The organism is Novosphingobium sp. (assembly GCF_025351285.1).
Lineage (GTDB): Bacteria > Pseudomonadota > Alphaproteobacteria > Sphingomonadales > Sphingomonadaceae > Novosphingobium.
This window is the reverse complement of sequence record NZ_JANXWG010000048.1, coordinates 1-94966: the sequence shown is the minus strand read 5'-3', so window position 1 is coordinate 94966 and position 94966 is coordinate 1. Positions and strand designations below refer to the sequence as shown.

The window sequence follows — 94966 nt, the reverse complement described above, 5'->3', positions numbered from 1 at the left end:
GCGCCAGCGTGTCTCGACTTCGCTCGACATGAACGGGTCAGTTGCAAGGTTAGTTGCTCAACGCGAACATTTTCCTACATCACCGCAATGGGTTAAGAGCCGTGGTATGGCGATTTGCTCAACCACTGGCCCAACCCGTTTCGAGCGTGACGATGTCACTTTCGAAAAGTCACGCCCTGAGCGCGCAAATATCCGCAAGGCGTTGAAAATGAATGCCGATCTGGGCCCGGCGACGCGTACAAAAACCCCGTTCTGCGTCAATCACCCCAGCGCCCAGAACACCGCACCCATCGCCAGGTACGCCACGATCCAGTACCCGCAATCGCGCACCCGTTCGGCGCGGCTGACGCCGTAACGCGCCAGGCCGATGTACAGCGCGGGCGCCACGAAGGCCAAGGCCAGCCCGCCCGACATCATGAAGTACAGCCACGGCTTGGCATGGAGCGTCTCGGGCCCGACGCGCGCGAAGTTGTGGCCGATCATCGTGGCCGAAAGCAGCATCGCGCCGATCACCAGCCCCCAGGCGCGCGGCTGGCGCTGGTCCTTCGCCTCGATCAGCGGACGCCCGCCGCCAAACAACGGCCCGTACCACACCACACCCACCGCAACCGCCAGGTTGGCCGCCAAAATCACCGCGATCCAGTTCACCGGTCCCATGCGTCAGTTCCATTCCAGCGTTGCGGCGTGCCCCACCGGGGCCGCCATCCAGGATTTCGCGAAGTCGAAAATCTCGGCCATCACCGCGCCGCACTGGTCGAGCGAAATCGGTGGCAGCGGCACATGGCTCAATTCGCAAGCCACGCGGGCGACGTCCATGAACGCAGCATCGGGTGCGGCATGCGCCCACAATTGCGCCTCGAAGCATTCGACCAGCCGTTCGGCCTGGAGCAGTTGGACGATGTCCGCACCCGGCACTTGCGCACGCTTGGCGCTGGCATGGCCTTGCGCCTTGGCCAGCTCGGCAAGCTCTTCCGGGTGGCGTCCTTGCCCGATCAGGCCCCAGAAAGCGTGCGGCAAAGCCAGCCCGCGCTCGGTGAAAAAATGCACCGCATCGTGCGGCACCGGGCCCTTGTGCGGAAAGCAGGTCTGCGCGGTGCTGCCATCGGCTCGGGCGATCGCAATTCGATCGTCGCGCTGGCCCTTTGTGATCGTGATGGTGAGGCCCGGCATGACGCCGCTTTAACCGCACGTGACGCGCGCGGCAAATCGGCGTAAGCGCCCGGGCGATGACAGCCGAAACACTCTTCAAGATTCCAGCCAGGATCCCCGAACAGCGCAAGGTGGGGATGGTCAGCCTGGGTTGCCCCAAGGCGCTGGTCGACAGCGAACGCATCCTGACGCGGCTGCGCGCCGATGGCTATGCGATGAGCGCGGACTATGCCGGCGCCGATGTGGTGCTGGTCAATACCTGCGGGTTCCTCGATTCGGCCAAAGAGGAAAGCCTGGCCGCGATCGGCGAGGCGATCGCCGAAAATGGCCGCGTGATCGTGACCGGGTGCATGGGCAACGAAGCCGAGGTGATCCGCGCGCGCTTCCCCGCCGTTCTCGCGGTGACCGGGGCGCACCAGTACGAGGCGTTGGTGGAAGCGGTGCACGAAGCGGCGCCGCCCACCCAAGGTCCGTACATCGACCTGATCCCGCAGATGGATGTGAAACTCACGCCCCGGCACTACAGTTATCTCAAGATTTCAGAAGGCTGCAATCATGCCTGCGCCTTCTGCATAATCCCGACGCTGCGCGGAAAACTGGCCAGCCGGCGGATCGATGCGGTGCTGCGCGAGGCCGAAAAGCTGGTCGCGGCGGGCACGCGCGAACTGCTGGTGATCAGCCAGGACACTTCGGCCTATGGCGTCGACGTGCGGCACGAGGAACGCCAGTGGAAGGGCCATGCGGTCCGCACGCACATGACCGACCTGGCGCGCGAATTGGGTGGATTGCGCACGCCTGCCAATGAATTTGGGGGGGGCCAAGTGCCGTGGGTGCGGATGCATTACGTGTATCCCTACCCGCACGTCGATGCGGTGATCCCGCTGATGGCCGAAGGGCTGCTGACGCCCTATCTCGACATCCCGTTCCAGCACGCCTCGCCCAAGGTTCTCAAGGCGATGAAGCGCCCGGCGAACGAGGCCAAGGTGCTCGAACGGCTGAAATCATGGCGCGAAATCTGCCCCGATATCGCGATCCGGTCGAGCTTCGTGGTCGGCTTTCCGGGCGAGACCGAGGACGATTTCAAGTACCTGCTCGACTGGCTGGAGGAAGCGCAGCTCGATCGCGTCGGCGCGTTCCGGTTCGAACCGGTCGAGGGCGCACAGGCCAATGCCTTGCCTGATCCGGTACCAGAGGCGGTCAAGGAAGAACGCTACGCCCGGTTGATGGAAGTGACCGAGCGGATCAGCGCGGCACGGCTGGCGGCCAAAATCGGGCGCACGCTGCCAGTGATCATCGACGAAGTGGGCGAACCCGACGAGGATGGCGACCTGGGCGCAACCGGAAGGTCACAAGCCGATGCGCCCGAGATCGACGGGCAAGTGCTGCTGCGCGATGTGCCGGCTACCCTGAAGCAGGGCGACGTGGTGCAGGTGCTGATCGAGGAATCGGACGCGCATGATTTGTTCGGGGTGATCGCTTAAGCGGCCAAAACCTCGGCAAGCAACGCGTCGACTGCACGGAAATGCTCGTCCCAATCGGGCGCGCAGTAGCCGGGCAGGCGCGCAAGCTGACGCTGGCGTTCGGGCGGATCGCCGACGAATTCGCCGATGGTGCGCTCCCAGCCCACCCCGTCCCACGACGGCAGATAGGTCGGGATATCGCCCGCAATCTCGCGGAAAACGGGCAAGTCGGAGGCGATCACCGGGGTGCCGATCTCGAGCGCTTCGATCAGCGGCAGCCCGAAGCCTTCGGCGAACGAGGGCATCAGCAACGCCCGCGCGCCCGCCAGCAGCCGCGCGAGTTCGTCGTCCTCGCAACTGCCAAGCTCGGCCACGTGGCCACGCAACGCGTTGCACCGATCGAGCATCGCAAGCGCATGATCGGCTTCCCAGCCGCGCTGGCCGATGATCACCAGGCGCGGTGCGGCCGAACCCATCTGCTCGACCATCCGGCGCCACAGCCGCAGCAGCAGGATGTGATTCTTGCGGCCTTCGATCGTGCCGATGGTCACGAAATAGGCCCGCTCCTGAGCGCCTGTTCGTGGCGCCGGGCGATGCGCCTGTCCGGCCAGCCACGCAGCGATGCCCAGCGGCATGGCAATGCGCTGGGCAGCCGCGAACCGCTCAAGATCGGCCAGAGTCGACCGCGAATTGGCGATCACACCCGAGGCGCTGCCAAGCGCGTTGATCATGCGCCGGGTGTGCTTTTCGGCTTCGCCCTCGCGGCAGAATTCGGGGTTGGTGATGGGGATCAGGTCGTGCACCAGATAGATCGCGCGAACCTGGTTGCGGGCGATCCACAACGGCAACCCCGCCGCTTCCAGCCCGGTATGCCCGATGTTGAGATAAGCCATGCCAGGACGTGGCGGCCGGACGCCGGAGCGCAACAGCGCACCCGGCGCCATCGCCAGCAAACGCCGGCGAAATCCGGGGCCGCCTTTCGCCAGCAACGCAAACAGCGCTTGCGAATCCGCGCGGGCCAGTACCCGACGCCAGCCGTTTTTCTGCACCACGGCCCGTGCCTGATCGGCATAACGATCGAGATAGGCCAGGCACACCCGGTCGATCCCGGTAGGCAGCCGGCCGGTCCAGACGCGCCAGATGAGCCGGCTCACGTCGATCAGCAAGTCGGCCGGGATCAGCAAGTCGGCCGGGATCGGCAAATCACCACCCTTTGCACCGCCTGGCAGCGCTTCGGGGCTTGCGATAGCGCGCTCGTACATGGGGCCCAGTTTGCCTTGATTGTGGTCTTGCGTGAATTGTGCAGGCTGCGCCCTGCCAAATCGGACATGAACGTTAGTTGACGACATCGATCGTTGCTGCAAGATCAAACTTATGTTTCGGACAACCGGCTTTGCGCGCAAAACAATGATTTGCCTGCCGGGGATTCTTCAAGTTGTCAGGGAACACATGCATGGTCCAAACGTTGCGAAACCGCATCTGATCCAGGAAGCGCGGGGTCGGTGGATCGGCATGAGGGGTTTGGGGAATTGACGGGTCCTGGTTCCTTAGGACAGCGTACTCTGCTTTGGGCTTTTGCGGTTTCGTTGGCAGCCAACGCCGTCGCGGCTGTCTTGAACTTCGGGTGGGCTTCGATTCCGACTTTGCTCGGAGGCTGGTATCTGGCCGATCTGGCGTCCGGCCTGGTCCATATGGCGCTGGATTATCGGCCCTGCCCCCCGGGCAAGCGGCTCGCCGATCTCTATTTCTACGAAGGCTCGCGCGAATCGCCCGAATACCTGGCCATGCTCCGCGATCGCATGAGCCGGGTCAGCGCGTTCGATCGCCTGGTCTACGATTTCAAAAACCACCACCCGCGCCCCCACGCGCTCGGCCGGCGTGATCTTTGGCGCCAGATCGGATCAACCGTGGTGATCGGTGCATTGCCGATGTCCCTGATGCTCAACCTTGCGATGATGGTCGCGCCGGTTCCCGGCTGGCTCTGCGCAGGCTTGTTCGCCGCGATTGCCGGTGGCGGCTTTGCCCAGTATTTCCACGGTACGCTGCACCGTGACCAAAACCCTTGGTTCATCAACGCGATGCGCCGCGCCAACCTGTTGATGACCCCCGCTGCACACCAATTGCATCACGATTCGTTGCAGCGCGATTTTGCAACCAATTCGGGCTGGTCGAACCCAGTGATCAACCGCTTGTTCAACGCGCTGCGCACGCGCGGTTACCTGGATGACGAAGGGCTCGTACCCAACGCCTGACTTGCCGCGGCTTGCAATACTGCCGGGCCGAACGCCGCTTCGTCTGCCGCGCGCTGTCCGCTGTCGTTGACTGCCAGCAACCGGTCGATGCTGCTGTCGATCAGGATCTGAATCGCGGATTCGCTCGCCAGCCCGCCCCTGACCAGGCATTGTGCGTGGAGCAAGCGCTTGAAGGCCTGGTACAAATCCCGATCCGGTTTGCCCGGGTTCTGCCAGAACTGGTCGAGCAATCCCTGATACGTCGCGCCGGGCACGTCGTAGACCGCATCGCCCAGCACGATCACGGGGGTTCCGACTTCGAGCGCCAGCGTGCCCGAGGTGGAATTCACGCAGACCATGCCCTGCGCTGCGCGCGCCATGTCGGGCAATTCGCCGCCATCGATATGCAGGACGCGGCCCGCCAGCCCCATCTTACGCGCACGGCGGTGGATGAACGTGCGCCAGTTCATCAGCGTGCTGTCGAGCGGGTGTTCCTTGACCAGCAGCACGCAATCTTCGGGCGCGTGGCGCGCAAAGCTCTCGAGCACATAGTCGGTGGCCATCGGCATCGTCCCGAACGGCGAATGCGCGCGGATCTGGTAATCGCCTGAAAGTTGCAGCGGGAACAGGAAGTAGCGCTTGCCCGCCACGCTGCGCAAAACCTCCTCGGCTTGCCGCGCGCGGTGCTGCGCCCGGGCAAAGCGCGTTGCCCAGCCCAGCGCCCACAACAGGATCGAGCCCGGCCGATGCGTCTGGTAGAACGGAAACCGCAGGCGCCCAAGGAACACGTTGTGGAAATGCCAGTAACTGTCGCGCGCACGGCGGCTGAACTGCGCGGTGATCGGCGGCAATTGCGGAACCGGCGGCAGCCACCGCGCCGCAGCCAGGATCACTTCGGGATCGCGTTCGAGCGACGAGTGCCCGTTCACGCCATCGCGTTCCAGCGTCATCCAGTCGGGCCGGATATAGCCTTCCTCGAACACGTGGACGTGCACGCCGCGCAATTGCGCCAGCCGCAGCGCGACGCGGTGAACCGGCCGGCAATCGCCGAACAGCACGACGTCGGTCACGCGGCGGTCCTGCAGGAAACGATCGAAAACCAGCGGCCAGTTCTTCATGCGACCGCGATATTCCACAGCGCCGTCGCGCCAATCGTAACGATCTCCGCCCGATAGGTTGATGCGGAACACTTCGGCGCCACGCTGGGCCAATTCGGCGCCAAGCAAGCGGAAAAATGGGCCGGGCGGCCCCTGCAGAAACAGGAAACGCCGGCTGGCAGCCGGATGGAAGCTCATCACCTGACCCATAGCCTGCCCCCCTGAAAGATGCACCCCATCAGCATCAACGCCGGCGCCAATCTTGACGAGGGTGGCCTGAACGATCGAACAACAACCGCAATCGCCCCTGCCATTCGCGTATAACGATCAATGGCGACAAAACCTTCGCGAGATTGCTCGATATTCGCTCGATCACCAGTTCGGGCCCGCATGGAAGGCGGGTCACCGGATCGATATAACGCGGATAGAGGATCAAGGTTCCGGCCACCAATCCATCGAGCGTCAGACCGTGCCGCCGACGAGGCGGCACGAGCGCGAGATCGCAGGTCAAACCCCAACCCGCGTAGAACGGCATGCCGTGCGTGGTCACGTCCTTGCCGCGCAACAAGGCTTCGAAGCCCGCCAATGAAGTGATCACGTGCAGCGCGTCGACGCTGTCGATCAAGGCCGTTATCGGGGTATCGCGCTCGATTGCATCGGCATGGCGCAAGGCCTCTGCGTCCGAAATGCGCCCCTTGCGGTGGCCGGCCTCGACATCGGGGTGCGGCTTGTAAACAATCCACGCGTCGGGCTCGAGCTTGCGCGCGGCTTCGAGCAGCGCCAGGTTGCTCATGCCGGCGCCCCCGGTCAGGATCGAACGATCATCCTCCACCTGCCCGGTCACCAGCACGCGCCGGCGGGCATCGCGCGGGGGCAAGTCCATCGGCGCAGCGCGGCCGTACTTGCTGATCCCCTCGGCCACGGTCCTGGCCCGCAATGCCGCCGCGCGAGCCAGCAATTCGGGCGACATCTCCGCTTCGGCCAGGATCGTTTCGAGATCGCTGGCGGCAGACGGGTCGAAATAGATGCCGCGCCGATCGACAATCACCGATAGCGGCGGCACGCAATTGGCGCCGAGCCCGACCGAGCGGATCATGCCATCCTCGATCTCGCCGGGCACGATGCCGCACGCGTCGATCGCATCGAGCAGCGCGGGCGGCGTGCGCGATTTCCACGCGATCGCGGCATCTCCGGCCGCAAGCATCGCCGCCTGGCTGGCGCGAGCGTACCGCACCGGGCCGGTGCCGTCCCACAGCAACGGATCGACCGTCACGCGCTTCCACCGCGCCACGCCGAACACCGCGCGGATCGGCCTGTTGGCGTCGATCAGCTTGCGCCAATCAGCCAGCAGCGCGATGGCATCAGCAGGCGCAAGTTGGCCCCCATTGAAAGGATCAACCATTGCCGACGCGGCCACGGCGGTGCCGAGCGCCGCGCGCAGTCCGTCCGTGCCATCGGCCAGACCGGCAAACCGGCCTGGTCCGAACAGCCGCAGATTGCGATCGAGCAGCCCGGCGATCAGCGCGAGTTCATGCCCTGCGCCGGCCCAGACCTCACCAGCATGGGCGGCAAGATGCCATGGATCGCAGTCTGCGGGCACCATGGGGATCAACCCGCGGCCGACCCTGAACGCGCCCACGATGATCGCTTGATCGCTCCGCCCCGCTGCCCGGGCGGTGGCCAGCAATTCAAGCGCCTGCTCGCGGCTTTCCGGCACCAGCAACAATTGGCAAGCGGGGTCCAGCTTGGGCTGTGCTCCCCAGAAGCAGCCTCCGACGCTGGCCTGTCGCAACTGGTCTGCCAAGCGGTCGAGATCGTCCGGCGCAATTTGCCACGATGCCGCCCCGCGTCTGGGGCGGCTGCGCGGAAACGGCGGCAGGCGGAGGAAAGGCGGCGCGGTCACGGCCCCGGCGCCGATGCGCACGAGAACCGCATCAATCCGCGCTGGCTGGCGGCTGGCCGAGCATGGGCTTCACGGCCCGATCGACCGCGGAGACCTGTTCGAGAAAGCCGCGCAACGCCGCCAGCGGCAGCGCCGATGGGCCATCGCACAAGGCCTTGGCCGGATCGGGATGCGCTTCGAGAAACAGCCCGGCGATGCCCACAGCAACTCCAGCCCGCGCCAGCGCCGCGGCCTGTTCACCGCGTCCATCCGCGCTGTCGGGCCGGCCGCCGGGCCGTTGCAGCGCGTGAGTCACGTCGAACACCACCGGCGCAAATTCGCGCATCAGGTCCATGCCCAGCATGTCGACCACCAGGTTGTTGTAGCCGAAGCTGGTTCCGCGTTCGCACAACAGCACGCGGGTGTTGCCCGCTTCGGCGCATTTGGCCAGGATGTGGCGCATCTCGAGCGGGCTCAAAAACTGTGGTTTCTTGACGTTGATGACCTTGCCGGTGCGCGCGATCGCCACCACCAGATCGGTTTGCCGAGCCAGGAACGCGGGCAATTGCAGCACATCGGCAACTTCGGCCACCGGCGCGGCTTGATCCGGTTCGTGGACATCGGTGAGGATCGGTACGCCGTGCAGTGCCTTGATTTCGGCCAGCAATTCCAGCCCGCGTGCCAGCCCCGGCCCGCGAAACGAATGAATCGAGGAACGGTTGGCCTTGTCGAAGCTCGCCTTGAAAACGAACGGAATTCCCAGATCACGCGCCGTTTCGACGAACTGCGCCGCAACGTCCAGCAGGATCGCGCGATCTTCGATCACGTTCATCCCGCCGATCAGGACAAGCGGCGATGTGTTGGCGAAGGCGATCGTGTCCGAAAGGCGCACGACAGGGCCGGAAAGCACGGTCATCGCGGCGCTCTAGTCGATTCCGCGCTGGAGCAACACCCGTTCGATTGCGGTAATGTCCTCGGGATTGTTGAGTTCGATACAATCCCAGCCCACCGGATCGAACGTCACCACGCGCACCGGCTGCCCGGCTTCGAGAAAGCGCAGTTGCTCAAGCCCTTCGAGGTCTTCGAGCGGCGACGGCAGGGTTTGCGCATATGCCGCCAGTGCCTCGGGCCGATAGGCGTAAAGCCCGAGGTGCAACCGCACCGCATCGGCATCGAAACCGGGTTGCAGCGGCGAAACATAAGGAATCACGCGCTTGGAAAAATACAGCGCGCGGCCATCGGTGGTAGTCACCACCGTGGTGCCGCCGACCCGACCTGCGGCCTGATCACCGACCAGATGCGCATACGTCGTCGGCGAACACCGCACCGCCACCGTGGTCATCGCCGCTGCCGGGTCTGCTGCCAGCGCTTCGACAAGCGCGCCGACCACATGGGTTGGCGTCAGCGGCGCATCGCCCTGGAGATTGACCACCGCATCGAAGCTCTCGCCCAGCTTGGCGCCCAATTTGCTGACCGCATCGGCGCAGCGTTCGGTGCCGTTGCGGCAATCTGGCGAGGTCATCACGACTTGCCCGCCGAACCCGCGCACGACATCGGCAATCCGCTGGTCGTCGGTGGCGACCCACACGCCCGCCGCACCGGCGATTTCGCGCGCGCATTCCCAGCTTCGTTGGACCAGCGGTTTTTCGGCGCCGTTGACGCCACACAACATGGCCAGCGGCTTGCCCGGGTATCGGGTCGAGGCGAACCGCGCCGGGATGATGATCGCAAACCGCATAGGGGTCAGTGACCCGAGACCAGGGTCAATTCAAACCAAAACGGAGCAGATCGTGGATATGGACGATCCCGATCGGCTTGGCGACGTCGGCACTGGCCTTGTTTTCGAACACGAATGCCGCAGTGATCTTTGCGTCGTTGAGGAACAACAGCGCATCGCCGGCCTGCATTTCGGCAGGCAGCGACTTGGGATTGTGGGTCATCACATCGGCGGCGCTGGCGACCGAAATCTCGCCGAAATGGCGCCGAAGATCGCCATCGGTGATGATCCCGATCAGCCGACCATCGTTGTCGAGCACACCCGCCAGCCCGAACCGCCCCGATGTCATGATCGAGATCACTTCGGGCATCCCGGCAAATTCGCGCACCAGCGGCAGGTCTTCGCGCCCGTGCATCACGTCACGCACCGGAGTCAGCCGCAAGCCGATCGCGCCGGCCGGATGGAGGCTGTGCAACCGACCTTCCGACACCCCGCGCATGTCCATCACCGCCATTGCCAGCGCATCGCCGAGCGCGAGTTGCATCGTCGAAGACGTGGTCGGCGCGATGTTGGCGGGGCAGGCTTCGCGCACGGTGGGCAGGCATATCCCGACGGTGGCGCGTTCGATCACGAACGAGCGGCGCCGCGATGCCACACCGATAACCACTACCGCCAAACGCCGCGCATAGTCGATCACCGCGCGCAATTCAGACGTGTTGCCCGAATTCGACATCACCAGCAGCACATCTCCGCGCACCAGCATGCCCAGATCGCCGTGTGCCGCTTCGGCCGGATGGAGGTAGATCGCCGGAGTTCCCGTGGCCGCAAACGTGGCCGCCAGCTTGCGCGCGACGTGCCCGGACTTGCCGATCCCGGTTATCACCAGCCGCTGCGTGGCGTTCGCGATCAGCCCGCAAGCCAGGACGAATGACTGGTCGATGGTCGATTCGAGCTTGCGTAGCGCTTCGGCCTCGAGCCGGATCACTTCGCGCCCCCGGCGCAGGATATCGTCATCAGCAAGCGGTGAACCGGAGAGTATCAGATGTTCCAAACGGTACGATCCTTGGGCCGGTTATCCGCTGATCCAGCGTCTATCGATAGCTTGCGAATGTCGCAAACGCTTAATTATCGTCAAAGAACAACGGTTTCGGATGCAGCGTGCGTTTCGATACCGATCAACCTCGCAAACCTGCTGCGCTTCGTCCTGCAAACGAAACGCTCCGTCGCGGCCCGGTCGTCAGGTCGACAGTCTGCGCAAATACATCGCATAATCGCTCTTGCCGTGGCGATCGATCGAGCGTTGCAGGCCGGCATCATCGATGAAGCCTTGCCGGTAAGCGATTTCTTCGGGGCAGGCGATCTTGAATCCCTGACGCTTTTCGAGCGTGCGGACGAATTCGGCGGCCTCGAGCAGGCTGTCGGGGGTGCCGGTGTCGAGCCAGGCATAGCCGCGGCCCATGATCTCGACCGAAAGCGCACCGCGTTCGAGGTAAGCGCGGTTGACGTCGGTGATTTCAAGTTCTCCGCGCGGGCTTGGCGCGATCGAGGCGGCAATGTCGACGACCTGCTCGTCGTAGAAATACAGCCCCGTCACCGCCCAGTTGGAGCGTGGCGAAGCCGGCTTTTCCTCGATCGACATCGCGCGCATCTGCTTGTCGAATTCGACCACGCCGTACCGTTCGGGATCGGTCACGTGGTAGGCAAACACGGTGGCGCCCGACGGGCGCGCCATCGCATTGGCGAACAAGTCGTTGATGCCGTGGCCGAAATAGATGTTGTCGCCCAGGATCAGCGCCGATGGCCCGCCGCGCACGAAATCGGCGCCGATGGTATAGGCTTGCGCCAGGCCTTTCGGCTCGGGTTGTACCGCATAAGTAAGCGCGATGCCCCATTGCGAGCCGTCGCCCAGCAGGTTGCGGAAGATCGGTGCGTCGTGCGGGGTGGTGATGATCAGGATTTCGCGGATGCCTGCCAGCATCAGCGTGGTCAGCGGGTAATAGATCATCGGCTTGTCGTAGACCGGCATCAACTGCTTCGATGCCGCCATCGTCATCGGGAACAGCCGCGATCCGCTGCCTCCGGCAAGAATGATACCCTTCATGACGTTATCGTTCCTTCGCGCACGAGCCGTGCGGTGACCTGTTCGACGCTGTGGCGCCAATGGGGGAGCCGCACGCCGTGAACTGCGGCCAGCTTGCTGCAATCGAGCCGCGAATTGGCCGGGCGCTTGGCCGGCGTCGGGTAATCGGCGGTGGCGATACGATTGACCCGCGCGCTCGGGCCGCCGTTCGTGGCAGACGTGGCGAAAATCGCCTCGGCAAGGTCGGCCCAGCTTCCCTCGCCGCTGCCGGCCGCGTGGAACAGGCCGCGCAATGACGGGTCGGCGCTTGCCTTCAGGTTCGCGGCGACTGCGATGACCGCATCGGCCAGGTCGAGTGCGCTGGTCGGACAACCGCGCTGGTCATCGACCACGCCCAGCTCGTCGCGGCTCTCGGCCAGGCGCAGCATGGTCTTCACGAAGTTGGCGCCAAACGGGCTGTAGACCCAGGCCGTGCGCAGGGTCGCGAAATCGGCGCCGCTGGCGCGGACTGCGTCCTCGCCGGCCAGTTTGGATTCGCCATAGACCCCGGTCGGGCCGGTCGGGTCGGTTTCCACATAAGGCTCGGCCTTGTCGCCGCTGAACACATAATCGGTCGAGACATGGACCAGCGGCACGTCGAGCCGGGCGGCTGCACGCGCCACCGCGCCCGCGCCAGCAGCATTGATGGCAAACGCCAGCGCGCGCTCGCTCTCGGCCTTGTCCACCGCAGTGTGCGCCGCGGCATTGACGATGGCGTCGGGTTTCGCGGCAGCAAGCACGGCGTACACCGCGTCGTCATCGGCCGCGGACAAGTCGAGTTCGGGCGGGCCGACAGCGATCACCTCATGCCCGCAAAGCGGCGCGCGTTCTGCCATCGACAGCACCAATTGTCCTGGTCCGCCGGTCACGACGATTCTCACGTCCCGGCATCTTCTTTGACCAGGCCCAGCCGCTCACCGTCGTAACGGTCGCGCAAAGGCTGCCACCACCAGGCGTTGTCGAGATACCACTGGACGGTCTTCTCGATGCCGGTCTCGAAGGTTTCCTGCGCGCGCCAGCCGAGTTCGCTTTCGAGCTTGCCGGCGTCGATCGCATAGCGCGCGTCGTGGCCCGGACGGTCGGTGACGAAAAGGATCAGCCGGTCATGCGGCGCGCTGGCCGGGACCGCCGCGTCGAGTGCTTCGCAGATCCGTTGCACCACATCGATGTTGCGCCGTTCATTGCGCCCGCCGACATTGTAGGTTTCCCCCGGCCGGCCGCGTTCGGCGATCAGGTCGAGCGCGCGCGCGTGATCCTCGACATAGAGCCAGTCGCGCACGTTCTCGCCCTTGCCGTAAACCGGCAATTCGCGACCAGCAAGCGCGTTGAGGATCGTCAGCGGGATCAGCTTTTCGGGGAAGTGATACGGTCCGTAATTGTTCGAGCAGTTCGAGACCACTACCGGCAAGCCATAAGTGCGATGCCAGGCCTTGGCGAGGTGATCCGACGCCGCTTTCGAGGCCGAATAGGGCGAACTTGGATCGTATGGCGTGGTCTCTTCGAACAGCCCTTCATCGCCGAGCGACCCATAGACCTCGTCGGTCGACACATGGAGGAAGCGGAACGCGGCTTTCGCATCGGGTGCCAGCGCCTGCCAGTATCCGCGCGCCGCTTCGAGCAGGGTGAACGTGCCGACGATGTTGGTCTGGACGAAATCGGCAGCGCCGGTGATCGAGCGATCGACGTGGCTTTCTGCTGCTAGGTGCATGATCCGATCGGGCCGGAATTGCACGATCGCAGCGTCCATCGCCCCGCGATCGCAGATGTTGGCGTGAAGCAGGCGATGCCGCGGATTGTCCTCCACGTCGCGCAACGAGGCGCGGTTTCCTGCATAAGTCAGGGCATCCACGGTCAGCACGTCGTGACTCGCCGCCACGAGATGGCGCACCAGTGCCGAACCGATAAAGCCGGCACCGCCGGTCACGATGATGCGCATCGAACTCAGCCCTCGTAGGCAAAACAAGCGGGCAGGTCGGCCAGCCTGGGCTGGATACGATCCTTGGCCGAAAGCGTTTCGGGATCGGCGCAATCGGGCCACTCTACGCCGATCGCGGGATCATTCCAGGCCAAGCCCTTGTCGTGCTCGGCGCTGTAGTAGGCGGTGACCTTGTAGGAGAGCAGGGTATTTGGCCGCAGCGTGCAGAACCCGTGCGCGAAGCCGCGCGGCACCCACAATTGCCTTGCGTTTTCAGCCGACAACTCGACCGCAATCGATTGGCCGAAGGTGGGCGAACCCACCCGGATGTCGACAGCGACATCGAGCAGCGCGCCCTGGACGCATCGCACCAACTTGCCTTGCGCAAACGGATCGGTTTGAAAATGCAGTCCACGGATCGTACCGACTTGCGCGCTGAGCGACTCGTTTTCCTGGACGAATTCGTATCTGCCAACTTCGTCAGTGAAACGGTCGGCCCGGAATGTCTCGGCAAAATAGCCGCGCGCATCGCCGTGGCGGCGCGGTTTGATCAGCGTGATGCCGGAGAGAATCGCGGGAGAAAAGTGCATGATACCTTCGGAAACCGGCCGGATCGCGGCTTGCCTGCTCCCCGGAACCGGGGCAAGCAGCAACTGATGTCGTGTCCTCTACGCTCGCAGTCCAAAAATTTCCAGCCTTTGCGGATCATGCCGGCCTCGATCGATCCACAACGCGGGCGCCTGAATGGCCGCGACCGTTGAAGAGCTTTGTGTGGCTTGCGCAAACGATGCGCAACGCCTGGAATCTCCGGCAACGCCGCAGCACGGCGCCGGCGGGGCATCAGCCGCGGCGATTGCTTCTCGATGTTTCGGTGCTTGCACGCGAAGACGCCGGGACCGGAATCCAGCGCGTGGTGCGCGCCATGCTCAGCGCGCTGGTCGAAAGCCCGCCCGATGGCTTTGTCGTGCTCCCGGTCGTGGCGACGCCGCGCTTGTCTTATCGCTTGCTGCCGCCCGGTCCGCCCGATGCCGTGCCGGCCGGATTGTGGCGCATGCTGCCGATCGCACAGGTTGGGCCGGGCGACATGTTCGCAGGTCTTGATTATAGCGCCCACATCATCCCTGCACGGCGTCGTGATTTGCGGCGATGGAGGCAGCGCGGTGCAAGGCTGGCGTTTGTGGTTTACGATCTTTTGCCCGCCCGCAATCCCGAATGGTTCAGCTCAAGGGCCGCCAGCAATCACGCGCGCTGGCTCCAGTTCGTTGCCAGGAACGCCGATGGACTGGTGTGCATTTCGCAGGACGTTGCAGCGGACCTGGCTGGCGTGCTTGCCGCTAGCGGAAGGGCGGACAGGCCAGACATTCACACGATCCGGCTGGGCGCCGACATCCCGGCTAGCCGGCCCAGCCGGGGCTTGCCCGTAAATGCTGAAACTCTGATCGAACGCATGGGAGATCATCCTGCTGTCCTGATGGTGGGCACGGTCGAGCCACGCAAGGGATACGACCAGGCGCTGGCAGCGTTCGAAGAGTTGTGGGCGCAAGGCAATTGTACCGAACACCTGCCTGCCGCGTCGCTGCCGATGCTCATCATCGTCGGCCGGCCGGGATGGAAGACTGACGCACTGCAGGACCAGTTGCGCAACCACCCGCAATCGGGTCTGCTGCTGCATTGGTTCGATGATGCAAGTGACGAATTTCTCGAATGCCTGTATCGCAAAGCAGCCGGCTTGCTGTTCGCATCGCGCGGCGAGGGCTTTGGCTTGCCGCTGATCGAAGCAGCGCGCCATGCCCTGCCGATCCTGGCACGCGACCTGCCCGTATTCCGAGAAGTTGCACCACCGTGGACGCAATTCTTTGCGAGCGATGACCCCGGCATACTGGCTGCCGCGGTTTCCGATTGGCTTGGGCAATTGCCGCGGGGTGCGGGTTCAGCCTTGGCGATTGGCTTGTCATCGTGGGCTGACAGTGCTGCGGATTTGCGCACAGCGCTTGCGCGCATCGCGATGTGATCGGCCTGCTGCCGGGTTGGAACCCAGCCGCAGCCTTTGCATTACCGATCGGGTTAACCTAGAGCGTTTGCAGCTTTGATCCATTCCAGGCCACCTTCGCAGTGGCCTTAGACGAGTTTGATTATGACCTCTCAATTGGTCGGGCGCTTCAAGCAACTGGGCGGCCTGTTTGTGCTGTGCGTGGTGATCCCCACACTGGGCGCGTTGCTGTATTTCGGGTTTTTCGCGTCCGACGTCTATATCTCGGAATCGCGTTTTGTCGTGCGATCCCCCGACAAGCCTGCTCCATCGTCATTCAGCTTCCTGCTCAAGTCGACCGGGTTCGGCAATGCCGGGGACGAGATCTTTGCGGCACAAAGTTTCGTGACTTCGCGCGATGCGCTGACGCAGCTCAATCGCGACCGAGCCGTCGAGAAGGCGTATACCCGGCCAACGGTATCGATTTTCGATCGCTTCAACCCGCTTGGCCTAAGCGGCAGTTTCGAAAGTCTCTACCGCTTCTACCGCAATCGGGTATCGATCGATTACGATACGTCATCATCGATCACGACGCTTTCGGTCCGCGCTTACACCTCCGATGACGCCTATCGCATGAATGTCGGGCTGCTCGGCCTGGCGGAAGGGCTGGTCAACCGGCTCAACACCCGCGCAAGGCAGGACCTGATCGAATTTTCCAGCGGCTATCTCGACGAAGCACGGCGCAAGGCGAATGCCGCAGCACTCGAACTTTCGCAGTTCCGCAACCAGGAAGGCGTTATCGACCCCGAAAAGCAGGCGACCGTCCAGATCCAGATGATCTCGAAGCTTCAGGACAGCTTGATAGCAACGCATACGCAACTGGCCGAACTGCAAGCCTATACCCCGCAAAACCCCCAGATCGCGGTGCTGAAAGTGCGTATCCGGGAACTTTCGGGCCAAATCGACGAAGAACTCGACAAGGTCGCCGGCAGTCGCCGCTCGCTCTCCAGCAAAGCGGCACGCTACCAGCGCTTGCAGCTTGAAAGCCAGTTTGCCGATCGGCAATTGGGCGCTGCAATGGCGTCGCGCGATGAAGCCATGACCGAGGCACGCCGCAAGCAGGCTTACGTCGAACGCATTGTCCAGCCCAACCGGCCCGACGAAGCGTTGGAGCCGCGACGGCTGCGTGGAATCCTGGCCACTTTCGCATTGGGACTGGTGGCATGGGGCATCCTGCGGATGCTGCTCGCCGGGGTTCGCGAGCACGCAGAATGACAAGTCCTGGGTTGAAAGTTGCCGAAAAGCCCAGCGCCCGGCGCGGATTGCTTGCCCAGGGCTGGCTGATCCAGCGGCGGGTGGTCGGGGCACTGCTGATGCGCGAGATCCTGACCCGGTTTGGCCGACACAACATCGGCTTTCTGTGGCTGTTCGTCGAACCGATGCTGTTCACGCTGGGCGTCACGACTTTGTGGTACGTGGTGGGGGCCAACCACGGATCGTCGCTGCCGATCGTGGCTTTCGCGCTGACCGGTTATTCAAGCGTGCTGCTGTGGCGCAACATGCCGGCCCGCTGTGTCGCCGCAATCGAACCGAACCGGGCCTTGCTCGTTCATCGCCGGGTGCGTCCGATGGACCTGTTTCTGGCGCGAATCCTGCTTGAAGCGATCGGGGCGACAATGTCGTTCACGCTGTTGTCGCTGGTGTATCTGTCGCTCGGCCTGATGGATCCGCCCGAGAATGTACTCGAAGTGATCGGCGCGTGGCTCGCCCTGGCTTGGCTGGGAGGATCGCTTGCGCTGTTCATCGGCACGCTGGCCTTCTTTTCGGAGATCGTCGAAAAGATTTGGCATCCCTTATCCTACATTATTTTCCCTGTCTCGGGATCCGGATTCCTCATTTCGGCATTGCCTCCGGCAGGACGCGACGCGGTGCTTTACGTGCCCATGGTGCATGGCGTCGAAATGTTGCGCGAGGGCTATTTCGGGTCAAAGGTCACGAGCATCTACAACATCGATTATTTATTGATCTGGGCGGCCGCGCTGACCGTGATCGGGCTGTTCCAACTACGCATCATCGAACGCCGGATCGTGCCGGGATGATCTCCATGGCCAAAGTATCGCGCGGCTATGCCACCACGCATGGCCGCGTGCAGATCCTCAAGGACATCGATTTCCGAATCGAATACGGCGAGCGGGTTGGCATCCTGGGCCGCAACGGCGCGGGCAAGTCCACGATGGTCCGCCTTATCAGCGGTGCCGAGAAACCCGATAGCGGGACGATCGACCGCTCGATGTCGGTGTCATGGCCGCTGGCCTTTTCGGGCGGATTCCAGGGTTCGCTGACCGGGCTGGACAACCTGCGCTTTGTCTGCCGCATCTACGGTGAAGACTGGCGCGATCATATGGCATTCGTCGAGGATTTTACCGAGCTGGGGCGCTATTTTCGCGAACCGGTCAATACTTACAGTTCGGGCATGCTGTCGCGACTTGCGTTTGCAATTTCGATGGTCATCAATTTCGATTGCTTCCTGATCGACGAAATCATGGCCGTGGGTGACCAGCGATTTCACGAACGCTGCCATATCGAGTTGTTCGAGAAGCGAGCCAGTCATGCCATGGTTATCGTTTCGCACGATGCCGGCTACGTTCGCGCCCATTGCAAACGCCTTTCCGTCATCAAAGACGGTAAACTGTACAATTTTGAAGATAACGATGAAGCCTACCATTTCTACTTCACACAGTAAATGTCATGGGGTTGGCCTAGTAGGTAGCTTAGGAGCTATTGACACCACCACGAATATGGTAGTCTGTTGAGCGGTTCATCCTGGTAATCAGAGCCAAGAGCGTTGGTCGAGCGGAACAGCATCGACCCGAAATGGGTTCCACAGTGGAACGCCACACTTCGGTAGTCCGTATTGAGATCGATCTTAACTAAAAAAATCAAGAATGTATAAAATCATCGCAATGTAATTTATACGTTAAAATGGAGTTGGTTTGGTGAACGAAGAGACATCCATTGTTCGATATGGCATGGTAGAACCAGGTTCGTATGCTGAGAAGATTGACGCTGCGTTGAATCGTGCTCTAGCACTTGACTCAAATTTGCCCGAGTGGGTACTTGATATACCCGGAATGTCGGGCCGACTTTACCGGAGATTTATAAATAATTTAGTCGGGAATATTCCCGATTGTCGATATTTAGAAATCGGGTCATGGGCAGGGTCAACCGCATGCGCCGCTATGGCAGGTAATGCAGCAACTTTTACTTGCGTTGATGACTGGAGTTTATTCGGTGGTCCAAAAGATTCATTTTTGAGCAACACTGATCGCGCGCGCACTGAATCGACGAATTTTCTATTCATAGAGAATGATTTTCGATCAATTGATTACGGCGTAATTGGAAAATATAACGTCTATCTTTTCGATGGGCCGCACGAATATCAAGATCAGTATGATGGTGTGAAAATTGCACAGGATTCTTTGGATGACTCGTTCATTTTAATTGTGGATGATTGGAATTGGGAGAGCGTCCGCAACGGGACATTTGATGCCATAACAGACAGCCAATGTGAGTTGATTTCACACGTAGAAATCCGAACCACACAAGATGGCAGTCACCCCGTAAAGGCGATCCAGAAAGATTCCGCGTGGCATAATGGGTATTTCATTGGCTCAATTCGTAAGAAATATCGTTCCGCCGAGATTGGAACTGCTCGTTCCACCGTGCCTCCAATCGAGCGTCGCCTGAGCGAGAGAATCACAAATCTTGAAGGCGAATTGAAGCAAGCCCGTGCTGACATTCGTGTTTTAAAAAATGAAAATGAATTTTGAAATCGACGACGCGCAACCCCCTTTGACCGGTCCGGGTGAACAATGGAACGCGGCGGCAGCGCAGGGCGAAGTGCTATGCGGTCTGGCCAGCTTCACCCGAAAGAACGGGCAGGTATTGCCGCTCGATATCCACTTTTCCCGCCCGCCGGTTCATGTCCACGTTGCCAACGAACTGGCCGAATTCGAATTCCGCGCCGATGCCTTGCGCTGCACCGTGATGTCGGGGCTGGGCGAAGTTTATTGCGGGCGGGTGTTGTCGATGTTGCCATTCGTGCTTCCGGCCTTTGCCGCAAGCGACGAAGGTGCCACGCTTGCGGCCTCGCTGGGAGATGAAGGTTACGCGGGCCGGGTGCTGTCGTTCAGTTCGATCGTGCCCGATTTCCTGGTTCCGGACCCCTATTTCATGAGTTCCGATGGATACCGCGCGCAAGGCGCAGCGTTCGGCCAGGCGCCGGGCTGGGATGAGCGGATCGATCGTGCCTATTGGCGAGGAACCGATACCGGCACGTTTCGATACCGCAATCCGGCCGATGCGCCGCGGATCGAGATCTGCCGCATATCGCTCGATCGCCCCGACATCGTCGACGCCAGAATCACTGCCATCGAACCGCACGCCGATGCGGCTGAGAAGCAGGCGCGCTACGAAATGCTGGGCTATCTTGGGCCATATGACGCGCAGGACGAAATCGTGCGCTATCGCTATCAGGTTGATATCGATGGCAACACCAACACCTGGAGCTCGTTTTTTCTCAAGCTGCTGACCGGATCGCCTGTGCTCAAGGTCGATTCCGAATGTGGCTTTCACCAGTGGTACTATGCCCAGCTCATCCCCTATCTGCATTACGTTCCGGTCAAGCCGGACTTGTCGAACTTCACGACCCAGATGGCGTGGTTGCGCGCCAATACGGACCAGGCCAAACGTATCGGTGCGGCCGGAAGGGCGTTTGCCCTGGACCTTGGCATGGCAACCGAGGTGAACAAGGCCACTGCGACGGTGGAGCGGCTCATTGCCTTGAACCGCCGGGTCGCATTCTGATAGCTGGCATTACTCTGGCAGTTGGCGTTACTGGCTGCCTGGCAACCCGCCCCGCCTCGCGGTCAGGCGTTCAGATCGTTGAAGCATTTCCATTTTGCCCCGGAGTTCGTCGGCCATTCCCGCAAAACCGCCTCGCAGTGTACCTCCGTCACGCCAATCGGCCGCACCGGATCCAGCACCCCGCGGGCTGTTGTCCCATGCGCAGAACTTCGAGGATGTGCGCTTGTGGCGCGCTTTGGCGGGCGTGCGCAATGGTCGGTACCTGGACATTGGAGCGCAACACCCGGTCAACGAATCCGTAAGCCTGGCATTTTACGAAGCCGGCTGGCGGGGTGTTCATGTCGAACCGGTTCCGGAATTCGCTCGATTGCTGCGGCAACATCGCCCGGATGAGGACGTGATCGAGGCCGCGGTAGGCTCGAAGCCCGGCTCGATGACCATTCATGCCATTGCCGACACCGGACTTTCGACCGGCGTAGCGGCCATTGCCAGACAGCACCGGCTTGCCGGCCACGCCACTGAAGCGATCAGGGTTCGCGTGGTCCGCCTGGAAGAATTGCTCGATCGCTTCGGGTCCAACGATCTCCACTGGCTCAAGATCGACGTCGAGGGAATGGAGCCGGACGTCCTGCTCAGTTGGGGCGATTCGCCGGTCCGGCCGTGGGTTCTGGTGATCGAAAGCACCGCTCCCAATTCGCAAGTCGTAACCGACCACGGCTGGCGCGAGGAAGTTGAACGGCGCGGCTATCGCGAAGTTGCCTTTGACGGACTGAGCCGGTTCTTTGTTTCGGCCGCGCATGCCGCGCTCGGTCCGCGGCTGGCGCAAACGCCCGGTGTGTTCGACGCGTTTTGCGTCACTGCCGGGCATTGGTCGGCCGCCTTGCTGGCATCCGAAGCGGCAGGCAAACTCCGGACAATCGAAGCCGAAGCCGAACGTTTGGGCTTGAGGGCCGAGCGCCTTGCCGCAGAATCTGAAGGCTTGCGACTGGCACTGGCCGAAAAGGACGGGCGCATCGCAGGCGCTGAGGCTACCCGATCGGCTCAGGACAATGCCGTAGCGGCACTCCTTGGGCAGTTCGACCAGCAACGGGCTGAATTGGACCGAACCCGGCTGGCTTTGCGCGCGACTGAAACGCACTTGGCCGAGCAGTCGCTGAGACAATCCCAACTGGCGCGTGAACTCGCCAGCACGCGCGAACAAGCGACGCGCCTGGACACGGCTTTGGCAACGCTCGCCGGGGATCTTGCGCGCCAGCGGATCGAACTCGCCGATGCCCGGGCAGCGCGGGCGCAAACGGATGCGCTACGCAAACAAGGCGTTCGCCGAGAAGCAGATCTTTCCACGCAACTGGATTTGGCGCGGACCCGCGAGGGTCACGCAGCCACGATTACCGCCAATCAAGCAGCACAATTGGGTCAGTTGGCCGAAGCGTGCAGGCTCCAGACACAGCATATCATCGATCGCGAAGCCCGCATTGCCATTCTGCAGGCCAGCGAAACTGCCTTGCGGCGCGATTTGGCGCAGCACGTTGCGCAACTGGGAAAGCTGACAGGCGCGCTGGCGTTGATCGAGGCGCGGTTGCAACGCTGGCCGCATCGCATCGCGTCATTGTTCAGGCACGTTGACCGAAGGCCGATCAACCAACCGACATTCGCGCCCCCGGAAAACCAGCGCGGCGCCACTACCGCCGAAGTCGAGCCAGCCTCCCTTGCGACAGCCCGCGTATTGTCAGATAGGACCCCCACGATGTCGTTGTTCCAGGATCTTCCGCTCAACCCGTACCTTCGGGCTGATTCGCTGGCCTCGCTGTGCGCGCTGGCAGACCTTGATTTTGTTCGCTGCGCTTATGTCACGATCCTGGGGCGGCAGCCCGATGCTGCTGGCGAATCGTTTTATGTCAGCCGGCTGCGATCGGGTGCGGACAAGCTGACGATCCTGGGCCAACTGCGATTTTCATCCGAAGGGGCGCTGCACGATCCTGGCATAGCCGGTCTTGACCGTGTCCTTCGGCGACATCGCATGGCAAATCGCCCGTTGATCGGCTGGTTCATCCGGTTGTTTTCGCACCAGCGCGGGGAAACGACGCTGGAGCGATCGATCCGATCGGTCCAGAATGAACTCGGCATCGTTTCAACCCGGATGACCGAGGGATTTCTGCATCTCAACCACGTCATCCACGAAATGAACCTGCAGGTCCTGGCAGTGCGCGCCGGCAGCCGATCCGCCAGGCAGGATGGCGCAGATTTGTTCGCCTCGCGCAGTGCACCAGCCCCGGCCGACAGCATGACAAGCGATGCGCGCTCCAGTCCGTCGGACAATTCGGTCGGTTTGTCAGCAAACGGCGGCGAATGGCGCACGGGCATCGCTCGCGCCTTGCGCCCCTGAGCATCATCAGGGCTTAACCATGCGGTTCGTGATCGATTACCAGGGCGCGTTGAGCGAAAGCCGGTCGCGTGGCATCGGGCGCTACAGCCGGGCATTCGTGCGTGCGTTCATCCAGGCACGACCCGATTGCGAATTCGTGATTCTGGTCAATGCGATGTTGCCCGACGCCCTTGCCAACACCTTGGCCGATCTGGGGGACCTGGTGTCGCGGGACTGGATCGTGGTGTGGAGCGCGGAATCGCCGGTCACATCGATCGATCCGGAAAACCGCACCCGCCGCCTGTTTGCCGCGGAAATGTGGGAAGCCGTCGTCGCAGCAGCCCGACCCGACGTGCTTGTGGTAACCAGCATGCTCGAAGGAGTGGGCGACAACGCCGTAACGCGTATCCCGCGCCAGCGTGATTATCTGGTCTCGGCCGTGTTTTTCGATCTGATCCCGTTGATCTTCAACCAAACTTACTTGTCCGATCCTGCACGTCGCGCATTCTACCGGCGCAAGCTCGAACAAGTTCGCGCTTGCGATTTTCTGTTGGCAATATCGCAATCCAGCGCGGACGAAGCCCGCACGATCCTCAAGTTCCCTGGGAACAGACTGGCCAATGTGGGCGCTTCGGTCGATCCCAGCTTCGGCTCCGGCCCCGCTGCGCCGCTGCCGGAACGGCTTGGCATCGATCGCCCCTACCTGCTGTACGTCAGCGCCGGGGATCTGCGCAAGAATCACGAAGCCCTGGTTTTGGCATTTTCCAAGCTCCCGCCAGAAACACGCGATGTTCACCAGCTTGTGCTGGGGGGGGACATCAAGCCGGAACGGGCTGCAGAATTGTACAACCATGCGCGCGACCTGGAACTGGCCGACGGCGCAGTTCTGATCACCGGACCGCTCACCGAAACGGAACTGGCGTCGCTTTATCGGGAGGCCAAGGCAACGATCTTTGCCAGTCTGCATGAGGGGTTCGGATTGCCGATCCTGGAGGCCATGGCGTTCGGCAAGGCCGTGATCTGTTCCAACCGATCGAGCATGCCCGAAGTGATCGGCGATGACGAAGCCCAGTTCGACCCACTCGATCCTGACGACATGACGCGCGCTATCGGCCGGATTCTTGACGACGAAGCCTTTCGCCAATCGCTTGAAGCACGCGCAGCCGGGCAACTGGCCAAATTTTCATGGGCGGCAACCGCCGAAAAGGCGCATGCGTTTCTTGAGCAGGCGATAGTGGAAATGCCCGCGCCGCGCTGGTCGCACCTCGATCCGGTTGCCGGCCTGATCGAACGCATCCGGTCCAGCCCCGATCTCCAGATGCTGTCGACCGAAGTCATGGGCCGGCACATCGCCAAAACCTTCAGGCCCGACCAACGCCGCCAACTGCTGCTTGATATCTCCGAATTGGCGCAACGCGACGCGCGTACCGGCATCCAGCGCGTGACCCGATCGGTCATGTTGCAACTCTTGCGCGATCCGCCCGACGGCTGGCTGGTCGAACCTGTACGATTTGATCCGGCGTCGAACGGCTATTTCTATGCGCGCAGTTACGTGGATGGCTTTCTTGGGCTCGAACAACCGTGGCATTCCGATGACCCGGTCGAAGTGTGGAACGGGGATGTGTTCTGCGCGCTCGATCTGCACCATGGCGCGCTCTTGTCGCAAGCCGCGATGCTCCAGGATTGGCGCAAGCACGGCGTCCGCGTGTTCACCGTGGTCTATGACCTTTTGCCGCTGCGCTTCCCGAACTTCTTTCCTGAAGGGCTGGAAGATCTGCATGGCCGCTGGGTACGTGCGCTCGCGGCCATGGATGGCGCAATTTGCATCTCGCAAGCGGTTGCCGACGATCTCGACGCGTGGCTGGATGAACATGACGCACGCATGAACCCCGATTTTCGATCGCTCTGGTTCCATCTGGGTGGTGATCTTGATGGATCGGCACCAACCACAGGCCTGCCAGCCGACGCCGGCGCGGTGTTCGAAACACTGCGCCTCAGGCCAACCATATTGATGGTCGGGACGATCGAACCACGCAAGGGATATGGCCAGGCGCTCGCCGCGTTCGATGCGTTGTGGCAATCCGGGTCAAACGTAAACCTGGTGTTGGTAGGCAAGCAAGGCTGGGCCATGGAAGACCTTGCCCGCAAAATCCGCAATCATCCCGAACTGCATAAGCGATTGTTCTGGCTCGAAGGTGTCAGCGATGAATACCTCGATGCGACTTATACGGCATCCAGCGTGTTGCTGGCCGCTTCGGAAGGCGAAGGGTTCGGCTTGCCGCTGATCGAAGCGGCCCAGAAGAAGATTCCGTTGATCGCACGCGACATTCCTGTATTTCGCGAGGTTGCCGGCAAGGCCGCATTCTATTTTGCGGACAAGAAGGACCCCGAGGTCATCGCGGCTGCGGTGCGGGAGTGGCTCGATCGGCGTGCCCGAGGTGACTTGCCCGATATCGAATCGCTGAGCTGGCAGACCTGGCACAAAAGCGCGCGCCAGTTGTTTGATTGCATGGTCGAAAACTGAGAGGTTGTGAAACAGTAATGAAATCCGCCGTCATTACGGGTATTTCGGGTCAGGACGGAGCCTATCTGGCCGAGTTGCTGCTGGAAAAGGGCTATCAGGTTTTCGGTACTTATCGCCGAACGAGCTCTGTCAATTTCTGGCGCATCGAAGAATTGGGGATCGATCGCCACCCAAACCTGCACTTGCTGGAATACGACCTTACCGACTTGTCGTCGTCGATCCGCTTGCTGAAGCAATCCGAAGCGCGCGAAGTCTACAACCTGGCTGCGCAAAGCTTTGTCGGGGTGTCGTTCGACCAGCCCGCGACAACAGCGCAGATCACCGGCATCGGCGCGCTCAACATGCTGGAAGCGATCCGCGTCGTGGATTCCGGCATCCGTTTTTACCAGGCCAGCACTTCGGAGATGTTCGGCAAGGTTCAGGCCATTCCCCAAGTCGAAGAAACCCCTTTCTGGCCGCGCAGCCCTTACGGCGTTGCCAAGCTCTATGCGCACTGGATCACTGTCAACTATCGCGAAAGCTACGGAATTTTCGGTGCAAGCGGAATTCTGTTCAATCACGAAAGCCCCCTGCGCGGGCGCGAATTCGTGACCCGCAAAATCACCGATTCCGTCGCCAAGATAAAGCTCGGCAAGCTCGATTGCATCGAACTGGGCAACCTCGACGCCAAACGCGACTGGGGTTATGCCCGGGAGTACGTCGACGGCATGTGGCGCATGCTCCAGACCGATCATCCCGATACGTATGTGCTGGCCACGAACCGCACCGAATCGGTGCGCGATTTCGTCGCGATGGCCTTCAAGGCCGCCGGTTACGATATTGTGTTCCAGGGCAAGGAAGCGAACGAGATCGCGATCGATACCGCCACCGGCAAGACCGTGATGCGGATCAATCCGCGCTTTCATCGGCCCGCCGAAGTCGATCTTCTGATCGGCAATGCCGCCAAGGCCAAAGCCGAACTCGGCTGGGAACCTAAGACCACGCTGGAAGAACTATGCCGCATGATGGTCGAAGCCGACCTTCGGCGGAACACGGCCGGCTTCTCTTTCTGACCCTTCGCCCGCAGGCCACGCGCGCAAGAGAGGACTAACGATGGCCCGTGTGCTGGTAACCGGCATTGGTGGATTCACCGGCCGATACATGGCTGCCGCGCTGTCTGCGCGCGGCCATGTCGTGATCGGTGTCGGGCGCGATGCCGGGGCGGGCGCCACTGCGGACCTGGCAGAGTGCCATGAACTGGACCTTGAGGATCTTGTTGCAACGCGGGCAGTGCTGGGTGAAGCCCGGCCCGACCGCGTTGTCCACCTCGCCGCCGTCTCGTTCGTGGCGCACGATGATATCGCCGCAATTTATCGTTCCAACCTGATCGCCTCGCGCAATTTGCTGCAGGCCCTGGCCGAACGCCACGATACGATCGAACGGGTGCTGCTGGCCAGTAGCGCAAATGTCTACGGCAATGCCCGCGAGGGCATCCTCGACGAGGATTGCCCGGCGCTGCCCGCCAACGACTATGCTGTCAGCAAGCTGGCCATGGAACACCTTGCGCGGATTTACGCCCCGCGCGTACCCTCGATCGTGGCCCGGCCTTTCAACTACACCGGGGTTGGCCAGTCACCCAGCTTCCTCATACCGAAACTGGTCGAGCATGTCCGCAATGGCAAGCATGTCCTCGAACTCGGCAATCTGGATGTCGCGCGGGATTTTTCCGACGTGCGGACCATGGTCGATTGCTACGCTCGCCTGCTCGATTCCCCGCAAGCGGTAGGCGGCATTTTCAACGTCTGCTCGGGCGTGCCGCTTTCGCTGCGCGACGTGGTCGGGCTGGTCGAGACACTGGCCGGCGTCAGGTTCGAAATCAGCGTCAATCCAGCGTTGGTGCGCGAATCCGAAGTGCGCTCGCTAGCTGGCAATCGCGCCCGGCTCGAAACGATGATCGGTCCTGTGGGCATGCCGCCGCTTGAGCAGACCATCCGCTGGATGCTTGATGCCTGAGCCATTGCGGGTCGCGCTTTCGGTCGACGCGCTTGGCCCGCGGTTGACCGGCATCGGTCGCTATTCCCGCGAACTGACGCAACGGCTGCCGCTCGATCCCCGTCTCGCCGAAGTCCGCTTCTTTCGCGGACGCCAATGGCTCGAAAATCCGCTCGCTTTGCTTGATGATAGGGCAACCCGCCCGCGGGCCACGGGGCGTGGCGTGATTGCGCACATAGCCCGCCGCATCCGTCCGCCGACGATCGTTCATGCACCCAATTATTTTCTCCCGGTCTGGGCGAAACCAGGCCGCGGGGTGGCCACCATCCATGATTTGTCGGTGTTTCTATATCCCGAAACCCATCCGGCAGAGCGCATCGCCGCTTTCGAAAAGCACTTTACCGACACGTTGGCGCGCGCCGCGCTTTTGCTGACCGACAGCGAATGGAACCGGCGCGAACTGATCGCCTTTGCCGGTCTTGAGGCCCACAAGGTTCGCGCGGTGCCGCTTGGCGTCGGCCCCGAATACCGGCCGCGCAGCGCTGTCGAACTGGCCGCACCGCTCGCCCGGCTGGGGCTGACGCCGGGGCGATATGGCCTGTGCGTATCCACGCTCGAACCTCGCAAGCGGATCGATTGCCTGCTCGATGCATGGCAAGCCTTGCCGGCCGCTGTGCGATCCCGTTTCCCTCTGGCGCTGGCCGGTGCGCCTGGTTGGCAGAACACCAACCTCGTTTCCCGGATCGAACAGGCGCGTGCCGAAGGCTGGCTGATCTTCCTGGGGTATGTGCCCGAACCGGACCTGCCGCTGGTCCATGCGGGCGCGCGGGTTTTCGCTTACCCCTCACGCTATGAAGGCTTCGGACTGCCACCGCTGGAGGCGATGGCGTCCGGGGTGCCGACGATCGTGGCGCCTGACACATGCGTGGCCGAAGTCACTGCGGGTGGCGCGCGCGTGGTGGATGTCGAGGACGCCACGCGGTTTTCCGATGCCCTTTGCGAAGCGATCGAAGATGGGTCTGGTCGCACCGGTGCCATTGCCTCAGGAGCCGCCGTAGCCCAACGATACACTTGGGAAGCATGCATTTCTTCTACCATCGATGCCTATCAGGAGCTGGTCCATTGATCCGCTCGCAAAGTGCGCGCTTGCGCATGAGGCTACCCAAACTATGTAGGCCCATTCCGTACTGCGGCTCGAATGCCAACCTCGAAACAGCGCCGATCTATGAGTCAGCCAGCAAGGATCACGTGACCAGCCGGATTTCACCTCGTTTGACCCTTGTCGGCAGCGCGGCCATGTTGATGGTATGCGCAGTCCTGGGTAGCTGCAGCTTCGTTGGCGGATCAGGGCCCAGCGCACGTGCCGTCGGGCGCGCACCACAACGCGCTGTTGCGGGTGCCGATGTGCGCATCGTCGATGTGACAAGCGACACTGCGCAGCGACTGGCAACCAGCACCGAATCCGAACGATTCTCGTCCGTGTTCGGCGAAGGCAGCGCTATGCGCATGGTCGTGGGGCGCGGCGACACGCTGGATGTCCAGGTGTGGGAAGCGCCTCCCGCCGTTCTCTTCGGCAATTCCACCACCGGTTCCTCGTCGCTCGGGACGGCGATCGCCGGTCCAGCGACCTCGATCGCCCGTGGTTCGGCGCTGCCCGAACAGACCGTGGGCGATGAGGGCACCATCACGGTGCCGTTTGCCGGCACGATCGCGGCAGCGGGCCGCTCGACCCGTGATATAGCGCGGGATATCGAGCGTCGGCTGGCGGGCAAGGCCCACGACCCCCAGGTATTCGTGCGCCGGATCGACAATGCCACGTCCAATGTCGTGGTGGTCGGCGACGTGAATCAAAGCAATCGCCTGCGACTGACGGCCAAGGGAGAGCGCTTGCTCGATGCGATCGCCGGAGCCGGAGGAACGCGCCAACCGGCGGACAAGTCCACGATCCAGATCACCCGCGGCGCGCAAGTGGCGGCAATGCCGCTGTCTGCTGTCATCCGCGATCCGCGCCAGAACATCAGGCTGAGCGCCGACGACGTTGTTACGGTGCTTTACCAGCCCTTCAGCTTCACCGCGCTCGGCGCGGTCGGGCGCAACGCCGAAGTGCCCTTTGAAGGTGTCGGGTTAACCCTGTCGCAGGCGCTCGGCCGGATCGGTGGGCTCGATGACAACCGGTCCAATCTGCGCGGCGTGTTCATCTTCCGGTTCGAAAACCCTGCAGTCATGGACCCGGCGCTGGTTACAGGTGCCCGAACCACGCCCGACGGGAAAATACCTGTAATCTACCGGATCGACCTTCGCGATCCTGCAACCCTGTTCGTTGCGCAGACCTTTCCGATCCGCAACAAGGACGTGCTCTACGTCTCGAACGCGCCGATCGCAGACTTCCAGAAGTTTCTCGGCGTGGTCAGTTCAACGGTTTTCTCGGTCATCGGCATCGCCAATACGATTCCATGATCTTCTACTGCTTGCCGTTGCAAGCGACCGGCCAGGCGGAAGACCGGGCCGCGTTGCGCAGGCCGGCCGCACGTGACAGGGGATAGAATGTGCTTGATGGAAAACGCATCTGGGTGGCCGGGCACCGCGGCATGGTGGGATCGGCACTGGTCCGTCGGCTAAGCCAGGAGGGCTGCACGATCCTGACCGTCGATCGGCAGGAATGTGACCTTGCCGAACAGGATCAGGTGCGCCGCTGGATGCACGCGAACAAGCCCGACATGGTGATCATCGCTGCAGCCAAAGTCGGCGGCATCCTGGCCAACATGAATTATCCGGTCGATTTCATGTACAGCAACCTGGCGATCCAGAACAACATCATCACGACCGCGCACGATATCGATGTGCAAAAGCTGTTGTTTCTGGGTTCGTCGTGCATCTACCCCAGGCAATCGGTGCAGCCGATCGAGGAATCGTCGTTGCTCACCGGGCCGCTCGAACCGACCAACGAATGGTACGCCATCGCCAAGATCGCTGGTATCCGGCTGTGCCAGGCTTACATGCAGCAATATGGTCGCCGGTTCGTTTCGGCGATGCCGACCAATCTCTATGGGCCGCATGACAACTTCGATCTGGCCAGTTCGCATGTCATCCCGGCGTTGATCCGCAAGGCCCATCGCGCCAAGATCGCGGGCGAGGACGGCATGGAAATCTGGGGAACGGGCAAACCGTTGCGTGAATTCCTGCATGTCGACGACATGGCCGATGCAACGGTGTTCGTGCTCAAGAACTACGAGGATTTCGAGCACATCAACATCGGCAGCGGCAGCGACCTGTCGATTGCCGAAACGGCGCGGCTGGTGATGGAAGTGGTCGGCCTCAAAGGCGAACTGCGCCACGATCTTGCCAAGCCTGACGGCATGTTTCGCAAGTTGATGTCCGCCGACAAGCTGCGCGCGCGAGGCTGGGAGCCGAAGATTTCGCTGCGTGACGGCTTGGCAACGACATACCGCTGGTTCCTTGAAAACGTTGCGGATTGACGGCCAGGATTCTTTTGAATGATGGCAGGCTGACAACTTTGCACTGATCGGGTTGCCTGGGCATCGCCTTTCCGTGCCGAAACTTCAACTATCGGGCCGCTGGGCGCCCCAAATGCGTTGAGAGGATTATCCGTGACCCGCACCGACTGGACCCGCGCCGAGATTGCCGCGCTGTTCGACCTGCCGTTTACCGAACTGGTGTTCCGCGCGGCCGAAGTGCATCGCGCACATCATGCGGCGGACCAGGTGCAGCTTTGCACGCTGCTTTCGATCAAGACCGGCGGTTGCCCCGAGGATTGCGGCTATTGTGCGCAATCGACGTCGGCCAATGCGGGCGTTGCAGCGACCAAGCTGATGGATGTGCGCGCGGTGTTGCAGTCCGCCGCGCAGGCGCGCGATGCGGGATCGCAGCGGTTCTGCATGGGGGCTGCATGGCGCAATCCCAAGGACCGAGACATGCCCGCGATCGTCGAGATCGTGAAGGGCGTGCGCGCGATGGGACTTGAAACCTGCATGACGCTGGGCATGCTCACTCCCAAACAGTCCGGGATGCTCGCCGATGCGGGTCTCGATTATTACAACCACAACATCGACACGTCACCCGAACGCTATGCCGAAATCATCACCACGCGCACCTTCGAAGAACGGCTGGAAACGCTCGACCACGTGCGGACGGCAGGCATCAACGTCTGTTCGGGCGGGATCGTCGGCATGGGCGAGGCGCGGAGCGACCGGGTGGGCTTCATCCATGCGCTGGCCACGCTGCCGAGCCATCCCGAATCGGTGCCGATCAACGCACTCGTGCCGATCAAGGGCACAGTGCTGGGCGACATGCTGGCCGATACACCGCTGGCCAAGATCGACGACATCGAGTTTGTCCGCACTGTTGCCGTCGCGCGGCTCACGATGCCCATGAGCATGGTGCGACTGTCCGCCGGGCGCGAATCGATGAGCGACGCGACGCAGGCGCTGTGCTTCATGGCCGGCGCCAATTCCATCTTCACCGGGGACCGGTTGCTGACCGCCGCCAATGCTGGCGACGACGCCGATGCCGCCTTGTTCGCAAGGCTGGGCCTTACCGCGATGCAGGGCCAGGAACCGATGCGCGCGGAACGGACCTGCGCGGCCGTTTCGGCCTGATACGAAGGAGGCGGGCAGAGCGCGACAGCCCCGCCCGCCACCACAGCGCTCGCAAGCCGGGCCTCGATCAGTACCCGTAACCGCCGTTCCAGCGGCGCCCTTGGCGTTCTTCGTGTCGGAGCTGGCGGCCGATCCAGTCAAAGCGCTGTGCAAGGTCGCGGATCTGGTAGCCGTCGCCATAGCGGCAGGCGCGGCGTTGCTGGCTTTCGGCCTGATCGACCATGCGGTGAAGATAGCGCGCGGTGCCGCGGTCGATGTCGCCTTCGCGTTCCTCCTGGCGGATCTGTGCCTCTAGCTGGTGCGCGCGATCGCCATTGCAGACTTGGCCAGCGCCGTTTCGATAGCGATCGCCATATCCGTTGTAGCCTTGCCCGCGCCAGTCCTGCGCCGTGGCGGGCGAAGCAGCCGCCGCTCCAGCCGCCAGGGTGGCAATTGCGAGAATGATTTTCTTCATGTCAGCCTCCAGTTCAAACCCGAATCTTCGGATGGTGAAGCGAGGCTATGAAATGGCCGGTGCCGAAAGGCTGAATGCGGTTGTAAACTGCCGTTCAGATCGCCACCGCCGCGATCGTCCCGCTGTCGATCGAAACGTAAACATGCGTGGTCATTGCGCAGCTCTGGGCGACAAGCACGCCCACGTGAGTGCCAAGTTCTATGTCGCGCGGGCCAAGCTGCCGCGCTCGCGCGCTCGCCTTGGCGTGCGCTTCCTTCGCAACCCAGCCGATAAGCCGTGCACGGTCGGCATTTCCGGGCCAGAGCTTGTCCAGCGCGGCCAGTTCGTCGGCTGAAAAGGCGTCATCGGGCGGCGGAGCGGCGGTCTCGGGCTCGATATCCACGCCGATCGGCGCGTGATCCAGCCCGATCAGCGCGTGCGGCGGCTGGCCCGCCAGGCTGAGGTGCCACCCCGCTGGCGCAACCACGCCCAGCGCGCCGAAAGCGTCGCGTTCGATCAGGACGTGATCGGGATGGCACCGCGCGACATGGGCGATCAGCGCCTTGGCGAGCAGACGGCGGGTGATCCGCCACGGCGCGTCCCCCATGTGTGCAAACGCCGCAACTTCGCGCGCCGAAAGCACGGCACGCCCGGCATCGCGCTGCGTTTGTTCGTCATCCAGCCGCACCCGCCAGGCAAGCGGCCGCCCTTCGATCCACTGCACTTGCGCCAATGCCCCGCTGGCCCACACCGGAGCGCAATCGATCAATGCCCGCTGGCGAGCCGCGCCGGGCTACCCTCCCACGAGGTGCGCGGCGGCAGGAATTCGCCCTTCATCACCACCGACAGGTCGCCGAGCTGCGCATCCTCGCCGATCTCGGCATCGTAGAGCACGACCGCGTGGCTGCCGATCGTAACGCGGTTGCCGATCTTGACCGGGCCGACCTTCATCACCCGGTCCTCGAACAAGTGGGTCTGCACGCCGGCGAAATCGTTCATGGCCACGTCGTCACCGATCGAAACCAGATCGTATTCGGTCACATCCGAACTGTCGAAAAAGCAACGCTTGCCGATCTTGCAACCGAGCAGGCGCAGATAGGCCGGCAACCACGGCGTGCCGCGCAAGGGCAGCAGCAAGTTGGGCACCGCCAGGTTCTCGAAGGTGGAGGTCACCAGTTCGGTGCGCCACACGAACGGGCTCCACAGCGGCTGCACGGTCTGGCGATAGCGACCGATCACCAGCCATTTGAGCGCGACCACGAACAGCCCGCAACCCAGCGCGAAGCCGATGTAAAGGAACGGAAACGCCAGCGCGATCAGCAGCGGTCCGTTGGGCCGTTCGTCGATCGAACCCACGATCGACAGCAGGCCCACGAACAGCGCGATGAACACCGTCAGCGACAGGATCACGCGCACCGATTCGATTCCCAGCCGCGTCACCACCAGCCGCTTGGAAGGGTTGAACCGCGCGCCTTCGTCGAACAGCGCGACCTGCTGGCGTTGCGGCAAGGAAATCGGCGGCGAACCGAACCAGGTGCCGCCGCTTGCCGACGCCTCGCCACCGGCGGGTGGGCGCGACAGCACGCCGATCAGCACGTCGTCACCGATGATCGACCCGGCGGGCAGCAGCGCCGAATTGCCGATGAAACTGCGCCTGCCGATCGTGGTGCGCTCCAGCCGGATTGCGCCGTTCTCGATCCGCGCCGCACCGAAGTTCACGTCGTCGGCGATAAAGCTCTCGGGGCCGATCTCGACCAGGTCGGGCACGATCGCCGCCGCGGTCGAAATTTCCGCACGCCGGCCGACCTTGACCCCCAGCGCCCGATACCACGGCGCCACGAACAGCGTTGCGTAAATTGGATGCAGCAAGTTGAGCGCCAGATCGTTGATCTGCTGCACGAACCAGAACCGTACGTAGAACCAGCTTGCAAGCGGGTAGCGACCGGGGCGCACCTTGCCCATGATCAGGTGCTTGGCCAGCACCGTGATCAGGCACATCAGCAGCACGTATGTCGTCGCCAGCAGCGGCGCGACGAGCAGGTAGGAATAACCTTCGCTGTTCCAGTCGAGCTCGATCATCATGACCAGGCCCGGGGAAATCGGCAGGATCGCCACGATCGGCAGCAGGAATGCACCGATCGCCAAAGCCACGCGGATCAATGCCCGCTTGAGTGGCGAAATGACCGGCAGCTCACCGCATTCGGGCGGGCGACCGCTCGGCCGCGCCGGCGATCCGGTCCACAATTCCCCGGCGGGGATCACCGCATCGGTGGCCAGCGCGGACAAGCCATCGAGTACGGCGTCCGCTTCGATCCGGCTGCCGCGCCCGACGATGCCCATCGTGCCCACGCCGGCGCGGGCGCCGATCTCCACTGGTCCCAACCGCAATAACCCGCGCTCGACCGAACTGGTCGCGATCATCGCGTTGTCGCTGATCACCGCATCGTCGCCGATGGTAACGAGATCGGGCGCATCGATTACGCCGCGCCCGATGAAGGCGCGGTGGCCGACTTTGGCACCCAGCAGCCGGTAATAGGTGCGGATCATCGGCGTGCCCGCGATGTAGGGCGTCGCGATCACGTCGGCGAAGCGCCGCACCAGCCACCAGCGGAAATAGTATCCGCCCCACAACGGATAATCACCCGCGCGGTAGCGACCGATCACCAGCCACTTCACCACCACCGACAGCACCATGGCCAGCGGCGGGATGAACACGAACGCCAGCCCCGAAATCGCCAGTGCTTCCAACCGGTCATGCTGCCCCGAAAAGTGCGTGTAGGCGAGGTAGGGGAAGAACCATTGCAGCCCGGCGAGCGCGTAGATCGGCACCAGCGCGATCGTCTGCGCGATCACGCAGAGCCGGCGTTTCGCGTCCGAAATCCGCGTGAAGGTCTCCTCGCCGCCGCTCTCGTTCGACAGCCCGGCCAGCGACGCGCCGCCCAGCCGTTCGGCAAGGCCCCGGATCGTCGGCTTGTCGTACAGGTCCTGGATCGAGGCACCGGCCAGCCCCGGCAGCGTACGGATCGCCGAGACCAGACGCGCCGCCTTGAGCGAATGGCCGCCCAGATCTTCGAACAGATCGTCGCAAACCGAGACCTTCTGGCCCGCGAAGGATTCGCTCCAGATCGCGTGCAGCGCGCGTTCGAGCGGGGTTTCGGGTTCGATCGTCTCGCGGTCTTCGCTGGGCAGCGCAACCGGCCGCACCAGAGCCTTGCGATCGACTTTGCCCGATGCCGGCAACGTGGGCATCGCGTCGAGCTGCTGGTACGCTGCGGGCCGCATGTAGTTGGGCAGCCGATCGCGGACGCGTGCGCGGACCGGCTCAAGGTCGATCGGCGCCTTCGAACCATTTGGCCCACCGCGCCCGACCACGAACGCCGCCAGCATTTCCGAGCCATCATCGTCGCGGAACAGTTGTACGACCGCTTGCGCCACTGCCGGATCATCGGCGATCACGGCCTCGATCTCGGCCAGTTCGACACGAAACCCGCGGATTTTCACTTGAGTGTCGATGCGGCCGATGAACTCGATGTCGCCCACTGAATCCAGCCGAACCAGGTCACCCGAACGGTAGATCAGCGTCGGTTGGCCATCGGACGTGGCGAAGGGAGTGAACACGAACTTTTCGGCGGTGAGGTCGGGCCGACCGACATAGCCCGCGCCCACGCCCGGTCCGCCGATGACCAGTTCGCCTTCGCTGCCAGCCGGGACCGGCCACAGCTTTTCGTCGACCACCCACGCGGTGTAGCCGGGCAACGGCCGGCCGATCGTGACACGGCGGCCGGGCTGGACCTCGGTCCAGGTCGCGGTGACGGTCGTCTCGGTAGGCCCATAGGTGTTCAGCAGCCGCAGGCCGGGGCGTGCCCAGCGGTCGACCAGCTCGGGTGGACAGGCCTCGCCCCCCAGGTTGACCAGCCGCAGCGCCGGCATCGCTGTTTCGACCAGCGCCAGCAGCGAAGGCACCACATGCCACACGGTCGCGCCTTCGCTCACCAGCGGCAGCGCCATGTCGGGACCGGCCTTGGCCAGCCCCTCGGTTGCCACCAGCAGCAGCGCGCCGGTGAAGAACGCGCTCCACATCGTTTCGACCGACATGTCGAAGGCCAGGCTGAACCCACCGAACACCTTGTCGTCGGGCGTGAGCCCCAGGATCGCGCATTCGGACCGCACCAGGTGGCAGGCGTTGGCATGCGTGATCATCACGCCCTTGGGCCGCCCGGTCGTACCCGAAGTATAGATGATGTAGGCGAGGTCAGCCGGGTCAGCGCCTGTTTCGGAACGCGGCAGCGGCGCGACTGGCTGCGCGGCAAGATCGCCCAGCGCGGTATCGATCGCCAACGTCAGCACCGGCATCGCGCCAGCGCGCTCGCTGTCGGTGACGACCAGGCACGCGGCCGAATCCTCGATGATGAAGTCGATGCGGTCCTGCGGGTAGGCCCAATCCACAGGCACATAAGCCGCGCCAGCCCAAAGAATGCCAAGGATCGCCATATACTGGTCGAGCCCGCGCGGCAGGCAGATCACCACGCGATCGCCGCGTTCGATCCCCATCGCGCGCAACATGCCCGCGAACTGGAGCGCACGGTCCGACAGTTCCCAATAGGTCAGCTCTGTACGGCGATCGAACTCGGCATCGGGAGCCAGCAGCTTGAGCGCGGCGCGGCTGCCATATTGCGCCACGGTTGCGGCGAACAATTCCTGCAGCAGTTCATCGCGCGCGTAAGGCTCGCCGCTGCGCAGCGGAACGGTCGGCGCAATGGGTGCGAAGACCTCGCGCGCGGGCTCGGCGCCATCGGGCGCGCCGGGCAGGTCTGAAACGGCATCGAGCACGATCGGCTGGCTTACCACTCGCCGGTGTTGGCAGTGCTCGCCCAGGGTTCGGCGGGTTCAAGCCGGCCATCCTGCAACAGTTCGATCGAGATCCCGTCGGGCGAGCGGACGAACGCCATGTGCCCATCGCGCGGCGGGCGGTTGATGACCACGCCGGCATCGTGCAGCCGCTGGCAGGTGGCGTAGATATCGTCGACCTGAAACGCCAGGTGCCCGAAATTGCGCCCGCCGGTGTACTCTTCCGGGTCCCAATTGTGCGTCAGTTCGATTTCGGCAACGCCTTCCTGCCCAGGCGCCGCAAGGAAGATCAGCGTGAAGCGGCCTTTCTCGCTATCGAAACGCCGGATTTCGTGGACGCCGAACAGCTCGAAGAACGCCACTGTGGCCTTGGGATCGCGCACCCGGATCATCGTGTGCAGAAACTTGGTCATGCGCGGTCTCCCTTGGCATTGGTTCTGGTGGCGTTAAGCCGAAATCGATAGAGCGGCTTGGGTCCGGACGACCTTGATTGTACCACGCTCCGCCGGGCTCTATAGCGCGCTGCCTTGCCGACCCAAAGTGCCGTTCCGACTTTTACCTGTTCAAACCCAATGCTTTCCAAGATCCGAAAAATCATCCGCGGCAATGCATTGCCCCAACCTGCCGTTCCGGCGGGCCAGCGGGTCTATGCCATCGGCGATATCCACGGACGGCGCGATCTGTTCGAGGAACTGGTGGCGTTGATCGAGGCCGACGATGCGGCGCGCGGGACCGCTCAAACCACGATCGTGCTGTTGGGGGACCTAGTCGATCGCGGCCCGGACAGCGCCAGCGTGCTCGAAGCGGCGATGGCGCTAAGGAACCGCAAGCCGCTGCGGGTGATCGCGGGCAATCATGAGGAAATGCTGCTGCTGGCGTTTGAAAAGCGCGAGGTTCTGCGCGCATTCATCACCTATGGCGGACGCGAAACCTTGCTGAGCTACGGCCTCGACCGCGACGCGTACAACGAAGCCACGCTTGACGAACTGCAGGAAATGCTGCCGGCCTTGATACCCGAACACCATCTCGCCTTCATGCGCGCGATGGAAAACCAGGTGCGAATCGGCGATTATCTGTTCGTCCACGCAGGCATCCGCCCCGGCGTCGATCTCGAATTGCAGCGCCTGTCCGATCTTCGCTGGATCCGCAGCGAATTCCTCGAAGACAAGCGCGATCACGGCGTGATGGTCATTCACGGCCACACCATCACCGAAGCAGTGGACGAACGCGCCAACCGCATCGGCATCGATACCGGCGCTTACGCATCGGGCGTTCTGACCGCGGTCGGGCTCGAAGGGACGGCGCGCTGGTATTTGGGCACTTTGGGCGACAGCGGGCTGGAATAGCCGTCAGGCCAGTTGGGCGAGGAACCGATCGACATTGGCGCGGGCGTGAGCGTTCTGCGGTTCGATCAGCAATTCCAGTGCATCGGCCAGCCGCTCGCAATCGCCCAGCCATGCGCGCTGGTGCGACGCCGCAACCTTCGCTTCCCACTTGCCCCGGTCGCTGGCGATATCGTGCATCGCTTGCGCCAGTTGCTCGACCGAATCCGAAGTAACGACATGGCCGTTCACGCCATCGCGCACTAAGGCGTCGCGCGAACCCACCTGGTGCGAAACGATGACCGGCAAGCCGAATGCCAGCGCTTCGTTGACCACGAGGCCCCATTGTTCCTCGACGCTTGGGAGAACGAGCGCCAGTGCGTCGGCCAGGCAGCGCGAAACCGCGCCTGCGGGAAGAAAGCCGGGGAACTCCACTTGATCGGCAAGGCCCAAGGTTCCGACCATGGCGCGCAAGGCTGGTTCGTCGGGGCCGGAGCCGACCAGAACGAGGCGCCGCGCACCCGCCCCGGCAATCGCAACATAGCGAGCGAAGGACTCAACCAGATGCGGCAGGTTCTTCTTGTCGACGAACCGGCCGACGAACACGAAGTCGCGCTGCTCGAACGGACGACCACCCGGCGCAAGCTGCCCGCCGCCCTGGGCCCGGACGCGATCGAGGCCAACGCCGTCGTAACCCGGCAGCACCGCGCGGCGCCGAAAGCCCAGCATGCGGAAATAGGCGATATGCCGTGTCGCCCCGACGATTGCCGCATTGTAGGGCCACAGGATCAGGCGCTTGGCCAGTTCTCCCAACGTATTACGCGGCTTGTCGTCGAGCTTGGATTCGCTGAACACCACCATCCGCTTGCCCGAAAGCCGCAAGATGACGACCAGCAGGATCGTCGACAGTTCGGCATAGCTCAGCCCGATGCACACCCAATCGCATTGCCGCAGCTCGGCCCAGCAGCCACGGAAACGCTGCCAGTTCGACAACTGGTCGAACGATTTTCCCGGGAACAGCGTCACCTTGCGGCCACCGGTTATGGCGCCCGACGGCTCCCAAGCATAATCGCTCGACGTAGTGGCCACTTCCACGGCCAGCACCGTCGCACGTCCTTCGAACCGCCGCGCAACCGCTTCGCAGCGATCGATGTGGTAAGCGGCGAACTGCGCCCAGACGAGGCCGATCGTGATCGGTCTGCCGCCTCGATGATCACCCGCTGCCATGCCCGTACCCCGCCTTGGTCGGCCAGCCTTAGCGGGGGCAGGCCCGCAATCAAGCCGTTCCCGTGATCGAAACGATCCGCGCCCGATTAAGCGTGGCGGGCACTGTATACGCTCCGGGCACCGTCGCTACAGTTTGCTGGCTGGCATCATCGAATGCATAGACCAGGCGGCCGGTTGCCGCGGGCACCACGAAGCCGATCGCATCGGCGCTGCGGCTGGCGCTGACGGTGGTGGTGGGGCCGATATAGCTCGTCGGCTTGAGCGATTGTTCGATCTGCCCACCCCACACGTAATATTGCGCGTTGGCCGGTTGCGCGCCCGAACCGTTGCCGGTCGCCGCCAGCAGCACGAGCAGTGCGCTCGTTTCTGACGGAACCTGCACGGTGGCCCAGCACCGGCACCAGCCACCGCCGGCATCATCCAGTCCAAACGCGGTGATGGTCGGCGAGCCAGCCGCGACAACCCCCACCCCCGCAACACGGTTCGTCAGGTCGAACCAGAACTGCGCCGAATGTGCGCCCGATGCGCTTTGCACGACGAACCGCAACCATTGGAAGTTGCCGGCCTTGAAGAAGCACGAGTAGGTGAATGCGGCGGTCATGACGTTGGCCACCGCCTGGTTCATGAAGGCGCCGGTCGAGGTGGCCGCAACCAGATCGGCGGTATTCGTTCCATCGGGCGCCACCGTGGCATTGGCAGTCGTCACTATGCTCGTCTTGGACCAGGTGGCGCTGTCGAAGCTCTCGCTTTGCAGGCACAGATTGGTGCCGGCCGGTTCCACCAGCAACCCCCGCGCGGCGTGCGTGAGCGGATGGTAGTCGAACCGCGGGGTGCTCGCGCTGACCAGCAGGCCTGCTGTATTGACCAGCCGCCCGCCCGCGCCACCGCTTGGCGTCACTCCGGATGGCAGCGCTCCGCCGGTGAACGAATAGTTCAGGGTGTTGGCAACGGCAGTCGCCCTGCCCTTGCCCAGCATGGCGCTCGCAAACGGATTCACGCCGAAAAGCCCTTGGCGACCGTGGCGTAGACAAGCCCGTCATTGCCGACAAAATAGGCCAGGACATCGACCGCATTGGCCGTGCCAGAAAGCGCCCCGCCGCTGCTGCTGCCACCGGGAAAGCGCCAGTTGGTCCCGTAAGCCAGCGTCCTGCCACCGCTACCGTCCTGGATTACCCGGATCACACCCGACTGGCCGGACTTCGCGTTGACCGGATTGGCCAAAGTGCGGTTGCCAGCCAGCGTCACGCTGAAGTTGATGCCCGCGTTGAAGTCCACCGCGATCGTCGGAGCATCGGTCAGCGCCTGCGACGCCGCCATGTCGTAGATCTTGCGCGGCGTGACCGCCTTGGCCGAGCTCGTCCCCGCCCACATGTCGAGCGCTGTCGCCTCGACCGGGACCGACGATCCGAAGCGCTCCTCGTGCCACTTTCCCGTGGTCGTGCTGTAACGCAGTTCGAGCAAGTCGCCCGGATTGGTCAGCACGCGATCGAGCTTGAGCGCGAGGCCGGCCCCACCTTCGGCAAAGCGGATCTGCCGCCCGGCCGCTCCGTTATGGCAGAAGATTGCGCGCGCGCCGTCCTCGAAGGTGAATGTGGTTCCCGCATAAGTCGGGCTCAAAGTCACGTTGATCGGGCTGGCGCTGCCTGGCGAAATCGCCACGGAACTCCAGGTCGGGGTGTAGACCACGTCGGTCGCTGGCGAATCCGAAGTCCCGCCGTAGGGAACGCCCTGGCTAACAAACTGGCCGCAAGTGATTGCGGGCACGTTTCGCAGACCCGTCGCGGGACCATACGGAACCCAGACGTTTTGCGCGATGGCATAGTCGCTGGTCAACGAACAAGTGCCGGCGCTGATGATCCCGGACACCGCGAACACCGAACCCCAGTGGTTGCCCGCAGCCGCGGCCTGTCGCGTCAGAAAGCAGTTGACCTTGACATAGCACCGCTCGACCGCGGGGACGTAAACCCCCGGCGGGCAACTGTCGAACTGCGTGGTCAGCGACGGCGGCCCCGCTACGATGACCGCCGTGTAGCCGGTCGCGTTGTCCAGCCAGGCGTTGATGGTCAACGAAACGTCGGATGCGCCCGCGTTGAAATAGCTGTCGATCGCGGTGACGTTGCCACGCACCCAGTTGCCGATCTGGATCGCCTTGCAATTGCGGAAGGTGCAGTTCGACAGCTCGATCCATGGCACATACCCGGGCTGACGGATGGGGTAGGTGTAGATATACCCGCTCTGAAAGATCGGATCGGGCCCGCCCACGAAGGTCAGCCCGTTACAATCGAAGAATTCGCAATCGTAGTAGCGGTGCCCGCTGCGGCCGAGCGCCTCTTCGGCCGAATTGCCCTTGCCGAAGCGGCAGTGATGGAACTCGGCGTAGCCACCGGTGGCATTGTTGGCATCGCCGTTGGTTTCATGGATATAGCAACGCGTCATGAACAGCCGATCGGTCGACGTGGCATCCGAATAGCCCGACCAGTAGTTGATCTCGCCGCGGAACCGCGTGATCTCGACGTCTTCCATGATCAGCGTGCCCGACCGCAAGTCCTGCACCCAGATGCCCTTGTCGGTCAGGTCCCAGCCGTCCTGCGTGTTGATCCCGTAGTATGCGTTGAAATCCACTCCCTGGTTGATCCCGCCATCGAGCTTGAAGTTCCGCAGGATAACGGTCGTGTTCTGGTCGATCGTGCCGGTATGCGTCCAGAACAGGCCACCTCCGCGCCACCGGCCGTCGGCAGGATTGGGCATCGTCTGCTGGTTGACCGGGTCAGCGCCCTGGTAATTCTTGCGGTTGATGGTCGCGCCGGCGCCAAGCCCGATGATCGCGATATTGCCGCGGATCACCAGCAGGTGGCCGTCGTCGGCCTGAGTCTGGAGCGAACTGGTGCGCGGCGTGCACCAGGCTTCGTATGCACCCTTGAGGTGGACTTCGGGGATCGCCATCGACGTCGCATAATCGATCGCCGCCTGGATCGCGGGCTGGTCGTTGGTCCCCACGATACCGGTCGCGCCGGCCTGCTCTGGCGTGACCGCTGGCCCGACCAGCCGAAAGTAGCGATTGTTCGCGGTCTTGCGACAGAACGCCGGGAAGCGCGCCGCCAGCGTGGCGTTGGCCGCTGAATCAGCCACATAGACGCCCCGGCCAACGCCGGCTGCGGCATAACCCGTAGTCGAAACCGTCGAAATCGATGCGTCGATCGTCACGCCGCCGAACTGCGCAAACAATTCGATGGTGTTGGCGCGACTGAGTGCCTGGATCGCGGAGGCGTTGGCGGCGCCCGCCTGGGCGCGGGCAAGGATATCGACGGACATGGGCTGGTGCTTCCTGCGAAAAGGCTGAGGGCGTAGGCTTGGGTTGGCGGCCGAGACGCGTCCGCTATTGGCTTAGGCGCACCTGGAACGGGCCACCCGAGATCACGTTCACGCGGTAGCCCACCGCTGCTTCGGCTTCGCTGAAGGTGAACGATGGCGGAAGGGCCTGCCTTTGCGCATCGGCCAGGACCACGTACCAGGTGGCATCGCCGGCGAACTGGCGTTCGAGTTGCGCCGCGCCTGTTCCGGCGATCGTCACGTTGAAATCGCGGCATGGCAGCGGCGAGAACACGCCCGTCTGCGCACCTGCGGCAACCGAGCCGCTGACCGCAGCCTTGCCCGAAGCGGTCCAGATCGGCGTTACCGACCCGCTGATCGCCAGCGGATTGCCCACATCGTTCCGAACTTCGATTTCGCCCAGCCCTGTGCTGAACGACACCGGCAGCGGATTGGCCGAAGCGACGAGCGCGGCGGCGCCCGAAGCATCGGCGAAGCTCAGCGCGACGGGAACGACATATCCTGCGGGGTTCGTGATCGGGGTGGGCATGGCAACTCCAGCGCTGGCGAGGTTTACTGATTCGAGCGTTTAATAACCAAATCGGTTATCTGTAGGAAAATAGTATTCCCATTCGGCAATCGAGAGATGCAACCAATTCGGAAGTTACTGCGCCTTCAGGTTGCGCTATCGGGTACGCGATGAAGATCGCAGTCTTTCACCCGGGCACCCAGCATAGCTGGCAGACCGCGCTGGCGCTGCAGCAGCTCGATCGGCTGGCGTGGTACGCAACCTCTATATTCTATCAGCCCGACCGCTGGCCCTATCGCGCCGAGCGCTGGTTGCCGGGGCCGCTGGGCCGCAAGCTGCACAGCGAATTCCGCCGGTTCAGCCATCCCGCGCTCGATCCTTCGCTGGTCCGTACCGCCGGGCTCACCGAATGGATCGAGCGTATCGCGATGCGCGGCGGCATGCGCAAACTGGCCGGGCGGCTCGACGCCTATGGCAACCGCAAGTTCGTTGACGGCATTGCCGCCGACATCCGCTCACCCGAACGCTTCGCGCTGTGGGGCTATAACGGCAGTTCGCTCAAGGCGTTCGAGCTGGCCAAGGCCCAGGGCCGCACGTGCATCCTCGATCGCACCAATGGCGATTTTCGGATCTACAACGCGATGATGGCCGATGTTGCGTCGCGCTATGGCGACTGGTTCCTGCCGACCGAACGGGCCGAGGACTCCGCCAACATTGCCCGCGACCAGCGCGAGTACGAACTGGCCGACACCATCCTCGTGGGCTGCACGTTCGCTGCAGGCACGATCCGCGACGCAACGCAGGACCCCGCCATCGCGGCGAAAATCCGCGTGCTCAATTACTGCTTCGATGAAGCGCTGTTCGCCGATGTGCCGCCCCCGCTGCCGATCGATCGCAAGGCTCCGGTCAAGTTCCTGTTCCTGGGCCTCGTTATCCCGCGCAAGGGCATCCACCACATCCTCGAAGCGATCGCGCGCATCCCGACGGACCAAGCCGAACTGACCATCGTCGGTTCGCTCAGCGTGCCACCCAAGGCGTTCGCACCTTATGCAGACCGCGTGACCTATATCCCCACGGTCGCGCGTGCAGATGTGCCGCGGATCATGGCCGAGCACCACGTGTTCATGCTGCCGAGCTACTTTGAAGGTGCCGGGATCACGCTTTACGAGGCGCTGGCGTCGGGCTGCGCACTGATCCAGTCGCGCCATTGCGCACCTGTGGTCACCCCCGAAACCGGGATCATGCTCGACGAGATCAGCACGGATGCCGTACATGCGGCGATGGTTCAGACGATCGCAGACCGCGATCGGCTCGATACCTGGCGCGCCAATGCCCAGGCCGAGGCGCAGAACTACACGTTTGCCGGATATCGCGACAACATCGCGGCATTGCTCGGCGAGTTGGACATCTGATCGCGCCAGCCTTCAACGCGCAACGGCAAACTGGCCATACAGTTCGATCAAGCGATCGACATTGACACCCCAATTGGCCGAATCGCGATAACGCAGGAAATTCTCGGTCGGTGGACGATCGCGCAACAAGCGGCGGAGGCCATCGGCCAACGCACCAGAATCGTCGGGTTCGACAAAAACGCCAAGCCGATGCCGCACAACGGTCTCGCGCAACGGGCCCGGTCCGCTAGAAGCCAGGATCGGCTTCGACCAGTCGACCGCGTGCTGCAACACGCCGCTCTGCGACACGAATTCGCGGTTGTAAGTCAGCGCCACCGCGTCGGCGGCGCGAAAGTAGGCCGGGATATCGTGATCGGCGATAAAGCTGGTGACGAAGTGAACACGCGAACCGACCCCGGTCCGCTCGGCCAGATCGCGATAGAATTGCGCCGGCCGCTGGCTGCCCGAAGTCGCCTCACCGGCGATCACCAGTTGCACGTCGGCAACGTCGGCCAGTGCGGTGATCAGCAAGTCCAGGTTCTTGCGATCGGCAAGGTGTCCGAAAGCCAGCAGCACAAACGCTTGCCCATCGATCCCCAGCCGCTCCCTGAGATCGAAAGTTGCATGCCCGCCCTCAGTCCGGTCGAAATGCCCGATCGGTGCGATCATCAGCTTCAGCCGTGCCGGCAGGCCGGCTTCGGGAGGCGGCGTGCCATGGATCAGCCCACCCCACAGGACTGCATTGGCGAGCGAGACCGACCACGCGTGCAACCAGGCCGGGCCGAAATGGCGCGCCCGGTGCGGATCGTGGAAGTTCGCGAGGTACGGCACGCGCACCAGCCGGCTCAACAGCAGATGCGGCCAGGCCCATAGCGGCGCAAAGTATTCGGAATTGGCTTCGAGCAGCACAAGGTCGGGCCGCAGCCGAAGCACCCACAACGCCAGCAGGTAATAGCCTGCGGTGGCCGCCAGAACCTGCTTCACCCGGCCCAACCCGCGTCCGGCGTGATCCGCCGGAAGAACGCGCAATTGCCGGTACGTTCCGGCAGGCGGTATTTGCGTCGAATCGACCCGGGTGAGCATGGTTACAATCACGCCGCGCCGCGCCAGTTCGGCCGCCTGGAAACGCGTATGTTCGGCAATGCCCCCGAACGAAGATGGGGCGAAAACCAGCACCGATTTCGGCAGGGTCGAACGATCCGAGGTACCGGTCACGCGGTCATCCAGCCCGAATGCAGCCGTGTGCGTCGCGCATCAGGCTCAACATTCCGCCCGGGCCGGCATAAATCCCACTCCCGATCGCCCTGGCCAGATGCCCCAATCGCGCAGCGCGCGGGCCTGTGTGGATGGCTCGACGCTGATGGTCTCGCGCCAGCCCGCGCGCCAACTCGCCAGTCGCGCGATCCAGCGTTTGCTGGGGCACGATCTCGAGCAAGGTCGCGCGGTGCGTTTCGATTGCTGCAATCATCGCCGCGCGATCGGCAATGCTCTGGTCCAGCGCCTGCGCCACCGGTTCGGCACGCGCCTTGGCCAGCCGGTCGAGCTCACGCCGCAGCCGCGACGATCCATCAAGCCGCGACATGTAGGATTCGGACACATTGCCCCCGTGCCGGCGATAAGCGATCAACGGCTGCACAACCCAGCCGCGCACATCGAGCAGGTCGGCAATCGCGGTCAGCCAGGCATCGTGCGTGCGCGTCGGCGGAGGCGGATCGTACAGCCGGGCCAGCCGCGCATCGATCGCCATGCAGCACCCCGCCACCAGATCGCGCGCGGGATCGCCGCCCGCTGCCACGATCTGGCCGCCCATCGTCAACCCACTTGGTCGCCCGGCGCCGTCCATCAAGGCGGCATCGTGCGTGGCAAGCCAGCAACCGGGGTGCGCCGCCAGGTAGTCCACCATCGTCTGCAGCTTCGCCGGCTCCCAGCGGTCATCCTGGTCCGACAGCAGGATCACATCGCCATCGCACCGCAGAATTGTCTCGGCAAAATTGCGCGACGGGCCGAGTTGGACAGGGTTGGCCGTGACCCGCACCGGGAACGGCGCGCGCGCCGCAAATTCGGCAAGGATCGCTTTCGTCGCGTCGGCCGAACCGTCATCGCCCACCACCAGTTCGTCGGGTAACCGGGTCTGCGCGGCAAAGCTGTCGAGCTGCTCGGCCAGATAGCGCGCGCCGTTGTACGTCGTCATCGCGATCGAGACACGCGTGGCGCCCACCGCTCAGCGCCCCGCAATCGCGCGCAATGCCGCGGCCAGCCGCGCGATCACCGCCGGCTGCGACCAGCGTTCATCCGCACGCGCGTGCGCTGCAACGCCCAGTTCCGCCGCGCGCGCCGGATCGTCGACCAGCGCCACGATCGCATTGGCCAGGGCTTTTGCATCACCCGGCAGCACCGAAATACCGCACCCTTCGACTTCAGCATAAAGCCCGGTTCCAGGCAGCGCGGTCGCCACCACCGGGCGCCCCGATCCGAGCATGTTCGCCAGCTTCGACGGCAGCACCAGATCGGCCGCGCCGGCAATCTGCGGCAACAAATGAACGCTCGCCAGACCCAGCAATTCGCCCATCCGCGCGGCCGGCTGGAGATCGTGGAACAACACGTTGCCCAACCCCGCCGCCAGCGCTTCCAATCGTGCCCGGTTCGGTCCCTCGCCGCAGATCACGACAGCGATGTCGCTCCGTTCCGCCAACATCCGTGCGGCTTCGACAAGAATATCGATGCCTTGCTTGTTGGCGATATTGCCCGAATAGAGCGCCACCTTGCGATCGCCCAGGCCCCATTCGGCACGATACGACGCTCCCTCGTGCGGATCGGGCGCGGGAGCATTGGCCCAGTTGCGGACCTCGATCACGCGGGCCGGATCGATGCCCTTGGCCACGAGCTTAGCGCACATCTGCGGGCTGATCGTGGAGACCGTGTCGGCCAGCCGCAGCAACGTGTTCTCAACCCCTCGCGCCAGCCGCGCGGCCCAGCCATCATCGCCGACCAGTCCGGTAGCGAACGCCGCTTCGACTTCGAAATCCTGCACATGCAGCCACAGCTTCGCCCCGGCCAGCTTCGCCGCGATCCACGCCACCGGCACGCTCAGCAACGCCGGCGCGATGCAGATGATCACCGCCAGGCGCTCGCCCTTCGGGCGCAGCGCTGCGCGGACCGCAGGCCCGAACGCAGAAACGCCAAAGCTCGCCAGATGGACGATGCGCTTCGATCCGGTGGGATCATGAGGAATGTAATGCGGGCAGCGCACGATCCTGACGCCGTTCTCGGTCGACCGTGCCCATCCGCCGCCGGCAAAATCCGGCATGGCGCGCCACTGCGGATAGTAGGGCTTGCCGACCACGGCCTCGACCGCAAAGCCCAGCCCGGCCAGGCCTTCGGCCATGCCTTGCGTGAACGGGCCGATGCCGACGGCCTCGGGCGCGTAATTGATGCCGACGATCAGGACATTGACAGGATCGTCGCGACTCTCGGCCATCACGTGCCGATCTTCTCGCGCAGCTTGAGCGACAGATCGCGCGCGAACTTCGCCGGGCGCCGCCGCGGCCAGCCCATCGCACGCGCCACCTGGGCTGGAGCCAGCCCCATCGACGCGGCATCATGGCGCGGATCGCAAGCGGGATCGGCCACAATGGCGCGGAACAGATCAGCGAACCCGGTCTTCTTCTCGGCGGGCAAGTGCCAGATCGCGAGCGCCGCGTCGGTCGGCGCCAGGTTGTGATGATGGAAGGTGGTCCACATCCGCCGGATGAAGCCATTTGCGGTGCCTGGCGCAATCCTCTCCAGTGCGTAGATCACTGAAAGCAGGTGCGCTTCCTCGCGCGGGGCGTCTGGCGCGCCGGCCACCAGTTCGGGCCATAGCACCCTGGCGCGCGCCGCGATCGCTCGGGTCACATCGCGCCGAGCCGCGTAGATTTCACCGCCGAAATAGGGCGTTGCCGAGCGCTCGGGTCCGCTGTGTCGCGCCAGGAACCGCGCCATGCCTGCGCGCGACAGCCCGTTGATCGCCTCGTGCTCGGCATGTTCGCTGTGATCGAGTTCGTAGGTTAGCGCGCCATGGGCATCGATGGCCGCTACCAGCCGATCGACCGGCTGGCGCCACACGCAATCGCTGTCGAGCACAATGGATCGCGCAATGTCTTCGCGCCCTGCCAGGTCATCGAGAACATCGAATACATAGAACTGGTTGCCCCATGAAGACACGGCATTGCGCGGCAGCCGATAGGTGATCGGCAGCGCAATAACCTCCACCCCCCACCGCGCGAACAGCGCGGCAAGATCGACTCCATCGATCCGGGGCACGCGGGTGTTGGTGTAGAACATGTGCCGCGCACCGGGATTGAGCGCGAGGCTGGAAGCGAAAAATGCCACCGTACAACGCCAGTACGTCGCCTGTGCTTCGGGCGCATCGGACCGGCCGCCGACTTGCGGAAACCAAGTCGCGTTCGCGGCATCGTCGGCCACGAACCAGGTTATGATCGCGGTGTGGCCGGCAGTACCTTTATCGCAAGCCGTCATTGCAGGATCGAACATGGGCTTCCACGCCATTGGTCGTGCAAGTGGATCGATCCCCCAACGCGCATGTGCTGCAAATGCCTTCCTTGGTCGGGATTCGGTTGTGCGAAACCGTCAACGCTTCACGCGATCCTTTGCCCGTGCCCGCTGGCAAATGCCAGCCAGCAATTGATCTTGCGCGACGCGACCCGCTATGGACCCGGGCATGATGCCAGCGCCCGACATGACTTTACTCTGGCCAACCCCGTGATCGAACGTGCGTACCGATCGTTGCGCCGAAGGCTCTACAAGTCGGGCGTCGCCGGTGGCTTGCCGGCAGACCGCGACTTCAGCCTTGGGGTACCCTTCGGTTTTGAACCGGCCCTGAGCGCGACGCCCCGCGTTGCGGCGATGATCCACATGTTCCACCCTGAACTCGCCGCCGAATTCGCGCTTCTGCTCCATCATCTGCCCGACAACGCTGCGGTCCTGATCAGCACCGACACCCAGGCCAAGCGCCGCGACATTCTTGCGGCGTTCGGCACATGGGACAAGGGCGCGGTCGAAGTCCGCATCGTTCCCAATCGTGGCCGCGACATGGCGCCAAAGCTGACTTCGTTCACCGATCGCTACGCCGAATTCGACCTTGTGCTGTTCCTTCATTCGAAGAAGACCGAATTCAGCACCGCGGGCGAAGGCTGGCGCGAACTGCTGCTCGGCGGCTTGTGCGGCTCTGACACCGTGGTGCGCTCGATCCTGGCGCTGTTCGAGGCCGATCCTGCGCTCGGCCTCGTGTTTCCGCAGCATCACGAACCCATCCGGCCCTTCACCGGCTGGGAGTACAACTTTGCCGCCGCGCGCGCGCTGGGCCGGCGCATGGGGGTGGAACTGCGCCGCGACGGCATGATCGAATTCCCCAGCGGATCGATGTTCTGGGCGCGCCCCGCCGCGCTCGCCCCGATCCTGGTTCTGGGGCTGACCGCCGATGACTTTCCCGAGGAAGCCGCGCAGACCGATGCCACCACCGCGCATGCGATCGAACGGCTGTTCGCGCTGGCAGCCGAGCTGGCCGGCTTCGGCTGGCTGAAAGTGGCGGCGCCGGCCTGCTATGCCAACCGCGAAACGATCGTGATTCCGCGCAGCGCTGCCGATCTGGAAGCATTTATCCAGCGGCCACGGCTGCGCTTGCGCGACACGATGGTTCAGCAGCCGCGTCTACGCTAGCGGATTTTGGCCGGGTTCGGGAACACGTGGCTCTGCAGGCGGAGTTTCGCTTTCCATTTCCGCCAACCTCTGTCGCGCGACGAAGGAAAATTTCTTGCGCATCTGCAGGATCGGCCGTTCGATGAAATGCCAGGAAAACGCAGCGAAAAGCAGGATCGGAACCAGCGAAACAACCAGCAGGAACGGCCAGCTTTTGGTCTGTTCGGGAAACACCATTCGCGTCGCCTGCGTCAGCGGCCAGCCGTAAAGGTAAATTCCGTAGGAGTAATCGCCGCGACGCAAGATCGACAGCAGCGGGATGTTGGTAAGACCGAGAAAAATCGTGATGTAAATGACTGGCACCACGATAAATACGTTGGCGGTCGGGCTTTCCTCGCTCGTCCACCCGCCGATGTACTCGGCCACGAGCACAGCGGCGACCGCACCTGCAAACAACAGTTTCGAATAGGGTATCTGGTATCTGAAAAGGTAGAACGCAATGCCCACAGTGAAGGATATCAGCAATCGCGAACCTCTGGCATAAAATATATAATATGTGATATATTGTGGGGCGAGGCGGATCATTTCTACAGGACTATGCAGCGTCAGTTGCTGACCTTTGAAATCAATCAACGCCAGCGCGATTTCGACGATACCGATGGCCACCGATATACCGACGACCAACCAGCGCTTCCGCAGCAATTGGTAGTATATCAGCACCGAGATGATGGCGTAGCAGCCCATCTCGTATGGTACGGTCCAGATCGAACCGTTCACCCACTCGCCATTGAAAACCCCGGGAAGAAAATAATAGACAAAGCCGAGCAAGTTCGTGAAATACAGGAACAGTTTATGGTCTGTGAAATACTCGCTTAACGGCAATGTCGTGAATATCGGCCCCAGAACCATTGCCGACAGGATCACTTCAACGGCAAGTGCCGGAAATATCCGCAAGCCCCGGTTGATCAGGAAATTCTTGAGTGTCAGGCGCATGGCGCTGCCCGAAATAAGGAACCCACTTAGCCCGAAAAACATGATCAGGATCGAATAGGAAAATATCCAGTCCAGCCCAAACCCGAAGCCGATATCAGCGCCGGGGTTTGCGCCGGCAGCGGACGGGCCGGCCAGCGAGATAACGTGGCGCGTGACCACCGCCAATGACAGCGCGATCCGCATGAAGTCGAAGCCACGGCCCAGACCGTTGCTGTCATCCAGCACATTTCCGAACGATTTCATATCAACCCCTGAAATGCAGTCGTCGCGATTTGCAAGTCCAACGCCCGGCGCGAATTTGCTTGCAACGCGACATGACAGTGCTCGTCCGTCGGGCACCTCATAGCGCAAAGCAGCCAGCTTCCAAGACGACGTTAACGATTGCAAGGCCGCGCGTCCCGATCGTGAACAGCGCCCAGGCAGCGCTTGCGCGGGTCAACGAAATCGAAAGGAGACATCCTCACAACGCCCCCCAAGGAGAATTCGATGATCCCCGCCCGCCCCCCGATGTCGCGCCCGCTCATTATCGCCCTGCTCGCCTCTGCCAGCCTGGCGATCGCCGCTCCCGCCGCGGCCCACGGAACCGAGGCGACCACAGCGAGCCATTCGTGGGGTTGGCTGGGCAGCGCGGCCAATTACGTCGCAAGCTGCCTTCCCGGCAGCAGCTCCGCCTCGGGGAGCCATTCCACGCCTGCAAGGAACACCGCGTCGCACGGCGGCACCTGGTGGTCTTCGGGCAGCGGCGAAACCGCGGAGCATGGCACCGGTGGCGAAAAGGGTATCTGGTCCTCGCTGACCGGCTTGTTCGGCGGTTCGCACGATTCAGACGACAAGCACGGTCGCGGATCGATCGGGCACACGAGCGGCGGCCACGAAACCGATGACAAATCGGGTCACGGGTCTGGCCACGGTTCGATCGGCGATCACGACGGAGACGACAAGGCAGGTTCCGGCAGCACCAGCGATTCCGGTTCAACTGGTTCGGGCACGATAGGCAACGGCGACAATGGTGCAGGCACTGGCGCCGGTTCGACGGGCGAAACAGGTTCCACCACTGCCACCGACACAGGCACTTCGGGCAGTGGAAATATCGGCGGTGCCGCGGGCGGTGGCGAAAACGGCGGCTTCGGCGGATCGCTGGGTAGCGGCGACACCGAAAGCACCGGTAACGCAGGTTCAACAGGCACCGGTTCGACTGATACGGGCTCGACCGGCACCGGTTCGACCGGGACGAGTGGCTCGGCTGGAACCGGCTTGGGCGATAGTGGCGCCGGCGCCGGATCTTCAACCGATGTTCCCGAGCCGGGCATGCTCGGGCTGTTCGGTGCAGGGCTTGTCCCGCTGGCACTGCGCCGCCGCGCCAAGCGCAAGGCTGCGTGAGGAAGCTCTAGGCGCCCGGCACCATCGGCCGGGCAAACAGGAATTCCTCGTCGACCTGCTCACCCACGCAGAAGGTGATGTCGGCGATCTTGGCGAAGCCGTAGCGCGCGTAGAACCGCTGCGCGCCGATGTTACCGCTCCATACCGATAGCTGGATCTCGTCGGCGCCGCGCGCGCGCGCCACCTCCAGCGTCCAGTCCATCAACGCTGCGCCGATCCCGCCGCCGATCCGCGCGGGATCGAGATAGAGCTGCTTGAGTTCGAGCGGGGCCTTCGCAGCCTCTTGGGCAGTGCCGTGTTCGGCCAGCGAGCTTGCCAGCACCAGCTTGCAGAAGCCGAGCAACGTGCCGTCCTCATCAGCAGCGAGGTGGACCAGCATCCCGGGATCGGCAATTTCCGTCGCCACTTTGGCGGGGGTGTGCTCCACCGCCAGGAACGCAGCCAGGTCCTGCGGCGTGTAAAGATGCGCGAACGCCGCACAGAACGCGCGCTTGCCAAGATCGGCCAGCGCCGTTGCGTCGGCAGGTTCAGCCGGACGATAATGCAATGTCATCGGTGATCGGCGCCCCCAAATCGAGGGACCGCCACTAGCCGGATCAGCTACGTATCGGCAAGTGCGGCTAGCTGACCTTCTTGGGCTTGGTGTAGGGCACGAATTCGCCCAGGTTCACGAAGCCGGTCGTGAAATGCGACGTCTGATCGTGCAGGTGTACGATATCGATGCTGCACAACTGCGACGAATGCAGGTTGAGCACCATGATATCGCTATCGTTGAGCTGATCGGCGCCGTTGCGCGGGCGGTTGACGTAAAGCGTGCGGCCCGATTCGTAGACGATCGCGGTCCTGTCGATGATGTGCGACGAGGTGATCGTGGGCAAATAGATGCAATCGACTGGCTTTCCGGCTTCACGCCCCGCCAGTGCCTTGGCCAGTTCTTCCTCGCCGGTCAGTCGCGAGCGGGCATCGGCAGTGCTGGCAAGGCCGAGCACGCCTACGGTGACCGCGGCGGCCAATGCCAGCGAATGGAAGTTCTTGAAGGTCTGCTTCATGATCTGCGCTCCTGTCCGGAAAGATCGAATCCAGCCTGATAATCGTATCATGGAGTCGCTGAACCGGCGATGAGCAATTGGCGCCCAGTCGCGTAGAGCCCAGTCGCGTAGAACCCAGTCGCGTAGAACCCTGTCAGGCCGTCCCGCCCACAGTCAGCCCCTCGATCAGCAGCGTAGGCTGGCCCACGCCAGCGGGCACACTTTGGCCGCCCTTGCCGCACACGCCGATGCCCATGTCGAGTTCCATGTCGTTGCCGATGCCGATCACCCGGGTCAGCACGGTCGGACCGTCGCCGATCAGCGTGGCGCCCTTGATCGGTGCGCCCAGCTTGCCGTTCTCGACGCGGTAGGCTTCGGTGCAACTGAACACGAACTTGCCGCTGGTGATATCGACCTGCCCGCCGCCGAAGTGCTTGGCATAGATACCGTTTTTCACGCGGCTGAGCAGTTCGGCCGGATCATCCTCGCCGCCGCGCATGAAGGTGTTGGTCATGCGTGGCATCGGCGCGTGGGCGTAGTTTTCGCGGCGGCCGTTGCCAGTGGCAGGCACACCCATCAGCCGCGCGTTTAGCCGGTCCTGCATATAGCCCTTGAGGATGCCGTCCTCGATCAGCACGTTTTCCTGGGTGGGCGTGCCTTCGTCATCGATGCTCAACGAGCCGCGCCGTTCATGCATCGAGCCATCGTCGACCACTGTCACGCCCTTCGCGCCCACTCGCTCGCCGATCCGGCCCGAGAAAGCGCTGGTGCCCTTGCGGTTGAAATCGCCTTCTAGCCCATGCCCGACCGCCTCGTGGATCAGCACGCCGGGCCAGCCGGCACCGATCAGCACGGTCATCTCGCCGGCAGGCGCGGGCACCGATTCGAGGTTGACCAGCGCCTGGTGCAGTGCGCCATCGATCGCGCAGTTCCAGCTTTCGGCCTCGAACAGTTTGTCGTAAAGCCAGCGCCCGCCCATACCGAAAGTGCCGGTTTCGCGGCGGCCGTTCTGTTCGGCCACGATCGACACGTTGAGCCGCACCAACGGGCGCACGTCACTGGCCACGAAGCCATCGGCGCGCACGATCTCGATCACCGACCAGCTTCCGGTGAGCGAGGCCGAAACCTGCACCACGCGCGGATCGCGTGCGCGCGCGGCGGCGTCGATCGTTTCGAGCAGCTTGACCTTGGCCTCGAACGGCACCGCATCGAGCGGCGAGGCATCGGTATAAAGATGGCGGTTGTTCTGGCGTGGCGGCGCGGCGGCGGACGCCTTGGCCGGATCGAGCAGCCGCAACGTCTCGCCTGCGCGACGGATCGCGGCGGCGGAGATTTCGTTGGCGTGGGCAAAGCCGGTCATCTCACCCGACACTCCGCGCAACCCGAACCCGGCATCGCGCGAATAATCTGCGGTTTTCAGCCGCCCGTCATCGAAGCCGAAGGCCTCGGACGCGATATACTGGAGGTAAAGCTCGCCATCGTCGCACCGCGCCAGCGCATCGGCCGTCACGCGCTGGGCGTCCTCGGGCGAGAGTTGGCGGTAAAGGAGCGAGCGGGGGTCGGTTGCGATCATCGGGGGGATATAGGGACGAAGTCCCCCGCGCGAAAGGATTAGTGCGCAGCGCCCTCAAGCACGAAGCGCTTGTCGCAATAGCCGCAATCGACGTAGCCGCGCTCGTCGATTTCCAGCCACACCCGCGGATGGCCCAGTGCCGAGGGCTTGTAGGCGCCGGTTGAGCGGATGCCGCTGGCACCATCGCAACTGACGCGGTTGGTTGTGACGGTGACGGTTTCGGGCGGCTTGTTCATGGCCAGCGCCCCTAGCAGGGTTGCCGGGACGATTCCAGACGGTGCTTGCCCCTTTACCACCCCGCAAACCTGCCCCAATAGCAAACGCATGGACACCACTTCCGCCTTTGGCCCAGCAATCCGCATCACCGATATCGTCAAACGCTACGCCCCGTCTGGTGGCGGAGAAGGCAAGCTGGCGCTTGATGGGGTCAGCTTCGACGTGCCGCAGGGGCAGATCTTCGGGCTGCTCGGGCCCAACGGCGCCGGCAAGTCGACGCTGATCAACATTCTGGCCGGGCTGGTCGTCAAGACTTCGGGCTCGGCCGAAATCTGGGGCTTCGATATCGACAAGGACCGGCGCAACGCCAAGCGTGCGATCGGGATCGTGCCGCAGGAGATCGTGTTCGATCCGTTCTTCACCCCGATCGAAGTTCTCGACATGCAGGCCGGGTTTTACGGCGTGCCCAAGGCCGCGCGGCGAAGCATGGAACTGCTGCGCGAAGTGCACCTGGCCGACAAGGCCAAAGCTTATGCGCGCACGCTGTCGGGCGGCATGAAGCGGCGGCTGCTGGTGGCCAAGGCGATGGTCCATTCGCCGCCGGTGCTGGTGCTCGACGAACCGACCGCGGGCGTCGATGTCGAACTGCGGCGGCAGTTGTGGGAACTGGTCAGCGAGCTCAACCACTCGGGCGTGACGGTGGTGCTTACCACGCATTACCTCGAAGAAGCCGAGCAATTGTGCGACCGCATCGCGATCATCAACCACGGCAAGCTGATCGCCAACAAGCCCACGCGCGAAATGGTCGACATGGCGCGCGAGAAGATCGTGGTGCTGTCGCTCGATCGTGACATCGCCGCCCCGCCCGCGCACCCCGCCTTCCTGAAAAGCCGGCTGACCGGCGAACGGCAGGTCGAGATCACTTACAACAAGGACAAGATGAACGCCGGTGAAGTGATGTCGCTGGTCCAGGGCCAGGGCTTCGCGATCGTCGACGTTTCCACCCGCGAGGCGGATCTGGAAGACGTGTTCGTGACGCTGACGAGCGCGCCACTCGAGACAACCTAGGGCAGATCCTTGCGCCGGACCCACACTTTGGCGCGCCGTCGCTCGATCTCGTGGTGGCAGTAACGGCACACGCTGGTGTAGGTATTGCCCCGATGCCGCACTTTGTTGCGCGTCGGGCGGTGCCGGTTGATCATGCAGAGCAGGTTGTTGAACACGGATGGACCTTGCCGGGAGTTTGTGCGGACGACAATCAGAAATTCGAGTTCAGCGCGCGTGCAGTTCGGTCCCGCGCCACCGCCCCTTGCTATCGCGCCGAATCGGCTTGCTGCACGCCCAGCAGGTGCCGAGATAGGAAAGCCCATCCCAGCGAACCGCGTCGCGGTCAGGTCGATGATGATCGAGGATGCAGATCGGAATTTTGAAGCGCATGGCAATATCCACGGTCGCGCTGCACAAACAGCGAGGAATTAAAGTGACTTCGGCCATCAATTTAGGGCCGATCAGGCGCTTCGCTCCCGCATCCGCGTACGCCACGGCTTGCGCCGCCGACCAAAGCCGCCATGATGAAGCGATGCCAAGATCCGTACTTGCCCCTAGAATACCACCCCGCGCCTGCCGGTGCCACCACGGTTTAGCCGCGGTATGAGCCATGACGTGCTGATTGTGGGTTCGGGCGCGGCCGGGCTCACCGCCGCGCTGGTGCTGGCCGAAAAATGCCGCGTGCTGGTGCTGGCCAAAGGCGCGCTCGACGCCGGCTCCACCGCATGGGCGCAAGGCGGCATCGCCGCAGTGCTCGACAAGGGCGATACCTTCGAAGACCACATCCGCGACACGATGGTGGCCGGCGGCGGGCTAAACCGGCGCGAAACGGTCGAATTCGTGGTCGAGAATGCCCCCGTTGCGATCGAGCGGCTGGCAGACCTGGGCGTGCCGTTCAATCTCGATGATGCCACCAGCGGCTCTGTCGGCAGTTCACCCACCGGCGGGAGCGGCGCGCTCCACCTCACGCGTGAAGGCGGGCATTCGCACCGCCGCATCGTCCATGTCGACGATGCGACCGGCTGGGCGGTGCAGCAAGCGCTGCTCAAGGCGGCGCACGCGCACCCCAATATCACGCTGCGCCCCGACATGGCCGCGATCGATCTGGTCACCGATCGCCACCGCATCGATCCGGCGGGAGAACGCCGCGTGTGGGGCGTCTATGCGCTCGATACGGGCTCGGGCCCAAGCGCTGGCAGAGTCGAATGCCTGACCGCGCGCGCGACGATCCTGGCCACCGGCGGCGCCGGGCGCACCTATCTGTTCAGCACCGCCCCGCGTGGCGCCACCGGCGACGGCATCGCGATGGCGTGGCGCGCGGGGTGCCGCATCTCGAATATGGAATTCATGCAGTTCCACCCGACCTGCCTCTACAATCTGGAGGTCAAGAACTTCCTGATCACCGAAGCGGTGCGCGGCGAAGGCGGCTTGCTCAAGAACCCGGAAACCGGTGAACGCTTCATGCCGCGCTTCGATCCGCGCGAGGAACTGGCCCCGCGCGACGTGGTGGCGCGCGCGATCGACCACGAAATCAAGCGGCTGGGGCTCGACTACGTTCACCTCGATATCAGCCACAAACCGCCCGAATTCGTCCGCCACCACTTCCCGACGATCTACGAACGGCTGTTGGGCCTGGGTATCGACATGACGAAAGAGCCGATTCCGGTCGTGCCCGCACAGCATTACACGTGCGGCGGCGTGCTGATCGACCTGGCCGGCCGCGCCGACCTGTTCGGTCTCTACGCCGTGGGCGAATGTTCCGAAAGCGGCTTGCACGGCGCCAACCGGCTGGCCTCGAACTCGCTGCTCGAATGCTTCGTGTTCGGCGATGCTGCCGCCAACGATATCCTTGCGCGCTGGGACAGCTTCAGCGAACCGCCCGCAATCCGCGCCTGGGACGAAAGTCGTGTCGCCGATTCGGACGAAGAAGTGGTGATCAAGCAGACCTGGACCGAACTGCGCCGGTTCATGTGGAACTACGTCGGCATCGTGCGCACCAACAAGCGGCTGGAACGCGCGGCGCACCGCATCCAGTTGCTGCGCGACGAAATCGCCGAATACTACAGCAACTTCCGCGTCACCGCCGACCTGATCGAACTGCGCAACCTGCACCAGACCGCCGAACTGATCGTGAAATCCGCCCGCGCCCGCCACGAAAGCCGCGGGCTCCACTACAACGCCGATTATCCACAAACCGACCCGGCCGCGCGCGACACGATTTTGGTTCCATAGGGTCAAAACCCATTCAGATCACGCGTGATCCGAATGGGTCTGGACCCTAGGGCAATGAGCAAGACCTTGCCGCTCAACGCACCTGCGAACGCCAGCGCATCACGGTCCGCGCCACCGCGTTTTCCTCGCCGCCACGCCGATTCCACAGCAGGGTGAACGACGGATCGCTCGATGCCGGACGCTTGTTGGGTTCAAGATCGTCGAAAGTCGCGCGGATCGGGATCGGTACGCCTTCGCCGCAGATGATGCATTCGCGGTTGCGCAGCGCCTGGATCGAATCGAGGAACCCGCGCGATCCTTCGGGCATCGCCGCCTTGACGAACGCCTGGTCGCGTTCGTTGTTCAATCGCATCGAGATGATCGTGCCGCACTGCGACAGCACGCCTTCGGCCAGGTCCGACGGACGCTGCGTGATCAGGCCCAGCGAAATGCCGTACTTGCGGCCTTCCTTAGCAATCCGCGACAGGATGCGGCCAACCGAAGACCCATCGGCGTTGCGTTCGCTGGGAATGTATCGGTGCGCTTCCTCGCACACCAGCAGCACAGGCCGGACATCGCCGCCGCGCGCCCAGATCGCGTAATCGAACGCCAGCCGGCTCAGCACCGCGACCACGGTCGAGGTGATTTCACTCGGCACGCCCGACACGTCGATGATCGAGATCGGCTTGCCGTTGGCAGGCATGCGAAAGATCTTGGCGATGAATTCGACCATCGTGTCGCCCACCAGCATGCCCGAAAACATGAACTGGTAGCGCGGATCGGCGCGCAGCTCCTCGATCTTGGTCTTGACCCGCATGTACGGAATCGAGCTCGACGCCTTGTCGAGTTTGCCCATTTCGTTGTTGAGGATGTTGAGCAGGTCCGAAAGCAGGTACGGGATCGGCGAATCGACGGTGATCCGGCCCAATTGCTCGGCCAGCCGGTTCTTCATCCGCGCCTGCAGCAGGCACTTGGCCAGGATGTCGATATCGACCTGGCGCTCACCCCCGGTCATCGTCACGAACACTTCGCAGTGTTCCTCGAAATTCATCAGCCAGTACGGCATCTGCAAGTTCGATACGTCGAGCAGGTGGCCCACGTCGCGGAACGCTTCGGGATATTCGCCGTGCGGGTCGATCATCAGAATATGGCCCTCGGGGGCCAGTTCGCAGATGCGGTGCAGGATCAGTGCGGCCGCAGTGGACTTGCCGGTGCCGGTCGAACCGAGCAGTGCGAAGTGCTTGCCCAGCATGTTGTCGACCTGCAACGTCGCGCGGATATCGGCCGAGGGAAACACCGTGCCGATCTTGATCGTGGCGCCGCCGTCGCTGGCGTAGATCTGGCGCAGTTCGGCGGTGGTGGCAGGGTAGATCGGCGTGCCCGGCACCGGATAGCGCGTGACACCGCGGCGGAAGCCATAAATTCGCCCGGTCAGCCGTTCCTGCTGCCCTTCGCCAAGGAAATCGACTTCGGCGGTGATACCACCCCCGCCTTCAAGCGATTTCATTCGCGAATCGAGCACCTGCGTGCGGATATTGGCGACCAGCCAGCGGTTGCCGACCTGGATCTTGACGAGGCTGCCGACTTGCCCGGCCTGGACCAACGAGGGATCTGCCTCATCGGCATAGCTGCGCAAGGCCTCGAGATCGATCGCTACACGGCTGCCGGCGCCGCTGATTTCGAGCACTTCGCCGATCGGCAAGGTGCCATCGGACATATACCCGATCGAACGGTTCGGTGGTGCCACATGCGGCGCGGCAACTTCGACGCATTGCGCAGGATCGGCAGCGCCGAAGCCCCCGCCGTTGATCCCGCCATTGGCCATATCGTTCATTGCAAGCGACCCCAGGCGCCACGATGGCACCACAGCAAACGCTAAGGCCCGAACGGTTAAAAACGGGATAATCTATCGTTTCAGCCAGAGAACCGAGCACTGGTGCAGTTCAAATAAGCGCGAACAGCCGCCCGGCCAGCCAGCCCATTCCCACCGACAGCACCACCGCGAACAGCCCGTAGATCAGAGAGCGGCGCTGCGATGCCACCGCCACGAAGCGTTCGAAACCCTGCTTGCTGACGGTGACGTGCGTGAGCCCCGATGCGACCACTTTGCCCTGGCTGATCGCGAACGTCTCGGCCGTGTAGGTTCCGGTCTGCACGCGCGAGGGCAGGTGGATGCGCGCCTGGTACAGCACCTGTTCGCTGATCGTCACGCCGGCGTCGTTCTGCTGGTACAGCGCCTGGCGGCGCATCAGATCGACCAGCCCCGACGAAAACCGCGCCTGCATTGCCGGTTCGATCACCCCGATCGGCGAAAGCTGCAACCGATCGAGCCCCAATTCGTAAATCGCCGCGGTCTTGTCGTCGACGATCTTGCGGATCGGACGCGACGCCGCAACCGCGTAGAAGGCGGGCGCCGAACGAAATTCGGTGTTTTCCACGTTGACCCAGATGCCCGCAACCTTGCGCTTTTCGCGCAGTACGATCGACTGGGGCGGGCCTTCGAGCACCACCACGATATCGTAATCCTGCGCCGCGCGCGCACCCTCGGGCGTCAGGATCGCGCCGAACAGCAGCAGATCGGCGCCGGTAAAGCCCTGCTGCACCAGCACTTCGTGCTGCGACACTTCGGGCACGAGGATCGGCGCCCGCGCGCCGAGCAGGAAGATCGCGGCCAGCAGCAGCAAGAATCCCTTCACCGCGTAACCACCGTATAAATCTCGTCGGGCCGGTAGCCGAGCCCCAGCGCCATCCGCATCGCCACCGCCAGCACAATCACCGCCAGGATCAGCCGCAATACTTCGGGCTTGGCCTTCTGCGCGAACTGCGCGCCGACTTGCGCGCCCGACACCGAACCGATCAGCAGCATCACCGCCAGCACGATATCCACCGCCTTGGTCGTCAGCGCATGCATCATCGTGGTGGCCATCGTCACGAACAGGATCTGGAACAGCGACGTGCCGACCACCACATTCACGCTCATGCCCAGGATATAGAGCATCGCCGGCACCAGGATGAACCCGCCGCCGACGCCCATCAGCATCGTCAGCACGCCGGTGAACGTGCCCAGCAGCAGCGGTGCCAGTGGCGAGATATAAAGCCCCGAACGATAAAACCGCCAGCGCAGCGGCAGGCTCGCTACCAGCGGATGGTGCCGGCGCTTGCGCGGCGGGATCGGCACGCCCGAGCGTTGCGCACGCAAGGTGCCGATCGATTCGTGCGCCATCAGCCCGCCGATCCCGCCGAGCATCACCACATAGAGAATGTTGATGACGGTATCGATCTGCCCGAGCGCCTGGAGCACGCGGAACAGCACCGCACCGATCCCGGTGCCGAGCACGCCGCCCGCCACCAATACCGCGCCCATCTGGTAATCGATCCCGTTGCGCCGCGCATGCGCGAAGGCGCCCGAAACGCTCGCGCCCGTGACCTGGCTGGCGGCCGAGGCGGCCGCCACCGTCGGCGGGATGCCGTAGAAGATCATCAGCGGCGTGGTCAGGAAACCGCCGCCCACGCCAAACATCCCCGAGAGCACCCCCGTCAGCGCGCCGAGCGCAACGATGACCAGCCCGTTGACCGAGAGATTGGCGATGGGAAGATAAACGTCCATAAGCAGGCCTAGTTTGGTCCACCGGCGTGGACACGGTGCCATGCCGAACCCTAACGGCCCCTCCCCTCCATGCAAACGCCAACCGTGCAATCGTGACCAGATCGCTTCAAAAACCTGCGGATAGCGTGAACGCGGGGCCGCTGCCCGGGGCCGCGTGGCCTGCCACACGCGCCCGATAATCGACCGCAGCGCGCACGCCGATGCGCTTGACCCGGAACGACACCGAAGCGCGCGGGCCCACATCGACCCGGCCGACACCCTTCTGCCCGCCTGCCCAGGCGCCGCCGCCGATCCGCACATCGGCGTTGGAACCGATCCCAAACAGGTGGTGATCGACCACGCCTTGCGCATCGTAAAACGGCGTCGCTCCGTGACCACCGACATACCCTCCCGCCGCATAGGCTTCACCACGCAGGCCCAGTGGCAGCGAGATCGGCGGAAACTGGCTGACCGCCTGCACTGCCGGCCGCACACGGGTGCCGTTGCCATCGCTTTGCAGCCGCGCTTCAGCCTGGAGCACGATCGGGATCGAGCCGATCGGGCGCGCCGACAAGCCCAGCGTGGCCTCGCGGTCGGGCGTGTTCGTCGCGCTCGTCGCGCGCAGGAACACGCTCAGCCGGTGCGGGTCTTCGAGGAACAGGCGATAGAGCAGCACCGCGCCCGACTGGCTGCCGCCATAGCCCGGCGTGCCCGCCACCAACGGCGTTGCGGGCGTTGCGCTGGCATAGCTGCCGCCGCGTTGCAGGAACCACGCATCGCCGGAAAAGCGCGGGCTGGGGCTGATCGATCGGCCGTTCTGCGCGAGCGTCTGGCGTGCCCGGCCCGGATGGAGCAGCAATTCGGGCAGCATCGCCAACCAGCTCCCCTTGCGCGGCGGCGGTGCGGCGGGCGTGGCAGCGGGCACCGCGGCAGCTCCGGCGACGGTGGCAGCCCCGGCAACGGTGGCAGTCCCGGCGACAGTGGCTGTGACACCCGCCGCCAGCCGGAACGATTGGTAATCCGCGCCTTCCGGTGGACTTGCGTCCGGTTCGGTCGATTGCCGCCCCCTGCCCACCGACGGTGCCGACCCGCGCACTAACGCCAGCCGACGGACCGCTCCGCGTTCGGTCCCGCGCAGAAACGCCGGCTGGCGAACCGCACTGTCACGAGCAGGACCCTGCACGAGCCGCTCCAGATCGCGTTCGTGAAGCAGCCGTTGCGCCAGCCTCGGCGCCATCTGGCGCGCCATCTCGCGCGCGGTTTCGATTGCGAGTTGGTGCGCCAGTTCGCGCGGCAACTCGCGCGCAACCTGGTCCGCCACTTCGGGCGACAGCCGCGCGCGCAGATCGGGCGGCAAGATTGTCGTGCTGGCGGCCAGCAGTTCGGCTTCGGCCGGGGCGCGCGCAGCAACCGGCGCCGTTTGGGCCGATTTGCGCACCGGTTCGGCAAATCCCGGCTGCCAGGCCGCCGCCCGCAACAGCACCCACCCAACGATAATCAACACAAGCATCCACACCGGCCGGCCCCTCGTCGCCGGCGCACGGACTGCTGGTGGCACGTGTGTCATCCGCTACTGCCGACAAGCGAGGGCTGTGCGGAAAGTGGCAACGGTTTCGGCGAACCGACCATCGCCGGGTGAGCCAGGTGCGTGGTCTTCACCCTGTGGTTAATAACATACCACAAAGGCTGATAGCCTTGCCCGCTTTATCAGCCGCGGCCACAAGAACAACATGGGAACATACCGCCTTGATGTCGTCAGCGGTTTCGTGCGATCATCGTGGCGAGATCGAGCGTGGATTTCCATCGTGCTTCGACCAGCATGGCGGGACAGATTAGCTGGTAATGTGGGTTTTCTGCACCGCAGACCATCATGGCGGATCGCGTTGTGATCTGGAAGAATGGGTTAGGGTCTAACCTGCCCATTTCCACCGCAGGCTCGGGCCAGCGACTTCGGGTTATCGTGCGCCAGATAGCGTAATGCGGCATCGTGTGCTGAGCATCGTGCGTCGGTCCAGCATGAAGTTTCCATCGCGCCGACCCAGCAGGATCAGGTGCACTTGGCAAAAACTACGGTGCAAGGATGTCTGGTGCCGAGGACGATGCGCCGATCAGGCTGCTTGAGCCATTTTGTGCTTGATGCGATGGACGGTACCAACCCCGACGCGCAACTTCTTTGCCGTCGCATTGATTGAGGTGCCGCGGTCGAGTTCACTCCTGACACGTTCAGCCTTATCGGGATCGAGTGGCGGCCGCCCAGCCTTCTTGGTCGACCGCTTGAGCCCAGCCATAATGCGTTCCCGCAGGATCGACCGCTCAAATTCCGCGAACACGCTGAGCATTGAGAACATCGCTCGACCTGCACTGGTTGAGGTGTCGAGCCCTTGAACGTGCAAGTAAAGCCCGACGTCGCGCTCATTGATCTCGGTGAGGAAGCTAATGAGATGTTGAAGTGAGCGTCCGAGGCGATCGACCGACCAGCATGCGATCAGGTCGATTTCCTTGCGCGTTACCATCTGCATCAGGCGATCGAACGCGGGGCGCTGATCCCGACCCTTGGCCCCCGAGATTCCTTCATCGGCCAGTTCAGCAACGATGATCCAGCCCAGTCGATCGGCCACAGCCTTGAGTTCGAGATGCTGGTTTTCGACGGTTTGGCTGTCGGTCGACACACGGGTGTAGAGCGCAACGCGCTTGGTCATGATGTTGCCTCCATAAGCGATACCGTTTATATAAGCGATATCGGTTATTCGTCAACCATATGATTGGAGGGGTGGTTGGAAGAAAGCGATACCGCTATCCATGGCCGCGTGACCAAGCCAAGAATCTTCGATGAAGCATTTCACTTCCGTGCGCGGGCGGGCACAAAGGCTCGGCTCGATGCCCTGCGCGGTGAAGTGCGGCAGGGCGATTTCATTCGCCTGCTGATCGAGGAAGCGCTGGATCGGCGAGAAGCTGACAATGCCCCTGACCAGCGTGGCGAAGTGCCGAAGGCCTCGAAAAAATGAGCTTCAACGTTGCGGCGCTGGCTCTTGGGATAAGCGTTTTCGCGACAACCAATGTCGACGATGTGTTCCTGCTCACCGCCTTTTTTGCCGACCCAAAGCTGCGCCGCCTTGCCATCATAATAGGACAGTTCGCAGGGATCGCACTTCTGACCGCCGTGAGCATCGGCGCGGCTTTGCTCGCTATTAACATCCGACCAGAATGGACTGCATTGCTGGGCTTGGTGCCGCTGGCTCTTGGTTTCAAAAAGCTATCAGCACTGCGGTCGGGCGAAGATCAAGCCGACCCGACCATTGCTCAAGAGCGGACTGCGCAGGAACGACTTCATTCGCAGGTGCTCGCCGTAGGCGTTGTGACCATCGCAAACGGTGGGGACAACCTCGGGGTATGCATCCCGATCATGGCGACGAGCCCATCGGTGATCCCTTCCTTCATCGCCGTCTTCATTGCGATGACTGGATTGTGGTGCCTGATCGGCTTCCTGCTTGTGCGCAATCCGATGTCGGGCGGGCAGGTTCGACGCTGGGGACACATCGTGCTCCCCCTCGTGCTCATAGGCATTGGACTTCACATCCTGTCGGGCGCGCGCGGCCTAATCGGCTAACTCGGCCACCGCACCAGTAGGCATTGGCCTTCCATTCCGTATTCAACCGATTTCGGAATGGCAAAAATCGAACCAGCAAAATGGCAGTTTTCCGCCAATCCCAAAGCCCAGAATCCGCTACGGTTATGGAATGCTGCCAGCATGCTGAAAACATCACGATCCGCACGACACGATGGAAAAGGCACGATGATGTCTCAATCAGCCCTCAACCCAAAGGCCCCAAATCGACCAATGAGGCGAGGACGATGAATTCCAATGGCGTGGGGAAGCCGCCATGAGATGACGTATCAACGGCTGGCAGAAACCATGGGATGAAGCCCTCCCATTATTCCCTTGATCTAGTACCAGAGCGCAAAATCGATCCAGACCAGAGAAAGTCCAAGTTGCCGCAAAATAAAGAGGACTGCACTTGGGCTTGATCGGTCCAATTCTCTTGTACCATCGATGAACAAATAATTGGCAGCGGCTTTCTTAAAGCTTGTCTAATGCTCCACGCCCATCGCATATACGCTTTGGTGTGCGCCAGAACGTCCGGGCAACGGCGACCTTCGGCGTTTGACAGACGTGACCTCAGGAGGAGATTCTAAAATACTGCGCATTGACGAAATTAGCGAACCTGATGGCTTATTTGATTAAGGTTGTTTGGCAGTATCGGCCCCTATTTAAGGCCTATAGCGTCGCGGGAGAGCATTGCGTATACGCTGGACGACAGCGGGAGTTGCACCTCTCAAAAATTGCTTTGCACAGAAATATTTACTTGGCGACGCCTCGCACGAGTTAACGATATTTTCTACTACTGCTTGTTCCTGTTGCGGAAGATTTTCCAATTCTGCTTGCTCAGACGGATCAAATAATTCAGGGGTGGGTCTACAGTAACCGCGCATTGAGCAATTGTTTCTGATTGCCGCCTGAACTCCTTCCCCGCATTGAGAGTTAATATTCGCCATACCGCGGTCACCGCCTGACTGAAGGGCCCGATTTAGACCTGAACCCACAAAGACAGACTGCATCGCTTCGAGCTTACTACAAACTTGCGACTCTGGTAATGTACGCAGATGGTCAATTTTACTCAGGATTGTAGGTCGTACATCGTCGTATTTTGCTCCGCCACCGCTTGACTGACTAATGAAATTAGCTTCACAGAGGTTCGTAGAAAGTTCAACCTCATATGCAACACATTGCTCCTCAGTGATGCTGCTAGCGTAGCGACTTACGTCCGACGTAGATGGCTTTGGCGCAAGTCTGGTCGAAACCCATACTACACTGAGCGTCAAAATCACGATACCATAGGAGATAAGCGCCAGAGTTTTCGCGTGAGAAGAACGATTTACGCCCGCGTAAATATGCGCAATAATACCTACAAGTAAAATCAGAACCGCCAACGTGACGCCGAACTTTATCAAAAGAACGGCAGTCCCACACGTCAATAATGCCCATCCCCCAAATTTCACCAGCTTTGACATCTTAGCTAGCTGATACTCTCCGCGTTTGTTAGCGGCGGTGGGGACCTCCCCTGTCACAGGGGCAAACTCTGCGGTTAGCTCCGCTTGCCTAGGTTCAGACTTCACTCTACTAATTAGGATCCCGTGATGGCCTCGAAACGCGCTGGCAGGAGCGGTACCGATGATTTTGGCTTTCTGCTCTTCGAACTCAGCTTCGCTAAGGGCTCCTTTCTCCCTAAGTTCACCCAAACGCTCTAAACGCTCGATCCGACCGTCCATAAGTCCCCCCGCATCCCGCACCATAAGCGCACTGCAATTCGTTTGAAGCAAGGATAAATCTGTGCTTTCTGAACCATATGGATAATGACGACTACGACAAGATTGAGCGCCTGCACGCGCTGAAAACCGCAGGTCACTTGACCGACGAGGAGTTTCAGACTGAAAAGGCGCGCATTCTGAACGTTGAGCCAGAGACGGCGATTGAAGATTTTGATTCGGGACTTTCGCAAGGAACCGGACCTGCTCCAAACCAATCTGACGGGCACCATTCATCGAACGTGGGCCGCAATGGCCGCCGAGTTGTGTTTGCAGTTGGGGCGGTGGTTACCGCGGGACTCCTTGCCGGAGGAGCTGCCTTATACTTGGCTAGAGCGTCAAGCATCATTGGGGTTCCGGGCCGTCTAGCCGGTTCCAAGGTTACGACAGGTGCGGCAACTAGTGCGAATCAAAGTGCGGCTGCTTTGGCTAATGATGCCGTTGACCCCGCAGCACGAGCTATTCACCTAAGCAACGAGGCGCTGAACCGAGTGACTTCCTCTGGTGCCAAAGGCGATGTCCGACCTGCAACCTCGACAACGGTCCCTACCAACTCGGCATCTCAGCATCAGAGTGTTGTGGTCGATACAATAAGGTCCGGACAAGGTGCTTTCCCGACACTTAGCGACGTAGTGCTGGTTAACTATGTCGCCCGCTTCGCCGGCGGCAAAGAATTCGACCGAGGTGACAAAGTGGCGATCCCGCTGGATGCGGTGGTCCCCGGATTCGCGCAAGGTCTTGAAAAGATGAAGCGCGGTGGGAAGGCTCGGATCGAAATCCCGTCGAACATGGCCTATGGGGCTCAACCGCAGATCAACAGCAAGACGGGTGCAGTCGTCATCCCCGCCAATAGCGATCTGGTATACGACGTTGAATTACTTGATTACATGAATACTGCACAGCTTAGGGCGATTCAGGAAAAGAAGGGAACACCTAGTGCGTCATCTGAGCCCTGATGCTCAACCATCGGGACGTTCCTCACGCAAATTGCATCACACTGATTAGATGATGTTGAAATATGAGGGAAATTGGCAGCGCAGCGTCAGCAGTTGCTTCGTTACTATTCGGTCCGTTCGGCCCCCGGTCAGATGAGGAATGAAGGCCAAGGGGCCAATCCATTTGGGTTATGAAGATCCGCTTCGAATGACCGTTGATCTCAAAGGAATGATCTTCAGGATTATCCGAAGCATGGGGAACCACGAGAAGTTCGTCGGTATGTGCGAGACCGACGCCGATGATTGGCTTGGGCTGAAACCTCTCGATCCATGATGTCAGGATCGGAAGCGCGCGTCCCTCATTCAAACCTGATAGTCCTCTTTCGAGGAAAAGCCAGTCGATTGGATGGCTTCATTGTCCCACGCGGGAGCGCTGTTGGAACGCTTCTGGAAACATATTGCCCTTCAGATTCCCGGAGCAGCCGCGCTCTAACCGGCGCTTCCAGCGGGCGAATGCCAAATAGACTTTCGGCGATCGGCCATCCAAAGCGGCGAGTGGCTTGAATGCCGCGAGATTTAAGGGCCAGCCAAGTTCAGGTCGATTGAACAATCGGCGAGGGTCTCTGGGCTACCCAATCAATCCACGCCAAGGGCCTTGAAAACAGCATCCACAGGATCGGAGTAGAATGACGTCTGGAATTTCGCGAACAACTCGCCGGGTATCGTGGGAATGTCAGTGACGCTCGACATGGGGAGCAAGACGCGCTTTGCCCCGCTATCGAAGGCAAGCTGCATACAGCCGGCAAGGTTTTCGACGGGCTTCACATTTCCACCAAGGCTCATATCGCCCAGCACGACAAGCTGACCTTGCAGCGGTTTTTGAAGGATTCCCGAACACGCCGCGATAAACCCGGCGAGTGTGATGGTCGTTGTGGATCCGCTGTTCTGCAACTCGACGATGTGCAGGTGATAATCGTGTTCGCCAGCTTTCGACGAACCGCTGATGCGGGAAACGTTTGCCTTGAAATAGTCGAAGCCAACCTTGAGGGCTTCCCTTGCCGCGCTGTTCGATCCAATCCCCGAGACCGCAAACTTTCCATTGCCAGCAGTGATCTGGGTTTCGAGGCGATAAAGCCCAAGATGCCCCCCGGAACCTGTCCCTATCGTGTGCAGCACACCGGGATTCATCGGTCCGTCAGGGATCAGCTTTCCACCGCCCTGTTCGGGCACGCCGATAAACTTTTCATCGCGGGTGTCCTGATCGATGTAGGAGAAATGGACATCGTAAAATTCCATGCCCCCGATTTTCTTTAACTGCTCCTTGACACGCCGCCGCGTTTCCAGAGCGTATTCAAGGCACTGGCGCACATCATCCTTGCTGAATTCCCCATTTGGATAGATCAGTTTCAGCAGGCCTGAGACCGTCTTACGCACGGCAATCGTGTCACGCTGGTTGAGATTATTGCCCAGCTTGAAGAACCGATCAATGGCGTCGGCAAAGCTGCGCTTGCGCATTTCTCGCATAAATTCTGCGAGGTAATCGGTAATCAGGCCATAGCGATTTGTGAAAAACTCGGGCCGCATTTTGGGCACTTCCCAGCCCGGAATATATGCGTGGAAGCGGTCAAAAAAGGCGCTGTCGATCATGACCTTGGGGAATGGTGCCAGCAGGTGGCTGGTCTTCACCAAGGTATCGACGGACTGGTTGATGTTGCCGACAAAGACCATGCTGGCTGAAGCCGAAATGGAATCCCGCCCACGAGCGAATGAGCCGTTTGCCATGTAGCCCTTCATAATCTGGACCCCGTCGGGCTCCTTGAAATTGATTCCGGCGACTTCATCAAAAGCGACGACATCCCACAGGCCAACCAAGCCGACCTGTCGCCGTGACATGTTGTAGAAGAGGTTCGCGACGGTGGTCTGGCCGCCCGAAACCAATATGCTGTTGGGGCTGACCTCCTCATAAACGTAGGATTTTCCGGTGCCGCGAGGGCCAAGTTCGCAGACGTTGTAGTTGTTCTCGACGAAGGGGATCAGGCGCACCAGCAGGTGCCACAAGGTCCGCTCATCCAGCACTGTCGGCTCCATCCCAGTCGAACGGGTCAGAACGTCAATCCACTGCTTGGTCGTGAAGCGTTTGCGAGCCTCAAAAAGCTCTTCCATATCCATGTTGGGCATCTGGATGGGCTTGAGATCGGCGATCGAGAACGGCGATCCCTTTGCCCCTTCCTCGAAAAAATAGTGCACGGTGACGATGCACCAGATGCCACCAGCTAACAACTTCTCGTTGGCCTTCACAAACCTTGTGTCGATTTCGGCGTCCTTGACCCCCAAATTGGCCAGCAACGCCTCATAAACATCGCGCTTTTCGTTTAGCCGAACACTGACCTTATCGATGATCTTGTAGCTGCCTCGCTCGCGAATCTTCGATTTGATTTTCTCGGCCTCGTCGGGCCGGACATAGTTGTCGGCCAAGACCCCTTTGACCGTTTCCAGCCCCTCGCGGATTGTGTCCTCGTCATCCGATGCGCAATAGCTTCCGAGCAAATATTCAAGGACATAGGTCGGAACGTTTGCCCCTTCCTTGACGAGCTTTGTCAGGTCCTTGCGCACCACCTTGCCCGCAAATTGCTGCACCAGAAGCTCATCGACGTCATTCTTGGCGTGTGATTCAGAAGTCATTTTCGAAGGCCAGACTGATGGTGACAGGATGGGGCGGAAACAGATCCAACTGATCGTCGGTGTCGCGGACGATCAAGTGATAGGTTCGATGAGGATCAAAGGACTGATTGGCCAACGTGAGCCAGATATCTTTCTGCCACAGGTTCATGTCCGCGGCCGTTGAATCGAAAGCCAAAACTTCCGCGTTCGAGATCTGCTGATCGCCGTCGTACAGGGCGATTCTGGCGGTCACCGGTTGCACCCGAACCGATGCTGCTTCCGTTTGGGTGATCGTGAAACGATGGCGCGACGTGGTGATCCGCGTGCTGTGGAACAACGGGGCTACGCCTACTTTCGTGACTCGGGTCCGTTCACGGCCCTTGCCTTCACCCCGCGCGTAATTGACGCGAAGGAGAGGAACGCAGATTTCCTGCGGCATAGCACCGCCATGGACGAACCGGCTGCCGCCGACAAAGTGGAAGCGGTTTATGCCCTTGGGCACCCAAAACTGCATCTGCGTTTTGGCGTTTGCAGTGCCTGAGATTTCGCCACTGATTGCGCCATCATTCTGCCCAAGGTTGGTGCCGATGAGATAGCGTTTCTTGGCGATCACCGCCCCTTCAGGTCGCAAGCTGATGGCATTTTTCTGAGCTTCGCTCGGAGCAGCACTCTGGAAAAGGAAGCCGTGATCCGCGGTCACAAGCGCGCGGTTGCAGTTGAATGTGAAGGCCCTGCGGATCAGTGCTGCGATCTCCTCGATCGTTGTTCGCACGGCGACAAAGGTCTTTTCCTCGTTGCCCTTGTCGGCTGTCTGGTCGATCTGATCATGATAAACGTAGATCACTCGATATGGCTTGAAGAAGGCCACCCCATCGTCCTTCTTCATTTCCATCAGGTCGGCAGCCTTGATGGCAATGCCGTTGACCAACTCAAGAGCCTTCTTTCGTGCTTCCAATCCATTGGCTGACTTACCGTCGACCTGCACCGTGCCGTCCGCGGCATATGCCAACTGGGCATGAGGCAGCAGCGCCGACATGCCCAACGCCGTGTAGGAAGGCACTACCCCAAGCATGGAATCGAGTGTGGCCTGATATCTGTCCGTGCCCCTTAAAGCGCTGAAAAGCTCTTGCGCCGCTTCGAAGCGGAAGGCATCGGAAATGATAACAACCATGCGCCTGCCCGGATCGCCATCGAGCACCGGCTTCACTTCCCGCCGGTAAAAATCATACTGGTTGATGACCTCAGGCAGTTTCCATGTCGGCAGCAGTTCGGCCTCTACCTGACGTGTCCACAGGTCGCCCAGTTCGGCCAGATACCAGTTGCCGTATACGTTCTCGATGTGGTTGCGCAGATCCTTCAGAACATCCCAGCCCTGAGTTTCGGCGACATCGGACGCCTCACCAAACAGCCGGTAAAGCTGGTCGAAACGAAAGAGCCTATCGTTGTAGAGCTTCCACGTCTCCGCGGCCGAATTGCTCTTGAGATGCGCCCCCACTTCACCCTTCAGAGTTAGGAAGGCGGCCCCAAAGGCAATGGCATCGTATACCTTGTGAAGTGCCGTCCGGGGCGCGTCATCGGTGGTGGGCTTTTCCGAGTTTGCCCAATAGGCATTCTGCCGGCTGCGGCAGAGATCCGTGATCCGTGCCACGTTGACCGTTTCTGAAGCGTCCAGCACCTCGCGGACTAGCAGCGATGCCAACCGCTTTTCGACCTCAAGAAAGCTATGGACCATTTCCAGATCAGCCAGAACAAAACTGGCTAGCTGTCCCTTGATCTGAAGGTCTTCTGCAATGACCGCGGAGAGCGCATCGTAAGCCCTCTGGTGGTTGCTGGAATCGCGCCATCCATCCATGAACACGACCGCATTCACGCCACCGCCGTTGGGCAGCAGAAGGTGCGACAGCGACACCGGAACCTTGCCGGTCACGTGCCGTGCGAAATCGGTGGCGAACAACCGCAGCAGCAAATTGCGCAGCGAGGGCATTTGATCTGAGTAGCGGAACTCCTGCGCAATGAAGTCCCAGAACGGTCCATCCACCCCATATCGTTGGAACTCGGCCAGCACCTTGCTCTCGGCTGCCAGATCATCGGGATCGAGTTCAGCCATGATGATCCGCAGGATGTGGGATATCTGCGGCTGCGGGGAACGTGCCAACACCGCCATGATCTTGAGATCGATCTGGTAGGGGCCGTCGCTCGGCGCGATCAAGCGGATGAGCTTGTCCATCCGGTCGCGGCTTCCGAAGAAGCGCGCGCGGGCGGCGATGTGAGACTTGAGCGACAAGTCATCGACCAGACCGAGTTCGCGCAGGATCAGCGTGGATTTGTCCGCGGCGAAGGGCGCTGCCCATTTGCGGATATCCAGCAGCATGTCGTGCGCAGAATCGGGCGGGGAGCCCTGTTCGTAGATGAGGAAGCGCCCCTTCGGCTCTTCCATCAAGATCCGCACCTTCTGTCCCAGCGTTGGACCCTCACCAAGCCGGATCAAGCTCACACCATCTTCCTGACAGCTATCAAGGCCAAGGCTGTCTAGTTCCTCGGCAAATTCGCCGTCGCTGTCTTGCCACCACACCACCCGGTTGCCGGCGTGGTCATGGCCACCGCTGGTGAACAGTCGTTTCAGATGGGTGTGAATGTGCGTCAAATCCACGCTTAATCGTCCTCGCCCTTCTTCTTCGGACAGACCTTGTCCTTGAAGGCCAGCAGGTCGCCGAACCGAGCATAGTTAACCTTCACGCCATCATCCAAATCGAGGGTGATGCGCTGGTCGGCCAAGTGGCGCAGTTCCTCGTCAAAGGCGCGGAGTTCGACCACCTGCTTGGCCAGCTTCTCCTTATCGCGGGTCTTGCGGGCCTTTTCCGCTGAAGACGACGATGCAGCGATCTCGGCATCCAGATCGTTGATCCGCTGCTGCAACTTGCCCATCAGTGGGGTCACATAGACCGTCCGCATTCGCGCCAAGGTGCCTTCGTTGTAGCGGTGGAGATAGACCAGCGCCTCGAACGCCTTTTGCTTGCCCGATGAGAACAGCCAGTAGATGGGCCGGTTCTTGTAGGTCTGAAGGTGGTCCTTGTAGAACTGCTTCGACAGGTAAGACCGCAGGGCGGCGCGAGGTTCACCCGCCTTGCCCATGGCGAGACCGTCCATCAGCGTGGTCATCGTTTCCATGACAGGCGCTTTTGGCCAAGCGACGCCGAGGAATTCTTCGATCCGGGCCGCTGCATCGTCTGCAAACCACTGCTCGTCGGTCAACGGAATGATGCCATCGTCGTCTGCCGGGAATGCGCCATAGCGTGATGGATCGAACCCAATGTTGCGCGAGTGTGCATAGATCAGACCCGGCTCAGCCAGTGAGTAGCGGCCCATCATGCCACCCACAGCATACGACACGAGTTCCCGCATCGTGTCGGACTTCAGACGTGCTTCACGCTGCTCATCCGTCAAGTCGCCGCCATAACGGTAGTGCGGATTGCAGGTCAGCGTTATGTCGGACAGCGGAACGTCAGGAGTTAGCTGATCCTGAAGGCCATAGGCTTCGATGAATCGAAAATTGTTCATTTCTTCAAGGCGCTGCATCTCGTTGGTCACACTACACCATTTGTCGCTCAGGCGCTTGTAGTCGTTGGCCAGTGTTGGTGCTTCGTCTGGATATCGGTGCCTAAACAATGGCATTTTTGAGAAGTCCCAAGAACTTTCAAACGAGTCCCAGTCGGATCGCGAAAGTTCACAAAGAGTTTCAGAAATAGCTTGAATTTCTGATTTTCTATCCACACGGGGAACAGGCACTTTACCAACATCACCGGGTTGTAAGTTCATGGTAGGATTGAACGTCTTTAGAAACATGCGTGATGCATTTGAGTTCAATAGAGCGAGGCAAAAATGATAGTTTTCGGGTTCAATAATTGCCGGAGATGCATCATCGAACCAAGTTTGATCTTCATCGATGCGAAAGCTCGGATCACCGGATGTTAACTTGCTCCAAACGATATGTGACTTACCAAAATGAGCTGCTGCGGACAGACCTGCGCCCCCGAAATTTTTCAGCGCGCTACCTTCATTGCGCCAGTCAACTGCATGAGACGCGATACCATACCACTTACGATACCCCCCGGCCTTATTGTATTTCCTCCAAGTCCCTTTGGAGATCAGTTCAAACGAAATCTCATGCCAATGACGTAGAAATCGCGCATTGTCGCCCGTGAAGATACCCTTCACAAGGTTCTTTGCCTGTGCGCGAAAGAACTTTCTGTCCTCAAAGAGACGAAAAACTTCATTTGGAAACTGAAACGCTATTGGACCTCCCGGAATGTTTTGGAAATCCGCGACACTTCGTATTTTTGGTGAAAAAGTTTGCTCGCCTTTTAGTCCAGATAGCAGGCGAGGAGACTGCTCCTCAGCATTGCCGAGATACCCTAAGTCAAAATAACTACCATTATAACTGTTAGATATTACCGATTTTTGTAATGTAAACGTGCATATAGGAACAATGGCTGACTGAAAAAATGACGTATATGATGGTTTAACCAAATTGCGCAGATTTAAAGTTTCAAATATAAATTTTCTCAGATCCTCGTAACTTGAGAGAAACATCCAAACAAACGGGGTCATAAATGCAAGCCGACCGTTGGTCTTCGCGAAGACAAAATCTCTAAAAATAAATGCTGCAAATAAGTCAGATTTTACTTCCTCGTAGTGCTCATGCAAATACTGCTTCAGGTCTGTATTCATACCCTTACCGCCCATGTAAGGCGGATTGGCGACCACACAGTCGTAGCGGCCACCGATCAACCAAGCCTGTTCGACCAGCGGTTTTAGCGCCTCCTGCGCATCCTGCTGCGCCTGTCGAAGCAGCAAATCCCCCGTCAGCGGCTTTGCAAGCAGCGCATCGAGCAATGGCAAGCTCTGCTTCACAGAATCCGGCACCGTGATCAGCGAGCCAAAGGTCTTGGCACCAACGAACAGCGTCACCAGTGCCTTGATCGCCTTGGCCTCAGCGGATGTCGGCTGCTGGGCCGACAATGTGGGTTGGGACAAAGTCTCTGGCAGCAAATCGCCGCTCGGCACCATTTCAAACCGCAATTGCGGCAGCAGCGCCTTCGCCAGCGCATCAGCATCCAACCCATCACTGTCCTGCAAGGCCAGCACGTTCAGCTTTGGCGGATTGCGCAGCACCGTCCGATCATCGGCGCAGGCTTTCATCAACAGGGCAAACCCTGCCATCTGCGCCGCACGATCATCGATATCCAGACCGAACAGGTTCTTCGTGAGGATCGCTCGCGCCGCTTCCCGCTTGGTGTAGCCCCGCTCCAGATAGATCGCCCGAAACAGATCATAGGCTTCGACCAGAATGTGACCCGACCCTACCGCTGGATCGATCAGGGTAATGGCTTCCGGATCAAGCTGCTTGGGCGTGATCGCATCGATCTGGGCCTGAACCTCGGGCGTCTGCTCAGCAGGGGCGATGTAATATTCCATCCCCGCGCGGACTGCGCTGTCAGGATAGGTCGCCAGCCAATGCGCGCCAAGGGTGTTCTGGACCATGTATTTCACGATCCAGTTGGGCGTAAAAAGCTGGGTGGCGGCGGGGATGTCTTCCGACTTCACCACCTTCCCGATCACCTGATCCTTCTTTTCCGAGATGTAGAACTGGTAGAGCCAGCCAACGATCTCGATTTCCTGCCATTCGGCCTCATCGATCTCGTTCACCAGCTTGCGCACGATGCTATCGGATTGCAGCAAGTTTTCCGGGAGTAGCAGTTCCGTCTCGTCGTCGATCCGCTCGAACAGGAATGGCATGGCGCGGTGCAGATCGTTGCATTGGGCGATCAGCAGCTTCCGATAGATCTGCTCGTCCTTGGTGCCGTCCAACTTGAGATTGACGATCTCATCCCGGTCGATGCCGGGAAGGTCGATGGCGACTGCCTTCTCAAGGATTTCGGGTTCATTGTGACCAGTCGGGTTGGAAAGAACCCGACAGCCGTGATCCAGATAGTCGTGCAACTCCATGTAGCGAATGGCGAGAAGGCGGTTGAACCACGTGTAAGCAACAGCTTCCATCACATGCGCAAACCCATCACGGGCAATGCGCGAGATCAGTCGACCACGCTGGCTGGCGACAGATCGCGGGAATGCCTTGCCGTTGAGAATGAACAGGTCACCCTGAACCTCGCCGGCGACATTTCCTTCCTTCGTGATGCCGAGCAGGGCCGCACGGTTGGTGACCGCCTGAATGAAATCCAGTCGGGCTTGCGGGGCATATTTTTTGAGGACGCTGCGGTTGGAAGCCATGGGAATCTGAACTTTCAGAGAATTACGACACGGGCGTTGCCAGCGATTGCGTCTTCAAGGCGCTGGCGCAGCGCGATCAGATACTCATCCACGTCCTCGCGGGTTTCGAGATAGGGCTTGGAGGCAGGCAGCTTCGCCGAGATCTGCCGACGCGGCTTGAAATTTTCAGGTGCCTTGACCTTGGTAGGTGATTGGAATGTTGCGGCAGTGGGCTGCTTGACCTTCGACTCTTCCGATTCAGGCGAAGCCGTCTCGGCTGCCCTCTTCGCCGCCTCGACCGCCTTCTCAATTTCGGTTTGCGCAACCTCAGTCGCATCGTCCGCTTCGGTAACAAGGTTCGTCAGTTGCCCAGACCGGGTTTCGCTCTCGATACGTTTGCGAATGTCTTGGATCGGCTTCAGGCACTGGTGCGAGAAGTCCGGATCGACGCCAATTCCGGCAAGGTCTTGCCTGATGGTCTCGATCAGAGGATCTACTTTGGCCAAGGCCTCTGCGCGACGCTCCGCAATCACCGCATCATTGGCAGTGCGGAGGGTAGCAATCAGCGGCGCGCTTTCCCTGATCCGACCATACGGCTTTGGATCATTCAAAATTGCCCGAACCGTTGTTAGAGGCGCTGCGGCTTCAGGATCCCGAGATAGGAAGAAGCCATTGGGCTCAAACTCCCTCGTGTATGCCGCACGCAATGCGTCCCATTGCGGCCGCTGCTGGGTGAAAAATGTGTCCAGTCGTTGATAGCGCTCACCGGCATCCAGCAGGTCGTCCTGATGTGCCTTCACATGTGCGAGGAATGCGAAGCTGTCCTGATTGGCAAGAACCTTATTCAGAATGCCTTGGATGTCTGCAATTTCATCGGATCCGGGATAGTTCCCGGTCGTCACCAGCGCAGACCAATTGCCCAGATTGCGGGACTGCTCATCGAAGCGGGTGCGCAGCCACGCATGAAGATCATCCTCGCCCTCGGGTGCAGCCACGCCAAACAGGTTTCGCGCAAGCGTTCGAACTGCCTGAATATCCGCTCGATCGACCGTTTTGCGTCGGGACAGGCTGACCCTGTTCCATTTGTTGGACCCTTCGATCTGGCCGTAAATTTCGCCCGCCTGCAATTTTCCTCCATTGGCATGGAGTTCGATCTGCCCCGCCTTGAACAAACGGCATACCAGCAGCAGGGTATCGTGTTCTTTCCAGCCATATGGATGACGTGCAAAGCGCTCGTTGATCAGCGAGCCCAGATTGACCGACTGGCTGCGCCCGGACAGCAAATCGACAAATTCTAGCACGTCCTTCAAGGCGTTGGCATTCTGGCTGCCGCCAAGCAGATCGAGTTCCTCACCCGAAGGATCAGCCAGCACACGGCGGATTTCAGTCATCGGATCATTCGGCGAATGCTGAATATAGGACAGCTTGCTGTAACTGTTCTCAACGAGGTAACGGAGGCCGGCATCGACTGCCGCCTTTGGTCCACCAGTGAAGGCACGCTCGTTACCCAGAACGAAGAACTTCGCCTCTTCCAGCATCTGTGTGAGTGTCGCATTGATGCGATTTCGGCGTTGGGTGTTTTCCTGCCGCTTGTCGTCGTGAATCCGCTTAGTGGTCAGCGGAAGCGAGCCATCGGTTTTCAAGCGCAGGTAGTTCTGAGTCTGGATGTAGGCTTTGATTTCATCTGCCAGTTTCTGGTCATCGCGCAGCCTGATGACCAGTTGGCCGACGCTCCCCTCCATGCTCATTTCAAGACAGCGAGGATCGGTAAATGACGCAAAGTCCGGGGCAAGCGGGGTCAGGACAGATAGGGTTAGACTGCCCTCGTTGCGGGTGCCGACGGGTGCCAAATCGATGAGACGCGTAAGGTCAAAATCTTTACCGTTCCCCGCGAACCGATAGCGGCGATCCTTCAAAACATCTTCGAAAACGACCTCGCCCAGCAGCCTGTGCAGGTCCGTTTGGCTGTAATCCTGATCCTTGATTTCCTTGTTGATGTCGCGCTCTTCGTTGGTCAGGAAGAAGTAGAGATCCCCGTTCCGGCTGATCAGGGTATCGCGTTCAAGCCGCAACAAACTCTCTTCGATGGCGCTGCGCAGGGCTCGTTTGTCAGCATCGACTTCATCGACAAAGAACGTGACGAGATTGTCGATATTGGCCGGGACCTCTTCGACATACCGGATAAGAAACAGCGTTTTCAGCACGCGGGGATCGAAGGCTGATCGATCGGGAATGCTATCGACGCGGCTAATGGCAGTGCGAACGACGCCTTCAAGGAAGCTCTCGATCGACGGGTAAAATGAGTCCAAAGGAACCAGCGCGCCCACTGGCTTATCCTTGATTTCCAGTGCCGCGGTCTGGAATGCGTCGAGCATCGATCGCTCGCCCTTTGAGAGATGACCGCCCGTTGCGCCAAACTGGCGGCTTGCTTCGAAGATTTTCTGTACGAGCAGGAATTGGTAGGGTGGGAATGGATAGCAATCGACGAAACTTTCGGCGTCAGTAAATGGACGCAGGGTGATGGATGGATCGCGGAAGGTGATCTGATTTCGAAGGATATCGCCCTTAGCGCTGAACATCGCCTTCAAGACTTGCGTCGCGTCGGCAGTCTTGGACAGCAGCCGGCGCTGAATGACCTCATCGGCATTCGACCCTGAAAGGGTCAGGCGGGTCGTAAAACGCCCCTGAATCTTTGAGAAATCCTTGCTGTTATCCTTGCCAAAGCCACCGGCACCGACAACCGCCTCGATGTCCTCCTGCGAGGTTACCACCACCCATGCGCGACCGTGGCATTTGGTCCCAAGTTCCTCGGTAACAGTCTGAAGGTTCAGCATAAGCTGGGTCTGACCGCCGATGAACTGACCGACCTCATCAACAAGAAACACAAGGCGTTGGTCGCTGCCCTTCTTGTCGAGGTATTGCTGCACCCATTTGGCAAAGTTTTCGATCGTGAGAGCCAGACCCTTGTCGAGGTTGTCGACAAAGGTTTGGGGGTCCTCAATCCGCTGGTTCAGGACCTTGCTGAGGGCATCGCCAACTTCAGTGGCATAAAACTGGTAGGAATCCCGTTCAGCGACCCAGTCGAGATTGTGATCGGATTTTAGCGCATCAATGAAGGCTTGGTATTTGCCCTTCTCATCGAGGAAACGCTCCATGTGGGCGACCTCTGGATGATCACCGCAATATCCCACATGCTCGTTGAAAACCTTGAGGAAGACCTGAAGAATCGCATCGCGGCTGTGGTTTTGTTCAGCCTTGCTGTCGATATTGAAGAGGATCACCTCGGTGTTGGCCTTGGCCAACCGTCGCAGATCGCCCTCAAAAGCGCGGTCGCCGGTAACTTTTTCTACAAAGAAATCCAGCGGGGTCTTGGCCTCCTTGCCCACTTCGATGACCGGCTGATTGTTGAGGAGGTAGGACAGGATTTTGATGAAGTGCGACTTACCAGACCCAAAGAATCCTGAGACCCAGACGCCCATTTTGGCGGACACATCAGCATCTTTTTTGCGGTCCATGCCAAGCAGGAACACGTCAACAAACCGCCGAAGATGTTTGTCGACCTCCTTGGTGATCACATATTCTTCAAGCTCGTTATAAGCTGCATCGCTCTGGTCAGCCTTGATCACACCGTTGATTGGACGGTTGATGCGCTTGTCGAAAATATCTTCGATTTTCATGGGATCAATCCACCAACCTAAAAGCGCGATAATAGGGAGTTTCTTGCAGGTCGCCGAACAGTTGCAAGGTCTGACCGTTGAACCGTCCGGGGAAAAACAGAACGAGCGGGATATTGCTCAGCAGGGGTTGCAGATTGTTGAGCAAACTGTGGGTTCTGACCAATGGGTAAGCTGCACCGACGCCCGTCAAAAACAGCATGTCGGGCGTCTGGTCGGCAAACTTCGCCATTAGTGCCGACGCTACCTTTCCCGGCTCCAATGGCCCCTTAAGCGCATTCAGCAAGGCCGGAACACCTTTGGCAGATTCCATCGCGAGCGCTTTGTCGTAGAGGCCGCGGCCCTTCAGTTGCTCGATGGCCAAAGCGAACACGTTGACATTGCTTATGTGCAGATCAGTTTTCCGAGCCACGTCATCCAGCAGCCAATCAATGTGGTCGGCCACTCGGCGCTCCGCCGTGGGTGGGTAGTCGAAGGCGTAGAAGGGGACGTCCTTACCAAGGCCGCGCCCCTGCAAAAACTCGTCGGAGATTATGCGCTGGCGGATTTTGTCCAGCCTAGCTTGCAGGTCAGTCATAAGAACACCTGCATGGCGCGAAGCACTTCGTCAAAGCCTTGATCCTTGAGGCAATTCAAGACCTCATGCTCATAGTGGACAGGCTGAAGCATCGGCTTGCCCCCTTCGGACAGCATTCCAACTTCCGTCAGAATCCTTAAAACGCTGTCACCGAGCTTGTCCGTGGTGGAAGCCGACCAATCCGACATTTCGGGGTCTCGCTCGTGACAGGAAGCTACGAACGATCGCCAGTGGCTGCGAGTTATACCCAGATCCCCAGACAGGAAACGGTCCCGCACATTAATCGCCAGAAAATCTCGCAGGAGGGGGCTGTGGGCTATCGCGGATGCGAAAACGGCCTGCGTGGCAACAGGCTTCGTCCCATCACGCACTAGCGCCCAAAGTTCCGGCGTCATGAACTTCAGCCGAACCTTGATAAGACTCGCTTGGCGTTTGGCCGTGCCAATCGACGTTTTTTGGAGAACATTCTCCACTTCGATCGCATGACGCCACGCCGCCGGCGTAAGCCGCTGCATGAGCAGATTCGCAATGATTCGCGACTCATAGACCTTGAGCGAACCGCCAGCGATATCGGCCTTGTACGGCAAGCGGGATCCTTCTGTTGGCAGAACCAAGTGCCCAGCCTACCAGATTCAAAACGATTCTGAACGGGGAATGGCCGGTTATAAGACAGAAACGAAAGTCCGCCGCCTATATTCTTCTCGGCCAATCAGGTTTGGAAATCAAAGCTGAGCAAGCTCCCGATTCACATCGCGCGCAGATTGCTGCGGAGCCATCACCATCCCCGGGATCAATCGACAAAATTGGGTAATATCGGCCTCGTCGCATCCAGCGCAGATCAGCGCGATGGTGAATGGCACTGGATGAGCGAACCGCGGATTTGGCGAAACGAAGGTGAACCGACGTTTCAGAAAAACCGTTGTAGCGTAATTGCTTGCTCTAAAGGCGAAGTCTTTCAAATCCAATCTGGACGCAGGCAGCATGAAAACCAGCTTGCCAATCTCTCCACCCTCGAAATGGTCGAGCGCCTTGGCCAGCCATGGCTGCAAATGGGAAAAGGGTGGATTGACGTAAGTCAGGCCCTCAGACGCCCATTCAGCTACCAACCCATCCTCGGGCAGCATTATCTTGCGTGACGCCGTGATCGGCGCGTCTGCGTGAGAGCAGGGATCAAGTTCGATAGGACCGAATGCTGCTGTCAACGCCGCCAAGATGTGCGGCGGCGTGAACCGCAGATCGCGCTCGGAATCCTTGAGCTTGTGATAAGTCCAATGCGAGCCAGCAACTTCTTGGCGCTCGGCGTCTGGGGCAAGTACCTGCAACATGGCTGTTAAACTGGCGACGCTTCCACGTCCGGACTGGACCGCCTGCACCGTTCGGATATCTAGACCCGCCCGTTCCGCCAGTCTCTCCACCGACCATTTGCACCGAACCTGCGCGTAGCCGAGTTGCTCGACCAAATTGCCGCCCTTGGCGACATTTTTGATCCTGATCTGCAACGTGTCCATCGCTTTCATTATCAGGTCGACGCTGCCTGATCCGACTTCGAGACGCGCGATGGCTCCGCGGTCAACACCCAATTTTTCGGCGAGCGCAGACTGCGATAAACCATTTTCCCGACGGGCAGATGCAATTTCGGAACAGAGATCCATGCAGGCTTGTATCACATTTTGTACTACCCCGCCTGCCTTTTGATTCAGCCAGACGGATCAAGGACTTTCAAAACCTCGAAGAAGGCTCCCCCATCGGAACAGCTTCTCGGTGAGTGGCGCGGTAGGCCGCTTCGCTTCGAAAGCCTCGCCGCTTTGCAGCTTCGGCTAAGGATCGCTTAGCGGCTTTGCCGCCTTCGCTTTCACTGCTTTTTTCGGCTAGGTGGTCTTCTTTCGGCCCTGTAGGGGCTTCATAAAATACTGAGAAAATATTTGTGACAGATATCCCCCACAACTAGCAGTTGCTTAGAGTACTATAAGGAAACGCCAGTTGTGGGGGAAACCAATGACAACCGATAAATTGCCTCATTACGTGCAGTGACGGCGTTTACGCCGGAAATTTACGACCAATGGATTTTATCTATTTGTGAAACGCACAATTATATTGACGAGCACCAACTCCTACCTGTATAATTTGGTAACAGACGGGAGAACTGCACGGGGTCATGTCCATGCAGCGCGATTTTATCTCTCTTGGGTCCTTCTCCCGTCGTTTTCATTACAAGGGATTATGACAGGAGAGCAATGACCCAACACATAATTGATCGGATCAGTACGACCATTGGTAAGCGCGCAGCGCTTCGTTTCGAACTCGCATTCCAAAAAAACTCAAATATATTGTATGAGCGAGCGATTTTTCCGCAACTGGCCACTGAGATCGGCGATGAATGGTCCTATCTCCCAATCGCGCCGGTAAATAACTGGCTTGGTCGCAGTCCGACATATACATTCGACGTGTTTGACGGGAACACCCAACCGACGAGCATGCAGTTCTTTCAGAACCCACTGAAACTTATCATTCCCGAATTGGTTGAAGACGATCAAGGTTTTTTGAAATCCGAATGGATTTCGCCAATGAATCGTCCTGCACTGGGCACCCATCAGATTTTTACATTTGAATACGATGATCCTGATCCTGCGTTTTTCAAAGAGCAGATGGGTTGGTTTACGAGTCCGAAGCACCCATTGGATTGCAAAATGGGGGAACTCTACAAAAAGCTCAAGGTTTTCCCCGACTTCGAAGGGATCACTGTAGTCTGGTCGGGAAGCAAATCGTTCCATATTCATCTGGCGTTTGCCACCTATCTTGCCAGAAAGGCCGGGATATGTGCCAATCTAAGGGATGGTCACACACAGCATTGGATGAAGGTCCTGCAACCGATCGTCACCGCGACCTTGCCCGCAAATGTTCTGCCCGACGACCGACTGAAGGCACCCGACCAGCTTCGCCGACTCCCATGGGGCACTCGGGAAATCACCAGTGAGGGGCACATCCTCGGCTTTCCGATTGGCACCAAGGTCCCCCAAGTTGTCATCTGGGAGCACTGGCGCAAGCTGACTCCGTCCGGATCGTCGTTCTTTGATGCCGAGCTTTTCCGGAGCGTTTCAAGGAAGGCATCCACCAGAGCGCGCGCTGATGACAAGACCGATCGGCCCGCATTGCCGATCACCAGCCCCGAGATGGCATACTGCACAGCGCAGATGAAGTTGCTTTACCCGTCACCCCCTGTGCTGGGCAGACCGATTTTCGCTCGGTTTGAAAACGACAAAGATGGCCTGAAGGCGTTGTTTTTCAACACTCTGTCGGATGGAAGCCCGTCTTCCATATGCATGGCTGATCGAGATCGAATTCATGCCGTTGGTCGAGGAGCGGGAACCCTCACGGAGATTCTGCTCCCGCGCAAGCTGGAGTGGATGATCGACGACTGGTGCGCGGAATACCAAACCTGCATCGACGAAAGCCAGACTGAAGCAGAGCGCAATTTCGCGTTGGCCGCTTTGGACAAGAACAGCGCAAGCCGAGCCATGAAATCCATGCTGCTCAAAGTCGCAATCGGGCCCGACAAACTCAGTCTGGTATGCGCGGCGGAGGGCATCGGCAAAACCAGTGGGCTTATGTCCCAGCACTGCACCATTGACGAAACCCTGTCGATCAAGTGTGACGGCACTATCATGTATGCGAGCGGCGAGTATGAAAACGCCGTTGAAAAATGCGAGGCATTTAACGCGTTCGGATATGACCGGTATCGCGGCATAGTCGTGAAGAGCTTCACCAAGCTTTACGCTGAAAATTGCAAGCTGCGTGGGCTCGAACCCATTTCTATCACGCAGGCGGCGGCAGGAAAGTTCGATTCACATCTCGCGGCGATCAGGCATAGGCATGCGGCGGTCTTGCAGGATATTGAGGATCACTATCGGCATCTGTGGCACTGCGTTGGCGATCGCAAAGCCGTGTACTTCACGGTCCATGATGTTGCCCACGGTTGGGCCCGCAGCACGAAAACCAGATTGATGGCAGCACCGGGTTACTGGACCGATCAGAACGATGAAGGCCATGTCGCGCAGTGCAAGGCAGCGACCAATGTGAGCCTACTGATCCACGACGAGGTCGCGCCGCACAATCTGCTGGACATGGTGCGGACCCCGCATCTGACTTACGTCAACGCTCTGAAGGCCAACTGCGATCAGCGCTGGGATGGGCTGTCACTCTCTGACAAATACCGCCGATGGGACCGCTTCAGCGACGTACAGTCGAGCCCAGTGGCCTTTGAAGAGGTCCTGAGGCTGGCGGAGTTCGATGACCAGTGGCGTCACGTCAAAACCGCTGACAGCGGCGAATACACGATGGGTGAGAAATCCCCATATGCCGCCAAGCTGGATCGGCCGTGGTCAATCAGGGAGCGAGCTTGGCCAACATCCAGTGCGTGCAAGGTTATCATGTTGACCACCGAGACCGTGCCGCTCACGATTGCACGGAAGGCAGCGGCAAGCTGGCAGACGTATGATCTGCAAACGCCTGCGATCCCCAAGCACCAGATCATCACCCGCCGTGAGAAGGATGTACGGGGCGATCAATTATGCGCCAAGGCCGAGAAGCTGACTACTGCGAACCCCAACCTTGTCGTCATTACCAACGGTGCCGCTTCCAACCCAAACGCCGTCCCCCCTGTGACTGCCAGAGGATCAAACAAGCTAATCGGCAAGGATGTCGAGCAGTTGGTAAACCACTACACCCCCGGGCAGTTTGAACAACTTGAAGCTCTGAACGCATATCTTCGCACAAAAAATATGATCGAGCTTACACACGTGGATCAAATTAATCAGAGTGCTGGACGAAACATCGGTTTTAGGCTGAAAGATAACGTAACTCACACGTTACGGATCAATTTTTATCTTTATGCAATGATCGCCAATAACAATCGACTTCGATACAGACTGAAAATAGTCGAAACCAAATCGTCGAAACAGGCAGCACGCACATAACGACTAAAGATCATTCGCTTGCTGGCAACCATGTTATTTCATAAATTGAAGCTATAACTTTAACTTACGACATATAGATTACCCGTCCTTGAGTTTAATCTAACACATCTATAGAAAACAATCGAGAATTCACTGCTCGTAATCAGCGTGAATTGTCACAAGCTTTACAATGTTCGCGGTTTTATCTTCAATTGCCGTGCCCGCGCAAGCTGAAACATACTTTCGCTCGCCACGTTCCACCAGACAAGCCGCAGAGTCGCTGGCGCACGTGTCTGCGGATGATGGAATCAAAAGTAAGTTTCAGGCCAGTTCCGCCTAAGCGAACGACCCGTGAAGTCCCATTTGTGCCAATAATTGGCAGATCTCGGGGCTTTTTGTGCGGTGCGCCGTCGTTGGCCTTTCATCTTTGTTGTTCCGAAATCCGCGGGTGCAAGCCCGCGCACCTCATTTTGCGCGGCGGTGAACGTATCCGCCGGAATGTTAGTTTTCGAATCGCTGAGGCAAGAATCAATGTGGAAGCCCAAGGGCGATATATTTCATCGCGATCACCAAAAAATACCTTGTAAACGTTCATCGTCGTGGTCGCGCATCATCAGCGCCCCTGCGGCCAGTTACAAATAGTCTAACCGACTATTATTTACCAACGTCCAGTTTACACAGATATGACTGCAAGATAGCAACTCTTCCGTCCCATTTATTATAGTAGTTATCCAGCCCGAAAACCAAAAATCTTTTTTTCGATGAAAACGGGCTATGGTTTTACAAGCGTCAATACTCGCTGTGTTATGCGGCCAATACATACTACCTTTTTATTTATGGCTGATTTGCGCCATTGCGGCCATTTTCAATTTCGTATCGATATAAAATCATTACAATAAGCCGCGTTACTGGGCGCAGGTTGACACGCTAATAAACAGGTCTAAAAAAGCATCATCGAAACGACACAGGATCACCTAATGAAAAAGTTTATTGTAAGATTGAACTGCAGCGCAGCAGTTGCACAGGCGGAGGCTTTTTCTATGACTAAAAACAAAGTCATTGATCACGCTACGGTGCATTACCGAGGATTTCTGAATCACCGAAAGGTCGATAATACAACTGTTTGGATCAATGCCAATAGCGCTAGGTTCAAGCATAACAACAAAATTATCAGGGTTTACTTGAGTTCAAAGACACTAAAAATTGTCCAAGCCGGAAGGAATGTTTTGTGAGTTTTGTTATAATTCCATATTTCGCTCATGATGAGTGGCTAACTGCCGTTTACACATACGATTTTGTGTTCAAAGACTTTGGTGTTGGCGTCGAGCCGTCGCTGAACGGTGGGTATGATGTTGCGATCAAGTCCCCGCCCGTCCGAACGTTTGAAGGCGCTCACGACGAGTTGATCGAACACATCAAGGCCGAGGTTGCAAGCGCCAAGGCCCCGCTGGAATTGGTCGATGTGGATCTGCACTGTTCAACGCTGGAAGAGTGCCTGCACGCCGCCAACGATAATCAGCACGTCAGCATGTGGTTCGAGTCATTCATCACTGAAAACTCACTTGCGAAGTTCATTGATGAAAACCGCGATCCGGACAATGAGGACGCTGACCCTGCATTGGCGGATGTAGTTCACACCACGGCGGTGCATATCGGTTGGTTGCCCTACGGGTCCGAACTGGAACCCATGAAGGAGGCCGCCAAGTGAAAAACTCAAAAAACCGCCGGGCGGAAGCAGCAGTCCTGCGGGATGCGAACCGTCAATTTTTTCGGTCTACCTTTGGCTGGCTAAGCTCTCCGCTCAGCGCAAACCGTCGCCCTGCCAACGACGATGCGATTGCGCAATTTGCAAAGGCAGACAAGCGTATCTCCGCATCGGATGACGCCTTCATGGATGTCCTCGACGACGAATGGTCTACTGCCTCCACCATCCGCAATCGCCTCGCCGGCGTCGGTATCGCGGTATCCATCGGAACCATCTACAATCGTCTGCGCGCTCTGACAGCCGCCAATTCCGCGCGACTTGAGAACATCGATGGCCCAGCGCGTTGGCGGATCAGGGCGACGGCTGCTGACGTCGGCGATGTCGGGCACATCGGTTCTCCGCCTGTGGCATTGCCCTCGCTTGATCAGGCTCCTTGGACGGTATTGCCCCCGATTCACCATGGCGATTTGACCGCCTCCAACGGCAACGTATCAGGCGTAGCTGGATCGGCCGCCGAGATCTCCCATCTACCCCTGCCGCCAGTGCCAAAGGCGATGCCGATCAAGATCGGTGATTGTGCAACGATCTATCAGGGCGATTGCCTCGAAGTCATGCGCTCGATGCGTTCAGGGTCTGTGGATCTGGTCTTCACGTCGCCTCCATTCAATCTCGGTGTTTCGAGGGGCAAGAAGCGGGGAAAAAAGGTCAATACCAACTGGAAGTCATCACTTCTCGACGATGGCTACGCGAGTTACGATGACGCCCGCGACCCTGCCGACTACGAAAACTGGATGAAAGATTTTTTGCGGGAAAGCTGGAGGCTTGTAACGGATGATGGGGCGATCTTTTTCAACCATAAGCCGCGCATCCAAGGGAAAATTCTACGAACGCCGCTTGATCTGAATCCGGGGCTACCTTTGCGCCAGATCGTCATCTGGGACCGCGGCAGTGGCCACAATTTCAACCATTTTTTCTTCACCCCGAGCAGTGAATGGGTCCTGATTTTTGCAAAGCCTAACTTCAAATTGAACGGCCTGACGCCACGCACGAGGGACGTTTGGAAAATCGCGCCTGAACATGGAAATCCCCATCCTGCACCGTTTCCAATCGAGCTTCCCCTGACGGCGATCCGGAATACTTCGGCGAAAGTCGTGCTTGATCCTTTCATGGGCTCCGGGTCCGCGGGTGTCGCAGCGCTGCGGTGTGGTCGCCAGTTTGTCGGGATCGAACTCGACGCTGGCTACATCGAGATGGCGACGGCGCGTCTCGAAGCTGAGTTGCCCTGTGCAGCAAAGGCGGCGTGACGCAGCGACCAAGTGGTCAAAATCACGCTTGGTACCCCCGAGCGGAATGACAGGAAACGCCCACTTGCCGACGTTCGGCCCGCCTTCGACGCAACCCAAAAAGCGGTCAGTCTGTGCTGTCAGATTTGGTGAACGACGGACGGTTAACAAAGGCCTGTCGGCGCGGACTGAACGCCGCAAAACGCGTGGCTTGCCGCCAATCTTTCAAAATGGTAGCAGTGAGGAATGGCATTCGATCTTTTTCTTATTGCCGTTGCGACAGCCCTAATTGTCGTTCCGCAATGGTTCTCGACATACACACCAGAGCGCCATGCCAAGCGGCTCGCTGAACTGCGCTGCGGTGCGCAAGAAAAGTATTTTGAAGAACGCCGAAGCTTGGAAACTTACCGGCCGCGCGGGCTCAGTTGGCCCTATCGCTTGTTTGGGGTTGCCACGATGGCTTTCGCGATTGCGAGCTTAGTTTTCCACCATTGAACGGCCTCACTTGGGAACCCCGAGAAACGGTAGCAAAGGGGTCGTGTCCGGAAAGTCCCCTTCGCGCGTGGAAATGCCCGAAGCCGCCCTACGTTCATGCTGGCGACGAAGGGCGGCATTCGGGCAGGTTGCGCCCAATAGCGGACCAAGCCTTGGTCTAAGGATTGAAAGAGGCTACCTTGATTAATGTGGTAGATCGGTGGACGGATTCGTTCCTTTGGCCTGCTTTGGCCGGCGCGTGGCTCGGCGTATGCGTTAGTTCTTGCGCTGCTGTGGTGGGCCTCTGGATCAAACCTTTAGTCATTCCCACCGCAGTCGCCCTAGGTACGCTAGCTGTGCTCATGTTCGTGCTGGCGCTTCTCGATCCCAAAACTCGTAAAGCAGTCAACGCGTTCAATATAGAAGAAAAAGAGAGATCGCGTAAGTGGTCGTGGTCGGAACGGTTTTTTTCAAAAGATTACGGCGATATGCGATTACTTATAATAAACCAACTAGCGTGGTTAGAAATGATTGTACTTATTTTTTCCGGTTTGGGTCATGACATCATTTCAGTAATCTGCTTTGAGAGCTTCGCCTTATCGACTCTCATGGTCATGCTGATGATGAAGAGAAGAAACGATAACGGGGGAAATGGCAGCTAACAACCACTTTTCCCCGTCCCGCTGGGAAGCAGTGCCGAATAAAAGCGCGCTGACGGCTCCCGCCCACTTGCGGACATTCGCTTGGCAGATACACTCAAGCCCATGACCGACTATGATCCCGACGATAGATGGCAGGATGAATGGATGGGGGCTGTTTCTCGCCTTGGCGAAACGCTCAAGGACAAGCACCAAAGCAATCCGTGGCCTCACATCCCGCTGCTACCTGAGGCCATGAAATACTTGATGACTGAGCTTTGGGATCGCGGGTTCAGCCAAACCGAAATTCGCTCGGCGTTCGATGCAGCTATGCTCGATATGCCAAGTTATGCCATCGATGAGCGACGGTCTTAAGGTCCGCTTTCCACCAATGGCGGTCATTCTCGATCGCTCGCACTTGGACACCAAGCGTAGGATTTCACAACTCGAATCCGGCCATTTCGTCAGAATCGGCCTCATATCACATCGCCACGCCGTTGATCTGCAAGCTGGCCTCATTCGCGTTTGTGTCGGGATCGTCGAACGAGACCAGCCCCGCTACAATCCAACATTTGCGGCATTGCTCCAACGATACGCTCAGCCGCAATGACAGGAATCGCACATCCCGCCATTATTCGACCATGTCGCAGGAAGGTCGGCAAAAATATTTCCCCGGTTTGCCCCAAACGATGTTATAATACGTTCATGATCAACAGCCCCACACTGGAGTTCTTCCGAAGATAACATTTTCGGAGGCTTCTTTGCATTATAATCAGTTGAACGGTTGGCTACTTCGCGCGGTTGCGGACCTTGATATGCTGGCCCCGGGCGTGGCTGGGCATGTCATTCGTGCCAGCGACGAGCGCCGCCATATTATTGCTTCGCTGCTGTCGGTGTCCCCCATTCAAGCGTTTGGGGCGGACCTCGGTCAATTTGTTCAATCGGCCGGGCACGATGTGCTGATCGAAGCCGCCTTCGGTCTGGTCCCGTTTGGATATCGCCGCGCTCTGGCGCGCTGCGGTCAGCATACGCAACCACGTCGCTTCTATCCATATCTGGCGCGTCTGCTTTCATCGCCTGATCGGACCGAAATGGCCCGAGCGGTTCGGCTCTTGCCGCGAGTGACGTGGCCGAGGCTTCAAATCATTCGTATCCTTCCGGAAGACCTTCAACATCCGTCCTTGGTCGACATCATCGACAACGCGGGCCAAGCCCGCGATCTCACCGCCGTGGTCAAGTTGCTCAGTGAACACGGAGCATGCCGGAGTGAGATGGCCGAAGCATTGGCTGCAACTCGAACGCCCGAGGCAATTTCTCGGTTTGCGCGTCGCTGGTCCATGAAAATCACGTTTCCACCGCATCCGATCCCCGCGTCGGATCGCTACCGTCCCATCAGCACTGGCGTGCAGCTTCAGGATAGTGCGCGCCGCTTTCGGAACTGCGCTCGTTCTCACTTGGTCCGGATTCTGGAACAACGTTCATCATTTGCCGAGGTCCGTCACGACCACGGCTCCGCCGTGGTCCATCTGGTGAAAGATGGCGCGTTCTGGGTGCTGGACGACGTTTACGGTCCAGCGAATGAGCGGCCGCCGCTTCCTGTTGAGAAGTTTGCACAAGAGTACCTTGAGCGGTTCGGGATCACCCGGATGAGGCCTGCTACCATTGAAAGCCCGTTCGCATCGCTGCGTAGGCTGACCGGTCGCCTCGATTTTGAGTTTTAGAATCAGTCAAAAAGCTGAAAATAAGCCGCTAACGTAAGCTCCTAACACCATGTGGCTAAATAGGTCAGATAAGGAGTTTAGCATGAGAGTTTTAGATGAAATATATTCACTGCTTAAGGAATACAAATACTGTAGGGATCAGGCGGATTTTAGCAGGATATTTTTGGGACGAAGCAACGGATATTACGCTTATATAAAGTCGTCCAAGGCACCGATTTGCCTGCTGTCCCTCTCATTTTTAGCCACGGCAATCCACTCGATTGCTAGCGAGGTCGATGATGCCCGGGAGTTTGTGAAAGCCCAGCGCCTTCGGTCTGCGTGGGTGTCGGCGTTGGTCATGCGAGAGGGTGAAAGAGAAATTGCATTCGTCGATCCTAAACATTGGGCTACGGCGTCGGGCACGATCCCCGCGCTTACTTGGCCGCCAAGAGCATAAGCCGAACTGGAAGCCTTTGTACAATAAAGGCGCAAACCTAAATAACTGCCATAGAAAATAGAAACACCCCAAAGTTAAAATGACGCAGTGAAAATAATTGTAACAATAAAACGTTTCGGATAAGTTTATGGCATAGTATCTGAAGCATTATCAGATGCTTGTTGATCTTGCCTATTAGTGCCTATCTTGTTGCTGCTGTGGCCTTCCAAAGGATTACTTACCTTCACTGCGACTTCTTGCGCATCCGAACGTTTAGATTCAGAGATTGCAATTCCCCGCTTTCTAACCTCATTCTCGAAATATATATCACAATCGATGTCATTACGATAGATGAACTTTGGCCCGGTTCTTCTTAACCAAGCTGCGACAGATACGATAGATTCTGAAGCGGCGACGCAGCCATTTACCCCCGACAAAAAATCTTTACTAGCGCCAACGCCGCCTGACGCGTCTGAAATTGGCCGTAACACAGCCAACATTTGGGCACAGGCTGGCGCAGCATTTAGTATTAGATTGTTTAACTGATCTTGGGCAGCCCCCACTTCGCCGATGGCCTGAGCGGATTGCTGGTTAAACATTTGACGGTTTCCCTCGTCGTCCTTCCCGCTCAATATGCTATCTCGCCGCTCGGCAGCAATGTCTTCATCGGTATCAGCAGTGTGATGATCTATGTAATATTGCAATAAATCTGCGTTGGTGACTTTAGAAAGGCAGGTTTCTAAAATTGGCATACTACCTGATATCATGGAATTGACTTTACTATATTCAATATTTTCATGATTAACTTGTTGACTGTCGGACTTTGTTGCTTCCGAGTTGTCGGCAGTTTCATCGTCAGATCGAGAATTGAAATTTGGAGATTTAGACAACATCGCCATCGAGATTGATACCACACAAATTGCCGTCAAACCTATCCATGAGACGATGGTTCGTTTTTTCCACGTAGAAGGAGCAAATAGAAGCTCTCCTTCATTATTATGTATTAACGTCCACGGCACCTGAATTCCCTGAGATTTTAATTTATCTATTACCTGTTTAATATTTTTATTTCCAAACTTACTGACGTGTAGTATCGCAGTCAAACTTGACTTACCTTCACGGATCTGAGATTGATATTGAGTTATGAGTTCCTTAATTTCTTTATCGCATTCCATGTCCGCTACCTCGCTGCTAATGCATTCAACATTATCCGCATGCGTTCTGCAACTTTTTTTACCCGCCCCCGTTGGCGGCGTGTCGGTAGCCCCTGCCGATCGACCCTTACCAGCTAACCCTTCCGTTCAGCCTAATCGGCAGCGTGGCGGCGAATTCATGGCCTTTGGCTCGGCGGTGATGTTTGCGGTCTTTGGCCCGATGCGGACTGAGGTTTCATTGGGCGGCCGTAGGTTTGGTACCATGGCGGTGGCGGCATCTCGCCCTTAACATCGTGCCGTTTCCATCGTGCCAGTGCGATCGTGCCCGTCGATCGTGATGTTTTCAGCATGGTGGCGGGCATTCCAGAACCGTCATTGATTTTGGGCTTTGGGATTGGCGGAAAACTGCCATTTTGCTGGTTCGATTTTTGCCATTCCGAAATCGGTTGAATACGGAATGGGGTCAGGTATGGGC

At 60.3% G+C, this 94966-nt stretch carries 81 protein-coding genes and 1 pseudogene; 35 read left to right on the top strand and 47 right to left on the bottom strand.

The annotated features are described in order from the left end of the window. Positions 1-261 precede the first annotated feature (261 nt). Both Q0R16_RS05890 and Q0R16_RS05885 read right to left on the bottom strand, forming a co-directional pair. Complete coding sequence (locus Q0R16_RS05890; protein ID WP_295633455.1) at positions 262-657, bottom strand: DUF1761 domain-containing protein; 396 nt, start codon at positions 655-657, stop codon at positions 262-264. Positions 658-660: 3 nt separating this feature from the next. Further along, on the bottom strand, positions 661-1170 hold the full coding sequence (locus Q0R16_RS05885; RefSeq protein WP_295633453.1) for a hypothetical protein: 510 nt from the start codon (positions 1168-1170) through the stop codon (positions 661-663). Positions 1171-1226: 56 nt separating this feature from the next. Between Q0R16_RS05885 and rimO the strand changes: the two genes are divergently transcribed. Beyond that, positions 1227-2630 carry a 30S ribosomal protein S12 methylthiotransferase RimO gene (gene rimO / locus Q0R16_RS05880; RefSeq protein ID WP_295633451.1) on the top strand — a complete coding sequence of 468 codons (1404 nt, stop codon included), beginning with the start codon at positions 1227-1229 and terminating at the stop codon, positions 2628-2630. Here rimO and Q0R16_RS05875 read toward each other — a convergent pair. Next, positions 2627-3871: a glycosyltransferase family 1 protein gene (locus Q0R16_RS05875; RefSeq protein WP_295633448.1), complete on the bottom strand. Its 1245-nt coding sequence runs from the start codon at positions 3869-3871 to the stop codon at positions 2627-2629. The two genes, rimO and Q0R16_RS05875, sit on opposite strands and share 4 nt — an antisense overlap. 351 nt (positions 3872-4222) lie before the next feature. On the opposite strand from Q0R16_RS05875, the gene Q0R16_RS05870 reads away from it, so the two are divergent. After that, complete coding sequence (locus Q0R16_RS05870) at positions 4223-4861, top strand: fatty acid desaturase CarF family protein (protein WP_295633445.1); 639 nt, start codon at positions 4223-4225, stop codon at positions 4859-4861. On the opposite strand, the gene Q0R16_RS05865 is transcribed toward Q0R16_RS05870, so the two are convergent. The 9 genes from Q0R16_RS05865 to rfbC all read right to left on the bottom strand — a co-directional run bounded on the left by Q0R16_RS05865 (position 4825) and on the right by rfbC (position 14160). After that, positions 4825-6135 carry a capsular biosynthesis protein gene (locus tag Q0R16_RS05865; RefSeq protein WP_295633442.1) on the bottom strand — a complete coding sequence of 437 codons (1311 nt, stop codon included), beginning with the start codon at positions 6133-6135 and terminating at the stop codon, positions 4825-4827. The genes Q0R16_RS05870 and Q0R16_RS05865 overlap by 37 nt on opposite strands. A 46-nt stretch (positions 6136-6181) precedes the next feature. Continuing rightward, complete coding sequence (locus tag Q0R16_RS05860) at positions 6182-7840, bottom strand: hypothetical protein (protein ID WP_295633438.1); 1659 nt, start codon at positions 7838-7840, stop codon at positions 6182-6184. 31 nt (positions 7841-7871) lie between these two features. Continuing rightward, positions 7872-8735: a 3-deoxy-8-phosphooctulonate synthase gene (gene kdsA, locus Q0R16_RS05855; RefSeq protein WP_295633435.1), complete on the bottom strand. Its 864-nt coding sequence runs from the start codon at positions 8733-8735 to the stop codon at positions 7872-7874. A gap of 9 nt (positions 8736-8744) precedes the next feature. Further along, positions 8745-9557 (bottom strand): 3-deoxy-manno-octulosonate cytidylyltransferase, encoded by an 813-nt coding sequence (kdsB, locus tag Q0R16_RS05850; protein WP_295633432.1) that lies wholly within the window; start codon positions 9555-9557, stop codon positions 8745-8747. A 25-nt stretch (positions 9558-9582) separates the two neighbouring features. After that, entirely contained in the window at positions 9583-10587 is a 1005-nt protein-coding gene (locus tag Q0R16_RS05845) for a KpsF/GutQ family sugar-phosphate isomerase (protein WP_295633428.1), read from the bottom strand. Positions 10588-10773: 186 nt separating this feature from the next. Next, a complete protein-coding gene (rfbA, locus tag Q0R16_RS05840) occupies positions 10774-11637 on the bottom strand; it encodes a glucose-1-phosphate thymidylyltransferase RfbA (protein ID WP_295633426.1) in 864 nt (287 codons plus the stop codon). After that, entirely contained in the window at positions 11634-12536 is a 903-nt protein-coding gene (gene rfbD / locus Q0R16_RS05835) for a dTDP-4-dehydrorhamnose reductase (protein WP_295633422.1), read from the bottom strand. Before rfbD ends, rfbA begins: the two co-directional genes overlap by 4 nt. Continuing rightward, positions 12533-13591, bottom strand: coding sequence for a dTDP-glucose 4,6-dehydratase (rfbB, locus tag Q0R16_RS05830; RefSeq protein WP_295633418.1), 1059 nt, complete (start codon positions 13589-13591; stop codon positions 12533-12535). Before rfbB ends, rfbD begins: the two co-directional genes overlap by 4 nt. Positions 13592-13596: 5 nt before the next feature. Then, positions 13597-14160, bottom strand: a complete 564-nt coding sequence (gene rfbC / locus Q0R16_RS05825; RefSeq protein ID WP_295633415.1) for a dTDP-4-dehydrorhamnose 3,5-epimerase — start codon at positions 14158-14160, stop codon at positions 13597-13599. 281 nt (positions 14161-14441) lie between these two features. Here rfbC and Q0R16_RS05820 point away from each other — a divergent pair, with 281 nt between their 5' ends. From Q0R16_RS05820 to Q0R16_RS19550, 7 genes and pseudogenes are all read left to right on the top strand, one after another. After that, positions 14442-15581, top strand: a complete 1140-nt coding sequence (locus tag Q0R16_RS05820; RefSeq protein ID WP_295633412.1) for a glycosyltransferase family 1 protein — start codon at positions 14442-14444, stop codon at positions 15579-15581. Positions 15582-15704: 123 nt separating this feature from the next. Then, a complete protein-coding gene (locus tag Q0R16_RS05815) occupies positions 15705-16814 on the top strand; it encodes a hypothetical protein (protein ID WP_295633409.1) in 1110 nt (369 codons plus the stop codon). Then, complete coding sequence (locus Q0R16_RS05810; RefSeq protein ID WP_295633405.1) at positions 16811-17638, top strand: ABC transporter permease; 828 nt, start codon at positions 16811-16813, stop codon at positions 17636-17638. Before Q0R16_RS05815 ends, Q0R16_RS05810 begins: the two co-directional genes overlap by 4 nt. A gap of 47 nt (positions 17639-17685) precedes the next feature. Next, positions 17686-18282 (top strand): ABC transporter ATP-binding protein, encoded by a 597-nt coding sequence (locus Q0R16_RS05805; protein WP_366857200.1) that lies wholly within the window; start codon positions 17686-17688, stop codon positions 18280-18282. Between the two features lie 253 nt (positions 18283-18535). Beyond that, positions 18536-19369, top strand: a complete 834-nt coding sequence (locus Q0R16_RS05800; protein ID WP_295633399.1) for a class I SAM-dependent methyltransferase — start codon at positions 18536-18538, stop codon at positions 19367-19369. Further along, positions 19353-20405 (top strand): glycosyl transferase family 90, encoded by a 1053-nt coding sequence (locus Q0R16_RS05795; RefSeq protein WP_295633396.1) that lies wholly within the window; start codon positions 19353-19355, stop codon positions 20403-20405. Before Q0R16_RS05800 ends, Q0R16_RS05795 begins: the two co-directional genes overlap by 17 nt. Positions 20406-20622: 217 nt before the next feature. Next, positions 20623-21096 (top strand): annotated as a pseudogene (locus Q0R16_RS19550) (FkbM family methyltransferase); the annotation flags it as partial. Between the two features lie 612 nt (positions 21097-21708). Here the strand turns inward: Q0R16_RS19550 and Q0R16_RS05785 are convergent. Further along, positions 21709-22002 carry a hypothetical protein gene (locus Q0R16_RS05785; RefSeq protein ID WP_295633381.1) on the bottom strand — a complete coding sequence of 98 codons (294 nt, stop codon included), beginning with the start codon at positions 22000-22002 and terminating at the stop codon, positions 21709-21711. 150 nt (positions 22003-22152) lie between these two features. Here Q0R16_RS05785 and Q0R16_RS05780 point away from each other — a divergent pair, with 150 nt between their 5' ends. The 8 genes from Q0R16_RS05780 to bioB all read left to right on the top strand — a co-directional run bounded on the left by Q0R16_RS05780 (position 22153) and on the right by bioB (position 31881). Continuing rightward, on the top strand, positions 22153-22791 hold the full coding sequence (locus Q0R16_RS05780; protein WP_295633378.1) for a DUF4214 domain-containing protein: 639 nt from the start codon (positions 22153-22155) through the stop codon (positions 22789-22791). A gap of 19 nt (positions 22792-22810) precedes the next feature. After that, complete coding sequence (locus Q0R16_RS05775) at positions 22811-25294, top strand: glycosyltransferase family 1 protein (RefSeq protein ID WP_295633375.1); 2484 nt, start codon at positions 22811-22813, stop codon at positions 25292-25294. 17 nt (positions 25295-25311) lie between these two features. Next, positions 25312-26346, top strand: a complete 1035-nt coding sequence (gene gmd, locus Q0R16_RS05770; RefSeq protein ID WP_295633372.1) for a GDP-mannose 4,6-dehydratase — start codon at positions 25312-25314, stop codon at positions 26344-26346. Between the two features lie 40 nt (positions 26347-26386). Beyond that, complete coding sequence (locus Q0R16_RS05765) at positions 26387-27286, top strand: NAD-dependent epimerase/dehydratase family protein (protein ID WP_295633369.1); 900 nt, start codon at positions 26387-26389, stop codon at positions 27284-27286. Continuing rightward, positions 27279-28391 (top strand): glycosyltransferase family 1 protein, encoded by a 1113-nt coding sequence (locus Q0R16_RS05760; protein WP_295633366.1) that lies wholly within the window; start codon positions 27279-27281, stop codon positions 28389-28391. The genes Q0R16_RS05765 and Q0R16_RS05760 overlap by 8 nt, the downstream gene beginning before the upstream one ends. Positions 28392-28684: 293 nt before the next feature. Then, on the top strand, positions 28685-29722 hold the full coding sequence (locus Q0R16_RS05755) for a polysaccharide biosynthesis/export family protein (RefSeq protein WP_295633363.1): 1038 nt from the start codon (positions 28685-28687) through the stop codon (positions 29720-29722). Positions 29723-29811: 89 nt separating this feature from the next. Further along, the gene (locus Q0R16_RS05750) at positions 29812-30741 is read left to right on the top strand and encodes a GDP-L-fucose synthase (protein WP_295633360.1); all 930 of its coding nucleotides are present in this window, start codon (positions 29812-29814) and stop codon (positions 30739-30741) included. 117 nt (positions 30742-30858) lie between these two features. Beyond that, entirely contained in the window at positions 30859-31881 is a 1023-nt protein-coding gene (bioB, locus tag Q0R16_RS05745) for a biotin synthase BioB (RefSeq protein WP_295633357.1), read from the top strand. 67 nt (positions 31882-31948) lie between these two features. Here the strand turns inward: bioB and Q0R16_RS05740 are convergent, their stop codons facing one another. From Q0R16_RS05740 to Q0R16_RS05725, 4 genes are all read right to left on the bottom strand, one after another. Continuing rightward, positions 31949-32335, bottom strand: a complete 387-nt coding sequence (locus tag Q0R16_RS05740) for a hypothetical protein (RefSeq protein ID WP_295633355.1) — start codon at positions 32333-32335, stop codon at positions 31949-31951. Positions 32336-32429: 94 nt separating this feature from the next. After that, positions 32430-33083: a 4'-phosphopantetheinyl transferase superfamily protein gene (locus tag Q0R16_RS05735; RefSeq protein ID WP_295633352.1), complete on the bottom strand. Its 654-nt coding sequence runs from the start codon at positions 33081-33083 to the stop codon at positions 32430-32432. Next, positions 33080-37162, bottom strand: a complete 4083-nt coding sequence (locus tag Q0R16_RS05730; RefSeq protein ID WP_295633349.1) for a Pls/PosA family non-ribosomal peptide synthetase — start codon at positions 37160-37162, stop codon at positions 33080-33082. Before Q0R16_RS05730 ends, Q0R16_RS05735 begins: the two co-directional genes overlap by 4 nt. Continuing rightward, complete coding sequence (locus Q0R16_RS05725; RefSeq protein WP_295633346.1) at positions 37156-37575, bottom strand: VOC family protein; 420 nt, start codon at positions 37573-37575, stop codon at positions 37156-37158. The genes Q0R16_RS05730 and Q0R16_RS05725 overlap by 7 nt, the downstream gene beginning before the upstream one ends. Before the next feature lie 198 nt (positions 37576-37773). Here Q0R16_RS05725 and Q0R16_RS05720 point away from each other — a divergent pair, with 198 nt between their 5' ends. Next, a complete protein-coding gene (locus tag Q0R16_RS05720; protein WP_366857191.1) occupies positions 37774-38508 on the top strand; it encodes a metallophosphoesterase family protein in 735 nt (244 codons plus the stop codon). A gap of 3 nt (positions 38509-38511) precedes the next feature. Here Q0R16_RS05720 and Q0R16_RS05715 read toward each other — a convergent pair whose 3' ends face one another. The 4 genes from Q0R16_RS05715 to Q0R16_RS05700 form a co-directional block, all read right to left on the bottom strand. Continuing rightward, complete coding sequence (locus Q0R16_RS05715; protein WP_295633338.1) at positions 38512-39711, bottom strand: glycosyltransferase; 1200 nt, start codon at positions 39709-39711, stop codon at positions 38512-38514. A gap of 49 nt (positions 39712-39760) precedes the next feature. Continuing rightward, entirely contained in the window at positions 39761-40708 is a 948-nt protein-coding gene (locus Q0R16_RS05710) for a hypothetical protein (protein WP_295633335.1), read from the bottom strand. Further along, complete coding sequence (locus Q0R16_RS05705; RefSeq protein WP_295633331.1) at positions 40705-43023, bottom strand: hypothetical protein; 2319 nt, start codon at positions 43021-43023, stop codon at positions 40705-40707. Before Q0R16_RS05705 ends, Q0R16_RS05710 begins: the two co-directional genes overlap by 4 nt. Positions 43024-43087: 64 nt before the next feature. Next, positions 43088-43570, bottom strand: a complete 483-nt coding sequence (locus Q0R16_RS05700) for a hypothetical protein (protein ID WP_295633328.1) — start codon at positions 43568-43570, stop codon at positions 43088-43090. A 149-nt stretch (positions 43571-43719) separates the two neighbouring features. On the opposite strand from Q0R16_RS05700, the gene Q0R16_RS05695 reads away from it, so the two are divergent. Continuing rightward, on the top strand, positions 43720-44961 hold the full coding sequence (locus Q0R16_RS05695; RefSeq protein ID WP_295633325.1) for a glycosyltransferase family 4 protein: 1242 nt from the start codon (positions 43720-43722) through the stop codon (positions 44959-44961). 12 nt (positions 44962-44973) lie between these two features. Here Q0R16_RS05695 and Q0R16_RS05690 read toward each other — a convergent pair whose 3' ends face one another. The 4 genes from Q0R16_RS05690 to Q0R16_RS05675 are packed head-to-tail and all read right to left on the bottom strand — an operon-like array spanning position 44974 to position 49473. Beyond that, complete coding sequence (locus Q0R16_RS05690) at positions 44974-46155, bottom strand: glycosyltransferase (RefSeq protein WP_295633322.1); 1182 nt, start codon at positions 46153-46155, stop codon at positions 44974-44976. 4 nt (positions 46156-46159) lie between these two features. Beyond that, positions 46160-47158 (bottom strand): glycosyltransferase, encoded by a 999-nt coding sequence (locus Q0R16_RS05685; RefSeq protein ID WP_295633319.1) that lies wholly within the window; start codon positions 47156-47158, stop codon positions 46160-46162. Positions 47159-47161: 3 nt separating this feature from the next. Next, positions 47162-48418: a WcaI family glycosyltransferase gene (locus tag Q0R16_RS05680; RefSeq protein WP_295633316.1), complete on the bottom strand. Its 1257-nt coding sequence runs from the start codon at positions 48416-48418 to the stop codon at positions 47162-47164. Continuing rightward, entirely contained in the window at positions 48418-49473 is a 1056-nt protein-coding gene (locus Q0R16_RS05675) for a hypothetical protein (RefSeq protein WP_295633313.1), read from the bottom strand. Before Q0R16_RS05675 ends, Q0R16_RS05680 begins: the two co-directional genes overlap by 1 nt. Before the next feature lie 156 nt (positions 49474-49629). On the opposite strand from Q0R16_RS05675, the gene Q0R16_RS05670 reads away from it, so the two are divergent. After that, positions 49630-50658: a rhamnan synthesis F family protein gene (locus Q0R16_RS05670; protein WP_295633310.1), complete on the top strand. Its 1029-nt coding sequence runs from the start codon at positions 49630-49632 to the stop codon at positions 50656-50658. Here Q0R16_RS05670 and Q0R16_RS05665 read toward each other — a convergent pair. Then, the gene (locus Q0R16_RS05665; RefSeq protein ID WP_295633307.1) at positions 50650-51873 is read right to left on the bottom strand and encodes an acyltransferase; all 1224 of its coding nucleotides are present in this window, start codon (positions 51871-51873) and stop codon (positions 50650-50652) included. The genes Q0R16_RS05670 and Q0R16_RS05665 overlap by 9 nt on opposite strands. 243 nt (positions 51874-52116) lie before the next feature. On the opposite strand from Q0R16_RS05665, the gene Q0R16_RS05660 reads away from it, so the two are divergent. After that, positions 52117-53010, top strand: a complete 894-nt coding sequence (locus Q0R16_RS05660; protein ID WP_295633304.1) for a PEP-CTERM sorting domain-containing protein — start codon at positions 52117-52119, stop codon at positions 53008-53010. 7 nt (positions 53011-53017) lie between these two features. On the opposite strand, the gene Q0R16_RS05655 is transcribed toward Q0R16_RS05660, so the two are convergent. The 4 genes from Q0R16_RS05655 to Q0R16_RS05640 all read right to left on the bottom strand — a co-directional run bounded on the left by Q0R16_RS05655 (position 53018) and on the right by Q0R16_RS05640 (position 55847). Further along, positions 53018-53563, bottom strand: coding sequence for a GNAT family N-acetyltransferase (locus Q0R16_RS05655; protein WP_295633301.1), 546 nt, complete (start codon positions 53561-53563; stop codon positions 53018-53020). A 67-nt stretch (positions 53564-53630) separates the two neighbouring features. Then, entirely contained in the window at positions 53631-54059 is a 429-nt protein-coding gene (locus Q0R16_RS05650; RefSeq protein WP_295633298.1) for a hypothetical protein, read from the bottom strand. 133 nt (positions 54060-54192) lie between these two features. Further along, positions 54193-55611, bottom strand: a complete 1419-nt coding sequence (gene tldD, locus Q0R16_RS05645; RefSeq protein WP_295633295.1) for a metalloprotease TldD — start codon at positions 55609-55611, stop codon at positions 54193-54195. A gap of 38 nt (positions 55612-55649) precedes the next feature. Continuing rightward, positions 55650-55847 (bottom strand): zinc-finger domain-containing protein, encoded by a 198-nt coding sequence (locus Q0R16_RS05640; RefSeq protein WP_295633292.1) that lies wholly within the window; start codon positions 55845-55847, stop codon positions 55650-55652. Between the two features lie 88 nt (positions 55848-55935). Here Q0R16_RS05640 and Q0R16_RS05635 point away from each other — a divergent pair, with 88 nt between their 5' ends. Continuing rightward, entirely contained in the window at positions 55936-56895 is a 960-nt protein-coding gene (locus tag Q0R16_RS05635; protein ID WP_295633289.1) for an ABC transporter ATP-binding protein, read from the top strand. On the opposite strand, the gene Q0R16_RS05630 is transcribed toward Q0R16_RS05635, so the two are convergent. Next, positions 56892-57050 carry a hypothetical protein gene (locus tag Q0R16_RS05630; protein WP_295633286.1) on the bottom strand — a complete coding sequence of 53 codons (159 nt, stop codon included), beginning with the start codon at positions 57048-57050 and terminating at the stop codon, positions 56892-56894. The two genes, Q0R16_RS05635 and Q0R16_RS05630, sit on opposite strands and share 4 nt — an antisense overlap. 49 nt (positions 57051-57099) lie before the next feature. Beyond that, positions 57100-57321, bottom strand: coding sequence for a hypothetical protein (locus Q0R16_RS05625; RefSeq protein WP_295633283.1), 222 nt, complete (start codon positions 57319-57321; stop codon positions 57100-57102). Positions 57322-57477: 156 nt separating this feature from the next. On the opposite strand from Q0R16_RS05625, the gene nadB reads away from it, so the two are divergent. Further along, entirely contained in the window at positions 57478-59106 is a 1629-nt protein-coding gene (gene nadB, locus Q0R16_RS05620) for an L-aspartate oxidase (RefSeq protein WP_295633280.1), read from the top strand. Positions 59107-59179: 73 nt separating this feature from the next. Here the strand turns inward: nadB and Q0R16_RS05615 are convergent, their stop codons facing one another. The 5 genes from Q0R16_RS05615 to Q0R16_RS05595 form a co-directional block, all read right to left on the bottom strand. Then, the gene (locus tag Q0R16_RS05615) at positions 59180-60802 is read right to left on the bottom strand and encodes a DUF87 domain-containing protein (RefSeq protein ID WP_295633458.1); all 1623 of its coding nucleotides are present in this window, start codon (positions 60800-60802) and stop codon (positions 59180-59182) included. Between the two features lie 226 nt (positions 60803-61028). Beyond that, positions 61029-61781, bottom strand: coding sequence for a TIGR02186 family protein (locus Q0R16_RS05610; protein ID WP_295633278.1), 753 nt, complete (start codon positions 61779-61781; stop codon positions 61029-61031). Continuing rightward, positions 61778-62692 (bottom strand): sulfite exporter TauE/SafE family protein, encoded by a 915-nt coding sequence (locus Q0R16_RS05605; RefSeq protein ID WP_295633275.1) that lies wholly within the window; start codon positions 62690-62692, stop codon positions 61778-61780. Before Q0R16_RS05605 ends, Q0R16_RS05610 begins: the two co-directional genes overlap by 4 nt. 106 nt (positions 62693-62798) lie before the next feature. Continuing rightward, the gene (locus Q0R16_RS05600; RefSeq protein ID WP_295633272.1) at positions 62799-64175 is read right to left on the bottom strand and encodes a hypothetical protein; all 1377 of its coding nucleotides are present in this window, start codon (positions 64173-64175) and stop codon (positions 62799-62801) included. Between the two features lie 604 nt (positions 64176-64779). Beyond that, a complete protein-coding gene (locus Q0R16_RS05595) occupies positions 64780-65370 on the bottom strand; it encodes a recombinase family protein (RefSeq protein WP_295633268.1) in 591 nt (196 codons plus the stop codon). Between the two features lie 108 nt (positions 65371-65478). Here Q0R16_RS05595 and Q0R16_RS05590 point away from each other — a divergent pair, with 108 nt between their 5' ends. After that, positions 65479-65676, top strand: coding sequence for a hypothetical protein (locus tag Q0R16_RS05590; RefSeq protein WP_295633265.1), 198 nt, complete (start codon positions 65479-65481; stop codon positions 65674-65676). After that, a complete protein-coding gene (locus tag Q0R16_RS05585; RefSeq protein WP_295633262.1) occupies positions 65673-66278 on the top strand; it encodes a cadmium resistance transporter in 606 nt (201 codons plus the stop codon). Before Q0R16_RS05590 ends, Q0R16_RS05585 begins: the two co-directional genes overlap by 4 nt. A 662-nt stretch (positions 66279-66940) precedes the next feature. Here Q0R16_RS05585 and Q0R16_RS05580 read toward each other — a convergent pair. Beyond that, entirely contained in the window at positions 66941-67999 is a 1059-nt protein-coding gene (locus Q0R16_RS05580; protein ID WP_295633259.1) for an SHOCT domain-containing protein, read from the bottom strand. 77 nt (positions 68000-68076) lie between these two features. On the opposite strand from Q0R16_RS05580, the gene Q0R16_RS05575 reads away from it, so the two are divergent. Further along, a complete protein-coding gene (locus Q0R16_RS05575; protein WP_295633256.1) occupies positions 68077-68991 on the top strand; it encodes an FKBP-type peptidyl-prolyl cis-trans isomerase in 915 nt (304 codons plus the stop codon). Positions 68992-69013: 22 nt separating this feature from the next. Here Q0R16_RS05575 and Q0R16_RS05570 read toward each other — a convergent pair whose 3' ends face one another. The 8 genes from Q0R16_RS05570 to Q0R16_RS05535 all read right to left on the bottom strand — a co-directional run bounded on the left by Q0R16_RS05570 (position 69014) and on the right by Q0R16_RS05535 (position 83801). Further along, entirely contained in the window at positions 69014-69337 is a 324-nt protein-coding gene (locus Q0R16_RS05570; RefSeq protein WP_295633253.1) for a hypothetical protein, read from the bottom strand. A gap of 269 nt (positions 69338-69606) precedes the next feature. After that, positions 69607-71652, bottom strand: coding sequence for a protease Lon-related BREX system protein BrxL (gene brxL / locus Q0R16_RS05565; protein WP_295633250.1), 2046 nt, complete (start codon positions 71650-71652; stop codon positions 69607-69609). Beyond that, a complete protein-coding gene (gene pglZ, locus Q0R16_RS05560; protein ID WP_295633247.1) occupies positions 71642-74281 on the bottom strand; it encodes a BREX-1 system phosphatase PglZ type A in 2640 nt (879 codons plus the stop codon). Before pglZ ends, brxL begins: the two co-directional genes overlap by 11 nt. 2 nt (positions 74282-74283) lie before the next feature. Further along, on the bottom strand, positions 74284-77919 hold the full coding sequence (gene pglX, locus Q0R16_RS05555; RefSeq protein ID WP_295633244.1) for a BREX-1 system adenine-specific DNA-methyltransferase PglX: 3636 nt from the start codon (positions 77917-77919) through the stop codon (positions 74284-74286). Between the two features lie 14 nt (positions 77920-77933). Further along, positions 77934-81575: a BREX system P-loop protein BrxC gene (gene brxC / locus Q0R16_RS05550; RefSeq protein WP_295633241.1), complete on the bottom strand. Its 3642-nt coding sequence runs from the start codon at positions 81573-81575 to the stop codon at positions 77934-77936. A gap of 4 nt (positions 81576-81579) precedes the next feature. Next, positions 81580-82149, bottom strand: coding sequence for a DUF1788 domain-containing protein (locus Q0R16_RS05545; RefSeq protein WP_295633237.1), 570 nt, complete (start codon positions 82147-82149; stop codon positions 81580-81582). Continuing rightward, positions 82146-82736, bottom strand: coding sequence for a DUF1819 family protein (locus Q0R16_RS05540; protein ID WP_295633234.1), 591 nt, complete (start codon positions 82734-82736; stop codon positions 82146-82148). Before Q0R16_RS05540 ends, Q0R16_RS05545 begins: the two co-directional genes overlap by 4 nt. 135 nt (positions 82737-82871) lie before the next feature. Then, complete coding sequence (locus tag Q0R16_RS05535; protein WP_295633231.1) at positions 82872-83801, bottom strand: DNA N-6-adenine-methyltransferase; 930 nt, start codon at positions 83799-83801, stop codon at positions 82872-82874. A 582-nt stretch (positions 83802-84383) separates the two neighbouring features. Between Q0R16_RS05535 and Q0R16_RS05530 the strand changes: the two genes are divergently transcribed. From Q0R16_RS05530 to Q0R16_RS19545, 9 genes are all read left to right on the top strand, one after another. Then, on the top strand, positions 84384-87122 hold the full coding sequence (locus Q0R16_RS05530; RefSeq protein ID WP_295633228.1) for a hypothetical protein: 2739 nt from the start codon (positions 84384-84386) through the stop codon (positions 87120-87122). Between the two features lie 1207 nt (positions 87123-88329). Next, entirely contained in the window at positions 88330-88809 is a 480-nt protein-coding gene (locus Q0R16_RS05525) for a hypothetical protein (protein WP_295633225.1), read from the top strand. Continuing rightward, positions 88806-90110, top strand: coding sequence for a site-specific DNA-methyltransferase (locus tag Q0R16_RS05520; RefSeq protein WP_295633221.1), 1305 nt, complete (start codon positions 88806-88808; stop codon positions 90108-90110). The genes Q0R16_RS05525 and Q0R16_RS05520 overlap by 4 nt, the downstream gene beginning before the upstream one ends. Before the next feature lie 225 nt (positions 90111-90335). Continuing rightward, positions 90336-90584 carry a hypothetical protein gene (locus tag Q0R16_RS05515; protein WP_295633218.1) on the top strand — a complete coding sequence of 83 codons (249 nt, stop codon included), beginning with the start codon at positions 90336-90338 and terminating at the stop codon, positions 90582-90584. 164 nt (positions 90585-90748) lie between these two features. After that, positions 90749-91225 (top strand): hypothetical protein, encoded by a 477-nt coding sequence (locus Q0R16_RS05510; protein WP_295633215.1) that lies wholly within the window; start codon positions 90749-90751, stop codon positions 91223-91225. Between the two features lie 102 nt (positions 91226-91327). Continuing rightward, on the top strand, positions 91328-91576 hold the full coding sequence (locus Q0R16_RS05505; protein WP_295633212.1) for a hypothetical protein: 249 nt from the start codon (positions 91328-91330) through the stop codon (positions 91574-91576). After that, positions 91560-91811: a hypothetical protein gene (locus Q0R16_RS05500; RefSeq protein WP_295633210.1), complete on the top strand. Its 252-nt coding sequence runs from the start codon at positions 91560-91562 to the stop codon at positions 91809-91811. Before Q0R16_RS05505 ends, Q0R16_RS05500 begins: the two co-directional genes overlap by 17 nt. A gap of 151 nt (positions 91812-91962) precedes the next feature. Further along, positions 91963-92922 (top strand): hypothetical protein, encoded by a 960-nt coding sequence (locus Q0R16_RS05495; RefSeq protein WP_295633207.1) that lies wholly within the window; start codon positions 91963-91965, stop codon positions 92920-92922. A gap of 49 nt (positions 92923-92971) precedes the next feature. Then, positions 92972-93358, top strand: coding sequence for a DUF6626 family protein (locus Q0R16_RS19545; protein ID WP_366857177.1), 387 nt, complete (start codon positions 92972-92974; stop codon positions 93356-93358). Between the two features lie 125 nt (positions 93359-93483). Here the strand turns inward: Q0R16_RS19545 and Q0R16_RS05490 are convergent, their stop codons facing one another. Further along, positions 93484-94512, bottom strand: coding sequence for a hypothetical protein (locus tag Q0R16_RS05490; RefSeq protein WP_295633204.1), 1029 nt, complete (start codon positions 94510-94512; stop codon positions 93484-93486). Positions 94513-94966: the final 454 nt, after the last annotated feature.

Coding starts and splice junctions, on each gene's coding strand:
- Q0R16_RS05815 (WP_295633409.1), top strand. CDS start 15,705: ATGACCTCTCAATTGGTCGGGCGCTTCAAGCAACTGGGCGGCCTGTTT.
- Q0R16_RS05715 (WP_295633338.1), bottom strand. CDS start 39,711: ATGGCAGCGGGTGATCATCGAGGCGGCAGACCGATCACGATCGGCCTC.
- Q0R16_RS05615 (WP_295633458.1), bottom strand. CDS start 60,802: ATGTCCGATGGCACCTTGCCGATCGGCGAAGTGCTCGAAATCAGCGGC.
- Q0R16_RS05785 (WP_295633381.1), bottom strand. CDS start 22,002: ATGCGGCCAGCGTTGCAACCGCGCCTCGATCAACGCCAGCGCGCCTGT.
- brxC (WP_295633241.1), bottom strand. CDS start 81,575: ATGAAAATCGAAGATATTTTCGACAAGCGCATCAACCGTCCAATCAAC.
- Q0R16_RS05740 (WP_295633355.1), bottom strand. CDS start 32,335: ATGAAGAAAATCATTCTCGCAATTGCCACCCTGGCGGCTGGAGCGGCG.
- Q0R16_RS05795 (WP_295633396.1), top strand. CDS start 19,353: ATGAAAATGAATTTTGAAATCGACGACGCGCAACCCCCTTTGACCGGT.
- Q0R16_RS05515 (WP_295633218.1), top strand. CDS start 90,336: ATGGCATTCGATCTTTTTCTTATTGCCGTTGCGACAGCCCTAATTGTC.
- Q0R16_RS05530 (WP_295633228.1), top strand. CDS start 84,384: ATGACCCAACACATAATTGATCGGATCAGTACGACCATTGGTAAGCGC.
- Q0R16_RS05780 (WP_295633378.1), top strand. CDS start 22,153: ATGTCGTTGTTCCAGGATCTTCCGCTCAACCCGTACCTTCGGGCTGAT.
- Q0R16_RS05890 (WP_295633455.1), bottom strand. CDS start 657: ATGGGACCGGTGAACTGGATCGCGGTGATTTTGGCGGCCAACCTGGCG.
- nadB (WP_295633280.1), top strand. CDS start 57,478: ATGAGCCATGACGTGCTGATTGTGGGTTCGGGCGCGGCCGGGCTCACC.
- gmd (WP_295633372.1), top strand. CDS start 25,312: ATGAAATCCGCCGTCATTACGGGTATTTCGGGTCAGGACGGAGCCTAT.
- Q0R16_RS05545 (WP_295633237.1), bottom strand. CDS start 82,149: ATGACTGACCTGCAAGCTAGGCTGGACAAAATCCGCCAGCGCATAATC.
- Q0R16_RS05640 (WP_295633292.1), bottom strand. CDS start 55,847: ATGAACAAGCCGCCCGAAACCGTCACCGTCACAACCAACCGCGTCAGT.
- Q0R16_RS05865 (WP_295633442.1), bottom strand. CDS start 6,135: ATGAGCTTCCATCCGGCTGCCAGCCGGCGTTTCCTGTTTCTGCAGGGG.
- Q0R16_RS05700 (WP_295633328.1), bottom strand. CDS start 43,570: ATGCCCACCCCGATCACGAACCCCGCAGGATATGTCGTTCCCGTCGCG.
- pglX (WP_295633244.1), bottom strand. CDS start 77,919: ATGGCTTCCAACCGCAGCGTCCTCAAAAAATATGCCCCGCAAGCCCGA.
- Q0R16_RS05875 (WP_295633448.1), bottom strand. CDS start 3,871: ATGTACGAGCGCGCTATCGCAAGCCCCGAAGCGCTGCCAGGCGGTGCA.
- Q0R16_RS05585 (WP_295633262.1), top strand. CDS start 65,673: ATGAGCTTCAACGTTGCGGCGCTGGCTCTTGGGATAAGCGTTTTCGCG.
- rfbC (WP_295633415.1), bottom strand. CDS start 14,160: ATGCACTTTTCTCCCGCGATTCTCTCCGGCATCACGCTGATCAAACCG.
- kdsB (WP_295633432.1), bottom strand. CDS start 9,557: ATGCGGTTTGCGATCATCATCCCGGCGCGGTTCGCCTCGACCCGATAC.
- Q0R16_RS05725 (WP_295633346.1), bottom strand. CDS start 37,575: ATGACCAAGTTTCTGCACACGATGATCCGGGTGCGCGATCCCAAGGCC.
- Q0R16_RS05650 (WP_295633298.1), bottom strand. CDS start 54,059: ATGAAGCAGACCTTCAAGAACTTCCATTCGCTGGCATTGGCCGCCGCG.
- Q0R16_RS05635 (WP_295633289.1), top strand. CDS start 55,936: ATGGACACCACTTCCGCCTTTGGCCCAGCAATCCGCATCACCGATATC.
- rfbB (WP_295633418.1), bottom strand. CDS start 13,591: ATGCGCATCATCGTGACCGGCGGTGCCGGCTTTATCGGTTCGGCACTG.
- Q0R16_RS19545 (WP_366857177.1), top strand. CDS start 92,972: ATGTGGCTAAATAGGTCAGATAAGGAGTTTAGCATGAGAGTTTTAGAT.
- Q0R16_RS05490 (WP_295633204.1), bottom strand. CDS start 94,512: ATGGAATGCGATAAAGAAATTAAGGAACTCATAACTCAATATCAATCT.
- Q0R16_RS05580 (WP_295633259.1), bottom strand. CDS start 67,999: ATGGACGGTCGGATCGAGCGTTTAGAGCGTTTGGGTGAACTTAGGGAG.
- Q0R16_RS05660 (WP_295633304.1), top strand. CDS start 52,117: ATGATCCCCGCCCGCCCCCCGATGTCGCGCCCGCTCATTATCGCCCTG.
- Q0R16_RS05775 (WP_295633375.1), top strand. CDS start 22,811: ATGCGGTTCGTGATCGATTACCAGGGCGCGTTGAGCGAAAGCCGGTCG.
- tldD (WP_295633295.1), bottom strand. CDS start 55,611: ATGATCGCAACCGACCCCCGCTCGCTCCTTTACCGCCAACTCTCGCCC.
- Q0R16_RS05655 (WP_295633301.1), bottom strand. CDS start 53,563: ATGACATTGCATTATCGTCCGGCTGAACCTGCCGACGCAACGGCGCTG.
- Q0R16_RS05595 (WP_295633268.1), bottom strand. CDS start 65,370: ATGACCAAGCGCGTTGCGCTCTACACCCGTGTGTCGACCGACAGCCAA.
- Q0R16_RS05680 (WP_295633316.1), bottom strand. CDS start 48,418: ATGGCCGAGAGTCGCGACGATCCTGTCAATGTCCTGATCGTCGGCATC.
- Q0R16_RS05500 (WP_295633210.1), top strand. CDS start 91,560: ATGAGCGACGGTCTTAAGGTCCGCTTTCCACCAATGGCGGTCATTCTC.
- rimO (WP_295633451.1), top strand. CDS start 1,227: ATGACAGCCGAAACACTCTTCAAGATTCCAGCCAGGATCCCCGAACAG.
- Q0R16_RS05675 (WP_295633313.1), bottom strand. CDS start 49,473: ATGTTCGATCCTGCAATGACGGCTTGCGATAAAGGTACTGCCGGCCAC.
- Q0R16_RS05810 (WP_295633405.1), top strand. CDS start 16,811: ATGACAAGTCCTGGGTTGAAAGTTGCCGAAAAGCCCAGCGCCCGGCGC.
- Q0R16_RS05605 (WP_295633275.1), bottom strand. CDS start 62,692: ATGGACGTTTATCTTCCCATCGCCAATCTCTCGGTCAACGGGCTGGTC.
- kdsA (WP_295633435.1), bottom strand. CDS start 8,735: ATGACCGTGCTTTCCGGCCCTGTCGTGCGCCTTTCGGACACGATCGCC.
- rfbA (WP_295633426.1), bottom strand. CDS start 11,637: ATGAAGGGTATCATTCTTGCCGGAGGCAGCGGATCGCGGCTGTTCCCG.
- Q0R16_RS05505 (WP_295633212.1), top strand. CDS start 91,328: ATGACCGACTATGATCCCGACGATAGATGGCAGGATGAATGGATGGGG.
- brxL (WP_295633250.1), bottom strand. CDS start 71,652: ATGACTTCTGAATCACACGCCAAGAATGACGTCGATGAGCTTCTGGTG.
- Q0R16_RS05705 (WP_295633331.1), bottom strand. CDS start 43,023: ATGTCCGTCGATATCCTTGCCCGCGCCCAGGCGGGCGCCGCCAACGCC.
- Q0R16_RS05765 (WP_295633369.1), top strand. CDS start 26,387: ATGGCCCGTGTGCTGGTAACCGGCATTGGTGGATTCACCGGCCGATAC.
- Q0R16_RS05665 (WP_295633307.1), bottom strand. CDS start 51,873: ATGAAATCGTTCGGAAATGTGCTGGATGACAGCAACGGTCTGGGCCGT.
- Q0R16_RS05535 (WP_295633231.1), bottom strand. CDS start 83,801: ATGGATCTCTGTTCCGAAATTGCATCTGCCCGTCGGGAAAATGGTTTA.
- Q0R16_RS05625 (WP_295633283.1), bottom strand. CDS start 57,321: ATGGCCGAAGTCACTTTAATTCCTCGCTGTTTGTGCAGCGCGACCGTG.
- Q0R16_RS05695 (WP_295633325.1), top strand. CDS start 43,720: ATGAAGATCGCAGTCTTTCACCCGGGCACCCAGCATAGCTGGCAGACC.
- Q0R16_RS05760 (WP_295633366.1), top strand. CDS start 27,279: ATGCCTGAGCCATTGCGGGTCGCGCTTTCGGTCGACGCGCTTGGCCCG.
- Q0R16_RS05885 (WP_295633453.1), bottom strand. CDS start 1,170: ATGCCGGGCCTCACCATCACGATCACAAAGGGCCAGCGCGACGATCGA.
- Q0R16_RS05575 (WP_295633256.1), top strand. CDS start 68,077: ATGGATAATGACGACTACGACAAGATTGAGCGCCTGCACGCGCTGAAA.